Origin of the sequence: Actinoplanes sp. NBRC 101535, from assembly GCF_030269225.1 — a bacterium.
In the GTDB taxonomy this organism is placed as follows: domain Bacteria; phylum Actinomycetota; class Actinomycetes; order Mycobacteriales; family Micromonosporaceae; genus Actinoplanes; species Actinoplanes rectilineatus.
The window spans coordinates 1-115,343 of sequence record NZ_BSSY01000021.1; the positions used below are offsets into that span (position 1 = coordinate 1).

Annotated in this window: 86 protein-coding genes and 1 pseudogene; 37 read left to right on the plus strand and 50 right to left on the minus strand. The window is 71.3% G+C overall.

Going from position 1 to position 115,343, the window contains the following annotated elements; all coding sequences use genetic code 11:
* Window positions 1–48: 48 nt before the first annotated feature.
* The 4 genes from QSK32_RS38120 to QSK32_RS38135 all read right to left on the minus strand — a co-directional run bounded on the left by QSK32_RS38120 (window position 49) and on the right by QSK32_RS38135 (window position 4,645).
* A complete protein-coding gene (locus QSK32_RS38120; RefSeq protein WP_285474666.1) occupies window positions 49–1,257 on the minus strand; it encodes an RHS repeat-associated core domain-containing protein in 1,209 nt (402 codons plus the stop codon).
* A 193-nt stretch (window positions 1,258–1,450) separates the two neighbouring features.
* Window positions 1,451–2,053 carry a DUF7691 family protein gene (locus QSK32_RS38125; RefSeq protein ID WP_285474667.1) on the minus strand — a complete coding sequence of 201 codons (603 nt, stop codon included), beginning with the start codon at window positions 2,051–2,053 and terminating at the stop codon, window positions 1,451–1,453.
* Window positions 2,054–2,180: 127 nt separating this feature from the next.
* The gene (locus QSK32_RS38130) at window positions 2,181–3,788 is read right to left on the minus strand and encodes a hypothetical protein (RefSeq protein ID WP_285474668.1); all 1,608 of its coding nucleotides are present in this window, start codon (window positions 3,786–3,788) and stop codon (window positions 2,181–2,183) included.
* Between the two features lie 38 nt (window positions 3,789–3,826).
* On the minus strand, window positions 3,827–4,645 hold the full coding sequence (locus tag QSK32_RS38135; RefSeq protein ID WP_285474669.1) for an alpha/beta hydrolase: 819 nt from the start codon (window positions 4,643–4,645) through the stop codon (window positions 3,827–3,829).
* Window positions 4,646–4,707: 62 nt separating this feature from the next.
* Between QSK32_RS38135 and QSK32_RS38140 the strand changes: the two genes are divergently transcribed.
* The 3 genes from QSK32_RS38140 to QSK32_RS38150 all read left to right on the plus strand — a co-directional run bounded on the left by QSK32_RS38140 (window position 4,708) and on the right by QSK32_RS38150 (window position 9,298).
* On the plus strand, window positions 4,708–7,530 hold the full coding sequence (locus QSK32_RS38140) for a helix-turn-helix transcriptional regulator (RefSeq protein WP_285474670.1): 2,823 nt from the start codon (window positions 4,708–4,710) through the stop codon (window positions 7,528–7,530).
* A gap of 137 nt (window positions 7,531–7,667) precedes the next feature.
* Window positions 7,668–8,504, plus strand: coding sequence for an alpha/beta fold hydrolase (locus QSK32_RS38145; protein WP_285474671.1), 837 nt, complete (start codon window positions 7,668–7,670; stop codon window positions 8,502–8,504).
* A complete protein-coding gene (locus tag QSK32_RS38150) occupies window positions 8,504–9,298 on the plus strand; it encodes an alpha/beta hydrolase (protein ID WP_285474672.1) in 795 nt (264 codons plus the stop codon). Before QSK32_RS38145 ends, QSK32_RS38150 begins: the two co-directional genes overlap by 1 nt.
* 284 nt (window positions 9,299–9,582) lie before the next feature.
* Here the strand turns inward: QSK32_RS38150 and QSK32_RS38155 are convergent, their stop codons facing one another.
* Window positions 9,583–10,002 (minus strand): cupin domain-containing protein, encoded by a 420-nt coding sequence (locus QSK32_RS38155; protein WP_045739534.1) that lies wholly within the window; start codon window positions 10,000–10,002, stop codon window positions 9,583–9,585.
* A gap of 293 nt (window positions 10,003–10,295) precedes the next feature.
* On the opposite strand from QSK32_RS38155, the gene QSK32_RS38160 reads away from it, so the two are divergent.
* From QSK32_RS38160 to QSK32_RS38170, 3 genes are all read left to right on the plus strand, one after another.
* Entirely contained in the window at window positions 10,296–11,564 is a 1,269-nt protein-coding gene (locus tag QSK32_RS38160) for a pyridoxal phosphate-dependent aminotransferase (RefSeq protein WP_045739533.1), read from the plus strand.
* A gap of 193 nt (window positions 11,565–11,757) precedes the next feature.
* Window positions 11,758–12,969: a GAF domain-containing sensor histidine kinase gene (locus QSK32_RS38165; protein ID WP_285474673.1), complete on the plus strand. Its 1,212-nt coding sequence runs from the start codon at window positions 11,758–11,760 to the stop codon at window positions 12,967–12,969.
* A gap of 26 nt (window positions 12,970–12,995) precedes the next feature.
* The gene (locus tag QSK32_RS38170; RefSeq protein WP_045739531.1) at window positions 12,996–13,562 is read left to right on the plus strand and encodes a hypothetical protein; all 567 of its coding nucleotides are present in this window, start codon (window positions 12,996–12,998) and stop codon (window positions 13,560–13,562) included.
* Window position 13,563: 1 nt separating this feature from the next.
* On the opposite strand, the gene QSK32_RS38175 is transcribed toward QSK32_RS38170, so the two are convergent.
* Window positions 13,564–14,760, minus strand: a complete 1,197-nt coding sequence (locus QSK32_RS38175) for a GAF domain-containing sensor histidine kinase (protein WP_045739530.1) — start codon at window positions 14,758–14,760, stop codon at window positions 13,564–13,566.
* A complete protein-coding gene (locus QSK32_RS38180; RefSeq protein WP_045739529.1) occupies window positions 14,757–16,811 on the minus strand; it encodes a sensor histidine kinase in 2,055 nt (684 codons plus the stop codon). Before QSK32_RS38180 ends, QSK32_RS38175 begins: the two co-directional genes overlap by 4 nt.
* A gap of 180 nt (window positions 16,812–16,991) precedes the next feature.
* On the opposite strand from QSK32_RS38180, the gene QSK32_RS38185 reads away from it, so the two are divergent.
* The 8 genes from QSK32_RS38185 to QSK32_RS38220 all read left to right on the plus strand — a co-directional run bounded on the left by QSK32_RS38185 (window position 16,992) and on the right by QSK32_RS38220 (window position 26,990).
* Window positions 16,992–18,146 (plus strand): S8 family peptidase, encoded by a 1,155-nt coding sequence (locus QSK32_RS38185; RefSeq protein WP_285474674.1) that lies wholly within the window; start codon window positions 16,992–16,994, stop codon window positions 18,144–18,146.
* 127 nt (window positions 18,147–18,273) lie between these two features.
* Complete coding sequence (locus QSK32_RS38190; protein WP_285474675.1) at window positions 18,274–19,599, plus strand: NAD(P)/FAD-dependent oxidoreductase; 1,326 nt, start codon at window positions 18,274–18,276, stop codon at window positions 19,597–19,599.
* 37 nt (window positions 19,600–19,636) lie between these two features.
* Window positions 19,637–21,862 (plus strand): ATP-binding protein, encoded by a 2,226-nt coding sequence (locus tag QSK32_RS38195; RefSeq protein ID WP_285474676.1) that lies wholly within the window; start codon window positions 19,637–19,639, stop codon window positions 21,860–21,862.
* 74 nt (window positions 21,863–21,936) lie between these two features.
* Window positions 21,937–23,067, plus strand: a complete 1,131-nt coding sequence (locus QSK32_RS38200) for an LLM class flavin-dependent oxidoreductase (RefSeq protein WP_285474677.1) — start codon at window positions 21,937–21,939, stop codon at window positions 23,065–23,067.
* Window positions 23,064–24,335 (plus strand): ABC transporter substrate-binding protein, encoded by a 1,272-nt coding sequence (locus tag QSK32_RS38205; protein ID WP_285474678.1) that lies wholly within the window; start codon window positions 23,064–23,066, stop codon window positions 24,333–24,335. The genes QSK32_RS38200 and QSK32_RS38205 overlap by 4 nt, the downstream gene beginning before the upstream one ends.
* A complete protein-coding gene (locus tag QSK32_RS38210) occupies window positions 24,332–25,204 on the plus strand; it encodes a carbohydrate ABC transporter permease (protein ID WP_045739524.1) in 873 nt (290 codons plus the stop codon). The genes QSK32_RS38205 and QSK32_RS38210 overlap by 4 nt, the downstream gene beginning before the upstream one ends.
* Entirely contained in the window at window positions 25,201–26,004 is an 804-nt protein-coding gene (locus tag QSK32_RS38215) for a carbohydrate ABC transporter permease (RefSeq protein ID WP_045739523.1), read from the plus strand. The genes QSK32_RS38210 and QSK32_RS38215 overlap by 4 nt, the downstream gene beginning before the upstream one ends.
* A 53-nt stretch (window positions 26,005–26,057) precedes the next feature.
* On the plus strand, window positions 26,058–26,990 hold the full coding sequence (locus tag QSK32_RS38220; RefSeq protein ID WP_285474679.1) for a 1-phosphofructokinase family hexose kinase: 933 nt from the start codon (window positions 26,058–26,060) through the stop codon (window positions 26,988–26,990).
* Here the strand turns inward: QSK32_RS38220 and QSK32_RS38225 are convergent.
* The gene (locus tag QSK32_RS38225; protein ID WP_285474680.1) at window positions 26,983–28,365 is read right to left on the minus strand and encodes a hypothetical protein; all 1,383 of its coding nucleotides are present in this window, start codon (window positions 28,363–28,365) and stop codon (window positions 26,983–26,985) included. The genes QSK32_RS38220 and QSK32_RS38225 overlap by 8 nt on opposite strands.
* Complete coding sequence (locus QSK32_RS38230; RefSeq protein ID WP_285474681.1) at window positions 28,355–29,590, minus strand: tellurite resistance TerB family protein; 1,236 nt, start codon at window positions 29,588–29,590, stop codon at window positions 28,355–28,357. The genes QSK32_RS38225 and QSK32_RS38230 overlap by 11 nt, the downstream gene beginning before the upstream one ends.
* 260 nt (window positions 29,591–29,850) lie before the next feature.
* Between QSK32_RS38230 and QSK32_RS38235 the strand changes: the two genes are divergently transcribed.
* Both QSK32_RS38235 and QSK32_RS38240 read left to right on the plus strand, forming a co-directional pair.
* Window positions 29,851–31,251 (plus strand): glycosyltransferase family 39 protein, encoded by a 1,401-nt coding sequence (locus tag QSK32_RS38235; protein ID WP_285474682.1) that lies wholly within the window; start codon window positions 29,851–29,853, stop codon window positions 31,249–31,251.
* Window positions 31,252–31,366: 115 nt separating this feature from the next.
* A complete protein-coding gene (locus QSK32_RS38240; protein ID WP_285474683.1) occupies window positions 31,367–33,241 on the plus strand; it encodes an APC family permease in 1,875 nt (624 codons plus the stop codon).
* A gap of 2 nt (window positions 33,242–33,243) precedes the next feature.
* Here QSK32_RS38240 and QSK32_RS38245 read toward each other — a convergent pair whose 3' ends face one another.
* From QSK32_RS38245 to QSK32_RS38285, 9 genes are read right to left on the minus strand one after another with little or no spacing between them, the layout of a single operon-like run.
* Window positions 33,244–34,065 (minus strand): SDR family oxidoreductase, encoded by an 822-nt coding sequence (locus QSK32_RS38245; protein ID WP_285474684.1) that lies wholly within the window; start codon window positions 34,063–34,065, stop codon window positions 33,244–33,246.
* A 54-nt stretch (window positions 34,066–34,119) separates the two neighbouring features.
* Entirely contained in the window at window positions 34,120–35,094 is a 975-nt protein-coding gene (locus QSK32_RS38250; RefSeq protein WP_157410647.1) for a calcium-binding protein, read from the minus strand.
* Between the two features lie 59 nt (window positions 35,095–35,153).
* Window positions 35,154–36,512, minus strand: coding sequence for an LLM class flavin-dependent oxidoreductase (locus tag QSK32_RS38255; protein ID WP_285474685.1), 1,359 nt, complete (start codon window positions 36,510–36,512; stop codon window positions 35,154–35,156).
* On the minus strand, window positions 36,509–37,087 hold the full coding sequence (locus tag QSK32_RS38260; RefSeq protein ID WP_052720015.1) for a nucleoside/nucleotide kinase family protein: 579 nt from the start codon (window positions 37,085–37,087) through the stop codon (window positions 36,509–36,511). Before QSK32_RS38260 ends, QSK32_RS38255 begins: the two co-directional genes overlap by 4 nt.
* A complete protein-coding gene (locus tag QSK32_RS38265) occupies window positions 37,084–38,325 on the minus strand; it encodes a TIGR03618 family F420-dependent PPOX class oxidoreductase (protein WP_285474686.1) in 1,242 nt (413 codons plus the stop codon). The genes QSK32_RS38260 and QSK32_RS38265 overlap by 4 nt, the downstream gene beginning before the upstream one ends.
* A complete protein-coding gene (locus QSK32_RS38270; RefSeq protein WP_285474687.1) occupies window positions 38,322–39,245 on the minus strand; it encodes an ABC transporter substrate-binding protein in 924 nt (307 codons plus the stop codon). Before QSK32_RS38270 ends, QSK32_RS38265 begins: the two co-directional genes overlap by 4 nt.
* Window positions 39,242–39,991 (minus strand): ABC transporter ATP-binding protein, encoded by a 750-nt coding sequence (locus QSK32_RS38275; protein WP_045739516.1) that lies wholly within the window; start codon window positions 39,989–39,991, stop codon window positions 39,242–39,244. Before QSK32_RS38275 ends, QSK32_RS38270 begins: the two co-directional genes overlap by 4 nt.
* Complete coding sequence (locus tag QSK32_RS38280; protein WP_045739515.1) at window positions 39,984–40,733, minus strand: ABC transporter permease; 750 nt, start codon at window positions 40,731–40,733, stop codon at window positions 39,984–39,986. Before QSK32_RS38280 ends, QSK32_RS38275 begins: the two co-directional genes overlap by 8 nt.
* The gene (locus QSK32_RS38285) at window positions 40,730–41,749 is read right to left on the minus strand and encodes an ABC transporter substrate-binding protein (protein WP_285474688.1); all 1,020 of its coding nucleotides are present in this window, start codon (window positions 41,747–41,749) and stop codon (window positions 40,730–40,732) included. The genes QSK32_RS38280 and QSK32_RS38285 overlap by 4 nt, the downstream gene beginning before the upstream one ends.
* Window positions 41,750–42,231: 482 nt before the next feature.
* Between QSK32_RS38285 and QSK32_RS38290 the strand changes: the two genes are divergently transcribed.
* The gene (locus tag QSK32_RS38290) at window positions 42,232–43,200 is read left to right on the plus strand and encodes a glycosyltransferase family 2 protein (protein WP_285474689.1); all 969 of its coding nucleotides are present in this window, start codon (window positions 42,232–42,234) and stop codon (window positions 43,198–43,200) included.
* A 385-nt stretch (window positions 43,201–43,585) separates the two neighbouring features.
* Here the strand turns inward: QSK32_RS38290 and QSK32_RS38295 are convergent, their stop codons facing one another.
* The 3 genes from QSK32_RS38295 to QSK32_RS38305 form a co-directional block, all read right to left on the minus strand.
* Window positions 43,586–45,871, minus strand: coding sequence for an FdhF/YdeP family oxidoreductase (locus QSK32_RS38295; protein WP_045745610.1), 2,286 nt, complete (start codon window positions 45,869–45,871; stop codon window positions 43,586–43,588).
* Window positions 45,872–46,000: 129 nt separating this feature from the next.
* Window positions 46,001–47,212: a DUF1444 domain-containing protein gene (locus QSK32_RS38300; protein WP_045745611.1), complete on the minus strand. Its 1,212-nt coding sequence runs from the start codon at window positions 47,210–47,212 to the stop codon at window positions 46,001–46,003.
* A gap of 30 nt (window positions 47,213–47,242) precedes the next feature.
* On the minus strand, window positions 47,243–49,264 hold the full coding sequence (locus QSK32_RS38305) for an MDR family MFS transporter (protein WP_285474690.1): 2,022 nt from the start codon (window positions 49,262–49,264) through the stop codon (window positions 47,243–47,245).
* A gap of 117 nt (window positions 49,265–49,381) precedes the next feature.
* Between QSK32_RS38305 and QSK32_RS38310 the strand changes: the two genes are divergently transcribed.
* On the plus strand, window positions 49,382–50,410 hold the full coding sequence (locus QSK32_RS38310; RefSeq protein WP_285474691.1) for an SDR family NAD(P)-dependent oxidoreductase: 1,029 nt from the start codon (window positions 49,382–49,384) through the stop codon (window positions 50,408–50,410).
* A gap of 1 nt (window position 50,411) precedes the next feature.
* Here the strand turns inward: QSK32_RS38310 and QSK32_RS38315 are convergent, their stop codons facing one another.
* A complete protein-coding gene (locus QSK32_RS38315) occupies window positions 50,412–50,954 on the minus strand; it encodes a TetR/AcrR family transcriptional regulator (protein ID WP_045745614.1) in 543 nt (180 codons plus the stop codon).
* Window positions 50,955–51,206: 252 nt separating this feature from the next.
* Between QSK32_RS38315 and QSK32_RS38320 the strand changes: the two genes are divergently transcribed.
* The gene (locus tag QSK32_RS38320; RefSeq protein WP_157411310.1) at window positions 51,207–52,352 is read left to right on the plus strand and encodes a hypothetical protein; all 1,146 of its coding nucleotides are present in this window, start codon (window positions 51,207–51,209) and stop codon (window positions 52,350–52,352) included.
* A 55-nt stretch (window positions 52,353–52,407) separates the two neighbouring features.
* Here QSK32_RS38320 and QSK32_RS38325 read toward each other — a convergent pair whose 3' ends face one another.
* From QSK32_RS38325 to QSK32_RS38395, 15 genes and pseudogenes are all read right to left on the minus strand, one after another.
* Window positions 52,408–52,695, minus strand: coding sequence for a MoaD/ThiS family protein (locus QSK32_RS38325; protein ID WP_285474692.1), 288 nt, complete (start codon window positions 52,693–52,695; stop codon window positions 52,408–52,410).
* Between the two features lie 5 nt (window positions 52,696–52,700).
* Window positions 52,701–53,816 (minus strand): WD40/YVTN/BNR-like repeat-containing protein, encoded by a 1,116-nt coding sequence (locus QSK32_RS38330; RefSeq protein WP_045745617.1) that lies wholly within the window; start codon window positions 53,814–53,816, stop codon window positions 52,701–52,703.
* Window positions 53,817–53,885: 69 nt separating this feature from the next.
* Window positions 53,886–55,382 carry a methyl-accepting chemotaxis protein gene (locus QSK32_RS38335; RefSeq protein WP_245674167.1) on the minus strand — a complete coding sequence of 499 codons (1,497 nt, stop codon included), beginning with the start codon at window positions 55,380–55,382 and terminating at the stop codon, window positions 53,886–53,888.
* 95 nt (window positions 55,383–55,477) lie between these two features.
* Window positions 55,478–56,485, minus strand: coding sequence for a Ppx/GppA family phosphatase (locus tag QSK32_RS38340; RefSeq protein ID WP_045745619.1), 1,008 nt, complete (start codon window positions 56,483–56,485; stop codon window positions 55,478–55,480).
* On the minus strand, window positions 56,482–57,150 hold the full coding sequence (locus tag QSK32_RS38345; protein ID WP_045745620.1) for a response regulator: 669 nt from the start codon (window positions 57,148–57,150) through the stop codon (window positions 56,482–56,484). The genes QSK32_RS38340 and QSK32_RS38345 overlap by 4 nt, the downstream gene beginning before the upstream one ends.
* Window positions 57,147–59,621, minus strand: coding sequence for a sensor histidine kinase (locus QSK32_RS38350; protein WP_285474693.1), 2,475 nt, complete (start codon window positions 59,619–59,621; stop codon window positions 57,147–57,149). Before QSK32_RS38350 ends, QSK32_RS38345 begins: the two co-directional genes overlap by 4 nt.
* A 23-nt stretch (window positions 59,622–59,644) precedes the next feature.
* Window positions 59,645–61,555: a potassium transporter Kup gene (locus tag QSK32_RS38355; RefSeq protein ID WP_285474694.1), complete on the minus strand. Its 1,911-nt coding sequence runs from the start codon at window positions 61,553–61,555 to the stop codon at window positions 59,645–59,647.
* Between the two features lie 51 nt (window positions 61,556–61,606).
* Window positions 61,607–63,439: pseudogene (locus tag QSK32_RS38360) on the minus strand (sensor histidine kinase); the annotation flags it as partial.
* 5 nt (window positions 63,440–63,444) lie between these two features.
* Window positions 63,445–64,224 (minus strand): potassium-transporting ATPase subunit C, encoded by a 780-nt coding sequence (locus tag QSK32_RS38365; RefSeq protein ID WP_285474696.1) that lies wholly within the window; start codon window positions 64,222–64,224, stop codon window positions 63,445–63,447.
* Window positions 64,225–64,229: 5 nt separating this feature from the next.
* Window positions 64,230–66,269 (minus strand): potassium-transporting ATPase subunit KdpB, encoded by a 2,040-nt coding sequence (kdpB, locus tag QSK32_RS38370; RefSeq protein ID WP_285474697.1) that lies wholly within the window; start codon window positions 66,267–66,269, stop codon window positions 64,230–64,232.
* On the minus strand, window positions 66,266–67,912 hold the full coding sequence (gene kdpA / locus QSK32_RS38375) for a potassium-transporting ATPase subunit KdpA (protein WP_045745626.1): 1,647 nt from the start codon (window positions 67,910–67,912) through the stop codon (window positions 66,266–66,268). Before kdpA ends, kdpB begins: the two co-directional genes overlap by 4 nt.
* Window positions 67,912–68,001: a potassium-transporting ATPase subunit F gene (locus tag QSK32_RS38380; RefSeq protein ID WP_045745627.1), complete on the minus strand. Its 90-nt coding sequence runs from the start codon at window positions 67,999–68,001 to the stop codon at window positions 67,912–67,914. The genes kdpA and QSK32_RS38380 overlap by 1 nt, the downstream gene beginning before the upstream one ends.
* A 223-nt stretch (window positions 68,002–68,224) precedes the next feature.
* Window positions 68,225–69,889, minus strand: coding sequence for a M16 family metallopeptidase (locus QSK32_RS38385; protein WP_285474698.1), 1,665 nt, complete (start codon window positions 69,887–69,889; stop codon window positions 68,225–68,227).
* The gene (locus tag QSK32_RS38390) at window positions 69,886–70,842 is read right to left on the minus strand and encodes a hypothetical protein (RefSeq protein WP_285474699.1); all 957 of its coding nucleotides are present in this window, start codon (window positions 70,840–70,842) and stop codon (window positions 69,886–69,888) included. Before QSK32_RS38390 ends, QSK32_RS38385 begins: the two co-directional genes overlap by 4 nt.
* Before the next feature lie 57 nt (window positions 70,843–70,899).
* Window positions 70,900–71,787: an SDR family oxidoreductase gene (locus tag QSK32_RS38395; RefSeq protein WP_285474700.1), complete on the minus strand. Its 888-nt coding sequence runs from the start codon at window positions 71,785–71,787 to the stop codon at window positions 70,900–70,902.
* A gap of 89 nt (window positions 71,788–71,876) precedes the next feature.
* Between QSK32_RS38395 and QSK32_RS38400 the strand changes: the two genes are divergently transcribed.
* Window positions 71,877–72,476, plus strand: a complete 600-nt coding sequence (locus tag QSK32_RS38400; protein ID WP_285474701.1) for a TetR/AcrR family transcriptional regulator — start codon at window positions 71,877–71,879, stop codon at window positions 72,474–72,476.
* Here QSK32_RS38400 and QSK32_RS38405 read toward each other — a convergent pair.
* Genes QSK32_RS38405 through QSK32_RS38420 form a run of 4 tightly spaced genes read right to left on the minus strand, consistent with a single transcriptional unit; the run spans window position 72,450 to window position 76,861 of the window.
* Window positions 72,450–73,682: an SLC13 family permease gene (locus tag QSK32_RS38405; RefSeq protein WP_353051011.1), complete on the minus strand. Its 1,233-nt coding sequence runs from the start codon at window positions 73,680–73,682 to the stop codon at window positions 72,450–72,452. The two genes, QSK32_RS38400 and QSK32_RS38405, sit on opposite strands and share 27 nt — an antisense overlap.
* Window positions 73,683–73,725: 43 nt before the next feature.
* The gene (locus QSK32_RS38410) at window positions 73,726–75,033 is read right to left on the minus strand and encodes a hemolysin family protein (protein WP_045745648.1); all 1,308 of its coding nucleotides are present in this window, start codon (window positions 75,031–75,033) and stop codon (window positions 73,726–73,728) included.
* A 36-nt stretch (window positions 75,034–75,069) separates the two neighbouring features.
* Entirely contained in the window at window positions 75,070–76,272 is a 1,203-nt protein-coding gene (locus QSK32_RS38415; RefSeq protein ID WP_157411311.1) for an ATP-binding protein, read from the minus strand.
* A 10-nt stretch (window positions 76,273–76,282) separates the two neighbouring features.
* Window positions 76,283–76,861 (minus strand): TetR family transcriptional regulator, encoded by a 579-nt coding sequence (locus QSK32_RS38420; RefSeq protein WP_045745631.1) that lies wholly within the window; start codon window positions 76,859–76,861, stop codon window positions 76,283–76,285.
* A 76-nt stretch (window positions 76,862–76,937) separates the two neighbouring features.
* Here QSK32_RS38420 and QSK32_RS38425 point away from each other — a divergent pair, with 76 nt between their 5' ends.
* From QSK32_RS38425 to QSK32_RS38455, 7 genes are all read left to right on the plus strand, one after another.
* Window positions 76,938–78,479: a CocE/NonD family hydrolase gene (locus QSK32_RS38425; protein ID WP_285474702.1), complete on the plus strand. Its 1,542-nt coding sequence runs from the start codon at window positions 76,938–76,940 to the stop codon at window positions 78,477–78,479.
* Window positions 78,480–78,582: 103 nt separating this feature from the next.
* Entirely contained in the window at window positions 78,583–82,041 is a 3,459-nt protein-coding gene (locus tag QSK32_RS38430) for a PA14 domain-containing protein (RefSeq protein ID WP_285474703.1), read from the plus strand.
* A gap of 22 nt (window positions 82,042–82,063) precedes the next feature.
* Window positions 82,064–84,100, plus strand: coding sequence for a glycosyltransferase family 2 protein (locus QSK32_RS38435; RefSeq protein WP_285474704.1), 2,037 nt, complete (start codon window positions 82,064–82,066; stop codon window positions 84,098–84,100).
* Entirely contained in the window at window positions 84,097–85,482 is a 1,386-nt protein-coding gene (locus tag QSK32_RS38440) for a glycosyltransferase (RefSeq protein ID WP_045745633.1), read from the plus strand. The genes QSK32_RS38435 and QSK32_RS38440 overlap by 4 nt, the downstream gene beginning before the upstream one ends.
* Window positions 85,472–87,016, plus strand: a complete 1,545-nt coding sequence (locus tag QSK32_RS38445; protein WP_052720933.1) for a hypothetical protein — start codon at window positions 85,472–85,474, stop codon at window positions 87,014–87,016. Before QSK32_RS38440 ends, QSK32_RS38445 begins: the two co-directional genes overlap by 11 nt.
* 82 nt (window positions 87,017–87,098) lie before the next feature.
* Window positions 87,099–88,502 carry a serine/threonine-protein kinase gene (locus tag QSK32_RS38450; RefSeq protein ID WP_285474705.1) on the plus strand — a complete coding sequence of 468 codons (1,404 nt, stop codon included), beginning with the start codon at window positions 87,099–87,101 and terminating at the stop codon, window positions 88,500–88,502.
* Window positions 88,503–88,589: 87 nt separating this feature from the next.
* A complete protein-coding gene (locus tag QSK32_RS38455; protein ID WP_285474706.1) occupies window positions 88,590–89,348 on the plus strand; it encodes a GtrA family protein in 759 nt (252 codons plus the stop codon).
* Here the strand turns inward: QSK32_RS38455 and QSK32_RS38460 are convergent.
* The 3 genes from QSK32_RS38460 to ctaD form a co-directional block, all read right to left on the minus strand.
* On the minus strand, window positions 89,233–89,790 hold the full coding sequence (locus QSK32_RS38460) for a TetR/AcrR family transcriptional regulator (RefSeq protein ID WP_045745634.1): 558 nt from the start codon (window positions 89,788–89,790) through the stop codon (window positions 89,233–89,235). The two genes, QSK32_RS38455 and QSK32_RS38460, sit on opposite strands and share 116 nt — an antisense overlap.
* A gap of 205 nt (window positions 89,791–89,995) precedes the next feature.
* Complete coding sequence (locus QSK32_RS38465; protein ID WP_285474707.1) at window positions 89,996–91,606, minus strand: hypothetical protein; 1,611 nt, start codon at window positions 91,604–91,606, stop codon at window positions 89,996–89,998.
* Window positions 91,607–91,715: 109 nt separating this feature from the next.
* Entirely contained in the window at window positions 91,716–93,455 is a 1,740-nt protein-coding gene (ctaD, locus tag QSK32_RS38470) for an aa3-type cytochrome oxidase subunit I (protein ID WP_045745653.1), read from the minus strand.
* A 176-nt stretch (window positions 93,456–93,631) separates the two neighbouring features.
* Between ctaD and QSK32_RS38475 the strand changes: the two genes are divergently transcribed.
* The 3 genes from QSK32_RS38475 to QSK32_RS38485 all read left to right on the plus strand — a co-directional run bounded on the left by QSK32_RS38475 (window position 93,632) and on the right by QSK32_RS38485 (window position 94,624).
* On the plus strand, window positions 93,632–93,859 hold the full coding sequence (locus QSK32_RS38475) for a hypothetical protein (RefSeq protein ID WP_045745635.1): 228 nt from the start codon (window positions 93,632–93,634) through the stop codon (window positions 93,857–93,859).
* Between the two features lie 88 nt (window positions 93,860–93,947).
* The gene (locus tag QSK32_RS38480; protein WP_502872585.1) at window positions 93,948–94,313 is read left to right on the plus strand and encodes a type II toxin-antitoxin system RelE/ParE family toxin; all 366 of its coding nucleotides are present in this window, start codon (window positions 93,948–93,950) and stop codon (window positions 94,311–94,313) included.
* On the plus strand, window positions 94,310–94,624 hold the full coding sequence (locus QSK32_RS38485) for a transcriptional regulator (RefSeq protein ID WP_045745637.1): 315 nt from the start codon (window positions 94,310–94,312) through the stop codon (window positions 94,622–94,624). The genes QSK32_RS38480 and QSK32_RS38485 overlap by 4 nt, the downstream gene beginning before the upstream one ends.
* 61 nt (window positions 94,625–94,685) lie before the next feature.
* On the opposite strand, the gene QSK32_RS38490 is transcribed toward QSK32_RS38485, so the two are convergent.
* Window positions 94,686–96,287 carry a DNA polymerase IV gene (locus QSK32_RS38490; RefSeq protein ID WP_045745638.1) on the minus strand — a complete coding sequence of 534 codons (1,602 nt, stop codon included), beginning with the start codon at window positions 96,285–96,287 and terminating at the stop codon, window positions 94,686–94,688.
* A gap of 94 nt (window positions 96,288–96,381) precedes the next feature.
* On the opposite strand from QSK32_RS38490, the gene QSK32_RS38495 reads away from it, so the two are divergent.
* The 3 genes from QSK32_RS38495 to QSK32_RS38505 all read left to right on the plus strand — a co-directional run bounded on the left by QSK32_RS38495 (window position 96,382) and on the right by QSK32_RS38505 (window position 99,982).
* Window positions 96,382–97,098, plus strand: a complete 717-nt coding sequence (locus QSK32_RS38495) for a hypothetical protein (RefSeq protein WP_045745639.1) — start codon at window positions 96,382–96,384, stop codon at window positions 97,096–97,098.
* 70 nt (window positions 97,099–97,168) lie between these two features.
* On the plus strand, window positions 97,169–98,212 hold the full coding sequence (locus QSK32_RS38500; protein ID WP_211275507.1) for an ATP-binding protein: 1,044 nt from the start codon (window positions 97,169–97,171) through the stop codon (window positions 98,210–98,212).
* A 9-nt stretch (window positions 98,213–98,221) separates the two neighbouring features.
* Window positions 98,222–99,982, plus strand: coding sequence for a vWA domain-containing protein (locus QSK32_RS38505; protein ID WP_045745640.1), 1,761 nt, complete (start codon window positions 98,222–98,224; stop codon window positions 99,980–99,982).
* On the opposite strand, the gene QSK32_RS38510 is transcribed toward QSK32_RS38505, so the two are convergent.
* Window positions 99,948–100,457 (minus strand): hypothetical protein, encoded by a 510-nt coding sequence (locus QSK32_RS38510; protein ID WP_045745641.1) that lies wholly within the window; start codon window positions 100,455–100,457, stop codon window positions 99,948–99,950. The genes QSK32_RS38505 and QSK32_RS38510 overlap by 35 nt on opposite strands.
* Before the next feature lie 182 nt (window positions 100,458–100,639).
* Between QSK32_RS38510 and QSK32_RS38515 the strand changes: the two genes are divergently transcribed.
* Window positions 100,640–101,881 (plus strand): NYN domain-containing protein, encoded by a 1,242-nt coding sequence (locus tag QSK32_RS38515; RefSeq protein WP_045745642.1) that lies wholly within the window; start codon window positions 100,640–100,642, stop codon window positions 101,879–101,881.
* A 151-nt stretch (window positions 101,882–102,032) separates the two neighbouring features.
* Here QSK32_RS38515 and QSK32_RS38520 read toward each other — a convergent pair whose 3' ends face one another.
* From QSK32_RS38520 to QSK32_RS38530, 3 genes are all read right to left on the minus strand, one after another.
* Window positions 102,033–104,069 (minus strand): hypothetical protein, encoded by a 2,037-nt coding sequence (locus tag QSK32_RS38520; RefSeq protein ID WP_285474708.1) that lies wholly within the window; start codon window positions 104,067–104,069, stop codon window positions 102,033–102,035.
* Window positions 104,070–104,216: 147 nt separating this feature from the next.
* Window positions 104,217–108,017: a fibronectin type III domain-containing protein gene (locus QSK32_RS38525; RefSeq protein ID WP_285474709.1), complete on the minus strand. Its 3,801-nt coding sequence runs from the start codon at window positions 108,015–108,017 to the stop codon at window positions 104,217–104,219.
* A gap of 154 nt (window positions 108,018–108,171) precedes the next feature.
* Entirely contained in the window at window positions 108,172–108,756 is a 585-nt protein-coding gene (locus QSK32_RS38530) for a TetR/AcrR family transcriptional regulator (RefSeq protein ID WP_285474710.1), read from the minus strand.
* A gap of 131 nt (window positions 108,757–108,887) precedes the next feature.
* On the opposite strand from QSK32_RS38530, the gene QSK32_RS38535 reads away from it, so the two are divergent.
* A complete protein-coding gene (locus QSK32_RS38535; protein WP_045748430.1) occupies window positions 108,888–111,104 on the plus strand; it encodes a glycoside hydrolase family 3 C-terminal domain-containing protein in 2,217 nt (738 codons plus the stop codon).
* Window positions 111,105–111,150: 46 nt separating this feature from the next.
* Here QSK32_RS38535 and QSK32_RS38540 read toward each other — a convergent pair whose 3' ends face one another.
* Window positions 111,151–111,525 carry a response regulator transcription factor gene (locus QSK32_RS38540; RefSeq protein ID WP_045748429.1) on the minus strand — a complete coding sequence of 125 codons (375 nt, stop codon included), beginning with the start codon at window positions 111,523–111,525 and terminating at the stop codon, window positions 111,151–111,153.
* A 168-nt stretch (window positions 111,526–111,693) separates the two neighbouring features.
* On the opposite strand from QSK32_RS38540, the gene QSK32_RS38545 reads away from it, so the two are divergent.
* Both QSK32_RS38545 and QSK32_RS38550 read left to right on the plus strand, forming a co-directional pair.
* Window positions 111,694–111,957: a hypothetical protein gene (locus tag QSK32_RS38545; protein WP_285474711.1), complete on the plus strand. Its 264-nt coding sequence runs from the start codon at window positions 111,694–111,696 to the stop codon at window positions 111,955–111,957.
* 157 nt (window positions 111,958–112,114) lie between these two features.
* Window positions 112,115–114,196 (plus strand): anthranilate synthase family protein, encoded by a 2,082-nt coding sequence (locus QSK32_RS38550; RefSeq protein WP_285474712.1) that lies wholly within the window; start codon window positions 112,115–112,117, stop codon window positions 114,194–114,196.
* Window positions 114,197–115,343 lie beyond the last annotated feature (1,147 nt).

The following is a 115,343-nucleotide window of genomic DNA, read 5'->3' on the forward strand; positions in this document are numbered from 1 at the left end:
CTCGAACTCCAAATACCAGGCCCGCGGACCGAACATCGACCGCCACACCTACAAGGCCACCACCAGCATCAACGTCGTCACCGACGAGCCTTGACGCATGAGCCATCCGCCTAACTGAACGGCGTTGCCGCTAGTCGTGGTGGTGGTTTTTGGGGTGGTGGTTTTGGTTGTCGAGCCGCCGGTTGTTTTGCCGGTGTATGGGTTGTAGATGATGCCGTTGCCGACGTCGACCAGCATTCCGGTGGGGTCGGACGACGTGATCGGGCTGTTGTTGGCGTAGACGTAGGCGTTCCACTGCTGCGGGTCGGTCAAGTCCTGGACCGGGTCGACCGAGACGAAGCGGCCCAACGCCGAGTCGTACTCGCGGGCCCCGATGTGGATCAGGCCGGTGGGGTCCAGGTCACCGCCGACGAAGCCCTTGCTGTTGGGCCACATCGGGTTGACGCCGCGCGGACCGCCGTACGGCGTCTGCCGCCGGACGGTGTGCTGCAGGGTGGAGGCGTTGACCGTCAGTTGCTGGGTGCCCTGGTGGTCGGCGAAGAGCCAGGCCAGGCTCGCGGTGGCCTGGGTACGGGAGGCGATGGTGCCGCCGCCGAAGCTGTAGTAACGGGTACCGCTGTTCACGATGGTGGCCGTGGACGCGCGCCGGACCTCCATGCCCGGCAGATAGAGGGTGGCGCCGTCGTTGTCGCGGCGGATGAGGCGGGTGCCGTCGGCGTCGTACAGGCTGGTGGTGACCTTGCTGCCTTCGACGGACTTGACAGCCTTGCCCTCGGCGTTCCAGGTGAGGGTCTGGGTGGCCGTGTCGCCGGGGCGGGTCAGCGTGTTGCCGGTGTCGTCGTACGTGTAGCCGACCGTCACGCTGCTCTGGTCCGCTTGGGTCGTGGTCATGCCGGTGACCGCGTGCGGGCGGACCACACCGGCACCCGCGGTGGGCACCGCGTACGCGCGGGTGGTGTCACCAGCCGAACCGTGCGTGACCTCCTTGGTGCGGTTGCCCAGGTTGTCGAACGTCCAGTCGGTCCAGTACGCCGCCGGACCGCCTAGGTTCGCCACCGACGGCACGGTCTCGCAGTCGACGCCGGCCTTCGGCGTCCAGGCCGAGGTGAGCCGCTGCAGGTGGTCGTGGGTGAAGCACTGGGTCTCGGCCTCGCCGATCCCCGGGGTGTCGGAGATCGAGGTGATCTGGCCGCTGTCGTCGTAGGTGTAGGAGCGGTCGGCGATCGTGCCGGCCGCGCCCTGCACCTTGACCTGCACCTGGTGGGCGCGGCGTGTTGAGGTGATCCAGCCGCACCCACGCCGCCAGGCCGTAGCTCTGGGTGCTGTCGACCACCGGGCCGGCGGTGGTCAGCTGGCACCGGAAGATGGGTAGTGCACGCCGGGCCGCAGTCGGCTACACGATCGAAGTCCGCGGCGTCCCGCAGACCTGGTAACAACCGGCCCTGCTCCTTCAGCCGAAGAAGATGATCAGGTCTCGGTCGGCGTCGCGGGCGGTGCGGAACCAGACGATCAGGTCTTGGGCGGCCGCCCGCAGCCGGGGCTCGACGGCCAGAGTGGGAAGCGCGGCCTCATACTCCTGGGCGGCCTTGGCGCACTGCTCGGCACTGAGGGTCACCACGGTCGGGTAGTCGTCCGGGGCGGGCAGGTCGATCTCCGGCTCGTAGACGGTGAAGCCGTCCGGCAACTGCCCGGTGACCCCGGCGTCCCGCAGGGCCGTGGAAAGTTCCAGCACGCCGGCCTTCCCGCCGGGGAGCGGCGAAAGATGGCCCTCGATCAGCTGGGTGCCGAGCGCCTCCACCAGGACGCGGTAAGCGGCGGCGTAGACGACACCATGTTCGTCATCCAGGTCACCCCCGGGGATCGCCCGCAGGGCCTCGACCAGCGTGGGCTGCCCGCCGTCGCCACTCTCGTCCACGTCGTCGCGCAGTTCCTCGTCGAAGTCGGCGATGTCATCAGCCGACTCGGCGATCAGCTCTTCGATCCGCTCCGCGCTGCCGGCCAGCCCCGCCAGCTCGTCCGCGTCCACCAGGTATCCCACAAATCCGTTTGCCACGCCTGAACGTTAGCCGCCGCCCCAGCGCCTCGGCACCGAGCCGCCCACATCGCCACCAACGATCACACCCATCCATCAAAACCGCGGTTCAGACGACCGGGCGTGACGGAGACTCAAACCACAGCACCTAAATCGTGGCGGCGAGAAGGCGGCGGGCGGCATCGGCCAGCTTCTCGTCGAGGTCGATGCTGTGCCAGCCGCCTCCGGGGGCGGTGACGCGTTCGTCTGTTCGTACCAGAAAACGCAGTACGGGAATCAGCTGGAGATCGGCGGTCCTCATCTCCGTCAACTGCTTGAGGGTCATGAGATCGGCCGGGTGTCCTTTGTCGAGGTCGAGAAGGGTCCTCGTCAGGGCGTGGCTTGCCGGTTGTTCGGGTACCGATGATCGGTCTTCCGCTTTCCGATGCTCCGCCGACGGGGGCAGGGCTTCGGCTGTCTCCCACGCCGATGCGACGCGCAGGAGCGTCTGCCGTTCGAGGCCGGCTGGAGTGTCGGCCAGCCTCGACTCGATGGCCGGGAGCAGCCTGTCGGACCACGGGGCCGCCTCCAGCAGGAGTTCGTCGACGGAAGGAAGAGCGGGCAGCGACACCGCCGCTTCGTACACCTGATGGTGGGGGTATCCGAAGTATGGCGATCGCAGGGCGGACAACAGATGCGGGACGCAGCGAGAGTCGCCGGCCCGGGCCAGTCCCCAGATCGCGGTCTGCCGTGCGTGCCCCCCGTCGCCGGCGGCGATCTCCGCGAGCCGGTTCGTATGTTCCGGCTTGCGTGACCGGGACAGCGCAAGGACGAACAGCGCTCTGCTGCTCACCGACTCGGCGGGGTCGTCCAGTGCCCGGAATCCCGCGGCGGCGACGTCGGCCATCGCGGACCTCCATCTGGCCGCCACCCGTATCAGCACCTTGAACGCCACGGTCCTGGTCGCCGCATCGGCCGATGCGAGCAGCCCGGTCCCCAGGCTCAGACGAAGGTTCCGGTCATCGGCCAACCGTTGGTCGACCCACAGCACGATCGACTGACGCCGACCGGGCACACACCAGGTTCGACGCCACTGCTCGACGTCCGGGGCAGAGAGCGCCTCCACGAAGACTCCGGCGTCCCCCGGCCCTCGCAGGATGAAGGCGCCCGCCATCCGCACCTGCGGCGAACCTCTCGACACGACGCTGAGGACCCTGTCGGCCACTGAGTCTCGGACGGCAGCCAGCGACACCTGCAGCAGGTCGGCGATGGCTGTCAACTGTCCCAGCAGTGCCGGCTCGTCCTGCTCCGTCGAACACACCTCCAGAAGCCGCTCCAGGAACTGCTCTTGGTCGAACTCCGCCGACGCCAACGCCGACGAGGCGACGCGCCGAACGCCGACGTCGCCATCAGTCAGCAGGCTGGCCACCTGAGGCAGGTTTTCGCGCCACATACGCAACCACGGGATCTTCGGCTCCTGCGTCGCCGCTGCCCGGCCGGCTTCTCGAGCGATCTCACCGATCAGCCGCACCACGGCCGCCCGAGCCGGGCAGCCGGCCTCCACCACCATGCCCACGAGAACAGGGACGGCTTCCACCGACGCGGAGTACACAACATGGCCTTGGTGAACCAGCCGTGCACGAAGCTCACGGACGATCTCGTCGGGATCCTCCGCCCGGTAGATCTCACGCAGCAGCGGCGGCAGGTCAGCGGCATCGCCGCATGCGTGATCGAGTCCCGCCCACGCGACACCCTCAAGTCTGCTGCTCAGATCCACCTTCGACGCCTTTCACGGGAGCCAGTCACGCAAGAAGATCAGCCGATAGCAATGGCCAGGGTTTCGACGGCGGTGAGCAGTTCGGGGCCGTCGAGGAAGGTGCGGTCGTTGTGGCCGGCGTCGGGCACGACGATTGCCTGCGTGAGGTTGGCGGCGGCGTCGGCTACGGCTTGGCTCTGGGAGGGCGGGACGATCGTGTCAGCTGAGCCGTAGACCACGATCGTTGGCGCCTTCACCTGGGTGACCCGCTCGGCCACCGGGAAACGGTCGCGGAGCAGGGCGCGTACCGGGAGGAAGGGGTAATGCACGCTTCCGGCCGCCGCCAAGTCCGTGAAGGGTGACCGTAGGAGCAGCCCGGCTGGCGGATGCCGCACGGCCAGGCCGGTGGCTACAGCGGTGCCCAGGCTCTCGCCGAAGTAGATCAGGTGGTCGGCGGCGAAACCGGCCTCGCCGATCAGGTAGGAGCGGGCCGCGTCCGCGTCGTGGGCCAGGCCCTGCTCGGTGGGGCTGCCGGGGTTGCCGCCGTAGCCGCGATAGTCCAGGAGTAACACGGTCAGGCCTCGGCCGGCCAGGGCGGTGGCGAGCAGCATGCGGCCTGATCGGCTGCCGCCGTTGCCGTGGGCCACCAGGACCGCGATCCGGCGGTCGGTGACGTCCGGCGGTGGGGGCACCGACCATGCGGCGAGGTCCAGGCCGTCCACGGTGTGCAGAACCACAGCGCGAGCCGAGGACGGCAGCGGCGGCGTGAGACGGTCCGGGAAGTAGATGACGCGACGCTGAAAGACCCAGGCCAGGGCGATGAGGAGCAGCACGACCACGATTACAGCGGGTACGCCGCGCAGCAGAACCATTCTCATCGCTGACTCCTCTGTGGACTTCGGGGTTGCGCGACGGGGCGGACTCGCCTATTCAGCAACGCATGGGGCTGTGGGGACGCGAGCGGGAGCTCGAACGGCTGGACGGGCTGCTCGACGCGGTAGCGGGTGGGCTCAGCGGGGTGCTGGTGGTGCGCGGGGAGGCGGGGATCGGCAAGACCGCGCTGCTCGAATACGCCGCCGGGGCCGCGGACGGGCGGATGCGGGTGTTGCGGGTCGCTGGGGTCGAGGCGGAGGCGGACTATCCGTTCGCGGCGCTGCACCGGCTGCTGATCCCGTTCCTCGAGCTGCCGCACCGGCTGCCGGCGGCCCAGCACCGGGCGCTGCTGGTCGCCTGCGGACTGACCGAAGGAACACCGGCCGAAGGAGCGCAGGCCGGAGGGGCGCCGGCCGACCGGCATCTGGTCAGCCTCGCCGCGCTCGGGCTGCTCGCGGAGGCGACCACGGCGCACGGCCCGCTGCTGTGCTGCGTGGACGACACCCAATGGCTGGACGGGGAATCCGCGGCGGCGCTGGCGTTCGTGGCGCGGCGGGTGCACGCCGAAGGGGTCGGGTTCGTTTTCACGGTCCGGAGCGGTAACGGGTTCGGCCTGCTGGACGGCCTTCCGGCGATCGAGCTGGAAGGGCTGGGTGACGAGGCGGCCGGTGGGCTGCTGCGGGCGGTGGTGGGTGGGCCGCTGGATCCGGCGGTCGCGGCACGGATCGTCCGGGCCACCGGCGGCAACCCGCTCGCGCTGACCGATCTCGGTCACGAGCTGACCGATGACCAGTTGCTCGGCGGACGGCAGCTGCCCGAGCCGCTGCCGATCGGCACCCGTCTCGAGGCGCATTACCGGCGGCAGGTCGACGGGCTGCCGCCGCAGGCCCGGACCTGGCTGCTGCTGGCCGCCGCCGAACCCTCGGGACGGCTGGACCGGATCACGGCCGCCGCGGGGGTGCTCGGCGTCGCCGCCGACGCCGGGGAGCCCGCAGAGGCCGTGCGGCTGGTGACGATCGAGGCCGATGTCCGGTTCCGGCATCCGCTCGTGCGGTCCGCCGTTTACAGCGGGGCCACGCCGGGGGAACGGCGGGCCGCACACCGCGCGCTGGCCGGGGCCACCACCGACGCCGTCGACGCGGACCGCCGGGCCTGGCACCTGGCGTCGGCCGCGCTCGGACCGGACCCGGAGGTCGCCGACGAGCTGGAACGGTGTGCCGGGCGGGCGGCCGCCCGGGGTGGTTATGCCGCGCGGGTCAGCTTCCTGGCCCGGGCCGCCGAGCTGACGCCGGACGACCGGCTGCGAGCCCGCCGCCGCGTGGTCGCCGCGCAGGCCGCGATCACCGCGGGCGCCCCGCTGCAGGCCCGGTCGCTGCTCGACGGCCTGAACCCGGCCTGGCTGGACGACGCGGACCGGGGAGGTGCGCTGATCGCCCGCGCCTACGCCGGGATCACGCTCGGGGACGGGACCGTGGCCGACGCGGCGGCGATCTGCCTGGAAGCGGCCCGGGCGTTCGGCGACGGGACGCCCGAGGCCACCGAGACGGCGCTCTTTCGCAGCGTGCAGTGGGCGATCAACGCGGAACACCTGATGCGCGGCACCACCCCGGCCGACCTCGCCACGGCGGTGCTGGCCGGGCCCGCCGACGACCTGGCCACCGGGTTCGCCACGCTGATCGCGCACGGCTATGAGCAGGCCGAACCGATCCTGCGCCGGGGCGTGGCGGCGCTGCTGTCCCCGGACACGCCGGACGCGCTCTTCCTCGAGCGGTACATCGTGGCGGTCACGGCGTGCACGATCCGCTGGGACGTCACCAACGGTGTCGCGGTCATGCAGCGGGCGGTGGAGACGGCCCGCCGCACGGGGGCGTTGTGGGAACTCGACGCGGCCCTCTATGCCTACTCCACGAACCGCGCCGACCTGGGTTTTCTCGCCGAGGCCGAGCAGTTGATGATCGAAAGCCATCAGATCCGGTCGGCGCTCGGCGCCACCACCGACCAGTGGGAGGTCTATCAGTTCCCGGAGATGCTGGCGTGGCGCGGCACCGCGGAGCATCTCGCGGAGCGGATCCGCGGGATCGGCGCGGCGTCGGTGCCGCTCGGGCACGGCGCGGTGGTCGCGCTCGCCCGTTATGCCGAGGCGCTGCTCGCCCTCGGTCGCGGGCACCACGACGAGGCCCGCGAGATCCTGCGCGGGCTTGTCGACGACGATCCGCTCGGGACCCAGACACGGGTGTTGCCGGACCTCGTGGAGGCGGCGATCCGGTCGGGGGACCGGGCGCTCGCCGTGCGTACCCTCACCATCTTGATCTCGCGGGCCTCGGCGGCCGGCACGCCTCGCGCGCTCGGGTTGCTCGCCAGATCGCGGGCACTTCTCGCGCGGGGAGAGACGGCCGACGAGCTCTATCGCGAGGCCCTCGCCCACTTCGCGGACATCGGGTCGCGGACGGATCTCGCGCGGGCACATCTGGTTTACGGAGAGTGGCTGCGCAGGGAGAAACGCCGGCGTGAGGCGCGGGACCAGCTGCGTGCGGCGCGGGACGCCTTCGTCGCGATAGGAGCCATGGGGTACGCGGAGAGAGCAGTCCAGGAACTCGCGGCGGCCGGAGAACCGTCCGCGTCCGTGTCGTCGTCGCATTTCTCCTTCACCGCCTCCTCGTCAGCTGTCTCCGCCCTCGGCACTTCCACCAACGGCGCCTCCGCGGGCGGCGACCTCACGCCCCAGGAGGCGACGATCGCGGCGCTGGCCCGGGACGGAGCGACCAACGGCGAGATCGCCGCACGGGTGTACCTGAGCGTGAACACGGTCGATTACCACCTCCGGAAGGTCTTCCGGAAGCTCGGCATCAGCTCGCGGCGGCAATTGAAGCACGCCTACCCACCTCGATGAATAGGCATCTGAACGTAGTCGGACTACGCATCTGAACGTAGGCCGACTACGCATCTCGCCGGATTCGCGCGGCCGGATTTCGGAGGAGCATCGAGCCCGCAGGACGAACGGGCTGACTCGATCTCCGAAGGGGAATCATGGGCTTCGTGACCGCCGCGGACGGCGCGCGGATCTTCTACAAGGACTGGGGCAGCGGGCCGCCGGTGCTGCTCAGCCACGGCTGGCCGCTGAACGCGGACAGCTGGGAGGCGCAGGCGCTCCTCCTGGCCGAGCACGGCCACCGGGTGATCGCGCACGACCGGCGCGGGCACGGGCGGTCCGATCAGACGTGGCACGGCAACGACATGGACACGTACGCCGATGATCTGGCCACCCTGATCGACGCGCTCGACCTGCGGGACCTCACCCTGGTCGGGTTCTCCACCGGCGGCGGCGAGGTGGCCCGCTACGTCGGCCGGCACGGCACCGGGCGGGTCGCCGGGATCGTGCTGGTCTCGGCCGTGCCGCCGTTCATGCTGCGCACCGACGACAACCCGGGTGGCGTGCCGGTGGAGGTGTTCGACGACATCCGGGCCGGGTCGGTCACCGACCGGTCCCAGCTCTACCACGACCTCGCCGACGGGCCGTTCTTCGGCAACAACAGGCCCGGCGCCGACGTGTCCGAGGGCGTCCGGGACGCGTTCTGGCTGCAGAGCATGGCGTCCGGGCACCGCAACGCCTACGAGTGCATCGCCGCCTTCTCCGCCACCGACTTCCGCGGTGACCTGGACAGCTTCGACGTGCCCACGCTCGTCATCCACGGCGACGACGACCAGGTCGTGCCGTTCTCCGTCGGCGGCAGCGCGTCCGCCGCCCGGATCAAGGACGCCGAGCTCAAGGTCTACGCCGGAGCACCGCACGGCATCACCGACACCCACAAGGAGCGGCTCGGCGCCGACCTCCTGGCCTTCCTGCGTCGCGAGGAGACACACTGATGAGCACCATCGTTCTGGTCCACGGCCTCTGGATGACCCCGCGCTCCTGGGAGTCCTGGGTGCCCTACCTCGAGGCGCGCGGCCACCGGGTGATCACCCCGGCCTACCCCGGCTTCGAGATCGAGGTCGAGGCGCTCCGGGAGAAGCCCGAGGTGATCGCCGACCTGACCGTTCCGGCCACCGTCGATCACCTGGCCGGCGTCATCGCGTCCCTCGACGAGGCGCCGATCATCATCGGACACTCGTTCGGCGGCACCCTCACCCAGTTGCTGCTCGCCCGGGGCCTGGGCAGCGCCGGCGTGGTCATCGACTCGGCGCCGACCGAGGGCGTGCACGTCACGCCGCTCTCGCAGGTGCGGTCGTTGTTCCCGGCGCTGAAGAACCCGGCGAACTTCCACAAGGCGGTCGGTTTCACCCCGGAGGAGTTCCATTACGCGTTCGCCAACACGCTCAGCCGGGAGGACTCCGACAAGGCGTGGGCGCAGTATGCGATCCCGGCCCCCGGCAACTGGATCTGGGCCTACGGTCTGATCGCCAACTTCAAGCCCGGCCATCAGGAGACGTGGGTCGACTACGACAACGACGACCGGGCCCCGCTGCTCTTCATCGCGGGCGGCGCCGACCACATCATGCCCGCCTCGGTGAACAAGTCGAACGCGAAGAAGTACCACAAGTCCGCCGCCCTGACGGAGTACCACGAGTTCCCCGGCCGCTCGCACTGGACCTGCGCCGAGCCCGGCTGGGAGGCCGTCGCCGACAAGGCCCTGGAGTGGGCCGAGCAGCACAAACGCTGACCCGCCGACGGAGCCAGCGCCCGGCGACGTGACACTCGGCGGTAGCCCGAGACAGGACGGCCCAAGACAGGACGGCCCAAGACAGGACGGCCCAAGACAGGACGGCCCAAGACAGGACGGCCCGAGACAGGACGGCCCAGGCTAGGGGTGTTGGACACTGCCTGGCCCAGCCCTCGCGTGAACAGGTGAGGACTGGGCCAGGCAGTTGAAGGCATGCCGGGCTCGGACCGGAAGCGACAAGCCGTGTCCGACGCCCGGGTCACAAGCCGTGTCCGACGCCCGGGTCAGCAGTCGGCGGCGGGGGCGTCTGTCGACAGGGGCTTGCCGGCGGGGGTGGCGTAGACGACGTCCATCACGAGCGGGGTGCTGCCGCGGTTCTCGCCGGTGTGGGAGCGGGGATCGTCGGGGTCCTCCATCAGGCTGTCACCGGTGCGGTAGCGGTTGATCTCGCAGTCCGCGAGGACGTGGGTCAGGGTGCCGCTGCGGATGGTGGCGAAGACCAGGCCGGGGTGGTGGTGCCAGCCGGTGGCGCCGCCGGGGCCGATGGTGATCTCGCGCAGGGTGTACGCGGTGTCGTCGACGGTCCAGTGCCAGACCTCGCGGGTGGTCACCCCGTGCCCGGGTGTCGCGTGGGCGGGGCTCGCGGTGGCCACCGCGCCGGACACCACCACCGTGGTCAGCGCCACCCGGATCATCTCTCGCATGACATCCTCCTCCCGCCTGACGCGTCCACCGGGACTTCCGCCCGGCATGCTCACCGGTACTTGCCGCCCGACGTGTTCACCGGGAGAACCGCCCAGCGCGCTCACCGGGAGAACGAAAAAGTTGATCATTGGTGGCGCGGGGGCGGCCGGAGCGCCGTCACCCAACGGAGTATTCCCAGCGTACGAGCCATTCTGACAAGTTGCTGGGAAAGCAGAGTCGATAAGGCTGAACGAATCCACTTCCATACCCGTACTGGGGGGTGCAACGTCACCGAGGGTTCGGGAGGATCACCGTGGCACGGACGGGAATCGATACGTCTATCCTGCACAAGGGTGCGCACAGCGCCTCGTACTTCGACCTGGCCCGAGCGGCCGGCGAGGGTGCGGAGATCGTCGACTTCTGCATTCCGTGCAACCCGTACTTCCCGACACCGGAGATGTTCGACGAGCTCTCACGGGATCTGAAGAGCATATTGAAGTACTACCCCAGCGACTCGGCGTCGATCACCAAGAAGCTCGCCAGCGTGCTGGGCCTGCACCCGCAGACGGTCGCCATGGCGAACGGCTCGACCGAGCTGATCACCTGGATCGACCACCTCCTGATCAAGGAGAGCGTCGCGATCCCGATCCCGACGTTCGGCCGGTGGACCGACCAGCCGATGGAGACCGGCAAGCGGGTCGACATGTTCCCGCTGCAGGAGCGGGACGGGTTCCGCCTCGACCTCGAGGAGTACGTCCAGTTCATCCGGGAGCGCAAGTCCCGCGTCGCTGTGGTCTGCAACGTCAACAACCCGGACGGGCACTACATCCCGCGGCGGGACGTCATCCGGTTCATGGACGCGCTCAGCGACCTGGACCTGGTCGTCGTCGACGAGTCGTTCATCGACTTCTCGGACGCCGAACGGTACCCGTCGGTGGGCCCGGACGCGGTGATCCGCCCGAACGCCGTGGTGCTCAAGAGCCTGGGCAAGAACTTCGGCCTGCACGGCATCCGATTCGGATACATGCTGGCCAACCCGGCGATCTCCGGCAAGATCGCGAAGATGCTGCCGAAGTGGAACCTCAACTCCCTCGCGGAGAAGGTCGTCCACATGATCTCCGACCACGAGATGGAGTACGAGGAGAGCCTGCGCCTGCTCAGCCGGGACCGCCGGTCGATGGGCCGGGAGCTGAACCGGATCCAGGGCCTGACGGTCTTCCCGTCGCAGGGCAACTTCTTCCTGGTGAAGCTGCCGAACGAGTGGTCCGGCGTGGCGCTGCGCGACTACCTGGTCGCCAACCACGGCATCATGACCCGCGAGTGCGGCAACAAGCTCGGCATGACCAGCCAGTTCATGCGTCTCGTGGTGCGTCCCGCCGCCGACGTGGACCGGCTCGTCGACGGGATGATGGAGTACGGGCAGCGTTTCCACAGCCGCGGCGGTTACGACGACCCGATGGAGGCGGCCGGCAACCGTCGCTGGGCCGAGTCGTACGAGGACCAGCAGGCCGACAGCATCGTCCCGTACCCGGGTGGTCAGCGCACCGGTGAGTACACCGCCCGCCGGGCCGCGGTCAGCTGACGTTCCGCCGGAAAACGAAAGCACGGCACGAAAAGCACGGCACGAAAGCACCGCACTGAAGCACGACATGGAAGCACCGCACTGAAACACGGCACGAAGACACCGGGCGAAGGCACCGGGGCCCACACGGGCCTCGGTGCCTTTCTCGTCATCCATTCACTCAAGTGTGCAGGTGGCGGGCCGATGAACTGACGTGGACGGCACCCAGGGGAGCGGATCCGAGCGCGACGAGCAGGCGAGGCTCTCCGCTCTGCAGTCGTACCGGCTGCTCGACCGGCCGAAACCCGCGGTGCTGGACGACCTGACCCGGCTCGCCTCGTCGATGTTCGACACCCCGATGGCCGCGGTGTCGCTGGTCGACCGGGACCGGCAGTGGTTCGCCGGCAGTGTCGGGCTGGGTGAGCCGCAGACCCCGCTCGACGTGTCGTTCTGCGCGCATGTGGTCCCGCAGGCGCAGCCGTTGATCGTGCCGGACGCGACGCGGGATCAGCGGTTCGCGACGTACAGCAACGTGGTGGGGCAGCCCGGGATCCGGTTCTACGCCGGTGCGCCGATCATCGACGAGGACGGGTACACCCTGGGCGCCCTCTGCGTCATCGACGACAAGCCGCGGGACGTCACCGACCGGCAGGTGGAGAATCTGGTCGCGTTCGCCGGGCAGGCCGCCACGCACATGACCGCGATCCGGACCCGGATGCGGATGTCGGATCTCGGCGACGAGCTGGCCCGCGCCTCGCAGCGGGAGGACGACCTGGTCGCCACCATCACCCATGAGCTGCGGACGCCGGTCGCCTCGATCCAGGGTTACCTGGAGTTGCTGGGCGACCAGGACGACCTGGCGCCGTACCGGCGGCTGATCGAGCCGATCCACCGCAACGGGCAGCGGCTGGTGGCGATGGTCGACCACATCCTGGCGGGCACCCGGCCGGCCGGCGCCCCGATCCCGGATCACGTCGGCACGGTCGACCTGGTCACCGTGGTGGCGGCCGCGGTCAACGCCTGCCGTCCGCTGATCTCGCAGCGTCCCGCCTCGGTGGAGGTGCACGCCGTGGATCACGTGCCGATCCGCGCCGATCTGACCCGGCTGGCGCACGCGGTCGAGCAGATCCTGCGGAACGCGCTGCTGTTCACCCCGGTCGACCGGCAGGTGCTGATCGCGGTGCAGGGTGGGCGCCGGCCGTCCGTCGAGGTGAACGATCACGGGATCGGCATTCCGCCGGACGAGATGCCGTACGTCTTCGACCGGTTCTTCCGGGGTGCCCATGCCCGCGAGCATGCGGTGCCGGGGGTGGGTCTGGGTCTGACCATCGCGCGCAACATCGTCGAGACGCACGACGGGACGCTGACCGTGACGAGTACGCCAGGCGGGTCCACTGCCCGGATCAGCCTGCCCGGCACGGTCTGACGAGCGGGCCGATCACGACGCCACCGATGAGCATCGACGACCTGACCGGCGCGATCCTGCGGCGCCTCGCCGAACAGGACCGGGTGGTGCCGGAGTACCTCGTCCGGGACGCGCTGGCGGCGGCGCTGGGTGCCCGGTTCCCCGGCGTGGACCCGGGTGTCCTGCGGGTTCCGGTCGCGGTCGCCGACGAGCTGATCACCGGGTTCTGTACGCCGGTGGACGCCGCCGAGGAGGACGCCGCCACGATGCCGGCCGTGCTCAGTGGCGACGAGACCGGCCGGGTGATCACGGCGCTCGGCATGGCCGTACACATCACCGCGTTCAATCTCGATCGTGATCGCCTGCTGGTGGCCCAGGTCCTGAACGGGGCTGCCGCCGCCCTGGTCGCGGTGGGGGCGGCCGCCCGGGCGGCACACGACGACGGCACCGCCGCGGTGTTGCTCTCGCCGGCCACGTTGCGCACCGTGCGGGGCACTCTCGACGGGGTGCTGTCCGGGCTGCGCGACCGGGACTGGCAGGACCGGCACCTGGACCGGTCGACGACCGCAACGCTGATCATCGGCGTCCTGGATCTGATAGGAGACGCCCCGTGAGTCAGAGGGCCGGAAGCTCGACGACGATCGTGGTGCCCTGACCGGAGAGACTCTCCACCCGCAGGGCGCCGTCGTGTCCCTCGACGATCGCCTTGACGATGGTCAGGCCCAGTCCCACTCCGGGGACCTCGGCCTTCTCCGCTTCCGCGGCGCGCCGGAACGGCTGCAGCACGCGCTCCCGGTCGGCCCGGCCGATCCCGATGCCGGTGTCCGCGACCCGCACCTCGACCCGGTCGCCGCGGCGGCCCGCGGTGATCCGGATGCCGCCGTGGGCGGTGAACTTGACCGCGTTGAGGACGAGCCGGTCGAGGGCCTGGGTGAGCCGGGTCAGGTCGACGCCGGCGAACAGGCCCGTCTGTTCCGCCTCGGCGGTGACGGTCAGGCCTTTCGCCTCGGCCAGCGGCCGGTTCTGGGTGGCCACCGCGGTGACCAGCAGTGCCAGGTCGGCCGGGTGCCGGTCGAAGCCGCCGTGTTCGCCGCTGAGCCGGGCGGCCAGCAGCATGTCGTCGACCAGGGTGATCAGCCGGTCGGAGTTGCGCTGGATGCGTTCCAGGAAGCCGGCGCGGGCGGTGCTGGACAGGTCCGGGTCGTCGAGCACCTCGAGGTATCCGTGGATCGAGCTGAGCGGGGTGCGCAGTTCGTGGGTGACCCGGGAGAGGAACTCGTCCTTGATCCGTTCGGCGTCGCGGAGGCGCTCGTTGAGTTCGCGCATGTCCCGGGCGTAGCGGCGCAGTTCGAGCTGGGAGACGACGTGCCGGGAGAGGGCGCGCAGGCCGTTCTGCTGGGCCTCGGTCAGTTCGCGGGGTTCGTGGTCGGCGACGCAGAGGGTGCCGAGGGGGCGGCCCTCCGGGTCGGCGAGCGGCGCACCGGCGTAGAGGCGGATGCCGGGGGCGCCGGTGACCAGCGGGCTGCGGGCGAAGCGGGGGTCGAGGCGGGCGTCCGGCACGTGGGTGACGCCGTCGGCGTACATGGCGAGGGCACAGAGCGAGGATGACCGCGGGGTCTCGGTGACGTCCGTGCCGATCCGGGCCTTGAACCACTGCCGGTCGGCGTCCACCAGGCTGATCATGGCCATCGGGGTGCCGCAGACCTGCGCGGCGAGCGTCACGATGTCGTCGAAGTCCGGTTCGGCGGGCGTGTCCATCACCCGGTACCCGGCCAGGGCCGCGAGGCGCCGGCGTTCCCCCGTCTGGTTCATCGCACCGGGGTGACGCGCTGCGCACCGAGTGCTCTCGCGTACGCGGACCGGCCCGCCGGCAGGGTGAACGACATCCGGGTGCCGCTGCCGTACGGGTTCGCCATCGCCTCGATGGCGCCGCCGTGCCGGTCCACGATCCGTTTGCAGATCGCCAGCTCCAGCCCGTTGCCGCCGCCGGTGCTCATGCCTTCGCCGCGGTGGAAGTTGGTGAAGATCTCCCGGCGGGCGTTCTCCGGGAGGCCGACGCCGTTGTCCAGCACGTCGATGCGCAGCATGCCGTTCGGGGCCTGCTGGGAGGAGATGCTCACGTACGCGCCGACGCCCGGCGGGACCAGGGCGAGGGCGTTGTCGATCAGGTTCTCCAGCAGTTGCCGGATCAGGACCGGGTCGGCCTCGACCGGGTCGAGCTGGCCGACCTCGAACGACGGCGGGGCGGTGCCGGCGCTGTCGGCCTGGTCGAGGCGGCTGTTGACGATGTCGCCGACCATCAGTGCGAGGTTGACCGTGGTGAGGATGAGTTTGCCGTCGCGGGCCGCGGTGTACGCGAGCAGCCCGTTCAGGAAGGTCCGCATCCGGGCCGCGGCCCGCTGGATCCGGTTGACCCGCTCGGCCGGTTTGTAGCCGGCCAGTTCCTGTTCGAGCACCTCGGCCCAGCCCTCGATGGTGGTGAGCGGGTTGAGCAGGTCGTGGGCGACCCGGCCGGCGAACGACATCAGCTCGTCGCGGTGCCGGCGGTCGGTGGTGACGTCGTGGAAGACCACCACCACGTGCTGGGCGCCGCCGGTGTGCACGGCGATCCGGGCCACGTTGAACCGGACGATCCGGCCTTCCGGCGCCGCCGAGTTGCGGATCATGATGTCCATCGGTTCGACGTCCTCGCCGGCGAGCGCCCGCGCGTACGGGAGCTCGTCGTCCTTGAGCGGGGTGCCGTCCGGGTGGAAGAAGCCGTGGTCGGTGCCGGGTGATCCGCCGCCGGCGACGGTGTTGAGGTTGCCGAGGATCCGCCCGCCGGCCGGGTTGCGCAGGATCAGCTTGCCGGCCGGGTCGAGGATGGCCAGGCCCTCGGTCATCGAGTTGACGATGGTGGTCATCAGCCCGGCCTTCTCGGTGGCCTCCTCCTCGGAGGAGCTCATCTTGCGGATCAGCGCCTCGCGTTCGTCGCGGGCCAGCGCGATCACCAGGCCGACCACGGCGAGCACGCCGACGTACAGCTGGACGACGAAGGCCCGGGTGCCCTCGTCGGCGACCACCACGAACGGTCCCCGCCCGGACAGGGTGGAGATCCCGGCGATGCAGGTGAAGACCATGGTGTGCAGGATGGTGAGGGTGGTGGGCAGGCGGACCGCGGCCCACACGGTGAGCGGCAGCAGGATGAAGCCGATCGGCACGGTGTGGTTGACGCCGAAGATGTAGTAGTAGGACGGCACCGAGACGCCGAAGACGGCGATGCACTCCAGGCCGAGCCGGCTGTTGGTGACCCGCCGCCAGTGGCCGTTGGCCAGGAAGCCGAGGCGCCGCGCGGCGACGCCGAAGATGAGTACGGCGCCCACGTCCCGGGAGGCGACGACGAAGGCCGCGCTGGCGGAGAACTCCCCGGAGGCCAGGGTTTCGCCGCCGACCTCCAGGACCGTGGAGGCCAGCGAGGCGAGCACGGCGGAGAGCACCAGACCCCAGAGTTCGCCGAGCTGGGTCAGCGGACGGCCGCCGCCGCTGAGCTGGTCGCCGCCCCAGAGGCCGGGCAGCCAGCGGCCGGCCGCGACGGCGAAGACCATCGCGAAGACCACGGCGGTGACACCGTGCAGCGCGGCCATGCCCGGGCTCATGCCGGTGACGGCGAGACCGGCGACGGTGAGGACGCCGAGGATCGGGATGTCCAGCCAGCGGCCGCGGGCGTCGTCGCGGACGACCAGCCAGACGGCGGCCACCCCGGCCGCCGGCCAGATCATCGGTTCGCCGATCGAGTCCAGCACGGTCTGCTGGCCGGCCAGGACCGTCACCAGGTAAAGGGGCGCGAAGACCAGTGTGCTGGGAACGGACAACCGACTACTCATCGCACCGCCTCGACAGCTGGAACCGCCCTTCTCACCTTCACATCGGCACGGACGGCGCTCCGCTGAACATCCGGCCCGATACCCGGTCATTGATATATCTGTTTCGATATCTTAAAGACGATCTCCGCAGCTCATACGCTCATGCCCATCGATAGTTACAGGCGTGGGAGAGGAATGAGCATGGCGACTCGACGACAACTCGCCGCCGGACTGGTGGCGGCAGCAGCCGTCCTGGCCGCGGCGAACCCCGCGGTGGCCGCACCGGCGACCGGACAGATCCGGTTCGCCGGCAGCGCGGACGCGATCCCGGGCAGCTACATCGTGGTCCTCAAGTCCGGCGCCCAGCAGGCCGAGGTCAGCCAGGCGTACGGCGCCGCGGTCAGACGCAGCTTCGGCACGGCGCTCAACGGCTTCGAGGCCACCATGAGCGAGACCCAGGCGAAGCGGCTCGCCGCCGACACCGACGTCGCGTACGTGGAGCAGAACCAGGTGGTCCGGCTGAACGCCACCCAGTCGAACGCGACGTGGGGGCTGGACCGGATCGACCAGCGGGCACGGCCGCTGAGCACCACGTACACGTACCCGGTCACCGCATCCAACGTGACCGCCTACATCATCGACACCGGCATCAGGTACACCCACAACGACTTCGGCGGACGGGCCACCTTCGGATACGACGCGGTCGGCACCGGCGGCGTCGACTGCAACGGCCACGGCACCCACGTGGCGGGCACGGTCGGCGGCACCACGTACGGTGTGGCCAAGGCCGTCAAGCTGGTCGGTGTCCGGGTGCTCAACTGCTCCGGCAGCGGCACCACGGCCGGTGTGGTGGCCGGCATCAACTGGGTCACCTCGAACGCGGTCAAGCCGGCGGTCGCCAACATGAGCCTGGGCGGCGGCGCCAGCACCGCCATCGACAACGCGGTCGCGAGCTCGATCTCCTCGGGTGTCACCTACGCCGTCGCGGCCGGCAACAACAACGCCAACGCCTGCAGCTACTCGCCGGCCCGCGTGCCGACCGCCATCACGGTCGGCGCGACCACCAACACCGACGCCCGGGCCAGCTACTCCAACTACGGCAGCTGCCTGGACATCTTCGCGCCGGGCACCTCGATCACCTCGGACTGGTACTCCAGCAACACCGCCACCAACACCATCAGCGGCACCTCGATGGCGTCGCCGCACGTCGCCGGGGCCGCGGCTCTGGTGCTGTCGCGCAACACCTCCTACACCCCGGCGCAGGTCGCCTCGGCGCTGACCAGCAACGCCACGCCCAACGTGGTGACCAGCCCGGGTACCGGCTCGCCGAACCGCCTGCTGTTCGTCGTCCAGTAAAAAACAGCAGACGAAGGAGCGCCGGGAAATGTGACACCACATATCGGTGATCATCATCCCAGCTCAGGAGGGATGTGTGGCCTGCCCTGAACCGTTGTACTGGACGGAACAAGGAGCGTGAGGCCACATGACCGAGCACAGGGTCGTCGTCGTCGGCGCGGGCTTCGGCGGGCGGTACGCCGTCCGGGCACTGAAGAACGCGCCGGCGCACGTCACCGTCCTCAACGGGACCAACCACCACGTCTTCGAACCGCTGATCTACCAGGTCGCGACCGGCGTGCTCTCGCCCGGCGAGATCGCCACCCCGGTCCGGGAGATGTTCCGTCGCCAGCGCAACGCCGAGGTGCTGCTCGGCTGGGTGACCGACATCGACGTCGTGGCGCGGACCGTCACCGCGAACGCCGCGGACGGTGTCGCATACCAGGTCCCCTACGACACTCTGATCGTGGCGGCCGGGACCGGGCAGTCGTACTTCGGCAACGACCGGTTCGCCGAGCACGCCCCCGGCCTGAAGACCCTGGACGACGCGGTCGAGCTGCGCGCCCGCATCCTCACCGCGTTCGAGCGGGCCGAACTGGAGACCGACCCCGCGGCCGCCGCCCGCTGGATGACCTTCGTGATCGTCGGCGCCGGGCCGACCGGCGTCGAACTGGCCGGTCAGATCGCCGAGATCGCGCACCGCACACTGCCCGGCGAGTACCGCCGGATCGACCCACGCCAGGCCCGGATCGTCCTGCTGGACGCCGTCGACCGGGTGTTGCCCACCTTCTCGCCGCGGTCGTCGGCGAGCGCCGCGCAACGACTCCGCAAGATCGGCGTCGAGGTACGGCTGGGCGCGCGGGTCACCGACGTGGACGCCACCGGCGTCGAGATCCTGGCCGGCGACGACACCGAACGCCTCCCGGCGATGACCAAGATCTGGAGCGCCGGTGTCGCGGCCGCCCCGCTGGCCCGCCGGATCGCCGAGGCCACCGGCGCTGCGACCGACCGCACCGGACGCGTCCGGGTCGCGCCGGACCTGACCGTCCCCGGCCACCCGGAGATCTTCGTGGTCGGCGACCTGGCCAGTGTCGACGGCCTGCCCGGCGTCGCCCAGGTCTCGATCCAGGGCGGGCGCCATGCCGGTGCCACGATCCGCCGCCGGCTGGCCGGCAAGCCGGACGGCCGGCCCTTCCGCTACTTCGACAAGGGCAACATCGCCACCGTCGCGCGGTTCTCGGCCGTCGCCGACCTGCGCGGCCTGCGGCTGAGTGGACTGGCCGGCTGGCTGCTCTGGCTGGGCGTGCACTGGGCGTACCTGCCGAAGGGCCGCAACCGGGTCAGCTCGCTGGTGCGCTGGGCCGTCGCCTTCGGCGGCCGGGGCCGCGCGGAGCGGGCCGTCACCGAAGCACAGATCACCGCCCGCGGCGCACTGCGCCGCGCGGAGGCCGAGCGAGCGGCAGCAGAGGTCTGACACTCAGCCGACCGGCGCCGCCATCCGATAGGAGAACGTGGGGAGGCAGCGAAGTCGCGCCGCGGTGGTCAGCACGCTCGTCGCGCTGGCCGGTGTCGTCGTGACCATGAGCATCGCCGCCTCGCTCGACCATCGGGAGACCCTCGCCGGCGACGCACGGATGGACCGGAACGCGACGGTCGCGGCCGCGGCGATCAGCTCGGAGACCCGGCGGTACCTGGACACGCTGCGGACCACGGCGGCCGCGGCCGGCGCGCAGGAGGCGCTCACCGCCACCGAGTACTCGGCGATCACCCAGCCGCTGCGGACCATGAAACTGGCCGGGGCGACCTCGATAGCCTTCCTGGTGCCGGTGCCCGACGGCACCGCCGCGCGGGTGCAGCAACGCTGGCGGGAACGGGGCGTGCCGGACCTCGAACTGGTCGAGCACGGGCCGGGCGACCGGGTCTACTCGATCTTCGGAACGTCGCTGGACGGCCTTCCCGCCCCGGGCGGCGTCGACCTGATGCTGGCCGAGGCGCCCGCGGCGACCCTCACCGAGTCACGCCGCACCGGGCGGCCGTCGGTCTCGGCCCCGTACCAGTTGATCGTCGACCGGGTGTTGCCCGCCGACCGGCGGCAGAACTCGTTCGTGCTGACCGCCCCGGTCTACACCGGCGCCGGGCAGACGTTCACCGGCTGGATCATGCTGGGGGTGCGCGGCCAGAACTTCATGGGCGCCACCATGGCCGCGGCCGGGCAGGGCCTGCTGGACATGAGCCTGACGGCGACCAGCAGGACGGACCGGACCGAGACCACCGTCGCCGCGTTGCGCGCCGCGACACCCGGCCTCCGCGATGTGCACCGTACGATCTCGGTGCCGGTCGCCGACGGAACCTGGACCCTGCGGCTGGCGGCGCACGCCGCGTCCCTGTCCGGCGCGCACACCGATCTCCCGCTCGTGGTCGGCGCCGGCGGGCTGGCCCTGACCCTGCTGCTCACCGCCCTGATCTGGGTGCTCGCCACCGACCGGGAACGCGCGCACGCCCGGGTCCGCGGGACGACCGCCGAGCTGCGCGCCGGGGAGGCCGAGTCGCAGCGGCAGGCCGACCTGCTGCGGACCGTGCTCGACGGGATCAGCGACGGCGTGACGGTGGCCGGGCCGGACGGCCGGTTCCTGCTGGTCAACCCGGCCGCCCGGAGGATCGTCGGACGGCGGGACGCCGACGGCGGGATGGGCACGTGGCAGGCGCACTACGGGTTCTTCCGGCTGGATGGGGTCACGCCGTTCCCGGACGACGAGTTGCCGCTGGCCCGGGCGCTGGGCGGGGAGAACTGCGACCACGTGGAGATCGTGGTGCGCAACGAGGCGTACCCGGAGGGCCGGGTGATCAGCGTGTCGGCCCGGCCGATCGAGACCGCGTCCGGCCGCCGGGGTGCGGTGGCGGTCTTCCACGACATCACCGCCCGCAAACATGCCGAGACCGAGCTGCGCGGGTTCGCCGGGGTGGTGGCCCATGACCTGAAGGCGCCGCTGACCGCGGTCCGCGGGTACGCCGAACTGGTCGCCGAGTGCCTGGAGGGGCTGGCCGAGGGGTACAAGGCGACCGAGGAGTGGGCCGGGCGCAAGGGGCAGCCCGCCTTCCTGGACCGGGCGTTGCGCAGCGCGGACAAGGTGATCGGCGGGGCGGACCGGATGCAGCGGCTGATCACCGAACTGCTCGACTACACCGCGGCCCGCGACGCCACCCTGCGGATCGAGGAGGTGGACCTGCGGGCGCTGGTCGACGACGTGGTGGCCGCCCGGGCCGACGCGCCGCCGGGCACGGAGTCGGCGCCGGAGCTGGCGATCGGTCCGCTGCCCTGGGTGCGGGGTGATCCGGTGCTGCTGCGGCAGGTGCTGGACAACCTGATCGGCAACGCCATCAAGTACACCGCGGCGGACGAGCGCCCGCGGATCACGATCACCGCGCGGGTGGACGGTCGGGGCGAGGCACTGATCCGGGTGGCGGACCGGGGTATCGGTATCCCGGAGGGCGAGCACGCCGCGGTCTTCGACAGTTTCCACCGGGCCGGCAACGGGGTGGCGGTGCCGGGGACCGGGTTGGGGCTGGCCATCTGCCGCCGGATCGTGGAACGCCACGGCGGGCACATCGAGGCGGAGCCGCATGAGGGTGGCGGCACGGTCTTCGCGTTCACCATCTGGACCGCGCCGAAGGACAGTTGCGACGATCCCCCGCTATCGATTGACCCCGATGTCCATCCAGCGGGAAGCTCCCGGTGACGGATTGCCTGTTCACGTGCACATACTCTAGCTCGCCTTGTTGATCTATAGGAGTTGTGCAAATATCCTGGACCATGCCCGTGGTCCTGCATTGGTTCCTGCCCACATCCGGTGACAGTCGTTCCATCGTCGGCGACGACGACCGCAGTGGACGCCGCACGCACACCGCCTCGTCCGCCGCCGCCGTCCGCGAGGCCGACATCGACTACCTGGTGGACGTCGCCCGTGCCGCCGAGCGCAACGGATTCACCGGCGTCCTCACCCCCACCAGCACGTGGTGCGAGGACGCCTGGCTGACCACCGCCGCCATCGCCCGCGAGACGCGGACCCTGCGGTTCCTGGTCGCGTTCCGCCCCGGCTCGCTCTCCCCCACGCTGGCCGCCCAGATGGCCGCGACGTTCCAGCGGATCTCCGGCGGCCGGCTGATGCTCAACATCGTCACCGGCAGCGACGCCACCGAGCAGCGGCGCTTCGGCGACTGGCTGGACCACGACCAGCGCTACGAACGCACCGACGAGTTTCTCAGCGTGCTGCGTGGCGCCTGGTCCGGGCCGTACGACTTCGAGGGCGAGCACTACCGGGTGGCCGGCGCGGTCGCCCCGGGCCGGTTCGCCCCGCCGCCGATCTACTTCGGCGGCTCCTCACTACCCGCCCTCGACGTCGCCGCCCGGCACGTCGACACCTACCTGACCTGGGGCGAGCCACCCGCCGCCGTGGCCGAGAAGATCGCCGCGGTCCGCGAGCGCGCGGCCGCCGCCGGGCGCACCCTACGGTTCGGCATCCGGCTGCACGTCATCACCCGCGACACCGCCGAGCAGGCCTGGTCCGAGGCGAACGCGCTGCTCAGTGCCCTCAGCCCGGAGGAGATCGAGAAGGCCCAGCAGTCCCTGCGCCAGGCCGAGTCGGTCGGCCAGCAGCGGATGCTCGCCCTGCACGGCGGCTCGATCGACAACCTCGAGGTCTCCCCCAACCTCTGGGCCGGTGTCGGCCTGGTCCGCCCCGGCGCCGGCACCGCCCTGGTCGGCAGCCACACCGAGGTCGCCGACCGGATCGCCGAATACCACGAGCTCGGCATCGACGAGTTCATCCTCTCCGGCTACCCGCACCTGGAGGAGGCGTACCACGCCGGCGAGGGCCTGGTGCCCGAGCTGCGACGGCGCGGCCTCCTCGCCCCCACCCCTTCCTCTCCTGGAGAACCCTCATGAAGTCGTCATTCAGCCGTCGCGACATGCTGCGCCTCGCGGCCGGAACGGGCGCCGCCTCCCTGCTGGCCGCCTGCGCCGGGCCCGGCGGCGGGGACTCCGGCACCGCCGCACAACAGGAAGCGGGAGGCGACCTGTCGTTCGCCCACTGGCGGGCCGAGGACAAGGAGGTCTTCGCCCAGATCATCACGGACTTCCAGAAGAAGAACCCGAAGATCACCGTCCAGCAGGACATCTCCCCGTCCAACGACTACCAGAGCACCGCCCTGCAGAAGCTGCGCGGCGGCAGCGTCGGCGACGCGTTCACCGCGTTCCGCGGCGCGCAGTTCCTGGAGATCGCCAAGGCCGGCGTCTGGACCGACCTCACCGGACAGTCCCTGCTCGGCAGGTACGAGCCGGCCCTGATCACCGCGGGCACCGACGGCGGCAAGCAGCTCGGCGTCCCGTACCAGCTGGTCTTCAACACCCCGCTGGTCAACACCGAACTGCTGAGCAAGGCCGGGTACACCGAGGCGCCGAAGGACTGGAACGGGTTCCTCGCCCTGCTGGAGAAGTTCAAGGGCCTCGGCGTCAGCCCGATCGCCTGGCCCGGCGGTGACGCGGCCAACGCCGGTCAGCTGCTCAACGTCATGGTGGTCAACAACGCCCCCACCGACGACGCCCTCGGCAAGATCGAAACCGGCGAGGCCAAGGTCACCGACGACTGGTTCCTCACCGTCCTCAAGCAGTACCAGCAGCTCGCGCCGTACTTCCAGACCGGCTCCACCGGCACCTCCGCCGACGCCGCCCTGGCCCTGTTCGCCCAAGGTAAGGCCGGCCTGCTCGCCACCGGCTCGTTCCAGGTCGCCGGGGTCCGCAAGCTCGGCGCCACCTTCGGCATCGACCTGCTCGCCCCGATCACCACCACCGCCGACAAGGCCAAGTACGAGGGCGTGTTCAACGCGACCTTCATCCTCGGCGTCAACGCCAAGTCCACCAAGCAGGCCGCCGCGCAGGCATGGCTCGAGCACCTGTCCGACCCCGCGGTCGCCGGCGTCTACGCCAACGGCACCGCCCAGCACGTCACGGTCAAGGGCGTCGAGTACACCAACGCCGACCTCAAGGCCCTCGCGCCCTGGCTCACCAAGAAGACCGCCCTCGCCCCGCGCTTCCAGTTCAGCAACCTCGACGTCCGCGGCGCGGTGGAGAACGCGGCGGTGCAGGTCGTCGGCGGCAAGAGCCCGGAAGAGGCCGCCGAGGCCGCACAGAAGGTCGTCGACCAGAAGAAATGATCAAACGAAACCGGCTGGGCCTCTATCTGTTCGCCGCGCCGGCGCTGGCCCTGTACGGCGGGTTCTTCCTGCTGCCCGCCGTACAGGGCCTGCGGTACGCCACCACCGACTGGGACGGGTACAGCCCCACCTTCACCGAGGTGGGCGCCGCCAACCTCACCGACGTGGTGAGCAACGACGACCTGTTCCGCAACGCGCTCACCAACAACCTCAAGTTCCTGCTGGTGGTCGTGGTCGGGCAGACCCTGCTGGCCCTGCTGCTCGCGGTGCTGCTGGCCGCCCGCAGCCGGTCGTCGACACTGCTGCGGGCGCTGTTCTTCCTGCCCACCGTGCTGTCGTCGGTGTCGGTGGCGTTCATCTGGAAGTTCGTCTACGACCCGAACTTCGGCCTGGCCAACACCCTGCTGCAGGCGGTCGGCCTGGGCCGGTTCCAGTCCGCCTACCTCGGCGAGGAGGGCACCGCGATCCTCTGGGTCGCGGTGGCGCAGATCTGGTTCCACGCCGGGCAGATGATGGTCATCTACATCGCCGGCATCAACCAGATCCCGGCGGAACTGTACGAGGCGGCGCGCACCGACGGCGCCGGACGCTGGCAGCAGTTCCGGCACGTCACCTGGCCGATGGTCGCACCGGCCACGGCGCTGGTCATCGCGTACACGACACTGCAGTCGTTCAAGGCCTTCGACCTGATCCTCGGGCTGGCCGGCAATCCGCCCCGGTCCAGCCTCGACGTGCTCGCCACCCGGATCTACACGACGTTCGCGAACTCCCATCTGGGGTACGCCGCCGCCGAGTCGATCGTCTTCATGGTGGTGATCGCGGTCGTCACGATCCTGCAGAACCGAGCCGCGAGGATGGCCCACAGATGACCAGACGCGTTGTACTGGGCATCTACGCCCTGCTGATCGTCGTCCCGCTGGTGGTGATCGTCGGCGGCAGCCTCAAGACCACACCGGAACTGTTCGCCTCGCCGTTCGGGCTGCCCACCGATCCGACATTGGACAACTACACGACCGTGCTGGCCAAGCAGGACCTGCTGCGGGTGCTGGGCAACAGCGTGCTGGTCGTGCTGGTGTCGGTCCCGGCCACCCTGCTGCTCGGCAGCCTGGTCGCCTTCGCGGTGGCCCGGCTGCCCCGGTGGCCGTCCCGGATCCTCTTCGGGATCTTCGCGCTCGGGCTGGCCGTCCCCGCGCAGGCGATCATGATCCCGCAGTACGTGCAGTTCGACCGCCTCGGGCTGCGCAACAGTCTGACCGGGCTGATGCTGGTGGAGATCGTGGTGACGCTGCCGGTGGCGGTGTTCATCCTGGCCGGGTTCATGCGGACGCTACCCGGCGAACTGTTCGAGGCCGCCGAGATCGACGGGGCGGGGTCGTGGGCGTCGTTCGCCAGGATCGCCGTGCCGGTCTCGTACCCCTCGATGGCCGCCACCGCGATCTTCCTGATCGTGATGCACTGGAACGACCTGCTCTATCCGCTGCTCTTCATCGACGACCCGGACAAACGCACCCTGCCCCTGGCATTGCTGGACTTCCAGGGCGAATACCTGACCGAATACCCGCTGCTGTTCACCGGCGTGGTGGTCGCGTCACTGCCGATGATCATCGCGTACGCGTTCCTGCAGCGGCACTTCGTCGCGGGCATCACCGCGGGAGCCGTCAAGGGCTGAGGTGCTCAGCCAACACACAGGTTCCGCGGCGCCGGGCCGGGTAACGCCAACCCATGGCTCTCCAGGAAAAAGGCACCGTCATGGTCTTCGCCCCGGTGCCGCAGCTGACGGTCACCGTCGAACGGCAGTCGGGCGAGGAGGAGTTGCACGTCCACCCCGGCGGGCAGGGCATCTGGCAGGCCCGGATGTGCGCCGGGCTGGGCGCGTCGGTGACCCTCTGCGCCGCGGTCGGCGGCGAGATCGGCGGAGTCATCGAATCCCTGCTCGCCCAGGAACGGCTGGAGGTACACACCGTCCGCCGGTCCAGCGCCAGCGGCTGGTACGTCCACGACCGCCGCACCGGCTCCCGGGACCCGGTGGCCGAACACGCCGGCGCCCCGCTCGGCCGGCACGACCTGGACGAGTTGTACGGCCACGCCCTCGCCGCCGGCCTGCGCTCGCGGGTCAGCATCCTGTCCGGCCCGGCCGCACCGGACGTGGTGGCCCCCGAGGTGTACCGGCGTCTCGCCGCCGACCTGACCGCCCACGGCGGCACCGTGGTGGCCGACCTGTCCGGCGACCACCTGACCGCGGTGCTCGACGGCGGCGTCGCCTTCCTCAAGGTCAGCCACGAGGAACTGCTGGACGCCGGCCGGGCCGCCGACGACAGCGTGGAGACCCTGGTCGCCGCCGCCCACGACCTGCGCAAGGAGGGCGCCACGTCGGTGCTGATCAGCCGGGCCGACCAGCCGGGCATCGCCCTGATCGACGACCGCCCGATGCTGGTCACCCTGCCCAGCCTGCAGGTGGTCGACCACCGCGGTGCCGGGGACTCGATGACCGCGGGCGTCGCGACGGTCCTCTCCCAGGGCGGTGACCTGCGGGAGGCGGTCCGGACCGGGGCGGCGGCGGGCGCGCTGAACGTGACCCGGCACGGTCTGGGCACCGGCCGCCGCGAGGCGATCGAGGAGCTGACCGGCCGGGTCCGGCTGACCCCCATCAGCTAGGGCCTGTGTCGAGGAGGACCTCCCATTGCCTCTCCAGGGCCCGGTTGATGCGGTGGTCGCGGGCGACGGCCTCCTTCACCCAGGCGATGGTGGCGGGCGCCATGGCGAGGAGCTGGTTGTAGTTGAGGGCCGCCGGGTTCATGCCGAACACCAGGCCGGTCTTGAGCAGCGTGCCCGAGGTGGCGATGGTGTGCCCGAGCAGCAGCATGGAGGTGAGTTTGGCGTGCTCCCGTTTCCGCTGCTCCCGGTGGCCGCCGGTGGCGTAGCTGTCGAGCAGCCAGTAGCCGCGGATGATCGCGGACACGATGCCGGGGGTGATGCCCATGGTGAAGAAGTGGCGTAGGTCGTAGCCGTGTGTATACATGTGCCGGGCGACGTCCGTCCACGGCACCCTGACCCCGGACGGGCCCAGCGCGAACGGGGAATCGACCTGCCCCAACTGGAGCAGGGTGAAAAACGGCGGCTGCAGACCGGCCGGGGTGTAGACGTCGGAGAGCAGATGGCGTACCTGGGTGAGGAGGGCGCTGATCAGGCCGACCGGGTCGGCCCCGGGCCAGACCCGCACCGGGTTCCCGACGCTGTCGATGTAGGTGCCGGTGCCGTGCATCAGATCAGCCACGCCGACGAGGAACCCGAGGGCGGGGTCGTGGCCGAAGCTCTGAAGCCGGTGCGTGTCCGGCCGCATCCCGCTGACCAGGCCTCCGGTGGCCGCCGTGGTGGGGGCGTCGTACGAAACCTTGGCCAGCTTCTCGAACTTCTTGAAGAACTGCTTGTGGATCTGCCGGCCACGATCGCGGTCCTGGAGCCACTTGGTGAGCGGCGATCCCTTCTGCTCCTTGCCGAGGAAGGTTCCGTCCCGGGGGACGCGGACGAGAACGATGTCGAGCAGGGTCGCGACCGCCCCGGCGAACAGGACGACTGCCCAGTCGGTCTTGTCCCAGCTCACGTCGCCGTGTTCCGCGGCGTACGCGCGCAGGCCGCCGGTCATCTGGTCGTGCGGGATCACCTGCTGGATCGGGTCCCGGGTCAGATCGACACCCAGCAGATCCAGCCGGGCCTCGGCGAGCCTGGTGAGCTGATCGAAGTCGCCGCCGGCCGGGACGAGGGGCACGGCGTACCGGGGACGGCCCGACGGTTCGGCACTCGGGACTCCCACCGTGGGCGCCGGCACATGGACACCCAACGCCCGGAGGCGGGCACGAACAGCGTCGAGTTCGGACTCGACCGTGTCCAGGCCGTCGCTGACGCGTTGCTCGCGGTCGAGGATGTCGCTGAGGTCGAAGTCCATCCGGTCGAACAGACCCTGCAACTCGGTCAGCGTCACGGACTGGTGGGCCACGACCGTCGCGGCAGCCGCGAGGTGGTCAGCCGACACTGAGCGGTTCCCGCCGCTCGAAGGCTTCCTGGCTGCTCTGCAGACTCATCAGGGCCTGCTGGAAGGCGTCCAGTTCGGCCTTGAGCGTGATGAGCCGTTCCTCGTTGCGGACGGTCCGGTCGAGGCCGGCCTCCAGCCGGTGAGCGAGGCCCGCGATGTCGTCGGTGAGCTCCGCCATCGCCTGCTGGTGGCACATGATGACCTGCTGGATCAGGAACTCGCGCCGGTTCTCCCGCTCCCGCTCGTTGGTGGCCAGTACGTACCGTGCGCCCTGGTGGACCACGACCCCGAGAATCACCACCGTGCCGATCCCGGTGACCATCGCGCTCAGGCCCAGCAGTCCCCCGAACCCCAGTGCCGCCAGACCCGAGGTGATGCCGGCCCCGCCGAGACCGGAGACGCTGCCGGCGAGGCTGACGGCGGCGATCGGGGTTCCGAACGCGGCCACCTTGGCGACGATCTCCTTGGTGGTGGTCTCCATCTGGCTGGTGGTGACCTTGCCGGCGGCGAAGTCCTCCTCGGCGATCACCAGCCGTTCGGTCGCCTGCACGACCTCGCCGGCCGACGCGGGGAACACGAGTCCCGCGACCAGCGTGATCTGTGCCCGCTCGACGTCGGCGGCATGCCGGTCGGCACGCGAAATGCGCACCAGATCGCGGATCAGCATGGTGAACACGGGCTCGCGCCGATCGTCCGCGAGGAGCTCGTGCAATTGCCGGGCCAGCTCTTCCGTGGTGCCGGGCGTCTCCGCACCGCGTTGCGCCGCCGTGATGTCACCGCGCAACGCCGATCGCGCGTCGCCGTCGAGACCGATCGTCGATGCGAAAAGGTACAGATTGGCGATCTCGCGGGGATCGAGAACGGTGTCGACCAACGCCAGGCTCACCAATGTGCGGCAATAGAGCAGCTTCACCTCAGGGCTGAGCGTGGACAGATCGGTGGAGTCCGCGTCCTCGCGGGAGGATCCCGCCGACAGGCCGGCCGTGACGTCCTCGACCTTCGCTTTCACCTGCTCGGCAGAACGCTTCACCATGTCCTGCGCGTCACCGGCCGCATCGGCCACCCGCTGCCCGACGTCACCGGCCACATCGGCGACCCGCTGCCCGACATCGCCGGCGGTGTCAGCGACCAACTGCCCGACGGCGCCGGCGCTGTCGGCAACCCGCCGCCCAGCCGCATCGGCGACCGCCTTCAGCCGTCCCAACCCGAGTCCCCGAGGGTTCATCGACATCCCTTTCCCCGTTCTTCGGCGAAAGATTATCGGGAGACATCGGGGGAACGGCGTCCTCCGAACGGCTTCGCGACCGGCGCCATTCGCCTTTCTTCACGTCGGTAATGCGATACACATGCGAGACGCGACACGCACCCCGGGTCGGGGGCAGGATTCACGCGTTGTTCCGCTGAACCGGCTTCCACCGCCGCCGATCGGTGACTAATCTCGGCGGGCTCCACCATCCATGATCACCGGAGACCGTCATCAAAGATGTGACCACCCGTGCACTGACCTGGGTGCTTCCTGCGATCACCGCCGCCGGGCTCGGTATGTGGCGGCTGACCGGAGCGTCGCTCTGGGCCGACGAACTGGCCACCTGGGGCGCCGTGCGCCTGTCCTGGGATCAGCTGCGCCAGCTGACCGGGTCGGTGGATGTCATCCTGCTGCCCTACTACGGGGTGCTTCACGCGTACACGAAAATCGCCGGAACCGGCACGACTGCCTTGCGCCTCCCGTCGGTGATCGCGGTGACCCTGACCGCCCTGGCTGTGGTGGCACTGGGCCGGCGCGCCGGTGGTGATCGTGCCGGGCTGGCCGCCGGGATGCTGTTCGCGCTGCTCCCGGTGGTGTCCCGCTATGCGCAGGAGGCCCGCCCCTACGCCCTGGTGATCCTGTTCGCCGCGCTGGCGCTCCTCGCCCTGGTACGGCTGCTGGAAGGCCCGACCGTGACGAGAACGGCGCTCTACACGGCGGCGGTGGCCGGTGCCGGGCTGGCCCATCCGCTGGGCGGGATGCTGATGGTGGCGGGGCACGCGGTGGCCGTGCCGCTGGTGCTGCGGCCGTGGAAGGTGCGCACAGCGCTGCTGTGCATGCTGGGCGCCGGGATCGGCAGTGTGCCGGCGCTGCTGCTGGCGGCGCGCGGGATGGCACAGAGCGCGCAGATCTCGTGGATCACCCTGGTCGACTGGAACAGCGTGCAGGGTCTGCCGCAGAACATGTTCGTGTCGGCGGCGTGCGGCGGGATCCTGCTCGCCCTGGCGGTTCTCGGCGTCGGGCGGACCACCGCCGCCCTGGCCGCGGCGGCGTTCGTGCCCCCGGTCCTGCTGCTGGTGGTGGGCGTCCTGACGCCGATCTTCGTGCCCCGGTACGCCCTGGTGGCGCTGCCCGCGCTCGCCGCCCTGGCCGGAGCCGCCGCGGTCCGGGCCGGACGGCCGCAGGCGGTGGCGGTGCTCGCGCTGACCGCGGTGCTGGCCTACCCGGTGCACACCGAACTGCGCGAGTCCGACGGGCACGGGCAGGACTCGGCCCGGATCGCCGCGGTGATCGGCCCCCGCTGGCAGCCCGGTGACGTGGTGGTCTTCCCCGACCGGCGCTACAGCATCCCGTGGGCGATGCGCGACATCTACGAGCGGTACCTGCCCGCGCCCCGGCCGCCGGACGTGCTGCGGGTCCGGGGCCAGCGGGAGGACGGCACGCTGCTCGCCGAGGAGTGCCCGGAGGCGTCCTGCCTGGGCACCCCGAACCGGATCTGGGTGGTCGGTGTGAGTCCCGCGGCGGATCTGCTGACCGACATGACCCCGGCGAAGCGGAAGCGGATCGAGGCCGGGTACCGGGTCGAGCAGCGCTGGGGTTTCAAGCTGCTGGCCATCGCGCTACTGGAGAGGCGCCCGTGATTTTGACGTTTTGTTAACGCCTCGCGGACCGCCCGCCGCCCGGGACCGATGTCAGGATCGGAAAACGAGCGGCGGGAATCGACCGGCCGGATCCATCCTGCCGGGAGGCCACCCCATGACCGTCACCATGCGCGACTGGCTGCTCGAAACCGGCTCCACCGAGGAGAAACCCGACAAGGGGCATCCGTGGTGGAAGGTGATGTGCCTGACCGGCGTCGACTACTTCTCCACCCTGGGCTACCAGCCCGGCATCGCGGCGCTGGCCGCCGGTGTCCTCTCCCCGCTCGCCACCTTCGTCCTGGTGCTGGTCACCCTGCTCGGCGCGCTTCCGGTGTACCGGCGGGTGGCCGCGGACAGCCCGCACGGCGAGGGCTCGATCGCGATGCTGGTCCGGCTGCTCTCCTTCTGGAAGGGCAAACTGTTCGTCCTCGTGCTGCTCGGGTTCGCGGCCACCGACTTCATCATCACCATCACCCTGTCGGCGGCCGACGCCACGGCGCACATCGACGAGAACCCGTTCTGGCCGGAGTCGCTGCACGGCTACGAGGTCCTGATCACGCTACTGCTGATCGCCCTGCTCGGGGCGGTCTTCCTCAAGGGATTCACCGAGGCGATCGGGATCGCGGTCGGCCTGGTCGCCGTCTACCTCGGACTGAACGTGGTGGTGGTCGGCACCGCGCTGTGGCAGGTCGTCACCCACCCGCACGCGGTCACCGACTGGACGACCACGCTGACCACCTCACACGGCAGCCCGCTCGCCATGGTCGGCATCGCCCTGCTGGTCTTCCCCAAACTGGCGCTGGGCCTGTCCGGCTTCGAGACCGGCGTCGCCGTCATGCCGCACATCAAGGGCGACCTGCAGGCCCGGATCCGTGGCGGCAAACGCCTGCTGACCACGGCCGCGGTCATCATGAGCGTCTTCCTGATCACCAGCAGCATCGCCACCACCGTGCTGATCCCGGCCGAGCAGTTCCAGCCCGGCGGCGAGGCGAACGGGCGGGCCCTGGCCTTCCTGGCACACCGATACCTCGGTGACGTGTTCGGCAGCATCTACGACCTGTCCACCATCGCGATCCTCTGGTTCGCCGGCGCCTCCGCCATGGCCGGGCTGCTCAACCTGGTGCCCCGCTACCTGCCCAAGTTCGGCATGGCCCCGGACTGGGCGCGGGCCGTCCGCCCGCTGGTGCTGGTCTTCACCCTCACCGCGTTCGTGATCACCTGGATCTTCGACGCCGACGTGGACGCGCAGGGCGGCGCGTACGCCACCGGCGTCCTCGTGCTGATCACCTCGGCGGCCACGGCCGTGACGCTCTCCGCGCACCGCCGCGGGCAGCGGGCCCGGACCGGGGCGTTCGGGGTGATCACCGTGGTCTTCGCGTACACCACCGTCGCCAACGTGGTGGAACGCCCGGACGGCGTGAAGATCGCCGCCTGCTTCATCGCCGGCATCCTCATCGTCTCGCTGCTGTCCCGGATCTTCCGCTCCTTCGAGCTGCGGGTCACCACCATCGACGCCGACGAGACCGCCGCCGGTTTCCTGCGCGACCTGGGCGACCGGCAGATCCGGCTGATCGCCAACGAACCGGACCGCCGCGACGCCCGCGAGTACTCCGAGAAGATCACCCAGATCATCACCGACAACGACATGGCCGACCAGCGCGACATCATCTTCGTCGAGGTGACCGTGCGCGACGCGTCCGACTTCGAGACCGAGCTGCACCTGCACGGCGAGGTGCTGCACGACCGGTACCGGGTGCTCAGCGTGGAGGGGTCGTCGGTGCCGAGCGCGCTGGCCGCTCTGCTGCTCTGGATCCGCGACACCACCCACCGGCGGCCGCACGTCTACTTCGAGTGGACCGAGGGCAAGCCGGTCGCCAACTTCGTCCGGTACCTGATCTTCGGCCAGGGTGAGGTGGCGCCGGTGACCCGCGAGATGATCCGCCGGGCCGAACCGGAACGCGACCGGCGCCCCCACGTCCACGTCGGCTGAGCTCAGCCCCGCAGCAGCTTCACCATGCCGGTGGCCGGGTGCCCGGTCAGGTCGGCGACGTGGGTGGTCACCCCGGCCAGTTCGCCGGCGGCGATGGCGGTGTAGGTGGAGACCCAGGCGTCCAGCTGCCACCTCGGTGCGTTGTAGGAGGCCCTCGAGGCGTACGCCTCAGCGACCGTCTCGTCGTGATACTTGACGCCGAGCAGGTCGGCGATGTCGTCGAAACTCACCGCCTCCGGGCCGGTCAGCTCGTAGGTGCGCCCGGCGTGCGCGCCCGGGTCGCGCAGCACCGCCACCGCGGCGTCGGCGATGTCGTCCTGGGCCACCGCGGCCACCTCCCCGTCACCGGCCGGCCCGCGGATCACCCCGTCCTCGCCCACCAGTCCCGGGAGGAAGTCGGCGTAGAGGTTGTCGCGGAGGAATGTCGCTTCCATTCCTACGTTGCGGATGTGTTCCTCGGTGGCGTAGTGGTCGCGGGCCAGAGTGAACGTGGCCTCCGGCGAGGCGCCGTAGAACGAGATGTAGACGAGGTGCCTCACCCCGGCCTCGGCTGCCGCGTCCACGAACGTCCGGTGCTGCGCCACCCGGTCCGGGGTCTCCGAGGCCGACACCATCAGCACCGTCCCGACACCGTCCAGCGCCTGCCGCACCGCGTCACCGTCACCGAAGGCCGCGACCCTCGCCTCCGCACCGGCCAGCTGCGGCGCCCGCGCCGCGTCCCGCACCAGCAACCTCTGGGGTACGCCCAGCGCAGCCAGTCGCGTGGCAACCCGCCCGCCCAGCCGTCCCGTACTCCCGGTCACCGCGATCGTCTGCTCACTCATGACTCAATCCTGCCCCTCCCCGGGCGTGCGGGAGGGGCAGAGACCGCGATCGGATCAGCGTTCGCAGTCCGTCCGGCGGTCGGTGTCCTCGCCGTAGCACCAGTCGCCGGCACTGCCGTTCGGGCCGCCGTCGAGGAGGTCCAACGCTGACGGCGCGGACCAACCGTTCAGGAAGTCGTCACCGGCCTCGCCGTAGATCTGGTCCACGCCGTCGCCGCCGGTCAGTTTGTCGTCACCCTCGCCGCCGCGGATGACGTCATCACCGAAGTAGCCGTTGATGTCATTGGCTGCCGCGTTGCCGGTCAGGCGGTCGGCGCCCCGGCCACCGAAGATGTTCTCGACGTCGGTGCGGACCGTGTCGTGTTCGCCGGCGGCGCCGTCATCGCGGCCGGCACCGTCCAGGTCGACGGTGATCGGCTTCGTGTACCCGCTGTAGGACGCCGTGTCGGAGCCCGTGCCGCCGGAGAGCACGTCGGCGTAGAGTTTTCCGGTACCCGAGTCGCCGCTCAGGAAGTCGTCGCCGGCCTCGCCGTACAACGTGTCCTGGCCGGCCTCGCCGTTCAGGCCGTCGCCGCCGCCGCGGCCGTACAGGATGTCGTCGCCGGAGCCACCGTAGAGCCCGTCGCCGAGCGGGCCACCGATGATCGTGTCCGGGCCGCTGCCGCCTTCCGCGTGCATGTCGGAGCCGGTCTTGTTGGTGATGCGGTCCTTACGGTCGTACGTGTAGACCAGCACGGTCGTCGGTTTGTGCTTGAGCTTGCACGTAACCTTGGTCTTGTCGCCCTTGACCGCCTTGCAACCCTTGCCCGCCTTGATGGCGACGACGTCGTCGACGATCGTCGTCAGGCCCTTGGTGCTCAGCACCACCTTGTTCTGCACGCCCTTGGCCGCCTTGTAGACCACCCGGGTGCCCCACATCGTCGACACGACGCCCTTGGCTGCGGCCTCGGCCGGGGTGGCGAGCAACCCGGCCGACACCGTCGCCAGCACGGTCAGACCCACCCCGGCTTTCCAGGATGTACGTAACAACGTCACTCCCCCGTCCCATCGTCGTTCACGCGCGCACGGTAGCGGGGGTGCGCAACCGGTCAGCGGAAGCGGTACGCCGCCGCGGGATGGTCGTCGTGGACGCGGGTGACGCCGGGGCCGTAGAAGGTCTCGCGCAGGGACGCGCCCTCGTACTCGGTCCGCACCAGACCCCGGCGCTGCAACTCCGGGACGGCCAGGTCGACGAAGTCGCGGAAGGTGACCGGCGGGACGGGGTCGGCGATGTTGAAGCCGTCCACGCCGGACTCCTGCTGCCAGCGTTCCAGTTCGTCGGCGACCGTCGACGGGCTGCCGACGATCACCGGGCCGCCGCCGCCCACACCGACGAACTCGGCGATCGCGCGCGGGGTCCACGTGCGGTTCGGGTCGAGGGTGGTGAACAGTTCGACCATGCCGCGGATGCCGTCGGTCTCCACGTATTCCAGGGGTTTGTCCAGGTCCAGCGCGGACAGGTCGATGTGCATCAGGGCGCTCCAGCGGGCCAGCGCGCCTTCGATGCTCGCGTACCGCTGGTAGTCGGCGAGTTTGGCCCGCGCCTCGGCGTCGGTCTCGGCGACGATGACGGTGGCGATGGCGAACGTCTTCACCGACTGCGGGTTCCGTCCGGCGGACGCCGCGGCGGCGTGGACGCCGTCGACCAGGGTCTTGGCCATCGTCGGCAGGTAGGCGGAGAGGAACACGCCCTCGGCGTGCCGTCCGGCGAACGCCTGACCGACCCGCGAGGTCCCGGCCTGGTAGAGCACCGGCGTGCGCAGGATGCCCGGTTCGGACAGGGCGATGCCCGGCACCTGGTAGTACTTCCCCCGGTGCTCGATCGGCCGCACCCGGGACGGGTCCACGAACAGGTCACCGGAGGCGACCACGGCGTCGTCGGCCCAGCTGCCCTCCCACAGCTTGTAGACGACGTCCATGAACTCCTCGGCTTTCGCGTACCGCTCGTCGTGCGGCAGCTGCCGGTCCAGTCCGAGGTTGCGGGCCGCGCTGTCCAGCGCCGACGTGACGATGTTCCAGCCGATCCGGCCGTTCGTCAGGTGGTCGAGGGTGGTCATCTTGCGGGCGAACGCGTAGGGCAGCTCGTACGTCGACGACACGGTCACCGCGAACCCGAGGTGTTCGGTCGCGGCGGCCATCGCGCTGATCGGCAGCAGCGGGTCGTCGGTGGGGGTCTGGATGCCGTCGCGCAGTGCCGCGTCCACACTGCCCTGGTAGACGTCGAGGGGGCCGAGGGCGTCGGCGACGAACAGCGCGTCGAACCGGCCGCGTTCCAGGATCTGCGCGGTCTCCACCCAGTAGGGCAGGTCCCGGTACCGGTGGGCCTGACTGTCCGGGTGCCGCCACAGGCCGATCGCGGTGTGCCCGACGGTGGACTGTCGCAGCCCGTTCAGACGGATGGTGCTCATGGTTGATTCCCCGGTTCCCGGTTCTCGATGATCAGTGTGGCGTTCTCGCGGACCTGCTCGGCCGCGTAGAACGCGTCCTCGTGCCGCGCCCACCGTTCCCAGTGCGGCTGATAGGTCGCTCCGTCCCGGGCCAGGGCGCGTCGCCTGCGCATCGCGGTGGGGCTCTCCACCCAGACAACCCCGCAGGTGTACGCCCGGAGCACCCGTGCACCGGCTCCCACGCCTTCGACGACCAGCCAGTCGGCGTCCGGTACCGGATGGTCCTCGGCGTAGTGCCCGGCCGCCCAGTCCCAGCGTCGCCACACCGCCGGGCGGCCGTCCCGCAGCGGGGCGAGGACCCGGTCGTGCAGTTCGCTGACGCCGCGGTCCAGGCCGTCCCATCCGGCGTACAGGTCGTCCATGTGGATCAGGGGCGCGTCCAGTCGTGCGGCGACGGCCCCGGCGAGGGTCGTCTTGCCCGACCCGGACCGTCCTTCGACGGCGAGCACCCGGCGCGGGCCGGCCGACGGCTGGCGGTCCGCGGACCAGGTCAGCACCCGGTCGACGGCGTCCGCGAGCCAGACGTCGGCGCTCACGAGCGGAACAGCACCCGGGTGGGGGTGATCCGCAGGACCACCCGGTCGGCCTCCTCGGCGGCGTCGGTCACCACGTGGTCGGCGCCGGTGTAGCGCCGGGCCAGCTCGTCGACCAGCGCGTGCGCGTCCTCGCCGGTGACCTGGGCGGTGCCGCGGATCTCGGCGTAGCACACCGGGGACCGCCGGTCGTAGACCAGCACGGTGACCCGGGGGTCCCGCGCGATGTTGCGGACCTTGCGGCGCCCGCCCTTGGTGGCCATCACCACCTCCTCGCCGTCGCGCCCGGCCCACATCACCGACGACTGGATCGTCCCGTCGGGGTCCGTGGTGGACAGCACCGCGAACTCGGGCCGGTCGAGCAGTTCCCGGACCTCGGCGGGCAGCGTGAGTTCCAGCGGGAGCGACGCGTCGGCCGACCACTCCTCCAGCGAGCCGTCGTAGAGGGCGACGTCCTCGCGGCCGAGCGACCGCAGGGCCAGGCCGAGCAGGGTCGCCGAGATGCCGCCACCGCAGTAGAGCCAGATCGGTGCCGGGTCGTCGAGGAGGTCCCCGAGCACGGCCCGCAACTCCGGTTCGGGCCGGAACCGCCCGGCACTGTCGAGCAGGGTCCGCGCGGGCAGGTTGCCGGTGCCCGGGATGTGCCCACGACGGGAATACCTCGTCGGGACATCCCCGGCGTAGGAGGCCGGGTCCAGCGCGCACAGCACGGTGGCCTGGTGCTCGCCGGCCGTCCACGCCTCCAGGTCCGCCCGGCCGATCCATCGCCCGTCCCGTGGCTCGATGGTCAGAGGGCCGGTGACGGCGGCGGATTCCGCCCCGGACACGACCGGATGTCCCTCGGCCTGCCAGGCGGCGAGGCCGCCGTCCAGGACGTGGGCCTCGATGCCCAACCAGTCAAGCAGCCACCAGAGCCGGGACGCCCAGATGCCGCCGGCCCGGTCGTAGACCACCACCGGAACGCCGTCCCGGACCCCGAGTTCCACCAGCGCGGCGGCCAGCGTCTCCGGGGACGGGTGGGCGAAGTGGAACGCCGCCGACGGGTCGCTCAGGGCGACCAGCAGGTCGGCGTGCCGGGAGCCGGGGATGTGCGCCCGCTCCCAGCCGGGACGGCCGGACGCCGACGTGTGGTCGCCGTCGTACGCCGGTTTCGCCAGCTCGACCGTCGCGTCGAGGATCGTGACGGGACCGTGCTCACGGCGTACCCCCAAGGCTGCGGGACCGAGGAACGACGTTGTCATCGCGGCAGCGCCCCGACCCCGGCGGCGTCCGCGGCGATCGCCTGCCGCCAGTCGAAGTCCGCCGGCAGGATGCCGTTGCCGGCGAGCCACGACGTGTACGGCGTCATCAGTTCCTCGCGGATCGAGCCCCAGGTGTCGCCGTGCCACCAGGTCGGCGCGATCAGTTCGAGGGAGCGGGCGAGGATGCCGCGCGGGAAGTACGGGATCACCCGGTCCATGACCTCGAGTGTGCCCGCCGGATCGTCGGTGGCGGACCGGTATCCGCGCGCGGTGACCTCGAGGAAGGTGCGCAGCAGACCGGGGTCGGTGAGCGCGGGGCCGGTGCCGAGCAGATAGCTGTGGTACGGCGGTGCGCCGATCTCGTCGACCGGCCAGACGATCCGCTGCTCGCCGGGGAGCTGGGCGAAGAGCGCGTCCCACGCCCAGTAGCCGCCGAAGGTCGCGTCGACCACACCGTCGGCGATGTCGTCGACGCTCAGTTCGCGGTATCCGCTGTCGACGAGTTCGACCGCGTCCGGGTCGCCGCCGTCCGCCGCGACCAGGTGCCGGACCATCGCGACGCCACGTGGGGTGGGGTTCAGGGCGAGGCGCTTGCCGGCCAGGTCACGCGGGCGTTCGATGCCGCGGCCGACGACGCTCTGGATGGTCTCCATGCCCCGGTGGTTGATCGAGGCGACGCCGGTGACCGGCTGGCCGGCGGCGCTGCGCACCAGGAGCCGGTTGGTCGGGAAGACGCCGAGGTGCACCTCGCCGCGGACCAGGTGTTCCAGGGTGTCGCCGCGCAGCGAGTCGAAGACGGTGAGTTCGACGTCCAGTCCGGCATCGCGGTACCAGCCCTGGCGGCTGGCGACGTAGAGGCCGGCCGCGTTGGTCCACGGGTGGAAGTACTCGAGCATCACGCGCACGTGGGTGAGGGTCATCGGGGGCTACCTGTCAGGAGATCGGTGAGGCGGCGGCGGAGTTTGACGAACTCGGGGTCGTCGACCACCTCGTCGCGGCGGGGACGGCCGAACGGCACGGTGATCCGTTCCAGGACGGTGGCCGGGCGGCGGGTGAAGACGTAGACGGTGTCGGAGAGCAGCAGCGCCTCTTCGATGTTGTGCGTGACGAAGAGGATGGCCCGCCGGTCGGCCTCCCAGATGTCGAGCAGCCAGCGGTGCATCTCGGTGCGGGTCATCGCGTCCAGTGCGCTGAACGGCTCGTCCAGGCAGAGCAGTTCCTGCTCGGCGAGCAGCGCCCGGAGGAACGCGACACGCTGCTGCATGCCGCCGGAGAGCTGATGGGGGTACGCCGTGGCGAAGTCCTCCAGGCCGACCCGCGCCAGCCACTCGCGCGCCTGGGCCCGGTCTACCTTCTTCCGGCTGATCTCCCGGGCCAGGACCACGTTGTCCTGGATGGTGCGCCACGGCATCAGGGCGGGCTGCTGCGGCATGTAGCCGATCCGCCCACGTCGGCCGACCGACGGCTCCCCGTTGATGGCGATCTGGCCGGCGGACGGGGTGAGCAGGCCGCCGATCAGGTGGAACAGGGTGCTCTTGCCGCTGCCGGAGGGCCCGACGACGGAGACGAACTCGCCCTTGCCGACGGTCAGGTCGATTCCCTCGAGGACCTGGAGGTCACCGAAGCTGTGGTCCAGCGCCTGGACGGTCAAGGCATGCTCAGGCACGGCGGCGCCCCTTCACGGTCAGTCTCTCCAGGAGCACGACGAGGCCGAAGACGACGAGGGCGAGCGCCACCACGATCGCGATGGCGACGAACATCCGGTCGGCGCGGAACGCCGACTTCTGGATGATCATGTAGCGGCCGATGCCCTCCTCGCTGCCCAGCCACTCCGAGATGATCGCGCCGAAGACGCTGTAGGTGGCGGCGATCTTCAGGCCGGAGAACATCGTGGGCAGCGCGTGCGGCCACTGCAGTTTGGTGAACAGCTGCCGCCGGTTCGCGCCGCTCATCAGCATGTAGTCGGCGATCAGGGCGTCGCTGCGGCTCAGCCCGTCCAGGGTGGCGACCGCGATCGGGAAGAAGCAGACCAGCACGATCACCACGAGTTTCGGGGCGATGCCGAAGCCGAGCCAGATCACCAGCAGCGGAGCGAGCGCGATGATCGGCACGTTCTGGCTGATCACCAACAGCGGGTAGACGGCCGAGCGCACCACCGGCAGCAGGTGCAGGACGACCGCGACGAGCAGGCCGGTGGCGACCCCGAGGCCGAAGCCGTAGAGCATCAGTTCGGCGGTGGCCAGGGTGTGCGTGGTGAGCGCCGCGCGCTGCTCGACCGCGGCCTGCCAGATGCCGGCCGGGCTGGGCAGCAGCCAGGCGTCGATGCCGGAGAGCGTGGTGTAGAGCTGCCACCCGGCGATCAGCGCGATGACGGTGATCGCCGGGGGCAGCGCCGTCCTCACCTTCATGCGGACGGCAGGAACTCGTTGGTGAACGCCTTGGTGCCGTCGACCTGGGTGGTCAGCACCTTCTGCTGGTAGAGCCAGTCGGAGAACCCGGTCCAGATCTCGCTCTTCTGCTCGCCCCAGCGCGCGGCGTCGTCCTGGTAACGGGGGCTGAGCCACTCCTGGCTCTTCTTCACCAGGTCGGCGTCCAGGTCGGGGGCGGCCTCGAGCAGGATGTCCGCCGACTCACCGGCGTTCTTCGCGGCGTACGTGTACCCCTCGGAGACCGCCGCGGTGAAGTTCTTGACCAGGTCGGCGTCGCCGGAGACGCGCTTCTCGTTGGTGATCAGGATCGGGGTGTAGAAGTCGAGCGCCGGGTCGTAGTCCTTGACGTACTGGATGTTCACCGGCTCACCGCGCAGTTCGGCCTCGATGCCGGTCCAGCCGTAGAAGATCCACTCGAAGTCGATGCCCTTCTTGGTGGCCGCGAAGAAGTCCGCGTCGCCGACGTTCACGCTCTTGACCGTGGACGGGTCGCCGCCGTCGGCCTGCACGACCGCCTTGAGCAGCGGATCCTCGATCGGGCCGCCCCAGCCGCCGTACGTCTTGCCGGCGTACTGGGCGGGGCGGGTCAGGTTGCGGTCCTTCGGCGAGGCGAAGCCGGAGGTGTTGTGCTGGATGACCGCGGCGATCGAGACCAGCGGCGCGCCCTCGGCACGGGCCGTGGTGAGCGCCTCCTGGGCGCTGATCGCAAACGGGATCTTGTCGGCGGCGACCAGGGCGGCCGGGTCGGCGTCACCGGGCTGGACGATCTCCACCTCCAGGCCGTGCGCGGCGAAGAAGCCCTTCTCCTGCGCGACGTAGAGCCCGGTGTGGTTGGTGTTCGGCGTCCAGTCCAGGGCGATCTGGACCTTGGTCAGGGCTTCGCCCCTCGCGCCGGTGGCCGGTTCGTCACCGTTGCCGCAGGCGGCCGTGGCGAGGGCGACGGAGGCGGCGGCAAGGGTGGCGAGGGCGCGGCGCCGGGTGATCGCGTTATGCATGGGGACTTCCATTGCGGTCGAAGAAGATCTTGAGTGATCCGCAACGTACGTGTCCCGCGGAGAGGGCCACCAGAGTTAAGTGACCGGCATTACATACCTTTCCCACATGTCAGACTTAGTTCATAGGAATACTCGTGCTCCCCTCAGATTTCCGGGAGACCTGCCGATCTGGTGTGAACTGCGAGAACGGCGCTGAAGCGACGCATCGGGACGTCCGGGACGCCCTGCCAGTCACGTGCGTCACAAACTCCGGGCTTATAACGAAAACACGAGCCGCCGTTATCGAAACCACAGGTCGGCCACAGGAATCTAGGCGAGAGTCCGTGATCACCGGCCCTGCGCAGTGTCGGCCCCGCCCCGCCGGATCCCCCGCTCGTTGATCGCCATCGTCATGTTCATGTAATTCCCCGGTCTTCAACCCGGGGAAAGCTGAACGCGCCGCCCGCCCTCGCCTTACATGAAAAGCCCAGGAGTATCCGGCTTTGGAACCTGATAACAGCAGCGCTGTCAGCATCGTCATCCCGACCCACAGCGAGAAGCGGTGGGCCTCGCTCAGCCGCACCATCGCATCCGCCCTGAACCAGACGCTGCCCGCCGACGAGGTGGTCGTCGTCGTCGACCACAACCCCTCGATGGCCGCCCGGGTCAAGCAGGAGTTCACCGGCGTGACGGTGCTGGAGAACGCGTACGCGCGCGGCGCCTCGGGCAACCGCAACACCGGCGCCTTCCACACCCGGACCCCGTTCATCGCGTTCCTCGACGACGACACCGTGGCCAGCCCGGCATGGCTGGCCGAGCAGGTCGTGCCGTTCGAGGACCCGGCCGTGGTCGGCACCGGCGGCGGGATCATCCCGGCGTGGGAAGGCCCGCGCCCGACCTGGTGGCCGGACGAGCTGCTCTGGGCGGTCGGCGTCTCGTACACCGGCATGCCGACCAGCACCTCGCCGATCCGCAACGTCTGGTCCGCCAACATGATCGTGCGCCGGGACGCGTTCCTGGCGGTCGGCGGGTTCCGCACCGGATTCGGCAAGCTGGGCGACCAGAACCGCCCCGAGGACACCGAGCTGTGCCTGCGGATGAGCGCGGTCAACAACGGCCACTGGGTGTACGTCCCGCACGCCACCATCGACCACGAGGTCCCGGCGGCACGCTCGACGTTCGGCTTCCTGATCAAGCGGTGCTACGCCGAGGGCCGGGGCAAGGTGCAGATGGCCGCCTTCATGCCGAAGGACCAGGAGCTGGGCACCGAGAAGGACTACCTGCGGCGCACCCTGCCCCGCGCGGTGGCCCGCAACCTCGGCCAGGCCGGCACCGGCCAGGGCATGGTGCACGCCGCCCGCGCCGGCGCCGTGGTGGCCGCCGTCTTCGCCGCCGCCTTCGGCGGCGGCGTGGAGACCGTCGCCGGCATCTTCGAGAACAACACCGCCGCCTCTCCGGATACCGCCGCCTGACGCTTTTCATGGAGAAGGGCCCGGCAGCGCTGCTGCCGGGCTCTTCTGCTCCATGCAGGGATCGCGTGGTAAAGCTGGACACGTTTCGTGGTCAGGGTGCGAAGCCCATCCGCGTGGTGATTTCGGGCGCGCTGGACGCCCGAAGTCACCACACCCGTGGCGGTGTGGTGAATACGGGCGCGCTGGACGCCCCAAATCACCACACCCGTGGCGGTGTGGAGAATACGGGCGCGCTCGACGCCCCAAATCACCACACCCCTGGCGGTGTGGAGAATACGGGCGCGCTCGACGCCCCAAATCACCACACCCCTGGCGGTGTGGTGAATACGGGCGCGCTGAGCGCCCGAAATCACCACAGAGGCAGACCCTGACTGCGAAAGGGTGTCTAGCGCCGCTCCAGGCGGACGACGACCCACTTCGAGGTGGGGGTCCCGCTCTCCTCGGCCTGCGAATCGAGCGGCACCAGGGGGTTCGTCTCCGGGTAGTACGCGGCGACACAGCCCTTCGGGGTGTCGTACTCGACCAGGCGGAACTGGTCGGCGCGGCGGGTCAGGCCGTCCTCCCACTCGGAGACCAGGTCGACGATCTCGCCGTTGTCGAAGCCCAGCTCGTCCAGGTCGGCCTTGCTGATGAAGACCACCCGGCGGCCCGAGTAGACGCCGCGGTACCGGTCGTCGAGGCCGTAGATGGTGGTGTTGAACTGGTCGTGGCTGCGCAGGCTCTGCAGCACGAGCCGGCCCTCCGGCACGGTCATCACCTCGAGCGGGCTGACCGTGAAGACGCCCTTGCCCTCCTGCGTCGGGAAGGTGCGGGAGTCCCGCGGCGGGTGCGGCATGGTGAACCCACCGTTATTGATCTTGTTGGCGTAGTCGTCGCAGCCCGGCACGACCCGCCCGATCCGCTCCCGGATCCGCTCGTAGTCCTCGGCGAACTCACCCCACGGGATGTCCAGTTCCTCGCCCAGGGCGGCGTCCGCGATGTTGCACAGGATGTCGACCTCGGAACGCAGCAGCGTGCCGATCGGCTCGGACCGGCCGCGGGAGGCGTGCACCGCGGACATCGAGTCCTCCACGGTGATCCGCTGGGTGCGCCCGCCGGTCTCGTCCTTCTCGGTCCGGCCCAGGGTCGGCAGGATCAGCGCGGTCCGGCCGGCCTCGATGTGGCTGCGGTTGAGCTTGGTGGAGATCTGCACGGTCAGTTCCGCGCCGCGCATCGCCTTCGCGGTGACCTCGGTGTCCGACATCGCGGCCACGAAGTTGCCGCCGAGGGCGATGAAGACCTTCGCCTTGCCGTCCCGGAAGGCGCGCACCGCGTCGGCGGCGTCGTGACCGTGCTCGCGCGGCGGCTCGAAGCCGAACTCGTCACGCAGCCGGTCCAGGAACAGCGCCGGCGGCTTCTCCCAGATGCCCATGCTCCGGTCGCCCTGCACGTTGGAGTGCCCACGAACCGGGCAGAGGCCGGCACCCGGCTTGCCGATCATGCCCTGGAACAGGGCGATGTTGACGAACTCCTTGATCGTGGCGACCGAGTTGCGGTGCTGGGTGATGCCCATCGCCCAGCAGTGAACGATCCGCTTCGAGGTGGCCATCATGTCGGCTGCCTCCTCGATCTGCTCCCAGGCCAGACCGGTCGCGGCGAGGATCGCGTCCCGGTCGATCTCGGCCAGGCTCTCGGCCCAGTCCTCGAAGCCGACGGTCTGCGCCTCGATGAACTCGCGGTCCGCGACCGAACCCGGGTCGGCCTCCTCCTTCTTCAGCAGGAGATGGCCGATGGCCTGCCAGAGGGCGAGGTCACCGTTCGAGCGGATCTGCAGCAGCTTGTCGGCCAGGCCGGTGCCCTTGCCGACCACGCCGCGGGCGTTCTGCGGGTTCTGGAAGCGCAGCAGGCCGGCCTCGGGCAACGGGTTGATCGCCAGGATCTTGGCGCCGTCCCGCTTGGCCACCTCGAGCGCGGTGAGCATGCGCGGGTGGTTGGTGCCCGGGTTCTGGCCGGAGACCACGATCAGATCGGCCTTGTGCAGGTCCTCCAGGGTGACCGAGCCCTTGCCGACACCGATCGTGCGGATCAGCGCGACACCGGTCGACTCGTGACACATGTTGGAGCAGTCCGGCAGGTTGTTCGTCCCGTACGCCCGAGCGAGGAGCTGGTAGACGAACGCGGCCTCGTTGCTGGCCCGGCCGGAGGTGTAGAAGACCGCCTCGTGCGGCGACGCCAGACCGGACAGGTGCTCACCGATCAGCGCGAACGACTCGGCCCAGGAGATCGGCTCGTAGTGCGTGCCACCCGGGCGGCGCACCATCGGGTGGGTCAGCCGGCCCTGCTTCTCCAGCCAGTAGTCGGTCTGCCCGGCGAGGCTCTCGATCGAGTTCTCGGCGAAGAAGACCGGGCCGACGGTGTCGCGGGTGCCCTCCCAGGAGACGGCCTTGGCGCCGTTCTCGCAGAACTCGGCGGCGTGCCGGTGGCCGGCCGGATCGGGCCAGGCGCAACTCATGCAGTCGACGCCGTTGTGCTGGTTGAGCGTGCGCAGGTTGCGGACCGTCTTGCGGACGCCCATCTTCTGCACGGCGTTGGTGAGACTGAGCCGGACGGCTTTGACACCGGCGGCGTGATCAGCAGGCTGCCCGACCCGCAGGTTGGCCTCTTCCTCATCGAGTGGCGGCGAAGAAGACATCCCGACCTCCCAGGTTCAGGTCTTGTGCGGTTTACGTGACGGACCTCTGACTCTGGCGTGATGATCTTTGCCGCGACAGCATCCGTCCTGCCGAGCCTGCCCTGTGTAAGCCGGTATAGGCAAGTTTCGTTAAGAAGTTGTGCCGTGTCCGCGCAGGTCGGCGAGCACCGAGGCGGGCGGCCAGCCGTCCACCCGGTAGCGCGCCGGAGCCAGCAGCGGCTCCGGCCTCAGATGGAGATATTCCTCCACCGTCTGCCACGAAACCCGGAACTCGATTCCGGATCCGGGACTGGCGAACGCCACCGAGTCGGCCCGCGGCAGCAGGGTGCTCACGCCGTCGACCCAGGTGGCGATGGTCTCGGCCGGACCGCCGTCGGACGGCTCGACCGCGATCAGCCGGCCGACGTGCACGTCGACGCCGGCCTTCTCGTACTCCTCGGCCAGCCAGTCGGTCTGATTCGAGTACTCGGTCAGGGCCAGCACCGCGGCGGCACGGCACGCGGCCATGTGATCCGGATGGCCGGCCTGCGGCGTGTACGGCACCGCGCCACCACCCGGGCCGGCGACGTACCCGACCGGCGAGAGATAGCGCACCGCCTCCTGGAAGTGTTGCTCGACCAGGCCGTACAGATGATGGGCGCCCTCGTCCGGCAGCGGCGCGATCAGCAACGTGTTGTTGTCCGGCGCGAACGCCAGCACCGGGCTGCCCATCTTCTCCCCCACGTCGGCCAGCCAGCCGGGGCTCAGCAGCAACGAGGTGAAGTAGCCGTCACCGTCGTCGAGCATCCGGATCACGCTCGGACCGCCGGGCCAGCGCTGCTCCAGGGACCGGCGGGCGATCCGGGACAGGTTCTCCCGGGCGGCGTCGAACACCTCCTCGGCGGCGACACCCCACTCCTCCAGACGGTCCGGTATCACGTAGGACATCGCGTCCGGGGCGTCGACCACCACCAGCTCCCGCAGGAACGGCATCGCCGGGCGCGACAGCGGCGGGCGCATCCCGACCGGTCCGGCCACCCCGAACGTCACCGGGCGCACCACCGGGCGCAGCTTGCCGCGGACGGTCTCCCAGGTGTCCTCCGGCGGCGGCGACGCCATCAGCCGGATCAGCTTGGCCAGCCGCTCCCGGCGTTCCTCCGGCCCGGCCGAGGCGGTCTCCCGGAAGACGTTGGAGAGGTAGAGGTGGGCGGGCCCGCCCCCGCCGGTGCGGTGGATCGCGATGGCGAAGTCGTCCGGCTGGTAGACCGCGCGCTCCACCCCCGGTGTCGCCCGGGCCACCCGGAGGGCCAGCTGGGCGAACCGGCGCTCCGGTGAGCCGAGGAACCTGTCCAGCAATCCCATTGCTGGACCCTAGCCCACCCGATCCGATGATCAAGAGCGTCCGGGTGCGATCCCGGCGCCGACCGCTTCCTCCTCGTCCACCAGGCGGGTGGCGATGTTGCCGAGAGCCTGGTCGAGCAGGGCACGGTCACCGGGCTCGGTCATGGCGAAGTCCTCCAGATGGGTGTCGAGCCACTGCCGCCAGGCCTCCCGGACCCGGTCGAACTGCTCCTCACCGGCGTCGGTCAGGCGTACCTCGTCACCGTCCTGGCGGGCGTACCCGGCGGCGCAGAGTTCGGCGAACGCCGGTTCCAGCACCTCGGCCGGGATCCGGTGCAGCCGGGCGATGTCCGCGACGCCGGCCCGGCCCCGGGCCTGGGTGTGCAGGTGGGTCTGCCCGACCGCCCACGCCTGGGCGTGGTTGAGCGTGGTGCCGGAGCCGGCGAGCACCCCCTCGATGAGCGACGGATCGCGGTGCGCCTTGCGCATGGTGTCGCTGATCGCGCGTTCGAGTCGGGTGACCCGGTCGTCCGGGACCGGCGGGGCGAAACCCTCGCCCACGTCCGGGGCGGCGGCCCGGGCGCTGTCGCGCAGCGGGAGCTCCTTGAGCAGCCAGGCGATCAGGAAGCCGAGGAACGCGACCGGCACGACCCAGCGGAAGACGTAGTTGATCGCGTCGGCGTACGCGGCGATCACCGGGGCGGCGACGGCCGGGTCGGTGGCGTCCAGCGCCTCCGGGGAGAGGGCGGCCTCGGGCGAGATCCCGGAGGCGGTGATCGCCGCGGCCAGTTTCGGCTGCAGGTGGTTGCTGTAGAGGGTGCCGAACACGGCCGTGCCGAACGAGCTGCCGAGCGTACGGAAGAAGGTCACCCCGGAGGTGGCGGTCCCGAGGTCGCTGTACGGCACGGTGTTCTGCACGACGATGGTGAGCACCTGCATGGACAGGCCGATGCCGGCGCCGAGCACGAACATGTAGAACGACTCCAGCGCGGTGCTGGTGCCCGGTCCCATGGTCGACATCAGGTACAGCCCCAGGGTGAGCACCGCCCCGCCCGCGATCGGGAACATCTTGTACCGGCCGGTGCGGCTGACCACGTTGCCGGAGAGGATCGAGCAGAGGAAGAGCCCGGCGACCATCGGCAGGGTGCGGACCCCGGATCCGGTGGCGGTGACACCGTCCACATACTGCAGATAGGTGGGCAGGAACGTCATCGCGCCGAGCATCGCGAAGCCGACGATGAAGGCCAGCGTGGAGCAGACCGTGAAGACCGAGTTGCGGAACAGGCGCATCGGCAGCATCGGTTCGGGGGCCCGCAGTTCGACGAGGACGAACGCGGTGAACAGGGCCACCGAGCCGGCGAACAGGCCGATGATGACGGCGGAGTCCCAGGCGTACTCGTTGCCGCCCCACTCCAGGGCCAGGATGACGCTCGTCGCGCCGGAGGCCACCAGCGCGATGCCGAGGTAGTCGACGACCGGCTTGGCGCCGGAACGGATCGACGGGATGGCCCGGGCCGCCATGGCGATCACCACGACCGCGATCGGCACGTTGATGTAGAACGCCCAGCGCCAGCTCAGGTGGTCGGTGAACAGTCCACCGAGGGTGGGCCCGACGACCGTGGTGATGCCGAAGACCGCGCCGAGCGCGCCCTGGTACCGGCCCCGGTCGCGCAGCGGGATGACGTCGGCGATCAGCGCCATCGCGGTGACCATCAGGCCGCCGCCGCCGATGCCCTGGACCGCGCGGGCGGCCACCAGCATCGCCATGTCCTGGGCGACGCCGCAGACCGCCGAGCCGGCCACGAAGACGATCGCGCTGACCTGGAAGACCAGTTTGCGGCCGAACAGGTCGCCGAACTTGCCGGCCAGCACGGTGGCCACCGTCTCGGCCAGCAGGTACGCGGTGACCACCCAGGACATGTGCCCGGCACCGCCGAGGTCGACGACGATCGTCGGCAGCGCGGTCGAGACGATGGTCTGGTCGAGGGCGGCGAGCAGCATGCCGAGCAGGATCGCGGTGAAGACGACGTTGATCTGTCTCCGGCTGAGCATCGCCGGTGCGGTGGCCGACATACCTGAAGAGTTTTCTGGAATGACCGCCTCCCGTCCGACGTATCGTCGGATCCCGTCGAAGTAAACTAAGTTGACTTCGGCGCGGAATGCCGCGTGACCTGCAGAAAGGCTCTCGACATGGCGAACACCTCCCGGCCGCTCACCGCGGCCTCCACCGTCGGCGAATGGCTTGACCACCCGGAGGGCGGCGCCGCGCTGCGCGAGGCCCTCGGCCAGGGCGGCGGCTTCGACGCGTCGTCGCTCACCCCCGCCCGCGGTCTCCCCCTGCAGCAGCTCGTCGCCCTCAGCCAGGGCCGCGTCCCGCAGGAACTGGTCGACAGCCTGGTCCTGCAGGTCAACGGCGGCGTCGTGCCCTCCTCCGCCGAGGAGAGCGGCACCTGGCAGGAACAGATCACCCCCGGACGCTTCGCCGGCAAGACGGTGATCGTCACCGGCGCCGCATCGGGCATCGGCCGGGCCACCGCCTCCCGCATCGTCCGCGAGGGCGGCCGGGTGATCGCCGTCGACATCACCACCACCTCGGCGCCTGCCGACTCTCCGGCGCCGGCGGCGGCCTCCCCGTCGCTGGTGCCGGTCGTCGCCGACATCACCAAGGCCGACGACATCGCCCGGATCGTCGAGGCCGCCGGCGACCGGATCGACGGCCTGGCCAACATCGCCGGCATCGTCGACGACTTCAGCCCGGCCCACGAGACCACCGACGCCATGTGGGCCAAGGTCTTCGCGGTCAACGTCGACGGCGTCTTCCAGCTGACCCGGGCGGTCCTCCCGGCGATGCTCGAGGCCGGCCGCGGCGCGATCGTCAACGTGGCCTCCGAGGCGGCCCTGCGCGGCAACGCGGCCGGCGTCGCCTACACCGCGTCCAAGCACGCCGTCGTCGGCATCACCAAGAACACCGCTTTCATGTACGGCAACCGCGGCATCCGCACCAACGCGGTGGCGCCCGGCGGGGTGGCCACCGGAATGCAGCAGCCGCCGAACGCCAGCGCGTACGGCCAGGAACGCACCGGCCCGCACCTGCGCCTGATCCCCGGGGTGGCACTCGCCGAGCACCTCGCCGCATCGATCACGTTCCTGCTCAGCGACGACGGCGTCAACCTCAACGGTGTGGTGCTGCCGTCCGACGGCGGCTGGTCCGTCCAGTGACTCAGGCGCTCAGGGCCTGCTGCAACAACGCACCGTAACGTTTCACCAGCTCACCAGGGTCGGTGGCGAGCAGCGGCTCGTCGCCGACCACCCACAGCGCATAGAGCAGACCGCCGACGACCGACGCCGCGAGCCGTGCCCGCAGGTCGGCGTCCGGGCCGGTGAGCCGTGCCCGGACCGGCCCCACGAACGTCCGCTCGTGGATCTGCTGCAACCGTGACTTGATCTGCTCCTCGTTGCTGCCCCGCACCAGCGCCAGATAGACACCCCGGATGTCGTCGTCGGCGAGCAGCACCTCGACGAAGCGCTCCCCGAACCGCTCGAGCGGCACGTCGAGCAACGGCTCGTCGTCGATGCTCAGATGCATCGTCTCCAGGAACAGCAGCTCCTTGGTGCCGAAATGCCGGATCACCAGGGCCGGATTGATCGCCGCCTGCGCCGCGATGTCCCGCACCGAGGTCCGCGCGAAGCCGCGTTCCCGGAAGAGGCGGGTCGCCGCCACCCGGATCTCCTCGCGGGTCGCCTCGCCCGTCCGCCTGGCCATTCCCCGATCGTAGGCCGCGTCGCGTCCCGCCAGGTCACCGGCGTCACGGTAACGCTCTGCGGCCCCCGTGCACCGCAGTCTGCACTCCAGCGGTCCCCGAGGGGCCATAACCCGGGCTGGTTCCTCCGAACAGCCGATAGGCACCCGTCCTGGGTGCTCAGCTATGCGGGTCAGCCGCATCCAGCCGACCAACTCTCGCCAGACATCTGGCCTCCCAGAAATCTGTCCAGCTAGCAGCTAGAAAGGCATGACATGCGCAAGACGACACGGAAGATGACCGTCACGGGCCTAGGTGTGCTCGCGGTCGCCGCGCTGGGAGCGGGGCCCGCACAGGCGCTCGCCGGTACCCAACCGGAACGGGCGGCCGCCGTGCCCGCAGCCACCATCGATCCGTCGACGGGCGCATCCGTCGACCCGAATGCCACCGTCGACCCGAACGCGTCGGCCAACCCCACTGTCAGCGTGGCAGGCGCCACGGCGACCCCGGTCGCCACCGGCGCACCCAGCGTCACACCCAGCAAGTGGGTGGAGCCGGGCGTCACGCCGCCGACCTGGTCGCCGCCCACGCCCACGCCGCCGATCACCACGCCGCCGGCTCCGGCCACCTCGGCGCCGCCCGGACCGTACGACCCGACCGCCACCCCGTCGGGCGCCTCCACGGCGACGGCAGCGGCGACCGCAACGGCAGCGGCGACGCCGGCCAACCCGTCCGCTCCGGTCACCCCGGCCACGACGGCGGCCACCCCGGCGCTGCCCGGCACCGGTGTGCCGTCGGCTCCGTCGGTGGCTCCCACCACGGTGCCGTTCGTCGGCGGCCGGATGGCCGCGGCGACGATCCCGCCGCTGCCCACCCTGGCACCGACGCTGCCGGCGCTGCCGACCATCGCGCCGACACTGCCGGCGCTGCCCACCGTTGCTCCGACCCTGCCGGCCCTTCCGACGCTGGCACCGACCCTGCCGCCGCTCCCCACGGTCCCGGCCATGGCCCGCGTGGCGACCACCGTGACGCCGACCGCGCCGACCACGCCGGCCATCCCGCCGACCATCCCGCCGGACTCGGTGTTCCCGACCATCCAGGTGGCGCCCACGACGCTGCCGCCGAAGCCCACCCTGGCCGCCACCACCCTGCCGGCGGTCTCGAAGGAACCGACGGTTCCTCCGCTGAACATTCCCACGGTCCAGCCGGCCTCCGGCGCGGCCACCCCCATCCCGACTGACACGGCCACCGACCCGGTGATCGCGCCGACGCCGGCCCTGCCATCGTCGGTCATTCCGAACCCGCTGCCGACCCTGGCCAACCCGAACACCCTCCCGCCGGTGGTCGCGACGCCCGCCCCGGTCGGTGGCATCGTCCCGGCTGTCCCGGTGAACCCGACTCTCCTGAACAAGTCGATCTGACCAGGATGCCGACGCGTGGCCCGGGAGGTTCTCCCGGGTCACCGTCGTATCCTCCTCAGCCGCCGGCCATCGCTCCGACCACCAGGAACGGCTCCTCACCGGTGACCACCCGGTCCGGCAGCGGCGCGTCCGGCGACTCGTTGGACAGGTCCTCCTCGCAGGCGAAGAACCGCACCAGCGGCCGCCGCTGACCGGTCCGCCGATCACGCATCGTGCCGCGCAGCATCGGGTACCGCTCCTCCACCGCGTCCAGCACGCCGCGCTGGGTGACCGTCCCGGCCACCTCCACCTGGACCTCCCGGCCCGTCGCGGCGAGGGTCCGCAGGTGAGGTGGGAGCACCACCCGGATCACGGGATCACCTGGACTTCCACCGAGAGCACCGCGGGCAGGTCCCGGACGATCGCCCGCCAACTGTCGCCGCTGTCCGCGGACGCGTACACCTGGCCTCCGCTGGTGCCGAAGTAGACGCCGCACTCGTCGAGGGTGTCCACCGCCATCGCGTCGCGCAGCACGTTGACGTAGCAGTCCTGCTGCGGCAGGCCCGCGGTCAGCGGCTCCCACTCGCCGCCGCCGGTCCGGCTGCGGTAGACCCGCAGTCTGCCGTCCATCACCCAGTGCTGGTGGTCGCTGGTGATCGGGACGACGTAGACCGTCTCGGGCTCGTGGGCGTGCACCGCGACCGGGAAGCCGAAGTCGGTGGGCAGGTCACCGCTGATCTCGCGCCACTGCCCGCCGGCGTCGTCGGTCCGCATCACGTCCCAGTGCTTCTGCATGAACAGGGTGTCCGGGCGGGACGGGTGCATGGCCAGCCGGTGCACGCAGTGGCCGACCTCGGCGTCCGGGTCGGGGATGCCCTCGGACACCAGACCCCGGTTGATCGGCGTCCAGGTGACGCCGGCGTCGTCGCTGCGGAACGCACCCGCCGCGGAGATCGCCGCGTACATCCGTGCGGGGTCGGTGGGGTGCAACAGGATGGTGTGCAGGCAGAGGCCGCCGGCGCCGGGCGCCCAGCCGGGCGCCGTGGCGTGCGTCCGCAGCCCGGTCATCTCCACCCATTTCTGGCCGCCGTCGGTGGACTTGAACAGGGCGGCGTCCTCGGCGCCGGCCCACACCGTGTCCGGGTCGGTCCGGGACGGTTCCAGGTGCCAGATGCGCTTGAACTCCCAGGGCCGGGGCGTCCCGTCGTACCAGAGGTGTTCGCCGACGCCGCCGTCGTAGGTGAAGTCGTGGTCGACCTGCCGCCAGGTCCTGCCGCCGTCGTCGGAACGCTGGATCAGCTGGCCGAACCAGCCGCCGGACGCCGACGCCCAGAGCCGGTCCGGGTCGGCCGGCGACCCGTTGACGTGGTAGACCTCCCAGCCGCCGAAGTGCGGGCCGCTCACCGCCCAGTCCCGGCGCCGGGCGTCCGAGGTCAGCACGAACGCGCCCTTGCGGGTGCCCACCAGCAGTCGAACTCCAGTCATCACTGCATCGTGGTACGGATCCGCGCCCCCGGGGAAGGCCCGAACCCATGTTCGACCGATAGGGGACACTCAGCCCGCGAGGGCGCGGGCCATCTCGGCCTGTTCGGCGAGGACGTCGTTCATCCGGGCCTGGACCGCGTCCATCTTGCCGATCGTCTCGCTGGTGGTGTGGATGCCGGCGGCCACCGTCTCGGTGCTGGCCTGGATGCCGGCGATCTGGTCGGCGACCTTCTGGGTGGCCTCGGCGGTCTCCCGGGCCAGTTCCTTGACCTCGCCGGCGACGACGGCGAAGCCCTTGCCGGACTCGCCGGCCCGGGCCGCCTCGATGGTGGCGTTCAGGGCCAGCAGGTTGGTCTGCTCGGCGATCGACGAAATGATCTTGATGACGTCGCCGATCGCGGTGGACGCCTGGCCCAGCGCCGCCACCTCGGCGGTCATCGCCGACGCCCGCGACACCGCCTGCTCGGCCACCGAGGTCGCGTCGCCGCTGGCCGACCGCAGACGCTCCACGGTGTCCAGCAGCGCCCGCGCGTTCTCCGCGGCCCGCTCGGCGGCCCGCAGCACCTCGAGACGCTGGGACACCAGTTGCTGCACGTTGCGCAGCGCGGCGGCCCGCGACTCGGACAGGTCGATGTACTCGGTGGTGAAGAAGTCCATCGTGCCGACGATGTGCCCGTTGCTCGAGATCGGGAAGCAGGCGCCGGACCGGACCCCGGCCCGCTGCGCGGCGGGCACCCGCACGCAGTCGGTCACCTCGGCCAGGTCCTTCACGAACACCAGGTCCCGGCTGCGCCAGGCCCGCCCGGACAGGCCGACGCCCTCGGCGAAGGTGGCGGCCAGGGTGACCCGCCGGAACTCGTCACCGGCCGACCCGGACTCGATCTCGAACTTGAGGACGTTGTCCGACGGGTCGATCTCCCAGTACGACCCGTACGCCCACCCGAACGCGGTCCGCACACTGTCCAGGGCGACCCGGATCGCGCTCTGAATGTCGTGGGCGGTGCCCAGCTTGGTGACGACCGTGGTGACCGCCAGCCGGTCGTCGGCCACCTGCCGCATCTCGGCGGCCGCGATGGCACTCGTCCGGGCCTGCTCGGCGATCCGGGCGATGGACGCCCACTTCTCGGTCCGCGGCCCGTCCAGATAGAGCGGCTCGGGGCTGAAGTACTCGAAGACGGCGAGCACCTCGCCGCGCTTGTTCACCACCGGAAGGGTGATCGCGGCGTGCAGCCCGGCCCGGTCAGCGGCCTGGCAGCGCAGGCAGTCGTGGCAGTCCGCGGCGGAGGCGGCGTACACCGGGGTCTTCTGCCGGAACGCCCGGCCGACCAGTCCCGCATCCGAGGGCACCGGACGGCCGGCGATCACCGCCTGCATCTGCGGGGTGATCGCGCCGGTCTCGTATTCGACCTCCAGCAGTCCCGGACCGGCCGCCACCCAGACCGCGCCGTAGCCGAACTGGTACGACTTCACCATGCTGTCGACGGTGATCCGCCAGGCACTGGCCTCGTCAGTCGCCCGTTCCAGAGCCAGCACGAGGCTCTCCAGCGACTCGACGTCACGGGGCACCGGCCGGGAGGACTCCGGCAGCTCAGGCCGGGAACCGAATAACCGCACATCCGACCCATCGGCATCCCGCGCGCCCGATGTAGCGGGAAGCGGGATCAAGCGGGAGGCCAGGGCACCCACGACGCGTTGTCCAGCGGCGGCTGGCGCAGTTCCAGCTCGCGCAGCATGATCCCCTCGCGCAGCCCCCACGGGCAGATCCACACCGACTCCACGCCGAGACGGCGCATCACCTCGTACGCCACGATCGCCCCGGCCAGGATCTGTCTGGCCCGGTGTTCGGAGATCCCCGGGTAACGGGACCGGTGTTCGCTGGGGATCCCGGCGAGCTTGCGGATCCACGGTTTCAGGGCGTGTGCCCGCAGCAGCCGCGGGACGAACGGCCCCTGCCGCAGCGGGGCCGCGCCGGTGAGCCGGGCCAGCTGCTGGAACGTCTTGGAGGCGGCCACCGAGGTCTGCGGCGCCTCCCAGGAGGTCCGGGCGGCGACCTGGTGGAACTGTTCCCGGACGTGGCGGCGCAGGCGGCGCACCGAGCGGGCCGACGGCGGGTCGCCGTCGAGGAGTTCCCGGGTGAGACGGCCGGCGCCGAGCGGCAGCGACATCGCCGACTCGGGCAGCCGGTCGCGGCCGAACGCCACCTCGAGGCAGCCGCCGCCGATGTCGAGCATCAGCATCGGCCCGGCCTGCCAGCCCAGCCAGCGCCGGGCGGCCAGGAAGGTGAGCTGGGCGTCCTCGACACCGGACAGGGTGCCCAGGCGGATGCCGGTCGCCTCCTGCACCCGGTCGAGCACCCAGTCGCAGTTGGGCGCGTCCCGGACCACCGCCGTGGTGTACGCGAACAGCCGGTCCACCTTCGCCGCCTCCGCGTCGGCGGCCGCCCGCCGCACCGCGGTGATCATCCGGCGCAGGCCGTCCTCGCTGATCGCCCCGTCGGGTTCGAGACGCTGGCCCAGCCGGGGCCGGCCCTCCCAGGTGTGCACCGGGAGGGGCAGCCCGGAGTCGGCCGTCGTCACCACCAGGTTGACCGTGTTGGATCCGACGTCGAGCACGCCGAGCCGTACGGCCTGACGGCTTGCCGCGGTCTGCGAGAAGGAACTGTCGATCATGGGCGGAATCGGTATCCCATTCCAGGTTCGGTGAGCAGATGCTCGGGACGGGCCGGGTCGGTCTCCAGTTTGCGGCGCAGACGCGCCATGTACTGGCGGAGGTAATTGGTCTCACGTGAATACTGCGGCCCCCACACGTCGTGCAGGAGTTCCCGCTGGGTGACCAGTTTGCCGGGATGCCGGACCAGGTGTTCCAGGAGCTGCCATTCGGTGGGGGTGAGCCGGACGCCGTCGCTGACCGTCCGGGACGCCAGGTCGACGGTGAACCCGCCGATGCGGACCTCCGGCGAGGACTCCTCCGGGGTCTGCACGCGGCGGGTGACCGCGCGGATCCGGGCGAGCAGCTCGTCGACGCCGAACGGCTTGGTCACGTAGTCGTCGGCACCGGCGTCCAGCGCCTCCACCTTGTCCGAGCTGCCGGCCCGCCCGGAGAGCACGATGATCGGCACGCTGGTCCAGCCGCGCAGGCCGCCGATCACCTCGGCGCCCTCCATGTCCGGCAGCCCCAGGTCGAGGACGACCAGGTCGGGGTGGTGGTGGGCGGCCAGGTGCAGAGCGGACGCGCCGTCGGCGGCGGTGTCCACCTCGTACCCGCGGGCCTTGAGGTTGATCCGCAGTGCCCGCACGATCTGGGGTTCGTCGTCGACGACCAGGATCCGGGTCATGCCCCACCGGCCGGCAAAGAAATGATCATGGTGAGTCCGCCTCCGGGCGTCTCGTCGGGAGTGAGGGTGCCGCCCATCGCCTCGGTCAGCCCCCGGGACAGCGCGAGGCCGAGACCGACGCCGGTGTGGTTGTCCCGGTCGCCGAGCCGCTGGAACGGCAGGAACACGTCGTCGCGGCGGTCGGCGGGGATGCCCGGCCCGTGGTCGATGATCCGCAGTTCGACGGTGCCGCCGAGCCGGCTCCCGGTGATCATCGGTGGGCGGTCCGGCGGACTGTGCCGCAGCGCGTTCGCGATCAGGTTCACCAGCACCCGTTCCAGCAGGCCCGGGTCGGTGCGCAGCATCGGGAGGTCCTCCGGGACGCGCACCGTCACGGTCCGGCCCTGCGGACCGAGATCCTCCAGTGCCCGGGGTACGACGTCCTCCGCCCCGATGTCGATCATGGTGACGCCGAGGACCCCCGCCTGCAGCCGGCTCATGTCCAGCAGGTTGGCGACCAGCCGGTCCAGACGGTCCAGCGACTCGTCCGCGGTGGCCAGCAGCTCCTCCCGGTCGGCCTCGTCGAACTGCACCTCGGTCGAGCGCAGGCTCGCCACCGACGCCTTCGCCGACGCCAGCGGCGTACGCAGATCATGGGAGACGGCCGCGAGCAACGCCGTGCGCAACCGGTCCGCCTCCGCGAGCGGCTCGGCCCGGGCCGCCTCGGCGGCCAGGCGCTCCTGGCGCAGCGCCACCGCCGCCTGCGCCGCGAACGCCTCCACGATCCGCCGGTCGGACGCCGGCAGCGTGTGTCCCCACAGCAGCATGCTCAGCGAGGCGTCCACCCGGACCGCGACGTCCGCGTCCGCGGCCGTCGCCGGGGGCACGCCCACCGCGACCGTGATCGTCCCGTCCTCGCGCAGCGCCACCGCTGTCAGCGCGAAGGTCTCCCGCAGCCGGTCGAGCAGCGCGATCAGCGGGCGCTCGCCGCGCAGCACCCCACCGGCCACCGCCGCCAGGGTCTGCGCCTCGGCGGACGCCTGCGCGGCCTGCCGGGTCCGCCGGGCCGCGATGTCCACGACGCCGCTGACCGCGACCGCCACCAGCACGAACGTGGCCAGGGCGACCAGGTTGTGCCCCTCGGCGATGGCGAAAGCGCTGAACGGCGGGGTGAAGAACCAGTTCAGCAGCAGCGAGCCGAGAACCGCGGCGAGCAGGGCCGGCCACAGTCCGCCGATCAGCGCCACCCCGACCACCGCGACCAGGAACAGCAGGATGTCGTTGATCAGCGGATGGTCGGCGATGCCGGCCAGGGTCAGCGTGAGCAGCGGCAACCCGGCCAGGACGGTCCCGAACCCGGCGATCCGGCGTCCCCGGGACAGCGCCGGCGGCCGGCGGTCGCTGCGCGGGCGGCGTCCGGTCAGCTCGTGGCCGACCAGATGCACGTCGATCGAGCCGGACCGGGCCGCGGTGGTGACGCCGACTCCCGCGGTGAGCAGCTGGGCGAACCGGCCCCGGCGGGAAGCGCCGAGCACCACCTGGGTGGCGTTGACCCCACGGGCGAACTCCAGCAGCGCCCGGGGCACGTCGCCGCCGGACACCTGGTGCCAGGAGCCGTCCAGGCTCTCCAGCAGCACCCGCTGCCGGGCCAGCACGGCGGTGTCCGCCCCGGCCAGGCCGTCGCTGCGGGTGACGTGCACGCCGAGCAGGTCGGCGCCCCGGCCACGGGCGGCGATCCGGGCGGCCCGGCGGATCAGCGCCTCGCCCTCGGGACCGCCGGCCAGCGCGACGACGACGCGTTCCCGGGTCTCCCAGGTGGCGTCGATGTCGTGGTCGGTGCGGTACCGGTCGAGTTGCTCGTCGACCTGGTCGGCGAGCCAGAGCAGGGCGAGTTCCCGCAGTGCGGTGAGGTTGCCGGCCCGGAAGTAGTTGCTCAGCGCCGCGTCGATCTTCTCCGGCCGGTAGACGTTGCCGTGCGCCATCCGCCGACGCAGCGCCTCCGGTGTCATGTCGACCAGCTCGACCTGCCCGGCGGCGCGGACCACCGCGTCCGGCACGGTCTCCCGCTGCTCGACTCCCGTGATCCGGGTGACCACGTCGTGCAGCGACTCCAGATGCTGCACGTTCACCGTGGTGAGCACGCTGATCCCGGCGTCCAGCAGAACTTCGACGTCCTGGTGCCGTTTGGCGTGCCCGGCGCCGGGCACATTGGTGTGGGCGAGTTCGTCGACCACGGCGAGTTCCGGCCGGCGCGCAAGAACGGCGTCGAGGTCCATCTCGGTGAAGACCCCGCCGCGATACGCGAGATCGCGGCGGGGCACCACCTCGAGATCCCCGATCATCGCGGCGGTCTGCTCCCGCCCGTGTGTCTCCACCACGGCCACGACCACGTCGGTGCCGCGCTCGGCGCGCCGGGCGGCCTCCTCGAGCATCGCGTACGTCTTCCCGACGCCGGGCGCCGCCCCCAGGTAGATCCGTAACTCGCCGCGCATGGCTGTGAACCTACGCGGCGTGCTCAGATCTCGATGTGCGAGCCCATGATCACGGTGCGGTTCCGGGGCAGGCCGAAGTGTTCGGCCGCGTCCGCCGTCAGGTACGACGTCGCGATGAACAGCCGTTTGCGCCACGCCGCCATGGTCGGGGCGTCGCCGCGCCGCAGGTCGATCTTGGACAGGTAGAACGAGGCCCGGTCCAGGCCCAGGTGACCCTCGGTGTCCTGGTCGTCGAGGCCGCGCAGCGCCGGGATCAGCGCCGGGGTCTCGGCGTACCCGAACCGGGCCGTGACGTGCACGATCCCGTCGTCGCCGAAGCCCAGCCCGTCGACCTCCATCCGCTCCTCGTCGGCGATCCGCGGCACCGGTTCGAACCGGATCGAGATGATCAGGATGTGCTCGTGGCGGACGTGGTTGTGCTCCACGTTCGCCCGCAGGGCCAGCGGCGCGGCCTCCTTGTTGCGGTTCAGGAAGACCGCGGTGCCGGGTACGCAGACGGTCGCCGCGGTGTTCTCCTGCATCTCGGCGATGAAGTCGCGCAGCGAGCCCTCCATCCGGCGGCGCTGCGCGGTGACGATGTCCCGGCCGGTCTGCCAGGTCTTCATCACGGTGAACGCGACGAGCCCGATCAGCAGCGGCAGCCAGGCGCCGTGCACCAGCTTGGTGAGGTTGGCCGCCACGAACAGCAGATCGACGGTGAGCAGCACGGCCGCGCCGACCCCGAGCAGCCACAGCGGCGTGTTCCACCGGGTCCGCGCCACCACGAAGAACAGCGTGGTGGTGATGGTGATCGTGCCGGTGACCGCCATGCCGAAGGCGTACGCCAGCGCCGCCGACGACCGGAACGCGAACACCAGCGTGAGCACCGAGAGCAGCAGCATCCAGTTGATCCACGGCACGTAGATCTGCCCGATGGAGGAGTCCGAGGTGTGGATGATCCGCAGCCGCGGCAGGTAGCCGAGCTGGGCCGCCTGGGACGTCACCGAGTACGCCCCGGTGATCACCGCCTGAGAGGCGATCACGGTGGCCGCGGTGGCCAGCAGCACCAGCGGCAGCCGGGACCACGCCGGGGCGAGCAGGAAGAACGGGCTGCTGATGTTGGCGTGGTCCTCGAGGATCAGGGCGCCCTGGCCGAGATAGCTGAGCACGCAGGCGGGCAGCACCAGCAGCAGCCAGCCGCGGGCGATGGCCTGCCGGCCGAAGTGCCCCATGTCGGCGTAGAGCGCCTCGGCGCCGGTGACCGCCAACACGATCGCCGCCAGCGCGAAGAACGCGATGTCGAAGTGCCCGGCCAGGAAACCGACCGCGTAGGTGGGCGAGAGCGCCCAGAGAATCGCCGGGTGCTGGGCGATACCGGACAGGCCCAGACCGCCGATCACCAGGAACCAGGTGATCGTGATCGGTCCGAAGATCTTCCCGACCGCGGCCGTGCCCCGCCGTTGCGCCAGGAAGAGCGCGATGATGATGCCCGCGGTGATCGGCACCACCAGGCTGCCCAGCGACGGCTGGACGACCTTGAGCCCCTCGACGGCGGACAGCACCGAGATAGCCGGGGTGATCATGCTGTCGCCGAAGAACAGGGCGGCGCCGAACAGCCCGACCGCGGCCAGGAAGGCCGCCTTGCGCGGCTCGATCTTCTTGCCGGCCCGGCGCAGCAGCGTGATCAGGGCCATGATGCCGCCCTCGCCGTCGTTGTCGACACGCAACGCCAGCAGCACGTAGGTCACCGTCACGACGATCATCACGGACCAGAAGATCAGCGAGACGACGCCGTAGACGTTCGCGGTGGAGACCGGCACCGGATGCGGATCCTCCGGATTGAAGACGGTCTGCAACGTGTAGATGGGGCTGGTGCCGATGTCGCCGAAGACCACACCGAGCGCCCCGACGACCACAGCCAGGCGGGGTCCGTCCGCGGTCTCCGTCCGGGTCACCGGGCCACCGTACCGCCTTATTACGGGAGCAAAGGGAACATTTGCCGGTCATGTGCGGGGATCCTGCGAGCCGGCCTCACGTAACGCCGTACGCAACCGGTCCGCCTCGCCGGCCAGCCGCTGCTGACGCAACGCCACCGCCGCCTGCGCCGCGAACGCCTCCACGATCCGCCGGTCGGAGGCCTCCAGGGTGCGGCCCTTCAACAGCATCCGCAGGTCGCCGTCGCCCTTGACCTCGACGTCGGCCTCGGCGGACCGTTCACAGGGCGTCCCCACCGCGGCGACCACCACGCCGCCCTCCAACAGGGTGACCGTCTCCAGCCCGAACGTCTCGCGCAGCCGTTCGAGCAGCGCCATCAGCGGACGCTCGCCGCGCAGGACGCTGCCGGCCACCGTGGCCAGCGTCTGCGCGTCCGCGGCGGCCTGCGCGGCCTGCCGGGTGGTGCGGGCCGCGGTGTCCACCACCCAGCTCACCGCGACCGCCACCAGCACGAAGATCGCCAGAGCGAGCAGGTTGCTCCCCTCGGCGATGGTGAACCGGCCGGCCGGCGGGGTGAAGAACCAGTTCAGCAGCAGCGAACCGAGAACCGCGGCGACCAGCGCCGGCCACAGCCCGCCGACCAGCGCCACCCCGACCACCGCGACCAGGAACAGCAGGATGTCGTCGATCAGCGGCAGGGCAGGGCCGAGCGCCAGCACCGCGGTGAGCAGCGGCAGGCCGAGCACCGCGAGGAGGAACCCGGCGATCCGGCGGCCCCGGGACAGCGCCGGCGGCAGCGGCCCGCGGGACCGGCCACGCCCGGCACGCTCGTGGGTGACCAGGTGCACGTCGATCGTGCCGGACCGGGCGATCGTGGTGACGCCGACGCCCGCGCTGAGCAGCTGCGCGAACCGGCCCCGGCGGGAGGCGCCCAGCACCACCTGGGTGGCGTTGACCCCGCCGGCGAACTCCAGCAACGCCCGCGGCACGTCGGTCCCGACCACCTGGTGGTAGGTCCCGCCCAGGCTCTCCACCAGGACCCGCTGCCGGGCCAGCGCGGCCGGGTCCGCGCCGGCCAGCCCGTCGTTGCGGGCCACATGCACCGCCATCAGGTCGGCGCCCTTGGTCCGGGCGGCGATCCGGGCCGCCCGGCGGATCAGCGTGTCGCCCTCCCGGCCACCGGTGAGCGCCACCACCACCCGTTCCCGGGTCTCCCAGGTGGCGTCGATGTCGTGATCGGCGCGGTACTGGTCGAGCTGGTCGTCGACCTTGTCCGCCAACCAGAGCAACGCCAGCTCCCGCAGCGCGGTGAGGTTCCCCGCCCGGAAATAGTTGCCCAACGCCGCATCGATCTTCTCCGGCTGATAGACGTTGCCGTGCGCCATCCGCCGCCGCAACGCCTCCGGCGTCATGTCGACCAACTCGACCTGACCCGCAGCCCGCACCACCGCATCCGGCACGGTCTCCCGCTGCTCGACACCGGTGATCCGGGCGACCACGTCGTTCAACGACTCCAGATGCTGCACGTTCACCGTGCTCAGCACACTGATCCCGGCCTCCAGCAGGACCTCGACGTCCTGCCAGCGCTTCGCGTTCCGGCTGCCCGGCACGTTGGTGTGCGCCAGCTCGTCGACGATCGCCAGCTCCGGGCGCCGGGCCAGTACCGCGTCCAGGTCCATCTCGGTGAACGCCGCGCCGCGATAGGTCACCTCGCGGCGCGGGATCACCTCCAGTCCGTCGAGCATGGCGGCGGTGTGCCGGCGGCCGTGCGTCTCCACCACGGCCACGACCACGTCGGTGCCGCGCTCGGCACGCCGGTGGGCCTCCTCGAGCATCGTGTACGTCTTCCCGACGCCCGGCGCCGCTCCGAGGTGGATCCGCAGTTCCCCACGGCCGCGAGGCATCCCGGTTACCTGCCGTCCAGGGCCAGGTTGAGGGCGAGCACGTTGACGCCGGGTTCGCCCATGAAGCCCAGGGCCCGGCCGTCGGTGTGCTCGCTGATCAACTCCCGGACGCGTTCCGGGTCCAGGCCGCGTTCCCGGGCCACCCGGGCCACCTGCAACGCGGCGTACGCCGGGCTGATGTGCGGGTCGAGTCCACTGCCCGAGGCGGTGACCGCGTCCGCCGGGACAGCGGGCTCGGCCGGTGCGTCACCACGGATCGGTGTGATCACCGCGCCGGTGGTGTCGGCGGGTCCCGGCTCGACCGGGACGCCCTGGTAGGTGGCGAGGAAGGCCGGGCCGTTCACCGCGACCGCCCGGGTGACCGGCCCGGTCAGACCGTCCCGGTGGAAGACGGCCAGGACCGCACCGACACCGTCCGCGGTGCAGTAGGGCCGGCTGCCGTCGACGCCCTCGAGCCGTCCGACGGCCAGGCTGCGGGTGCAGACCTGGGTGAGCAGGCTCGGCGCGTCCGGCGCGTCGATCACGCTCTCCGGGCCGAGGTTGCTCGCCGCGGTGGAGGTCGGGTCGTAGCCGTCCCCCGCCGCCGACGGGCGGCTCTGGAAGTACTTCGAATCATCCCCGAACGATTGTCCGATCAGAAGCGGGTTGCCCGATCTCTCGGAGATTCCGGGCAGCTTGGCCACGCCGACGAACACCAGGGGGTAGGCGAGACCGAGCAGGACGGTGAAGACGAGCAGCGCCCGCAGCGCCGCCAGGTGGTGGGCGAGCCAGGAGGGAAGACGCATGTGGATCAGATCCCGGGGATGAGCTGGACGAACAGGTCGATGAGCTTGATGCCGAGGAAGGGCGCGACGACGCCGCCCAGTCCGTAGATCAGCAGGTTGCGGCTGAGCAGCTTGCTCGCCGACGACGGCCGGTACCGCACCCCGCGCAGCGCCAGCGGGATCAGCACCACGATGACCAGCGCGTTGAAGACGACCGCGGAGAGGATCGCCGAGCCCGGCGAGTGCAGCCGCATGATGTTGAGGGTGTCCAGGCCGGGGTAGACCGCCGCGAACATGGCCGGGATGATCGCGAAGTACTTGGCGATGTCGTTCGCGATGGAGAACGTCGTCAGCGCCCCGCGGGTGATCAGCAACTGCTTGCCGATCTCCACGATCTCGATCAGCTTGGTCGGGTCGGAGTCGAGGTCGACCATGTTGCCGGCCTCCTTCGCGGCCGACGTGCCGGTGTTCATCGCGACGCCGACGTCCGCCTGGGCCAGCGCCGGCGCATCGTTGGTGCCGTCGCCGGTCATCGCGACCAGCCGCCCGCCCCGCTGCTCCTTGCGGATGTAGGCGAGTTTGTCCTCCGGCGTCGCCTCGGCCAGGAAGTCGTCGACCCCGGCCTCCTCGGCGATGGCCGCCGCGGTCCGCGGGTTGTCGCCGGTGATCATCACGGTGCGGATGCCCATCCGGCGCATCTCGTCGAACCGGGCGCGCATGCCCGGCTTGACCACGTCCTTCAGGTGGATGACCCCCAAGAGCCGGTCGCTGTCGGCCACTACCAGTGGTGTTCCCCCTTCGGAGCTGATCCGGTCGACGATCTCGTCGATCGCCACGTCCGGCTTCCCGGCCCAGCGCATCACCGCGGTCGCCGCGCCCTTGCGGATCTGACGGTCGCCGATGTCCACCCCGCTCATCCGGGTCTGCGCGGTGAACGGCACGAACGTCGCGCCACGCATCGGGCCCTGCTCACCGCCGGCCAGGGCCACGATCGACCGGCCCTCCGGCGTCTCGTCCGCCAGGCTCGCCAGTCGCGCGGCGCCGGCGAGATCCTCGAGATCAACACCCTTCGCGGGTACGAACGCGGTGGCCTGCCGATCGCCGACGGTGATCGTGCCCGTCTTGTCCAGCAGCAGGGTGCTCACATCGCCGGCCGCCTCCACCGCGCGCCCGCTCATCGCGAGGACGTTGCGCTGGACCAGCCGGTCCATGCCGGCGATGCCGATCGCCGAGAGCAGCGCGCCGATGGTGGTCGGGATCAGGCACACCAGCAGCGACACCAGCACGATCCCGGTGACGCCGTGCGCGTCGATCGCCGCGGTGTCCGGCGCCGCCGTCTGGTACGCCTTCGCGAAGATCGCCAGTGGCTGCAGGGTGACCACGGCCAGCAGGAAGATCAGGGTGAGCGCCGCGAGCAGGATGTTCAGGGCGATCTCGTTCGGCGTCTTCTGCCGGTTCGCGCCCTCGACCAGGGCGATCATCCGGTCCACGAAGCTCTCGCCGGGCTTCTGGGTGATCCGGACGACGATCCGGTCGGAGAGCACCTTGGTGCCGCCGGTGACCGCCGACCGGTCGCCGCCGGACTCCCGGATCACCGGGGCCGACTCGCCGGTGATCGCCGACTCGTCGACGCTGGCGATGCCCTCGACGACGTCACCGTCGCCGGGGATGATCTGCCCCGCCTCGACGATCACGATGTCGCCGAGGGTCAGCTGGGACGCCGGAAGCTCCCGGCCGTCCCGCAGGTACGCGACGGTGTCCTGCTTGACCGCCCGCAGCGCGGCGGCCTGCGCCTTGCCACGGCCCTCGGCGACCGCCTCGGCCAGGTTGGCGAAGAGCACGGTGAGCCACAGCCAGACGGTGATCGTCCAGGCCAGCACACTCGGGTCGGCGATCGACAGCACGGTGGTGAAGACCGCGCCGACCTCGACGATGAACATCACCGGATTGCGCCACATCACGCGCGGGTCGAGCTTGCGCAGCGCATCCGGCAACGAGGAACGGAACTGGCGGGGATCGATCAGGCCCGGTTTCACCGCGGGCTCCTTCTCCAGAACGGCGGTCATGAGAGTCCCTCCGCGAGGGGGCCGAGAGCGAGCGCGGGCAGGAAGGTGAGCGCGACCAGCACGATCGTCACGCCGGCGACCATGCCGACGAACAGCGGGCGGTGCGTGGGCAGGGTGCCCGCCGACTCGGGGACCGGGCGCTGGGCGGCCAGCGAACCGGCCAGGGCCAGCACCAGGATCAGCGGCAGGAAGCGGCCGAACAACATCGCCAGGCCGAGTGCGGTGTCCCACCACGGGGTGTTCACGGTGATGCCGGCGAAGGCCGAGCCGTTGTTGTTGGCCGCGCTGGTGAAGGCGTACAGCACCTCGGACAGCGCGTGCGGGCCGGTGTTGAGGGCGGTCGCGGCGTTGCCGGTGGCGAAGGCTGCGGCCGTCCCGGCGAGCACGAGGGCCGGGGTGACCAGGAAGTACAGCGACGCCAGCTTCATCTGCCGGGCGCCGATCTTCTTACCGAGATATTCCGGGGTACGCCCGACCATCAGGCCGGCCACGAAGACCGTGATCACGGCGAGGATCAGCATGCCGTACAGGCCGGAGCCGACGCCGCCGGGCGCGACCTCGCCGAGCATCATGTTGAGCATCGGCATCATGCCGCCCAGCGCCGTGTACGAGTCGTGGAACGAGTTGACCGCGCCGGTGGAGGTGAGGGTCGTGATCGCCGCGAAGACGGCGGAGTTCGTCACCCCGTACCGTGTCTCCTTGCCCTCCATGGCCGTGCCGACCGCCTCCGGGACCGTGCCCGCGCCGTGGATCTCGAAGGCGACCGTCAGGGCGATGCTGCCGACGGCGAGCAGGGCCATCACGGCGGCGATGGCGTACCCCTGCCGGTTCTGGCCGACCATCCGGCCGAACAGCCGGGGCATGCTGAACGGGATCAGCAGAATCAGGAAGAGCTGCACCCAGTTCGTCCAGGTGGTCGGGTTCTCGAACGGGTGCGCCGAGTTGGCGTTGTAGAAGCCGCCGCCGTTGGTGCCCAGCTCCTTGATGGCCTCCTGTGAGGCGACCGGCCCGCCGGTGATGTGCTGCGTGCCGCCGGTCAGCGTGGTCACGTCGGTGCCGCCGGACAGGTTCTGCACCACACCGCCGACCATGAACACCAGCGTGGCCACGGCGCAGACCGGCAGCAGCACCCGCAGCGTGATCCGGGTCAGGTCCACCCAGAAGTTGCCGAGAGTGCCGGCTTCCCGGGCGGCGAACCCGCGGACCAGGGCGACCGCGACCGCGATGCCGACCGCCGCCGAGACGAAGTTCTGCACGGCCAGGCCGGCCATCTGCGCGAGATGACCCATCGTGGACTCGCCGGAGTACGCCTGCCAGTTCGTGTTGGTCACGAAACTGACCGCGGTGTTCCAGGCGATGTGGCTGTCCACAGCCGGCATGCCCAGCGACAGCCAGAGCCGGTCCTGCACGCGCAGCAGCAGATAGAGGACGAGGAGCGAGACGGCGGAGAAGGCGAGCACCGACCGGGCGTAGACACCCCAGCTCTGACCGGCGCCGGCGTCCACCCCGACCAGGCGGTAGACACCCCGCTCCACGGCGGAGTGCCGGGTGCCGGTCACCACCCGGTACAGGTGGTCACCGAACGGCTTGTACACCGCGACGATCGCGGCGGCCAGCGACAGCACGAACAACCAGCCGGCCATCAGAACTTCTCCGGGAACAGCAGGGCGGCCACCAGCAGCACGGTCAGGGCGAGCGCCAGCACCAGGCCGGCGGCGTTGACGATGCTCATCAGCGTTCGGCCGCCCGGACCAGCACGGTGAACGCCGCGAACAGCGCCACCGTGAGCACGACGAACAACAGGTCAGCCACTTCGGGACTCCTCGGTGAGGGGTTGTGCGGTTACCCGACAACCTCACCCCGCCGAGGAGCCCACCGGACAGGGCTGTTCACGCCCCGCAGACGCGTCCCGCCCGGATATTGACGCCCTGTTGACGCCGCTGTGGCGCCGGTAACTACGGCCTGTCGCGGAAGTGGCTCCACCCCGCGTAGCCCAGGATCATGGCGATCGGGGTGATCACCAGGTGCGGGCGCCCGTCGCTCACCCCGGAGGCGAGCAGCAACAGGCTGACCACCACCGCAGCGGTGATCTTCCAGCGGCCTGCCATCAGCCGGGTGACCGCGCGGACCATCCGCGACCCGGCAGAGGGCCGGGGCGGCGGTTGCGGGACGGTCCCCGGGTCCCGGGCCGGCAGGTCGATCCGCACCCCGGCGGGCACGGCCGCGTCGATCTCCGCGAGGAGCGCGGCCGGACGGCCGAGGAGGGTGGGCTCGACCGGCACCGTGATGCCGTCCCGGCCGACCAGCCGACGGCCGCCGTCCGGCCAGACCAGCAGGGCCACACAGTCGGCGTACCGGACGGTGGCCGTGTCCGCGCCGTCGACCAGGCTGATCCCCTCGGACCCGGCCACCAGCCGACGGCCCTCGGCGCCGGCGATCGGCAGGTCCCGGCCGTGCACCGCGGCGAACGACGTCGTCGGTGCCGCCGCGTACGACGCCCACTCCCCCGTCGTGCCGGGTGGGACCATCAACAGGCCCGCCTCGTACGCCGTGGTGGCGACCGCGGCGACATCCGCGACGGTCAGCTCCCGGGCGGCGGCGAGCAGGTCGCCGGCCCGTTCGACCGGATGCCCGGTGAGCACCCGGAACGCCTGGTGTGCCAGCCGGGCGCCGCGCTGCTCGGCCCGCAGCGTCCCGTCGCACCACAGGCTCACCACGGTGGACAGTTCGGCCTGGTCCGGGTTGTTCCAGCGGATCGCGGCCAGCACGTCGACGAACCCGCCGAGCAGCGCGCCGGACTGCTCCGGGACGGCGTCGGCGGTGGCCGTGACGAGTACCCGGCCGTCCGCCCGGGGTTCGTACGCGGTGGTGACCGACGCCGACAGCCCGGCCTCGTGCCGCAGTTCGCGGGTCAACCGCCGGCCGAGCAGCGCGGTGAACACGGCCGCGGCCGGGCCCTCGGGCAACTCGGTGTCCCAGGCCACCATGCCGGGAACGCCGGTGAACCAGGCGGGCCGGACCGGCAGCGCGGACGGGACCGGCGGGGCGGGCTGCCGGTCGCCCGCGGGCAGGTCCAGGCGCAGACCGGCCGGGACGTCACCGCCGGCGATCCAGAGCACCGCGTTGCCCCGGGTGAAGTAACGTGCCGTCCAGGCCCGCAGGTCGTCCGGGGTGAGCGCGGACAGGCCCCACTCCGGATAGCCGGGGGTCCCGTGGGCCGTCGCGCCGTGCCGCCACATCCGCATGCCGTGGGTGGCGCCGCGGCCCCGCGTCGACGCCTCGGTCCGCAGGATGTCCTTCTCCACGGTCAGGCGTTCCATCGGCAGGTCCCGCAGCGAGGCGCAGACCCCGGTGAGGAACGCGGCCACCTCGTCCGGGGTGCCCTGCAGGTGGAAGGCGGTGTGCTCGGCCCCGGTCTCCCCGTTGTAGTGGTGGTCGGCCACCCCGGTCCGGAACAGCGCCAGGTGCTCGACCAGGTGGGTGATGCCGCGCCGGGACAGCGGCTCGTCGGCCTGCCCGACCCGGAAGACCAGGCCGGCTCGCATCGGGCCCTCCCCCGGGCCGAGCAGCACCGGCACCCCGTCGACCTCCCGCCGCTCGATCACCGGTCCGGCCGTCATCGGGTGGCCGCCGCGTGCGCGAGAGCCCGGCTGCGGTGCCGGCGGATGGTGGCGGTGACCGGGCCGACCGCGTACTCCCAGGGCATCGCCGAGGCGAACGAGCCCAGTTCGGTGAAGGCGCGGGCCGCGGCGGGACGGTCCCCGGCCAGGCTGAACGCCATGGCGAAGGTGGACAGGGTCCGCACCCAGCCGGGTTCCCTGGCGAAATCGGGATGCCACACCGACCGGTCCGCCGCCGCGGTCAGCTCCTCGCGTACCTCCGCACCACGCAGGTAGTCACCGGCCGCGTCGCCGCGGGCGTCCTTGAGGTCGAGCCAGCGTTCCAGGTGGACCATCGGGATCAGCATCCCGGTCGGGCTCCCCGCCGGCGCCGCCGCGGTGGCCTCCCGGGCGAACGCGTACGCCTGCTCCCAGGTGCCGCCCCACTTCGGGCAGAGCGACTGCAGCAGCTGGTACTGCCCGGGCAGGTGGTGCGGGGCGACCGCGGCCAGGCGGGCGTACCGGCGGCGGACCTCGGGCAGGCCGAGCTGCAGTCCCCGGGCGGTGATCAGGCGCTGCGTCCACACCGTCGCGTCGCCGGGAGCCCGGGCGGCCGTCTCGACCAGCAGCCGCTCGGCCTTGACCAGCCACCGGTGGAACATCGCGTACCCCTGCTCGGTGACGTGTTCCGCGGTGGCGGCGCTGCGGGCCTCCCAGGCACGCCACACCTGGTGGGCGGCGAGCATGACCGCCGCCGTGTGATCGTCCGGGTCGGCGACGAGGACGCCGGCCAGGAACTCGCCGCCGCCGGTGCGTTCCGCCCCGGTGGCGATCAGCCACGACCGGGCGCCCGGGCTCGGCTGGGTGAGGACCGCCCGGCAGGCCGGCCAGTCCTGCCGGGCGAGCGCCGCCGCCAGGGCGGCCGACTCCGGATGGATGTCCGCCGGAGCGAGGACGAGTGAGTCGGAAGACATGGACGGGAATCCTAGTTAGAAGATCAACTAGCTCGCTGCCCCGTTTTCCGGGTCCGGTCAGCCTCGGAAGTAGTGGCCGGCGGCCAGGTCCTCCAGCAGCGTGGGGTGGGTGGGCTTCCAGCCGTAGCGCTCCCGGGTGATCGCGTTGCTGACGGGCAGATCGGCGCCGAAGAACCGGCCCATCCAGCCGAAGTGCTCCATCGCCAGGCCGGCCGGGATCGACTCCACCGGGAGCCCGAGGCCATCGCCGATCGCGGTGGCGATCTCGCGGGTGGTGACCTCCTCGGCGACGGCGTGCAGCACGGTGCCGGCCGGGGCGTCCTCGATCGCGTGCCGGACCACCACGGCGGCGTCCTTCACGTGCACGCCGGACCAGCGGTTGGCGCCGTCACCGATGTACGCCGCGACGCCCTTCTCCCGGGCGATGCCGGTCAGGACCGCGACGAAGCCGTGGTCGCCGTCCCCGTGCACGGTCGGCGCGAAGCGGACCACCGAGGTGCGCACGCCGTGCGCCGCGTGGTCGAGCACCGCCTTGGCGTTGACCATGCGCGGGTGCCCGCCGGCCTCCGGGACGTCCTCCTCGGTGGCGGGACGGCCCTCGACCACGCCGAGCACGCCGGACGCGATGGTGAACGGCTTGCCGGTGCCGGCCAGCACACCGGCGACCGCGTCGATCACCGCGCGGTCGGTCTGTGCCGCCTCGGCCATCCGGGAGAAGTCGTGGTTGTAGCCCAGGTGCACGACGGCGTCGGCCGCGTCCGCGGCGGCGCGCAGGCCGTCGATGTCGTCCAGGTCGCCGCGGCGCACCTCGGCGCCGAGGGCGGCGACCCGGTCGGCGGCGGCGTCCGACCGGGCCAGGCCGAGCACCTGGTGACCGGTGCCGAGCAGTTCGGTGACGACGGCGGAGCCGATCCAGCCGCTGGCGCCGGTGACGAAGACCCGCATGGGAACCTCCAGGAGAACTGATGTCACATTCTGACATGACTACCGTAGCACCCCGGATGTCATAATGTGACATCACTAGGATCGTCGGCATGGCACGCTGGGAACCCGACGCCGCCGGCCGCCTGCGCGAGGCGGCGATGCAGCTCTACGTCGAACGGGGCTTCGACCAGACCACGGTCGCCGACATCGCCGAGCGGGCCGGGGTCACCTCCCGCACGTTCTTCCGGCACTTCACCGACAAGCGCGAGGTGCTGTTCAACGGCACCGACCTGCTGCGGACCGGCATCGCCGAGGCACTCGCCGGCGCCCCCGCGGACACGTCACCGATCGCGACGGTGGCGCTCGCCCTGGAGTCCACGACCGGCTTCGTGGGCCGCGACCACGCCCACTCGGTCCGCCGCCAGCGCATCATCGACGCCCACGCCGAACTGCGCGAACGCGAGCTGATCAAGATGGCCGACCTGGGCGCCGCCCTGGCCGCCGGCCTGCGCGAGCGGGGTGTGCCCGAACCGGACGCCACGCTGGCCGCCGAGACCGGCATCGTCGCCTTCCGGGTCGCCTTCGCGAGCTGGATCGCCGACCCGTCCCCGGGCCTGCTGTCGTTGATCAGGTCGACCCTGGCCCGGCTGACCGCACTGACCGCACTGACCGCATCCGGCCGGTCAGGCCAGGTGGAGGGCCGCCCATAGGGCGGTCACCCCGGCCGCCAGGCCCAGCGGGACGGTGATCGCGCCCAGGCGCAGGAACTCCGGGGTGCTCGGGGCGGCGTCGTGGGTGTGCAGGATGCGGCGCCACAGCAGGGTGGCCAGCGAGCCGACGTAGGTGAGGTTCGGGCCGACGTTGACGCCGATCAGCACCGCCAGCAGCAGGCCGGGTGAGTGGGCCACCGCCGGGAGCAGCACCAGCGTGGCCGGCAGGTTGTTCAGCAGGTTGGCCAGGACCGCGGCCAGCGCCGCCACCCCCAGCAGGCCGAGCAGGTCGGCGTGCCGCGGGACCAGGTCGTCGAGGAACGTGCCGAGGCCGGCGTCGCGGACCGCGAGCACCACCACACCGAGGGCCAGGACGAAGCCGCAGAACGCCGGGTTGAGCTCGAGGAGCAGGTCGCGCGGGCGGGTACGGCCGGACCGCAGCAGCGGCACGGCCAGGGCGAGGGCGCCGGCGGCGGCCACCCAGGCGGGCTCCACGCCGAGCGGCTGCAGGGCGGCGAACCCGGTCAGGGTGACGGCGAGGACGGTCAGGGCGTACCGGGGAGCGGGTCCGGGGTGTTCCGGTTCGCGGGTGGCCGGCTCGGCCAGGTCGGCGGCGAAGAACCACCGGAACACCAGGTACTCGACGGCGATCACGGCCAGCCAGGGCGCGGCCATCAGCGCGGCGAACCCGGCGAAGGTCAGGCCGCTGGCGGCGAAGGCCAGCAGGTTGGTCAGGTTGGAGACGGGCAGCAGCAGCGACGCCGAGTTGGCCAGGTGGTTGCAGGCGTACGCGTGCGGTTTCGGCCGGACCCCGGCACGGTGCGCGACGGCGAAGACGACCGGGGTGAGCAGCACGACGGTGGCGTCCAGGCTGAGGACGGCGGTGGTCACGGCGGCCGCGCCGAAGACCGCGCCGAGCAGGCGTTCCGGGCGTCCCTTACCGGTACGCGCCACGAGACCGCCGACGTAGCCGAACACCCCGTGGCCCTCGGCCGCGTACGCCAGGAGCAGCACGGCCGCGAGGAAGGCCACGGTCGGTGCGAGTTCGCGTACCTCCGCAAGGGCCGCCGCCGGAGTGACCAGACCGGCCCCCACCGCCAGCAACGCGGCCGGGACCGCGGCGGTGGCCTCGGGCAGACCGTAGGGCCGCGCGACCGCGAAGGCGAGCACCGCGCCCAGCAGCACGAGCGCGATGATCATGTGCACGTGCGCAGCGTAGAGGCTGCGCACGCGCACCGCTCGTCAGGGACTACGCCACCGGCTCCTCGGCGGGCAGCTCGGCCAGCGGCCGCAGGCGCAGGCGGGTGATCGCCCGGCCGGTGATCTCGACGACCTCGGCGGTGTGCCCGTCGATGGTCACCGTCTCGCCGGGCGTGGTCGGGATGTGCCCGAGCTGGGCCAGGACCAGGCCGGCCACGGTGGTGTAGTCGCCGGCGTTGTCCAGGTCCTCGATGTCGACGCCGATGTCCGGCAGGTCGTGGATCGGGAAGGTGCCCGGCAGCAGCATCGCGCCGTCCTCCTCGCGGATCACCGACTGCACGTCCCGGTCGGTCTCGTCGTAGATCTCGCCGACGACCTCCTCGACCAGGTCCTCCATCGTCACGATGCCGTCGATCGCGCCGCGCTCGTCCACCACCAGGGCGAACTGCTGCCGCTGGGACCGCAGTTGCCGCATCGCGTCGGACACCTTCAGCGTCTCCGGCAGGAACAGCGGGGTGAACATGTAGTCCTGGACCACGCCGCCGGCGCCGACCAGGTCCCGCAGGTGCACCACGCCGAGCACGTCGTCCAGCCCCATCGGGCCGGTCACCGGGGCGCGCGAGTGACCACCGTCGACCAGCGTGGTCAGGGCCTCACCCGCGGGTGTCCCGGCGGGCAGGATCAGCACGTCACGGCGCGGCACCAGGATCTCCCGCAGGATCCGGTCGGCGATCTCGAAGGCGCCGCTGATGATGGTGCGCTGCTCGGCGGTGAAGTCCTGCTGCTGGGCGACCATGTCGCGGATCTCCTCGGTGCTGACCTCCTCGCGGCCCGCGTCCGGGTCGCCGCCGGCCAGCCGGACCACCAGGTCGGTGGACTTGCCGAGCAGCCAGTTCACCGGGCGGGACATGGTGGCCAGCACGTCGAGCGGGCGGGCCACCAGCATCGCCCAGCCCTCGGCGCGCTGCATCGCGACCCGTTTGGGCGCCAGTTCGCCGACGACCAGGGTGAAGAAGGTCAGCAGGATGGTGACCAGCAGGATCGCCACCGGTTCGGCGGCGGTGCCGATCAGGTCCGCCAGCGGCTCGATCAGCGGCTGGGCCAGTGTGGTGGCCGCGGCGGCCGAGGCCAGGAAGCCGGCCAGGGTGATACCGATCTGGATGGTGGCCAGGAACCGGTTGGGGTCACGGGCCAGTTTGGCGAGTGTCCGGCCGGTGCGGGACTGCCGCTCCAGCCTCTGCAGCTGGCTCTCCCGCAACGAGATGAGAGCCATCTCGCTTCCGGAGAAAGCCGCGTTGAGCAGCACAAGCACGACGACTAGGACAACTTGCCAGCCATATCCGCCCACGGCGGACATCAACTCCTTCGCGTTCATAGATGCGAAGGACCAACGCTACCGGTCGGCTGTCTCCGCCTCCACCACGAAACACGAGCCGCGGGGGCTGCGTGCCTCGTGAAATACCTCACCGTGATTGGCCCGTGCCAGACTGCGAGCAACGTAGAGCCCCAGGCCCAGGCCCGGTCCCTTACCGCTGCGACCCTGCCGGTCGAACAGCCGGGGCCGGGATTCCTCGGGCACGCCGGGCCCCTCGTCCTCCACCGCCACCCGCACCGTACCGCCGGTTCGCATGATCCGCAGCGCGGTGGCGCCGCCGGCGTAGCGGGCCGCGTTGGAGACCAGGCTTGCCACGATCTGGTGCAGGTGACCGGGGTGGAACAGGACCCGCTCGTCCGAGCCGACCACCGGCACGTGCCCGTGCCCGGTGTTCTCCAGCGCCCGGCGGATCTCGTCGCGCAGCGGGACCTCCTGGCGGACCGCGTTGATGTTGCCCGCGTCGATGGCGACCATCGCCAGGGCCTCGCGGACGATGTCGTCGAGGCGCTGGGCCTGCCGGTCGATCGCGGCGACGGCCCGCTTGTGCGGGGAGGACGGCGGCAGCTCGCCGGCGAGCAGGTCGGCGTAGCCGAGGATGGCGGAGAGCGGGTTGCTGATCTCGTGACCGAGCATCCCGATGATGTCGAGCTTGAGCTGGTTGGCGGCTTCGAGTTCGATGTTGCGCTCGGCGAGGGCGGCCGCGGCCCGGTCCCGGGCGTGTTCCACGGCGAGGGCCGCGGTGACGTCGGTGTTGATCTCCAGGACCTGCGGGTCGGTCTCACCCTGCGGCTTGTGCACCACCTGCCGGCTGATCAGCGTCAACTCCCGGCCCTCGGCGCTGACGTGCTGCAGCAGACCGTCCCAGCGGCCGTCGGACTCCAGCGACTCGCGTTGCTCCCGGGCGGTGCCTCCGCCGATGAAGGTGGTGGCCAGCACGTCGTGTGAGATGCGGCCGCGGACCTCGTCCAGGGTCCGGCCGTACAGCCACGCGGCGCCGGCGTTCCACCAGCGGATCCGGCCGTCCATCTCGCGGACGATCACGCCGGCCGGGATCAGTTCCAGGAGGGTGGCCTGCTGGCGGACCCGGTCGGCGTTGGCGGTGAGCAGCTCCTCGGCGCGGCGGGCCATCCGCTCGGTCGCGGTCCGCTGCTCGCGCAGCCGCTGCAGCTCGGCACGCTCGCGTGCGCTGAGCTCCCCCACCTCGGTGTCGTGCACCCTCACCGCCGCTGAGTCAGGAATCTCCGGACGCCGGGGCTGATCGGCAGTGCGCGGCCAGATCTGAGAACAGCCCGTCCATCAGCAGGTCCACCGCGCGGGCGGCGGCCGGGCCGGTGGCGTTCTCGGCGGCGCCCTGCACCATGGCGAACATCAGGGCGAGGTCCTCGGACGTCAGGTCGGCGCGGACGTGGCCGTCCCGGTGGGCCCGGTTCATCGCGACGGCCACCGCCGCGATCGCCCGTTGCCGGTACCGCTGCTGCACCGCCGGTTCGAGGCGCCGGACCAGCCGGACCAGCTCGTGCATCGCGATCTGCCGGCGCAGCACCTCGTGGAGCAGGTCGCGGAACGGGACCTGCCCGGCGGCGAGCGCCTCCAGCAGGCGCAACTGATGGTCGATGACCGCGGCGACCAGGGCCTGCCGGTCGGCGAAGTGCCGGTAGAGGGTGGCCTGGGCGACACCGGCCCGCCGGGCGACCTCGGGCATCAGGGCGGCCGCGCCCCCGCCGGCCAGCACGTCGTTGGCGGCCTCGAGGATGGCGGCCCGGTTGCGCAGAGCGTCCCGGCGGCGGGTGACCGGGGCTCCGTACAGCACGCGGGTGACGTTACTAGCCGGTAACGAGAATGTCACCGTATTCAATTTCTCGGTACCGGTTCCTACTGTCCCGCCCATGTTGTTCCGCCGGTTCGCCCTCCTGCTCACCGTCATGGCCCTGGCCCTGACCGCGGCTCCCGCCCGAGCCGCCGAGCCCGTCACCGGGTTCCGCGCCGTCGACATCACCGGCGACGGCGGTGTCGTCCTCAAGGCCAACGTGATCGCCCCGGCCGCGAGCGGCCGGCACCCGGCAGTGGTGCTGCCGTCCAGTTGGGGACTCAACGACGCCGAGTACCTCGCCCAGGCGAAGGTGCTGGCCGGACGGGGGTACGTGGTCGTCTCGTACACGCCTCGCGGTTGGTGGTTCTCCGGGGGCCGGATCGACACGGCCGGCCCGAAGGACATGGCCGACCTGTCCCTCGTGATCGACTGGACGATCGCGAACACCGCGACCGACCCGTCCCGGATCGGGGCGGCCGGGATCTCGTACGGCGCCGGCATCAGCCTGCTCGGCGCCGCCCACGACGCACGGATCCGCGCGGTCGGGGTGCTCAGCGGCTGGACCGACCTGGTCGCCTCGCTCTACGCCGACCAGACCCGGCACCGCCAGTCGTCCGGGCTGCTGCAACTGGCCGCCCAACTGGTCGGGCGCCCCAGCGACGAGCTGACCGCCATGCTGGCCGACTTCAACGCGAACCGGGACGTGGACCGGGTGATGGCCTGGGCGAGGGTCCGCTCGGCGAGCACCTACCTGGACCGGATCAACGCGAACGGCCCGGCCGTGCTGATCGCCAACGCGTGGGGCGACTCGTTCTTCCCGCCGAACCAGCTGGCCGGGTTCTACCAGGGGCTGACCGGGCCGAAGCGTCTCGAGCTGCGCCCCGGCGACCACGCCATCGCCGAACTGACCGGCGTGCTGGGCCTGCCCAACGAAGTCTGGACCAGCCTGTACGCCTGGCTCGACGAACACCTCGACGGCGGCGCCCCGACCGGCCCGAACCCGGTCCAGGTCACGCCGTTGAACGCCGCCACCGAGACGTACCCGTCCTGGTCGGCGCTGACCGGCAGCACCCGCCGGTACGGCCTCGGCGCGATCCGCACGCTGGACGGCACCGGGCTGCTCGGCGGGGACCCGAGCACCGGCTGGAGCAAGACGCTGCCCACCGACCGGGACACCGTCGCCGCGGGCGGGGTCGTGCTGCTCACCAACGGGGCGTCCGCGATCACCGGGCAGCAGCCGCAGATCTGGCTGCCGTTCGTGGACCGGTCCCGGGCGGGTGTCTGGGCCGCCGAGCGGCCGTCGTCGGCGCAGCGCATCCGCGGGGTCCCGCGGGCACATCTGGAGATCTCCGGGAGCGCCACCGGGGGCACCCTGGTCGCCTATCTCTACGACCTGGATCCGCTCGGCAACGCCAAGCTGATCACCCACGCGCCGGCCACGTGGACGGCGAACGGCGACGTCGACCTGGACCTCTGGGCGACCGCCTACGATCTGCCGGCCGGACACTCGCTGACCCTCGTGGTCGACACGGTGGATCCGCTCTATTACGACGAGAACGACCCGAACGAGACGATTACCATCGGCGGCGGCTCCTATCTGGACATTCCGTTGAGGTAATTGTCGGTGATCAGGCAGAGAAACATCGCGGAATCATCATCGTCATTGCGCTTTCAGGCCTTCGCCTCCACCCGGAAACCGGACGGCCCTAGCGTTCGGTCCCGTGAGAGCGCGATTGACGATGATCATTGTTATGGTGCTGGCGGCGGCGCTCCTCGTGCCGCCGCCGGCGCGCGCCGCTCCCCCGCCCGGCTTCCAGACGTCGCTGGTCGTCGGCACCGACCTGAACGAGCCGTCCGGTTTCGAGATAGCCCCGGACGGGCGAATCTTCATACTGGAACGCGCAGGCACCGTCAAGATATTCAAAAACGGTCATCTGCTGGCCACGCCGTTCACCGTGCTGCCCTCCGAACCGACCGGCGACCGCGGGTTGATCGGCATCGCCTTCGACCCCGAGTTCGGCGTCGCCAACCACTACGTCTACTTCTATTACACCGGCCTCGACCTGCACAATCGCCTGGTCCGCTTCGACGCTTCCGGCGACGTCGGCACCGACGGCCCGTTCACGATCTTCCGCACCGAATCCCTCTCCCAGCACCTGCACGTCGGCGGCAGCATCCGATTCGGACCGGACGGCAAGCTCTATTTCGCGGTCGGTGACAACGGCTATTCCAGCAACGCGCAGATCCTCTCCAATCCGCACGGCAAGATCCTGCGGATCAACAGGGACGGCTCGATCCCCGCCGACAACCCCTTCTTCGGGCAGACCGACAAGGAACAGGCGATCTGGGCGTACGGCTTCCGCAACCCCTGGCGTTTTCAGTTCGACAGCGTCACCGGCCTGCTCTACGGCGGTGACGTGGGCGACTACACCTGGGAGGAGGTCAACCACATCGTCAAGGGCGGCAACTACGGGTGGCCGCTCAAGGAGGGCATGTGCACCACCGGCTGCGCCGGATTCGTCGACCCCATCTACACGTACGCCCACGACGGCGAGAGCGCGGCGGCCACCGGCGGCCCGGTCTACCGCGGCGCGACGTTCCCGCCCGAATACCAGGGCAACCTGTTCTTCGCCGACTACGCCAAGGGGTTCATCCGCCGCGCCGAACTCGACGCGAACGGCAACGCCACCGCCGTCCACGACTTCGACGCCACCGCCGGTGCCGTCGTCGACCTGAAGGTCGCGCCGGACGGGGACCTCTACTACCTCACCTACATCCCCGGCCGGCTCTACAAGATCGGCTACAGCCTGGGCAACCACTCGCCGACCGCGAACGCGACCTCCGACGTCGACAAGGGACTGAACCCGCTGACCGTGACGTTCTCCAGCGCCGGCAGCGCCGACCCGGACGGCGACCCGCTCACCTTCGCCTGGGACTTCGGCGACGGCACCACCGGCACGGCGGCGAACCCCACCCACACCTACGACGAGATCGGCGTCTACACCGCGAACCTGACCGTGACCGACAGCGAGGGCGACACCGGGGTCGCCGTCCCGCTGATCATCCAGGTGGGCATCGCGCCGACGCTGACCATCGCCGTGCCCGCCGACGAGTCCGCCTACCGGGCCGGGGACGTCATCACCTACAACGTGTTCGGCCGGGACGCAGCCGGCTTCGACCTGGACGACAACGGCCTGCGGACCACGGTGATCCTGCACCACCACACGCACGTGCACCCGTTCGCCGGGCCGCTCACCGGACGAGCCGGGCAGTTCACCATCCCGGACACCGGCGAGTCCTCCGCCGACACCTGGTACGAGATCAAGGTGACGGCCACCGACACCAACGACCTGAGCACCACCGAGTCGATCGAGATCCGGCCGGTCACCACCACGGTCACCGTCGAAACCAGCCCGCCCGGTCTCACCGCGTACCTGGACGGGGTGCCGGTGGCGGCCCCGCACGAGGTTCTCGGGGTGGAGAACTTCCGGCGCGAGTTGTACGCCCCGCCGACCGCGGCCGCCGCCGACGGCACGCGGTACCGTTTCGCCGGCTGGTCGGACGGCGGCGGCATCCGGCACACGATCGTCACGCCCGCGGCCGACACCGTGTACACCGCCCGCTACGAACCGGCGACCCCGTTCACCGCCACGTTCTTCGACAACAAGAACCTGGCCGGTACGCCGGTGCTGACCCGCACCGACCCGGCCGTCGACTTCGTCTGGGGCGAGGCCGCCCCCGATCCGGCCGTCCCGGCGAACGAGTTCTCGGCCCGCTGGACCCGGCGGGAGGTGTTCACCGCCGGCCGTTACCGGTTCACCACCGTCTCCGACGACGGCGTCCGGCTCTACCTCGACAACCGACTGGTGCTGGACCGGTGGCAGGGGCAGTCGGGCACGGCGTACGACTGGATCGGCGACCTCGGCGCGGGCACCCACACCATCACCCTCGAGTACTACGACGAGGGCGGCGACGCGATGGCCAAGCTGGACTGGGCCGCCGCCATCGACCAGCCGTCGGACACCTGGACGGCGGAGTACTGGAACACCCCCGGCGCCGGCTCCGCGCCGACCCTGCCGTCCGGCCCGCCCACCCTGACCCGCCAGGAGACGGGTGTCGACCACGACTGGGCGCTCGGCTCCCCGGACCCGTCGATCACCCCGGACCACTTCGCCGCCCGCTGGTCACGCACCCTGGCGCTGGCCCCCGGCGAGTACGAGTTCACCGCCACCGCCGACGACGGTGTCCGCGTGACGGTGGACGGTCTGCGGGTGATCGACGCCTGGACCGACGGCGCCGGGGTCCGCACCGGCGGCACGCTGCTCGGCGGCGGACCGCACACGGTGGTGATGGAGTACTACGAGAACGGCGGCGACGCGGTGGCGGAACTCGCCTACCGGCAGACCGCGGAGGCGCCCGACCCACCGGACTGGACCGGTGAGTACTTCCCGAACATGACGCTGGACGGCGATCCCGCGGTGACCCGGCCGGACCACACGCTGTCCTTCGACTGGGGTGGCGGCGCGCCGGCCGCCGGGATACCCGCCGACGGGTTCTCCGCCCGGTGGACCCGCACCGACGTCCTGCCGGCCGGGGTGTACCGGTTCTCCGGTGCGAGCGACGACGGCATCCGGGTGTTCCTGGACGGCGTCCCGATCGTCGACCGGTGGGTCGGCCAGAACGCCACGTTCAGCACCGACCGCCTGGTACTGGCCGGTCCACACCAGATCCGGGTGGAGTACTTCGAGGACGGCGGCGGCGCGCTGGCCCGTCTCGGCTATCAGCGGATCGGCGACGTCGGCCCGGTGGACGGCTGGACCGGGGAGTACTTCGCCGGCACCACGCTGACCGGCGATCCGGTGCTGACCCGGCAGGACGACACGATCGGCTTCGACTGGGGCGACGGGTCACCGGGTCCGGGGATTCCCGCCGACGGCTTCTCCGCCCGGTGGACCCGTACGGCTGACTGGGCCGAGGGCACCTACCGCTTCGCCGCCACCGGCGACGACGGCATCCGGGTCCGGCTGGACGGCGTCACCGTGGTCGACGGCTGGTCCGATCACGGCCCCACCACCTTCACCGCCGACATCGCGGTCGGTTCCGGCGAACACACCGTGGTCGTCGAGTACTACGAGGCCGGCGGCGGAGCGGTCGCCCGGTTCACCCAGAGCGCTCTCTGACGGTTGAAAGGGGTTCCGCCCGATGGACATCCGACTGAAGTCTCCACCTGAGGTGAGTGTCGTGGTACCCACCCGTAACGAGGCGGAGAACGTCGGCCCGCTGGTCGAGCGGGTCCGGGACGCTCTCGGCGCCACGCCCGGCGAGATCCTGTTCGTGGACGACAGCGACGACGAGACCCCGGGCGTCATCTCCGCCCTGGCGGAGGACGACCCCGACCGGGTACGCCTGCTCCACCGTCCCGCCGGCCAGCGGTCCGGCGGCCTCGGCGGTGCGGTGGTGGCCGGTTTCGCCACGGCCCGGGCGCCCTGGGTGGTGGTGATGGACGGCGATCTGCAGCACCCGCCGGAGACGGTCCCGGAGTTGCTCGCCGCCGGTCGGGTCGACCGGGCCGACGCGGTGGTGGCCAGCCGCTACCGGGCCCGGGGCCGGGTGACCGGCCTGGGCGGCTGGTTCCGGCGGGTCGCCTCGCGGGCTTCCGGCACCCTGGCGAAGGTCGTCTTCCCGGTGCGCCTGCGGGCCGTCTCCGACCCGATGAGCGGCTTCTTCGCCGTACGCCGGGAGGCGCTCGACCCGGTCGCGCTGCGCCCCCGCGGCTACAAGATCCTGCTGGAGATGGTGGTCCGCGGGCGTCTGCGCCGGATCGCCGAGGTGCCGTACACGTTCCAGCCGCGGACCGCGGGCGAGAGCAAGGCGTCGCTGCGCGAAGGACTGCGCTACCTGCGGCACCTGGCCGTGCTGCGGCTGGCCACCCTGCGGCATCCGGGCTCGGCGGCCGGGCGGATGACCGGGTTCGCCGCCGCCGGCGCGGCCGGGACGGCGGTCAACTCGGCCGTGCTGTGGGCGCTGGGCGAGCAGGCCGGGCTGCCCTATCTGCTCGCCGCGTTCCTCGCCGTCCAGGTGGCGATCGTGTGGAACTTCGCGGTCGTCGACCACCTGGTGATGCCGCCCGGCGCGCACGCCCGGGGCCGCCGCTTCGGCCGGTTCCTGCTGCTCAACAACACGCTGACGCCGGTGCACCTGGGCCTGCTGCACGGTCTGGTCCAGTACGGCGGCCTGCACTACCTGCCGGCCAACGTGCTCGCCGTCGTGGTCGTCTTCCTGCTGCGCTACACCGTCACCAACCGCTGGGTGTACGGCGGCGCCGCGCTCTGGCCCGCGGTGCGCCGGACGATGCGGATCCGCCTGCTGCTGGCCGCGCTGCTCACCGTGGTGGCGTTCCCCGCGCTGGCGCTGCTGGCCCGGGACAGCCTGTGGGACCGCGGTCCGGGCGTGCCGCTGCTGATCCCGGTGGCCGCCGCGGCGGTGCTGGTGGTGACCCGGATCCGCCCGCAGCGCGACGAGCCGGACGTGCACGACCGGCAGGTCGACGGGCTGCTCGCCACCGCGTTCCTGGCCGTCGCCGCGACGCTGCTGACGCTGATGCCGGCGCCCGCACCGGTGACCTGGCTGGTACCGGCCGCCTGCGCCTTCCTGGCCGCCGCCACGATCCTGCTGCTCGGCACCCGGACGGTCGCCCGGCTGCGCTGGGCCCTGGCCCTGCCCCTGGTCGCGGCGGTCCCGGTCACCGGGCACGCCGTCGACGCCGTGCTCCGGTCGGTGGCCGTCCTGCTGGGCCGGCCCGGCGGACCGGCCCGCGCCGGTGACGACCTGGTCACCGTGCACCACGGCGAGGTGCTCACCCTGTCCGCCGGCCGGCTGCCCGGCGCCGCCCTGGCCGGGGCGCTGCTCTGCCTGCTGATCGGCGCGGTGGTCCTGCGGGTCGCACCACGCCGGGCGCTCACCGCCACGGCCGTCACCCTCGCCGCGGGCGCCGTCGCGGTGCCGGTCGTGCTGCTGGTCGGCCAGGTGGCCGGGGCCGGGGCGTTCCGCGTGGCCCAGCTGCCGGTGTTCACCGACGTCCTGCTCGCCGGGACCGTCGCGGCGTTCACCGCCCGCTGGTCCCGGAACCGCCCGATACCGGCACCCACCCCGCGGCCGTACCTGCCCCGGGGGCGGTTCGCCCTGCTCACGCTGGTCGCCGCGGCCGCCCTGCTGGGTCTGCGGGGGATCACCGCATGAGGCATTCCGCACACGTCGTGCTCTCCCGCCCGCAACGCGCCGGGCTGATCGTGGCGCTGCTCCTGATCGGCGTGTGGGCGGTGCTGCGCCCGATGGCGGTGCTGCAGACCGTGGTCGCGCTGGTGACGATCGCGTATACCGCGGCGATCGTCTTCCGGGTGGTGCTGGTCTGGGCGGCCGGCCGCGGCGAACACCGGGTGACGGTGTCCGACGAGGAGGCCCGCGCGATCGGTGACGCGGAACTCCCGGTCTACACGGTGCTGGTGCCGGCGTACCGGGAACCGGACGTGATCGGGCTGCTCATGGCGCACCTGGGCGCCCTGGAGTACCCGCCGGACAAGCTCGAGGTGATCCTGCTGCTGGAGGAGGACGACCAGGCGACGATCGACGCCGCCGAGTCCGTGGTCACCGGCGGGCACATCCGCATCCTGGTGGTGCCCGAGTCACAGCCGAAGACCAAGCCGAAGGCCTGCAACGTCGGCCTGGCCGTGGCCACCGGCGAGTTCGTCACCATCTACGACGCCGAGGACGTGCCGGACCCGCTGCAACTGCGCCGGGCCGTCGTCGCGCTGCGCCGCCTCGGCCCCACCTACGTCTGTCTCCAGGCCGAACTCGGCTACTTCAACGTGGACCAGAACCGGATCACCCAGTGGTTCGCGCTGGAGTACGCCACCTGGTTCCGCTCGCTGCTACCCGGCCTGGTGGCGCTGCGGATGCCGATCCCGCTGGGCGGCACCAGCAATCACTTCCGGACAGCGGAACTGCGGGAACTCGGGGCGTGGGATCCCTACAACGTCACCGAGGACGCCGACCTGGGCATCCGGCTGGCCCGGTCCGGCCACCGGGTCGGGGTGCTGGCCTCGGTCACCCTGGAGGAGGCCAACTCGGACTTCATCAACTGGATCAAGCAGCGCAGCCGCTGGTACAAGGGCTACCTGATGACCTGGCTGGTGCACCTGCGGGCGCCCCGGGCCACGATCCGCCAACTCGGCTGGCGCGGTCTGCTCTGCCTCAACCTCTTCGTCGGCGGCACGCCCCTGGCGGCGCTGCTCAACGCGGTGCTCTGGGCCACCACGATCCTCTGGTTCCTGGACCGTCCCCCGATCATGGAGGAGATCTTCATTCCGCCGTACTACTACCTCGGCCTGCTCTGCCTGATCTTCGGCAACGCCACGGTGATCTACCTGAACGTGCTCTCCGCGCGGACCATGAACCGGCCCGACCTGCTCGGCACGGCACTGCTCTCCCCCGCGTACTGGGCGATGATGAGCCTGGCCGGGGCGAAGGCCGCCTGGCAGCTGGTCTTCAAACCGTCCTACTGGGAGAAGACCACGCACGGGCTGCACCTGCCCCGCAAGGAAGCGCCGGCCCATGCGGAGTGAACGCCGGATCGTCCTGCTGACCTGCGGACTCGCCTACCTGGTGATGGCCCTCTGGTTCTGGCGCCACGACCTGGTCCCCGGCGACTCCGCCAGCCGGGCCGCCAACGCCTACTACACGATCTTCAGCCGCGACCCGCACCTGGCCGCGATCGGTTTCGTGTGGAACCCGCTGCCCTCGTTGATCCTGCTGCCGTTCCTGCCGCTCGGCCTGCTCGTCCCGGCACTCACCCAGGAGGGCCTGCTGGTGGTGCTGGTCTCGGCGGCACTGATGACGGCCACCGTCGCGGTCGTCCACGACGTGCTGCGCCGCTCCGGCGTCCCGGTGACGCCCCGGCTGGTGCTGACCGCGGCGTTCGCGCTGCACCCGATGATCGTCGTCTACGCCGGCAACGGGATGAGCGAGGCGTGTTTCCTGCTCTGCCTGCTGCTGGCGGTCCGGTCCCTGCTGATCTGGCTGCTCGACGGCCGGCCCGAGTCGCTGGTGCCGCTCGGACTGGCGGTCGGCCTCGCCTACGGCGCACGCTACGAGGCGCTCGCCCCGGTTGCCGCCGTCCCGGTGCTGGTCGGCCTCATCTCGTACGTACGCCACACCGGTGATCGCAGCATCCGGCTGGCGACGGCCCGGACCGACGCGGTGATCGCCGGACTGCCCGGATTGCTGGCCGTGCTGCTCTGGGCGACCGCCGGGCGCCTGATCGTCGGGCAGTGGTTCGCGACCTTCTCCTCGCAGTACGGCAACTCCGCCCAGGTGTCCGCGAACAGTGGCGGCATCTCCTCGGTGACCGGCGACGACCTGCCCGGACGCCTCGGGTACGGCCTGCAGCAACTGCTCGGCCTGGCCCCGTTCGTGCTGGTGCTGCTGGCCGCGGCCCTGCTCGTGGTGTGGCGGCGCAACGATCTGCGCCCGCTCGCGCCGGTCACCGTGCTCGGTGCGGTGCTCGCCTTCGACGTGCTCGCCTTCCTCTCCGGCACGTCGTTCGGCTGGCTGCGCTTCCACATCGCGGCCGTCCCGCTGTCGGTCCTGCTCGCCGGGCACCTGATCGCCGTGCTCCCGGCCCGGGCCCCGGGGTGGCGCCGGGTCGTGCCGCTGGTCCTGGTGCTCGCCGCGATACCCAGCACGCTGATCACTCTCGGACGACCCACCCTCGCACGGGAGGAGTCCGAATGGCTGACCGCCGGTGGTGCCGCCCGGACCAGCGGGCTCGCGCACGTCAACCGGCGGGTGGCCGCCGATCTGGACGCGCTCGGACTGCCGGAGGGGGCGGTACTGACCGACGCGGCGTACGCCTTCGGGGTGGTCCTGGCCAGTGACAACCCGAAGCAGTTCGTCATCACCCCGGACCGGGACTTCCCGGCCGTGCTGGCCGACCCGGCCGCGCACGGGGTCCGGTACCTGCTGCTCTCCGCGCAGGGTGCCGCGGACGCGGTGCGCACCCGGCACTTCGGACCGGGATCCGGCGTCACGCTCACGGGGGCCGTCCGAACGTGGAGTGATCCCTCCGGGGGGACGCAGTGGACGTTGACCCGGGTGTGAAAAACCACCCTCGCTTGCGGAGTGTGTTCATGCTGATACTCATAGGCATGGAACGCTCGCAGGGACATGACGGGGTGACGGCATGGCGGCGGTGGGCGAGATCGTTGCCGGGCGTTACCGGGTCGACCGCAGGCTCGCCGAGAGCGGGCTCAGCCGGGTCTGGCTCGCCCACGACCTGGCCACCCGCACCGATGTCGTCCTCAAACAGTCCACTCTGCCCGCCGGGCTCGACCCCTTTCAGCGCGACCTGATCCGCCGCTGGGCACTGCCCGAGGCCCGGGCGGTCGCCCGGGTCGTGCACCCCCACGTGATCCGCACGATCGACGTCTTCCCGGACGACGACGGCCCGTGGATCGTGATGGAGTACCTCCCCTCCCGCTCCCTGCAGGAGATCGTCGCGACCGGTGGGCCACTGCCGCCCCGCCGGGTCGCCCGGATCGGCCTGGCCCTGCTCGGCGCGCTGACCACGGCCAACCGGGCCGGGCTGCTGCACCTCGACGTCAAACCGGGCAACGTGCTGATCACCGACGACGGCCGGGTGGTGCTCACCGACTTCGCCCCGGCGGTCAGCCCGCCCGGCGTCGCCGCGATGGCCCGCGCCGGGATCGTGCTCGGCTCACCGAAGTACATCGCCCCGGAACGCCTCCAGCACCGGATCTCCACCTCCCGCGCCGACCTCTGGTCGCTGGGCGCCACGCTCTACCACGCGGTCGAGGGCCGGCCGCCCTACCAGCGGGCGACCACCACAGAGACGCTGCGTGCGCTCGGCGCGAGCCGGCCCGACCCGATGCGCCGGGCCGGGCCGCTGGCCGGGGTGCTCACCGCCCTGCTGCGGCGCGACCCGCTGTCCCGACCCACCCCGGAGGAGTTGGAGAAACGCCTGCGCCGGGTGGCCGAGGGCCGGATCCGCCGCCGTCGCAACAGGTTCGCCACGACCACCGCGGTGGTCGCCCTCGCTGCCGCCATCGCGGCGGGTGCCACCGGCACGGCCCGATCGGGTACGCCGCCCGCGGTCGTCCCGCAGCCGGCCGGATCCGGGGCACCGCGCGCCCTGCCGGACGAGTTCGCCTGGTGGAACGACCGCAGCGGCTACCGGGTGGCCGTCCCCGAGTCGTGGCCGGCCGACCGGCGACCGGACGGTTCCATGGCGTTCACCGCCCCCGGCGGCCGGTCCACGCTGCGCATCGACCGGTGGCCCCGCCCACCGGGCAACCCGGTGGCGGCCCTGCTCGCCGAGGAGCGCGCCACGGTCCTGGACGACTACGCCCGGCTGCGCATCGAGGCGTCACCGGAGCCGGCCGGGGCGGTCTGGGAGTACACGTTCCTGGCCGCGGACGGGGTGGCGATGCGCGGGCTGAGCCGGATGATCCGCAGCGGGACGGTCACGTACCTGCTGGAGTGGCACACCACCCGGGCCGGCTGGGCGGCGACGCTGCCGCAGCTCACGGTGGCGCTGGAGACGTTCGGCCCGCGGAGCGGAGCGTAAGGATCGTCACGGGGTCAACAGCGTTGACAGCGAGGTCAACAGTGTTGACACTTTGGCGGTATCCCTCGCTCCCCGAAAGTCACCACCATGCCACGTTCCGGTGCCCTGCCCCGCCAGCTCTCCTGGTTCATGCTGGTCGGCGCACTCAGCACGGTCCTGCAGACCGCCGTGTACGTGGCGGTCCGCGGCACTGTCCCGGCCACCTGGGCCAGCTGGATCGCCCTGCTCGCGGTGACACCGCTGAACACCGAGGCACACCGGCGGGTGACGTTCGGGGTGACCACCGCCGCGGTCGGGCGGCTGCACTGGGAGGCCGGGCTCACCTCCGTCGCGGTCTACCTGGCGAACCTGGCGGTCGGGCCGTGGTTCGCCCCGATCGCCGGGCTCGCCACCACCGTGATGCCGGGCGCGGTAGCGGAAGCGCTGGTCCTGGGGCTGACCGGCAGCCTGATCGGAGGGCTGCGCTACCTGCTCCTACGCGGCTGGGTCTTCGCCGCCCACCGGCATCAGCCCGCCGCACCGGCCGAACCCGCCGCTGCCACCGCGACTCTCCCCCCGGCTCTCCCCGCGGCCCTGTCCGCCGGCCGGCCCTCCGCCGGCCGGTCAGGCCTCCTGTTCGTGGGCAGACGCCTCTTCGCCGGCGGGCGGCTCCTCACACGCGGACCGGGCCGCCTCTTCACGGGCGGGCGCCCGTTCGCGGGCAGGTCGGGCGGTCCCTTCGCGGATCGGCTCAGTGCGGGCCGGCGTTGTCCAGCAGACTCTGGATCGCGTCTCCGTAGAGCGCGACGATCGCCGGCTGGTCGGCGCAACTCAACACCGGATCAGCGACCAGCCAGTAGGCGTTGATCAACCCGACGAACTGGGCGGCGACCAACCGGGCCCGCAACTCGGGATGATCCCCGCCGATCCGGCCGGCGAGCGGACCGACGAACACGTCGTGCATCGACGCCCGCAACCGCTCCTTGATCTCCGGACGGTCCGAGGCGCTGAGCATCGCCCGGTAGACACCGGCCGCCGGGGAATGCGCCGCCTCGACGACGAACCGGACCAGCTCCCGCCCCAGCGAGTCGAGCGGCCCGGCCAGGATCCGGGGCAGCTCCGCCGCAATCGTGATCGTGGTGAGGAACAGCCCCTCCTTCGATCCGAAGTGGCGGATCACCAGGGCAGGGTCGCAGCCCGCAGCCGCGGCGATCGCCCGGACGGTGGTGGCGCCGTAACCGTCGCGAGCGAACATCTCCTTCGCCGCATGGCGGATCGCCTCACGGGACGGGGGATTCGGCTGCGGCATCACCTCATCCTATGGCCGCCGCGCTCGCCGGCCACCTGCCGACCGGCCCGTTCCCCAGCGCGCCCGAGCCACCGGGCCCGGCCCGCCGCCACGATCGCCTGCCGTCCCGGTGGCCGCTGACGCTTCATCACCGGAGCCTGCGTTAGTTGCCGGCCCGGCCGTGTCAGTTGCCGGCCCGGCCGCATCAGTTGCCGGCCCTGCCGCATCAGTTGCCGGCCCGGCTGCGTCGACGGCCGAGGATCAGCGCCACCACACCGGCGGCGATCAGTCCCGCGCCGCCGAGCCCGAGAGCCGCGACATTCGCACCGGTCAACGGGAGCGAGCTTCCGGCCGTACCCCCATCGCCCGCAACCGTCTCCGCGACCGGAACCGTGTCCGCGACATCTCCCCGCGCCGAGCTGTCGTCGTTTCCGCCCTGTCCAGAGCCGCTGTCGCCATCGCTGCCGCCGGTACTGCCACCGCTACCGCCGTCGCCGCTGCCACTGCCGCTACCACCGCTGCTGTCGCCGTCGCTGCCGTCGCTGCCATCACCGCTGCCGCTACCGTCGCTGTTGCCGCTACCGCTGCCGCTGCCGTTGACGGCGCTGCCGCCGTCGTCGTGGCCGGATCCGGCGCCGTTCGCCGCGGAACCGTCGTCCGAGGAGCCGCCCGCGTCGTCGCGCGAGGACGAGCCGTATCCGTCGGACCCGCCGCCCGAACCAATATCCGTGCCCGGTTCGCTCCCGCTGTCCGAGTCGGTGTCCGTGTGGTGGCCGCCGCCCCCGCCGCCCGGCGCGGTCGCCGAGACCGCCATCTGCCCGACCGCGACGTCCAGCAGGTGCGCCGACCCGGCCTTCACCTCGACCCGGACCGTCGCCGCCTCCGCGCCCACCTCCCGGCCGGCGTTCTTCTTCTGCACCTCGCCGAGGGTGAGCCGCACCGCGAGCGCCGTCCGCTTGCCCGCGCCGACGCTGCCGACCAGGTCGAGCGAGACGTCCGCGCCGGTGTCCTTCAGGACCCGCACCACCTTGCCGTGATGGGAGACCTCCAACGTCGCCGGCCGGTAGTCCACGGCCGGCGACGCCCCGGCGGTGACCTGCAGCGTCGGCTGGCTGATCACCTTGACGGCGATCTCCTGCTCGCTGCCGCCGAAGAGGGTGAGGCCGGCCAGGGACACCCCGGCGGACGCGCGGACGCCGACTTTTCCGGCCGGTAGGCGTACCAGATCGGTGGCGCTCTGGGTGGAACCGACCGGCCCCACCTTGAGCAGGCTGGTCTTCTTGACCCCGAGCAGGCCGTCGACGGCCTGGACGGCCGGCGCCTGGGGGGAGCCGCCGAGCACGGACAGCCCGGTCAGCATGGTCGCCGAGCGGGTGAGCGCCCCGACCTTGCCGCACCGGTACCCGTCCTCCCAGGCGGCCGACGCGGTGGCCTTGCCCACCTTGACCGTGGTGAGTCCGCCCGCATCGAGGGAGGCCAGTTCCGCCTCGGCCGGGCTGCCGTGTCCGGGTGCCCGGGCTACCGCCGCCCGGTCCGTCAGCGGGAGCCCGAGGAGTCGCGTCTCGGCGTAGCGTCCGGCGGCCACCGACCGGTACGGCCGGCCCGCGCTGTCCACGCTGCCCTGCGCCACGGCGAGCCGTACGTCCGCCAACGCCGGCAGCCCCCTGGTGAGCGGGCCGGGATCCAGCACCGCGATCTTCACGAGGTCGGCCTGGGCGCGGGCGGTGAACGGGCCCACGGTGCAGCCGGCGGCGGCCGCGGGTGCCGCCGGAACGGCGAGCAGCGCGGTGACCGTGGCGGCACCGAGGGCGGGTACGGAGCGACGAGCGATCGGCATGAGCATCCCTTCCGGGTGGGGAAGTTGTCCGATCTCTCATCGACTTGCCCGGTTTGGGAGCTACGGGCGATGCGACCCTCGCGCGCCATCAGCACAAAGGCTCAGATAGCTATTTATCCTCTTGATACGTCGCACCGCCGGATGATTCCTCCGAAAGCGGACGCGCGCCGCCTTCCGGGGGTCCCGCCGCGGACTGTCCCCCGGCCGCCAGCTCCGGAAACTTCACATCGAAGGCCGGGCGCTCGGACCGGATCCGCGGCATCCGGTCGAAGTTCCGCAACGGCGGCGGGCTCGACGTGGCCCACTCGAGCGAGTTGCCGTGGCCCCACGGATCGTCCACGGTCACCACCTCACCCACCCGGTACGACTTCCAGACGTTGTAGAGGAACGGCAACGTGGCGGCGCCCAGGATGAACGAGCCGATCGTCGAAACGGTGTTCAGCGTGGTGAAACCGTCGCCCGGGAGGTAGTCGGCGTACCGCCGGGGCATGCCCTCGTTCCCCAGCCAGTGCTGCACCAGGAACGTGGTGTGGAACCCGATGAACGTCAACCAGAAATGCAGCCGGCCGAGGCGTTCGTCGAGCATCCGGCCGAACATCTTCGGGAACCAGAAATAGACGCCGGAGAACACCGCGAAAACGATCGTCCCGAACAGCACGTAGTGGAAGTGCGCCACCACGAAATAGCTGTCGTGCACGTGGAAGTCGACCGGCGGCGACGCGAGCAACACCCCGGTCAGCCCTCCGAGCAGGAACGTCACCATGAACCCGACGGCGAACAGCATCGGCGTCTCGAGCGTCACCTGGCCACGCCACATGGTGCCGATCCAGACGAAGAACTTCATGCCGGTCGGGATCGCGATCAGATAGCTGAGGAAGCTGAAGAACGGCAGCAGCACCTGGCCGGTGGCGAACATGTGGTGTGCCCACACGCTCATCGAGAGCATCGTGATGAGAATGGTCGCGGCGACCAGGGTCTTGTATCCGAAGACCGGTTTGCGGCTGAACACCGGCACCACTTCGGTGATGATCCCGAAGAACGGCAGCGCGATGATGTAGACCTCGGGATGCCCGAAGAACCAGAACAGGTGCTGCCACAGCATCGGGCCGCCGGTCTCGACGTTGAACACCTGCGCACCGAGCACCCGGTCGGCGGCGAGCGCGAACAGCGCGGCCGCCAGGAACGGGAACACCAGCACCACCAGCAGGCTGGTGAGCAGGATGTTCCACGTCATGATCGGCATCCGGAACATGGTCATGCCCGGCGCCCGCAGACACAGCGTCGTGGTGATCATGTTGACCGCGCCGAGGATCGTGCCGACACCGGAGATCGCCAGCCCGACGACCCACATGTTGCCGCCCACCCCCGGCGAATACTGCCCGGTGCTCAACGGCGTGTAGGCGGTCCACCCGAAATCAGCCGCGCCGCTCGGCACCAGGAAACCGCCGAACGCGATCAGCCCGCCGAAGAAATAGAGCCAGTACGCGAAGGCGTTGAGCCGCGGAAACGCCACATCCGGCGCCCCGATCTGAATCGGCACCACGAAGTTGGCGAACGCGAACACGATCGGCGTCGCGAAGAACAACAGCATGATCGTGCCGTGCATGGTGAACAGCTGGTTGTACTGCTCCGGGGAGAACAGCTGCATGCCCGGGCGCCCCAGCTCGGCCCGCATCAGCAGCGCCATCAGCCCGCCGAGGACGAACCACACGAACGCGGTGACGAGATACATGATGCCGATCTGCTTGGCATCCGTGGTCCGGATCGTGCGGGCCAGCCACGCTCCCCGAACCTGTCGCTGCACCGGCCAGCGCCGGGTCTGCACGGGTCGTGGCGAAACAGCAGTCATCGACATTCCTCCCCGCCTGTTCGTACTCCCCCCGCCCCGGCCTGCCAACCCGGCGCCCGGGAAGGTGCAACATCCGCACAACCCCGCCCGCCCCTGGCGTCACGACCCCCCGGCCACCTCACCCTTGTCACACGTCAGCTTGTTCCGGGGTACGCCCCACCCAGTACCGTCGCCGGATGACGATCACCCCGGAAGCCCGCACCACGGACGCCTCCCCGCACGTCGCCATCAGCTTCGAACCGCCCGCCACCCCGGCGGTCCCCTCGTTCGACCCGCCCGCGACCCCGGACGCGGACCCCACCACGCCCGTTCCCGAGTCCCCCGCCGCGCCGCCGTTCGACGTCCCCGCCACGCCCACCGTCCCCGGCTTCGACGACACCCACGCCGTCCCGCACTCGTCCTGAAACCGCCCCATCAAGTCGGCACAACCCCCGAGGTTTAGCTCGAGCTATAGTTGCCTGATGCCCCCCTGACCAAGCACATCGCTGGTCCATCAAGGTCACCGCCGATGTCCGGACCTGGCTGCGAGCGCTACGGCAGTCGGACCCGAACGCCTTTCGATCGGTGAACACCGCCATCGACATGCTTGCGGAGACGGGGCCAGGGCTCGGCCGCCCCATCGTCGACACCTTGAGAGGGTCGACGATCGCCAACCTGAAAGAGCTGCGCCCACGTTCCGGTAGAGATACCGCGATCCGGATCCTTTTCGTCTTCGACCCCTGGGCTCAAGCCGTGTTGCTGGTGGCGGGTAACAAGGCGGGAGATTGGTCTCGGTGGTACAAATCAGCCATCCCCATCGCAGAGATCGCCTACGACGCCTGGTTGACCGCGGAGAAGAAACGGAGGGACGACTCGTGAGCGAGTTCCATGACTGGGATGACGTCCGCGCCGAGTTGCATGACGGCGACGATGAGGCGCTGACCGCCGAACGTGCCCGCACCGAGGCCTGGATCAACGCGTTCCACCTGGCCGAGGAACGCAAACGCCTAGGGTTGACACAACGGCAGGTCGCCGAGCTGATGGGCGTCTCGCCGGGCCGGATCAGCCAGATCGAGAACGGCGACCTGGAGGTCAACGAGGTCGCGACCCTGAGCCGGTACGCCCGAGCCCTCGGCGCCCGGATGCGGATCATCTTCGATTACGGCGACGACCTGCGCCAGATCGCCTGAGGGCGGCCCGAGTCGCCGGGCTGACCGGCCGGTCGTTGCCCACGGGATGGTCCGCTGCTGGTCAGCGCCAGTCGGGCGGGTCGGTGGGGTGCAGGTGTGGGTCGGTGACCGCGAAGGTGCGGACCGGGCCGGGCGGGGTGCGCGGCCCCTCGAAGCGGACCGTGACCCGGCCCAGGCCACTGCCCCAGACCCAGCCCGCCCCGAACTCGTCGTGCCGCACGTCCTGCCCCGGCCGCCAGACCGGCGGCCCGCTCCCCGCCACCCCGCCGTCCCCGAATCCCGCCGCCGGGGCAGGCGCTCCCACAACCCCGGACTGCACAGACTCTGGTTCCCCAGGCTCGGACAACACCGACTCGGACCGTGCAGGCTCCGCAGCCGCGGCGACCGCCTCCGCGGGCGGACCGGAAGGCCTCTCAACGCCGGCACCCATCGCTTGGCCATCGCTCGGGGACTGCGCGTCAGACGACAGACCCGGCAACACCTCCAAAGCCAAGGCCGCCGGCGATGGGACAGAGAGCGGGGCAGAAGAGGATGACGAAACCGGACCGTCGGCATCGAACAGCAGCGGCGTCTCCGCACCAGCCGGGACCAAGGAACTGAACAGGTCGTCCTGAGCGAAGTCCGCCAACGTCGAGACCCCCACGCCGAGGAGACGGACGCCGGTGGAGGTGTCGACGTCGGCGAGCAGGCGCCGGGCCAACTGGGCCACCAGCCGCCCGTCGTCGGTCGGCTGGTCGCGGGTCACCGCGCGGGTGATCGTGGTGAAGTCGTGGTGGCGGACCTTGATGTTGACGGTGCGGCCGGTGACACCGCCGGCCCGCAGACGGCCGGCGACGCGGGCGGCCAGCAGGTCGAGCTCGCGCTGGAGGCGGACCGGGTCGGTGATGTCGACGTCGAAGGTCTCCTCGGCGGAGACCGACTTGGCCTCGCGGTCGCTCACCACCGGACGGTCGTCCTGGGCGCGGGCCAGCCGGAACAGGCCACCGCCGTGGGCGGTGCCGAACCAGTCGACGAGGTCGTCCAGCGGCACCCGGGACAGGTCGCCGACGGTGCGGACGCCGCTGCGGTGCAGGCGCTGCTCGGTAGCCGGCCCGACCCCGCCGAGCGACTTCACCGGCAGCGGGTGCAGGACCGTCAGTTCGTCGCCGGACGGCACCACGGTCAGGCCGTCCGGTTTGTTGAGCTCCGAACCGATCTTGGCGAGGAGTTTCGACGAGGCGACGCCGACCGAACCGGTCACGCCGCCGGTCGCGACGGCGATCGACCGCTTCAGCTCGAGGGCGAGATCGGTCACACCGGCCGGGGTCGGATCGTGCCCGCCGGCCGCGAGGTCGACGTAGGCCTCGTCGATGCTCACCTGCTCGACCAGCGGGGACAGCCCGGCCAACAGCTCCATCACCACGGCGCTGGTCATCTTGTACGCCGTGAAACGCGGCGACAGGTAGGCGGTCCCGGCCGGGCACAGCCGTCTGGCCTGCGCCATCGGCATCGCCGACCGGGCGCCGAAGACGCGGGCCTCATAGGACGCGGTGGACACCACGCCACGCCCGGCGACCCCGCCGACGATGACCGGTCTGCCCCGTAACGAGACCTTGTCGCGCTGCTCGACCGCGGCGAACATCGCGTCGAGATCGACGTGCAGGATGCTCGGCTCGCCCCTCATTCCCGCAGCTTAAACATCAGGTACGACAAAAAGGTTCGCCGTGTAGGGTGCACCGCCGCACACCCTTTCATCGACCACGGGGAGATCCACCGTTATGTCGTACCGCCTGATACGCCTCCTGTTCGTCTTCGCCCTGATGGCCATGGCCGTCGGCATCGGTCTGATCTTCGACGGCAACGTCGGCAGTGGCCTGCTCGCCGCGATCCCGGGGACCGCCGTGGTGGCCCTGATGGCGACCATCTTCTTCCGCAACCGGGGCGCGGCGCTCACCGAGTGGCAGATCGGGCCGGTCCCGGGCCAGGTGGCCACCGACCGGGACCGCAAGGGCGGCATCTTCGGCGCGGTCTACAGCCTGCTGATGTTCTTCGCCGCGGGCGCCCTGCTGTTCGCCGCCTGGGTGCACGGCCCGGACAGCAGCACCGGCGCGAAGGTGGCCGTCCTGATCTTTGCGATGTTCTTCGCGGGGATTCCGGTGGTCCTCGGTCTCGGCATGCTCAAGGCCGGTCTGATGTGGTACCACGGCCATCCGGCCGGCCGTCTCGGTCTCCGCCGGCTGGCGATCTTCCCGGCCGTCCCGCTGGTGCTGAGCCTGTTCGGCGGTCTGACCGACGCGGACTCGCGCGGCTCGCTGGTCTGGAGTCTCCCGCTCACCGCCGTGACGGTGGCCCTGTTCGTCGTCACCCGGTCCACCCCGGCGGACAGGGTGGTCGAGGCCGCCGCCGCGCAGGAGCAGCAGGCCGCGGTCAACGAGCTCTTCGAGAAGATGGCGGCCGAGCAGGAGCAGCGGCAGAACCCGAACCAGCAGGCCTGACCGCCGGAATATTCACGTGCCCGCCGGCGGACCGGCGGGCACACTGTCCGGCGTGCACTCAGCGATCACGGTGACTCCCGCCCAGCTGCCCGGCCTGCTGCTCCATGTGGCGGTCGTGCGGCCGGTCTTCCTGTGGGGCGCTCCGGGCATCGGCAAGAGTTCACTGGTGCGCGACTTCGCCGACTCGCTCGGTCTGGAGTGCGTCACCCTGGTCGGCACCCAGCTCGCCGCCGAGGACCTGATCGGGGTGCCGGAGCTGCACAACGGTCGCAGCCGGTTCGCGCCGCCCGAGTCGATCGCCCGCGACGAGCCGTACTGCCTGTTCCTGGACGAGCTGAACGCGTCCGGTCCGGACGTGCAGAAGGCGTTCTACTCGCTGATCCTGGACCGCCGGATCGGGGCCTACGAACTGCCCGAGGGTTCCATCGTGATCGGTGCGGGAAACCGGGCCAGTGACAACGCGCTCGCCCGCCCGATGGCGTCCGCCCTGGTCAACCGGATGATCCACGTACACCTGCGGGCGTCGTGGAACGACTGGCGGGAGTGGTCGGCGGGTGCCGGCATCCACCGGTGGATCACCGGCTATCTGACCGAACGCCCGGACCATCTGTGGTCGGTGCCGCCGAAGGTGGAGGAGACGTTCTCCACGCCGCGCAGCTGGCACATGCTCTCCGACGCGCTGCTGTCGTTCGGCGACGACGTCGACGAGGAGACCCTGCGCCTGCTGGCGGGCGGCACCCTGAGTCCGGCGCACGCCACCGCCTTCTGCGGATACGTCAAAATCGTCCGGCATCGGTACGGCCTGGAGGCCATCGTCCGCGGCGATGTGGGCTGGCCGGCCGCGCCGGCCGACCGGGACCTGCTGTACTTCCTGGCCGAGGCGTTCCGTGCCCGTCTGGTCAAGAACCTCCCGGCCAGCAAGAACCACGCTCCGGCCGCCGTGCGCCAGTTCGCGCACCGGGCCAAGGCCATGCTGGTCGAGCTCTCCGAGATCTCGCTGGAGTGCGGCCGTCTGGTGATCTCCCCGGACGCCGATGGCAACCCGGTGCTGCCCGCCTGGTTCCTCGTCGAGGTGAGCCGTGACCTGCCGCGCCTGGTCGCGGCGCGTGCCTAGGTCCTCGTCGTGGCCCGCACCGATCCGCCCGCCGCGGACCCGAGCAGCGCCGCGTTCGGCGAGGCCTGGTCCGAGCTGCACGACCATCCACTGTTCGCTCCGTTGACCGTCGACTTCCCCCGGGCCGACGCGGAACTGACCGACACGCCGCTCCCCGGCGGCCTGCGGGTCTTCGCCCACGGCGGGATCCGGCTGAGCCGCGGACAGCGCCGTGACAAGCAGCAGTGGCGCTGGCTGCTCGCGCACGGCCTGCTGCACCTGGGGTTCGGTCACCTGAACCCGGCGCTCGCCCACGACGCCGCGTCCCGGGCCGCCGCCTGCGTGGCGGTGACCCGGTTCCAGCGGGCGGTGAAGCTGGGCCGGGAACCGGAGACGGTGCCGGCCCGGCTGCCGTCGGCCGACGAGGACGACCTGGCCGCCCGCTGGCGCCGCGAGGGGGTGCCGCGCGAGTTCACCGATCTCGGCGACCTCGATCCGGCACCCTTCCGGGGTGACTCCCGGTGGCCGGAACGGTTCGCCCTGGGCCTGTCGTCGGCCGCGGCGGCCGGCGTCGAGGTGGCCGGTGGCGTGCGGCGCGGCCTGACCGGCGACGCTCCCCCGCGGCACGTCTGGGATCTGGCGATGAGCTGGTTCCTCAGTTCGTACCCGCTGCTCGGCGGGGTGGCGGCCGGATTCACCCTGGTCGCGGACGCCGAGGTGGCGCGTAAGGCGGACATCGCCGTCGCCGCGGTCTCGGCCGACGCCGGCGAGATCTACCTCAACCCGTGGCGGTCGCTGAGCGAACAGGAGTGGCGGTTCGTGCTGGCGCACGAGTTGTTGCACGTCGCGCTGCGTCACCAGGACCGGGCCGGTGGGCGTGATCCGTTCCTGTGGAACGTGGCCTGCGACTACGTGATCAACGGCTGGCTGGTGGAGATGGGCGTCGGCCTGCTTCCTGACGGTCTGCTGCACGATCCGGAGCTGGCCGGGTCGTCGGCCGAGGAGGTCTACGACCGGATCGCCCGGGATGTCAGGCGAATCCGCAAGTTGGCCACTCTGCGCGGTCCGGGCCGGGGCGACATGCTCGGCGAGCCGTTGCCGTGGGCCGGGCGGCGGGTCGGCGGCGTCGATCTGGACGAGTTCTGTCGACGTGCATTGCTGACCGGTTTTGCCTATCACGAGAGCAGTGGACGGGGCACCCTGCCGTCCGGTCTGGTGGCCGAGATCCGGGTGCTGGAGCAGCCGCCGCTGCCGTGGGACGTGCTGCTGGCGCGCTGGTTCTCCGAGCACGTGCCGGTGGTGGAGAGTGTCCGCACGTACGCGCGGGCGAGCCGGCGGCAGGCCTCCTCGCCGGACATCCCGCGGCCGGGACGGCACCGCCCGGCGGAGATCGTTGCGCGCGCGACGTTCGGCGTGGTCGTGGACACCTCGGGGTCGATGAGCCATCGTCTGATGGGCAAGGCGCTGGGTGCGATCGCCGCCTACGCGACGGCGCGTGACGTGCCGGCCGCGCGGGTGGTGTTCTGCGACGCCGCCGCCTACGACGCGGGCTACCTGCGGGTGGAGGAGATCGGCGGGCGGATCCGGGTGCGCGGGCGGGGTGGCACCATGCTGCAGCCGGGCGTCGACCTGCTCGAGCGGGCCGCAGACTTCCCTGACACCGGACCGATTCTGATCATCACGGACGGCGAGTGTGACGTGCTGCGCGTGCGCCGCCCGCACGCCTTCCTGGTGCCGCGCGGCGCGCGACTGCCGTTCAGGCCTCGCGGTGAGGTCTTCCACCTGCGCTGAGCGTCTCCGGGATCTTCCAGGTGGGGTACGGGTCGGAGTCCGGTTCCCGCTCCGGCCCGCCGGCCGAGGTCGCCCGCAGCAGCACGGAGGTCCCGTCGGCGCACTCGATCCGCACGCCCCGGGGTACCTTGCCGCGCTGGTGCTCCGGTCCGAGCCCGGTCAGCGCCACCACCTGCCACGACCGGAACTGTTCCGGGCGGGCGACGTCGAGCAGGTGCACCGCGAAGACCGCGATCCGGTCCGCCCGCCAGGTCGGCGGCGGCAGCACCTCCGGGGTCGGCAGCGGCGACTCGCCCGGCCAGATCGCACCCCAGAGGTACGCCTCGGCCTGGTTCCGGTAGCGGACACGCACCCCGGCCGGCGACGGTCCGCCCGGCACGAGGTCCCCGCCGTACCGGGCCACGGTGGCGATCTCGGGGTGGCCGCAGCCGGCGAACAGCGCTTCGAGGACGTCCAGGACCTGGGCGAGCTGCACGGCGCCTCCTGAAGATGGGTCTTCGGGGAGTCAACGACGGCTCGGCGGGACCGGGCCACCCGCACTGTGCGACACGGTCGCTCGACGATGATCTATCGATCCGCTGTCGGATCGCTTCCACGCCGCTCCGCAGAGCGCGTCCCGGGGCACATGGCCTGCTCGGGCGGGGTAGGTTCTCGGTCATGGCCCGCGTACGCGCCGCACTCTATCTGGACTTCGACAACGTGTTCAGCGGACTGATCAAGCAGGACCCGGACGTCGCGATCCAGTTCGCCCGGGAACCGGCCGCCTGGCTCTCCCGCCTGACCGAGTCCCTGACCGTCGACGGTCCGCGTCGCTGGCTGATCCTGCGCTGCTACATGAACCCGGGTGGCTGGGTGCCGAACCCGGACACCACCGCCAGCCAGCAACGGCTGTACTACTCGCAGTTCCGGCCGTTCTTCGTCAACGCCGGCTTCGAGGTGATCGACTGCCCGCGGCTGACCCACACGAAGAACGCGGCGGACATCCGGATGGTGGTCGACGCGGTGGACGCGCTCGCCGACGCGGTGCCGCACGACGAGTTCGTGATCGCCTCCGGCGACTCGGACATGACGCCGCTGCTGGTCCGCCTGCGCCGGGCCGACCGCCGGACCACCATCGTGTCGCCGTCGGACGCGGCCGAGGCGTTCATCGCCGTCGCCGACCGTCTCATCACCAGTCAGGAACTGCTCGAGCTGGTGCAGGGCGAGCAGGTCGGCATCGACGACGAGGAGGACGCGGCGGTCCCGGCCGTCGACGAGGCCGAGGTCCCGGTCACCTACGAGCAGTTCGCCGACCTGGTGCGGTGGCGCTACCAGTCCGCGACCGGGCCGCTCAACCTGGCGTCGCTCGCCCACGACCTGCGCCGTCAGCTGGGCCCGAGCGTCGACCGGACCAGCTGGTTCGGCTTCGGCGGTTTCGTCCGGGCGCTGGAGAGCCTGACCCTCACGCAGGCCAAGTTCTCCAACCACTTCATCTGGGACGGCGGGCGGCACGACCCGCCGGAGTCGTTCGGGGCGACCGGGCCGGCGCCCGAGGCGGTCGGTCGTCTCAGTTCGCTGCTGAGCCTGCCGCGACTGCCCCGGGAGATGTGGCCGGCCGTCTACCAGTCGCTCGCCGACTATGCGGCGTCGCACCACTTCAACCTCACCGAGGCGACCCGCTGGGCCCGCGACCGGCTGGCCGCGCAGGGCGTCGACGTCAGCCGCGCGGCGATCGCCTTCGTCACCCGGGGCACGGCGTTCGGCGGGGCCCCGCTCTACCGCCAGCCGCCGCCGAACGCCGACGAGATCGCCGGGGCGTTCGCCGACAACGTGCTGAGCCGGGCCGAGGCGGCCGCGATAGCCCTCACCGAGGAGGAGTCCACTCAGGTCCGCTACTGGCTGGGCACGACTCAGCCGTAGGTACGCCGGGTGTGCCGCCGCAGCAACAGGGTGACGAAGCCGCGGGGTGACGAAGCCGCGGGGCGACAAGGCAGCGGTGACGAAGCCGCGGGGTGATGCGGAAAGGCGCACCCGCCGCGAGGACGGATGCGCCTGGACCGGCAGTGCCGGGTCACCGGTTGACGACGATCACCACCCGGCGGTTCTCGGAACGGCCCGCCGAGGAGCCGCCGATGACCGCGGGCCGTTTCGGCCCGTACCCGACGGCCCCGGCCGTGACGCCCGAGCCGTACTTCTTGAGGGCCGCACACACCGCCCGGGCCCGGCCGGTCGAGAGCGTGCGCCCCCACACCGGGCTCCCGTCGTAGTCGGTGTACCCCTCACAGGTCACCCCGGCGCCCGGCGGCAGGTGTGTGGCGAGGTTCCGCACCGCGGCCTGGCCCCTGGCGTTGAGGGCGGCCCGGTTGTACACGAAGATCCCGCCGGTCAGCAGCGTGGTGGCCTGGCCCCGGGTCAGCACCCGTTTGCCCAGCTTCGTGCTCAGGTGCGCGTCCGCGCCCCGGGCCGACGCCAGGTACGCCCACGTCCGCAGTTCCTTTCCGGTCACCTGTTCGGGGTGTTCCGGAACGCCGGCCCATCCTTCCCGGTCGATCGGCTTCAACGCGGGCGCCGCCGGCCGGGCGGTGGACCGCGGCGCGGGTTCCCCGGTGGTGGCCGCCGGCAACGGTGCCGTCCGGGCCGGGGCCGCCAGCGGTGACGTCCCGGTCGGCGTGAAGGTGACCGGTGCGGACGCCGCGCTCTTGCCGGCTGTGTTGACCGCCCGCACCACGACGGTCTGCGCGGCCCGGGCCAGACCGGTGATCGTGGCGGTGACCGGGTTGGCGCGGGCCGCCCCGGTCAGTTCGGCCCAGTGCTGGCCGTTGTCGACGCTGTACTCGTACCCCTCGATCTCGAGGTTGCCGGTGAAGGTGGGCGCGGCGAACGTGAGCTGGGCGCCGTCCGCCGCCGGGACCGCGGTCAGGTCGGTCGGTGGGTCGGCCGCGATGTTCCGGGTGGTCCGGGTGACGTAATGCGACCCGTAATCGGCGGCGAACAGGTGTCCCACCGCGTCGACCGCCACCCCGCGGACCTCGGTGTACGCGGCCGAAGCCGCATCACCGGGTTTCGGCACACCGGCGTCCTCCCCGCCGGAGACCAGCGCCAGCCCGCCGTCCGGGTCGATCCGGACGATCTCCCGCCCGGACGAGGCGGACACGAAGACCGAACCGCGCGGGTCGGCCGCGATGCCGGTCGGTGCCCCCACCGGTGACAGTGACGCCGGCCCCGGTTCGGCCGGTTCGTTCGTGCCGTCCCCGGCGAGCACCCGCAGCTTGCCGTCGGCGCCGACCCGGTAGACGTACGAGTGACCGGTGTCGGTGATGTAGACGTTGCCCCGGGTGTCGGCCGCCACTCCGGCCGGGCTGCCCACCGGACGCCCGGCTGCGGGACTGCCGTCGTCACCGGCCGCCGTGCTGCCGTCGCCGGCGAAGACGCCCAGTCCGGACGCGTCCAGTTTGAAGACGACGTTCTGGGCCGTCGAGGCGATGTAGAGGGCCCCGTCCGGTCCGACGGCCAGCCCGCGGGGTTCGACCGGCACCGTGGTGGCGTCCCCGGCGGCGGACGCCCGTCCCGGGCTGCCGTTGCCGGCGACGACCGTCCGGCTGCCGTCCGCAGACACCTTCAGCACCCGGTACCGGCCCGCGTCGGCGACGTACAGGTCGCCGTTCGCGCTGGTGGCCAGCCCGGCGACCGGGCTGCCCAGCGGTGCGGCGCGGGCCGCCGGTTCCCCGGACGTCCCGTTGCCGGGGTCGCCGGCGAACAGGTGCATGACGCCGGACCTGTCGATCTCGTACACCGCGCCCCAGGCGAATCCGACGAACACCGTCCCGTCCCGGCCGGTCGCCACCGCCGTGGGCGACGGGGTGTCCGAGCCGGTCGCCGGTCTGCCGTCGACCGGTGGGCTCAGGTTGCCGCCGGTGCCCGCGTGGATCGCCAGTTCGTCCGGTGGCGCGACCGCGTAGACGGCCCGCGACAGCGAGACCACTCCGGCGCCGACCACCGGGGCGGCGACTGCCGCCACCACGACCGCGCCGATCCGGATCCGGCCCTTCGCCGCTCGCGGCCTCCTTCCGGCCGCGTGTGCTCTCTCTCTGGCTCTATGCGCTCCCATGCTCTCTTCGCTCCTCGGCTGTCACTCCTCGTCCGGGGCCGGCCCCAGCCAGCCCCCACCTCGCCTATCGGCCGTTCGGAGGACCCGATGAGCAGGCGCGCCCGCTCCTGGTGAGGAACGGGCGCGCCCGGATGCCGGTGACGGTGGTCAGCTCCTGGTCACGACGATCACCACGCGCCGGTTCTCGGACCGGGACTTGGCAGAGCCGCCGATCACGGCGGGACGCTTCGGCCCGTACCCGACAGAGGTGGTGGAAATGTCCGCTCCGCTGCTCTTCAGCGCCTGGCAGACGGCCTTGGCCCGGCGATCGGAGAGCGACATCTCGCTCTTCAGGCTTCCGGCGTAGTCGGTGTAGCCCTCACAGGTGACCTTCGCGCCGTCCGCGAGGTTGTCCACCAGGCCCTTGACCGCCGCCTTGCCCTTGGCGTTGAGCGTCGCCCGGTCGAACGCGAAGATCGACCCGGTGGCCAGCGTGGTCGCCTGGTTCCTCGTCAGCACCCGGTCACCCAGCGAACCACTCGGGTGGGCGTCGATCCCCTTGTAGGAGGCCAGGTACGCCTTGGTCCGGCGTTCCCTGCCACCGGTCCGCTTCGGGTTCGCCGGAACCTTCGCCCACGCCGACCTGTCGATCCGGGGCAGCGCCTCGGCCGCCACGGTCGGCCGGAAGAGCGCGTCGATGTACTGCCCGTAGGCGTCACTGATCCGGTAGCTGATACCGGTGGTCCGCCCGACGAACCCGCTCTGCGGCGTGAACACGATGGTGAAGTCCAGCCCGGAACGGTACAGCCGGTACGTCCCCTCGCCCGGCACGGTGATCTGGTTGGTCACCGTGGGGGCCGCCGCGGCGGCGGCCCGGCCGGACACCTGGCGCAGGCTGATGTTCTGTCCGGTCGTGAGCTTGCCGGTGGCCGCCTTCCGGCCACCGCCGACGACGATGCCGGCACCGGTGCCCGCACCGCCGCTGCCGCCGGTGTCGACACTCGGCGGGGTGGGCACCGGCGGTTTCAGCACGATCGGCTGGTAGGTCGCGGTGCCGCTCTGCTCCCCGGCGGTGACCCGGAACGTCACGCCCGTGGCGGTGCCCACGAACCCGCTCAGCGGCACGAACGTGATCACCGGGCCGTCCAGCGCGTACGCACCGCCGGTGGCGTCGGTGACCGAGGTGCCCGGCCGGCCCTCGGCGGTGAGCAGCACGACCGTCTCCCCGGCGGCCAGGTCGACGGTCACCCGCTGCGCGGTCGTGCCGAAGCCACTGCTGGACAGCGATTGCGGCGCGGGCGGTGCGGCGGGCTTCCCCGACGTCTGGGCGGCCCGGCCCTGCCCGGCGCCGTTGAACGCCCGCACCGACACGGTGTAGGTGGAGCCGTTGGCCAGGCCGGTGACCGTGCCGCGGAGGCTGCCCGTACCGGTCGCCCCGAGGCTCTGGTACGCGCCGCCGCCGAGGGAGTACTCGTAGCCGAGCACCGGCAGGCCGCCGTCGTCCGCGGGCGCGCTGAACGACAGCGTGAGGCTCCGGTCCCCCGGCACCGCGGTGAGCCCGCCGACCGCGCCCGGCGGCTTCCCGGCAGGGGTCGGCGAGGTGGTCGGCACGACGACCGGCGGCGGTGCCGGATCGACCCAGGTGGGTGTGAAGGTCGCCGCGGTGGTCGGGTCACTCGGGCCGGTGGTGTTCCAGGCCCGGATCCGCACGGTGAACGCCGTGGTCGACAGGATCGGCCGCACCACCACGATGCCCGCGGTCACCGGCGTCACACCGGTGGCCGACGTCGGCGTCAGCGCGGTCCAGGTCGTTCCGCCGTTGAGGGCGTACTCGTAGCGGCTGAGCACCGGGTTGCCCTGGTACACCGGTGGGGTGAACGAGAGCGTCGCGCCGTTCAGGGTCGCCGTGGCGCTCAGCCCGGTCGGTGGATCCGGCTTGCGCGGGGGTTCGATCCAGGTCGGCGTGAAGGTCGCCGTGTTGGAGGGATCGCCGGCGGCGACGATATTGGTCTTGGCCCGGACCATCACGGTGAACGGCGTCGTCGTCGGGTTCGGCTTCACCACCGTGATCGCCGCGGTCACCGGCGAGGCACCGGGGGCCGACGCCGGGGTCACCGAGGTCCAGGTCGCCCCGGCGTCGACGGTGTACTCGTAGCCGCTGAGGGCCGGATTCCCCAGGTCCGCCGGCGGGGTGAAGGACAGGGTCGCACCGTTCCAGGTCGCCGTGGCGCTCAGGGCGGTCGCTGCACCCGGCTTGCGCGGGGGTTCGATCCAGGTCGGCGTGAAGGTCGCCGTGTTGGAGGGGTCGCTCGCGCCGACGGTGTTGGCCTTGGCCCGCACCTCGACCGCGAACGGCGTCGTCGTCGGGTTCGGCTTCACCACCGTGATCGCCGCGGTCACCGGCGAGGCACCGGGGGCCGACGCCGGGGTCACCGAGGTCCAGGTCGTTCCGCCGTCGACGGTGTACTCGTACCCGTCGAAGGCCGGATCCCCGAGGTCCGCCGGCGGGGTGAACGACAGGGTCGCACCGTTCCAGGTCGCCGTGGCGCTCAGGGCGGTCGGCGCACCCGGCTTGCGCGGGGGTTCGATCCACGTCGGCGTGAAGGCGTCGGAATTCGACGCATCGCTCTCACCGACCGCGTTCCTGGCCCGCACCTCGACCGCGAACGGCGTGGTCGACGGGTTCGGTTCGGTCACGACGATGGTCGCGGTCACCGGCGACACACCGGCGCTGGACGTCGGTGTCAGCGCCGTCCACGTCGTCCCGGCATCGACCGTGTACTCGTACCCGTCGAGCACCACGTTGCCGGTGAACACCGGCGGGGTGAAGGAGAGGTCGGCGCCGTTCCAGGTCGCCACGGCGGTCAGCCCGGTCGGCGCGTCCGGTTTCAGATACCGGGTGAGCAGCGCCAGGTGGTGGGTCGCCTGGTCGGCGATGAAGGTACGCCCGTCCGCGTCCGACGACAGGCCCACGATCTGGCCGTACTCGGCGTCGGCGGCCGGCAGGCTCGTCGACGGGGGTGTCCCCGCGGCACCGCCGGACACCACCGCCGGCGTGGCGCCGGCCGGGAGGTCGACCTGCGTGATCTTCAGGTTGGTGTCGGTGGCCACCAGCAGCGCGCCGGCCCTGGTGTCGTGGCTGATCGCACCGGTCGGCGCGACGCTGGCCATCACGTCGAGCGTGCCGCTGGACACCCGGTAGAGGGCCGTGTTGGTGGAGTCCGTGATATAGACGGCCCCGGCGGCGTTGTCCGCCACCAGTCCGGCCGGCGTCCCGACCGGAGTGTTCTTCGCCGTGCTGCCGTCGGCGCCGAGGAGGTCGCTGCCGTCACCGGCGAAGACGTCGAGGTCGGTGCCGTCGAGCTCGAACACGTACCCCTGGCTCTTCGCCGCGATGTAGAGCACGTCGGCGGGGCCCACCGCGAGCGCGCTCGGCTCGACCGGGGTCCCGGTCGCCGTCACCGGAGCGCCGAACATCGAGCCCAACCCGCTCGTGCTGCCGTCGCCCGCGACGACCTCCAGGTCCTTGGTCAGGTGGTCGACCTTGAGCACCACGTGATTGCTGTCGTCGGCGATGAAGAGGTTGCCGGCGCTGTCGAGCGCCAATCCGGTCAGCAACGTCCCCAACTGGCTGTCCGTCGCCGGAACCGCAGGGGTGACCGTCCCGGGACCTGCCGTGGTGCCGGCATAGCGGGCGATCGTCTTGTCGGTGCCGATCCTGTAGACGACGCCGGTGTCGCTCGCCACGAACACCGAGCCGTCCGGGGCGACCACGGTCGCGGTCGGGCCCGGCAACGGAGAGCCGACAGCCGGATCACCGTCGACCGGCGCGGTGGCCGTTCCGTCACCCGCGTAGACGATCACGTCGTCGGCCGGTGCCACCGCGTACGCGGCGGACGGCATCACGACGACGCCGGCGCCCGCCACCGGGGCCGCCACCGCCAGGGCGACCGCCGTGCTGAGGCCCATCCTCCCTCGTGTTCTCTTCGGGACTTTTCCGACACTGCGCGCATTCATACCGGTTAGCTCCTCGGCGTTGAGGCTCATCGGTCATCCGCATGACGCGGCATGACCCATGCCGCCTTATCGGCCGCGCAGCCGACCCGATAAGAAGCCCGGAGCGTCAGCCGAGATCGGCGAGGAGTGGCCCGGCCAGGGCGTCCCAGGTGGCCACCAGGTCGATGCCGGAGGGGTCGCGCAGCCACTGGATCTGCAGGCCGTCCATCAGCGCCATCACCTGCCGGGCCAGCATCGCCGGGGCCGGGTGGTGGTTCTCGGCCAGGCCGGCGAAGGCGGCCAGGGTCTGCTCCTGGCGTTTGCGGAAGTAGGCGTGCGCGGGGTGGCCGGGTGCCAGCGACTCCGCTTCCAGGACGGCGAACAGGCGGACGATCTCGGGCTGTTCGGCGTTGCGCCGGACCAGGGCGGCGCAGGTCTGGGCCAGGGTGAACCGGTCGGCCGGGGCGCCCAGCCGGGACAGCAGGGACCGCTGGTCCTGTTCGTCGCGGTACTCGAGGACGGCGACGAGCAGGCTGTCCTTGGAACCCATGTGGTGCAGCAGGCCGGGAACGGTCAGGCCGCAGCCGTCCGCGACGTCCTGCATCGACAGGCCCCAGAAGCCGCGTTCGGCGATCAGGCGCGTGGTGACGTCGAGGATCTGGCGGCGGCGCTCGGCGGCGGGGAGACGGACGCGGTCGCGGCGGAGGGACACAGGTAGTTCCTATCAGCAGCCTATTGCCGGGTGGGCGACGGCGGGTTTATGTTTCCGAGTAGTTAATACCTAGTAGGTACTCAGTAAGCGTAAACCCGTGCGGCCGGCCCGCCTGAAGGAAGGATCGGACCATGTCCTCCGAACTCACCACCGCGGAACAGGCGGCGATCACCAGCGGCTCCGACTTCTGGCACACCACCGGCGTCGTCCCGGCCGGCCTGCCGCCGCTGACCCTGACCGACGGCCCGCACGGCGTCCGCATGCAGGCCGAGGGCGACGACCTGCTCGCCGGCGTCCCGGCCACCTGTTTCCCGCCCGCCGTCGCCAGCGCCTCCACCTGGGACCCGGACCTGCTGCGCCGGATGGGCGAGGCCCTCGGCGACGAGTGCCGCGCCCAGGACGTCGCCGTGCTCCTCGGCCCGGGCGTCAACCTCAAGCGCAGCCCGCTCGGCGGCCGCAACTTCGAATACTTCTCCGAGGACCCGATCCTCACCGGCGTGCTCGCCACCGAATGGGTCCGCGGCATCCAGAGCAGGGGCGTCGGCGCGTCGCTCAAGCACTTCGCGGTCAACAGCCAGGAGACCGACCGGATGCGGGTCAGCGCCGACATCGACGAGCGCACCCTGCGGGAGATGTACCTGCGGGCCTTCCAGCGGGTGGTCACCCGGGCGCAGCCGTGGACGGTCATGTGCGCCTACAACAAGATCAATGGGGTGTACGCCAGCGAGCACCACTGGCTGCTCACCGAGGTGCTGCGCGGCGAGTGGGGCTTCGAGGGCCTGGTCGTCTCCGACTGGGGCGCGGTCGTCGACCGGGTCCGGGCGATCGCCGCCGGGCTCGACCTGACCATGCCGGGGCCGGACGAGTCCGGCGACCGGCAACTGGTCGCCGCGGTCGAGGACGGGACGCTCGACCCGCAACTGCTGGAGGTCGCGGCGGAGCGCGTACGCGCGATGATCCTGAAGGCCGGGAAGCGCCCGGCCGGAACCTACGACGCCGAGGCACACCACGCGCTGGCCCGGGAGATCGCCGGACGGGCGATCGTGCTGCTCAAGAACGACGGTGACCTCCTGCCGCTGGCCGGTGAGGGCGTCTCGATCGCGGTGCTCGGCGAGTTCGCCCGGACCCCGCGCTACCAGGGCGGCGGCAGCTCGCAGATCACGCCCACCCGGCTCGACGACGCGCTCACCCAGATCACCGCGTCGACCAGCGCGACCGTCACGTTCGCGCCCGGCTACACCGTCGACGACAACGGCCCGGACGAGGCCCTGATCGCCGACGCCGTCACCGCGGCCCGTTCCGCCGACGTGGCCGTGGTCTTCGTCGGCAGCGTGCACGAGACCGAGGGCGCCGACCGGGCCTCCCTCGACCTGCCGCCCGCCCAGCTCGCCCTGATCGAGCGGGTCGCCGCCGTCAACCCGAAGACCGTCGTGGTGCTCTCCAACGGCGCGGTCATCGCCACCAAGCCGTGGGACGAGAACGTCCCGGCCCTGGTCGAGGGCTGGCTGCTCGGTCAGGCCGGTGGCAGCGCGCTCGCCGACGTGCTGTTCGGCCGGGTCAACCCGTCCGGGCGGCTCGCCGAGACGATCCCGGTCACGATCACCGACCACCCGTCGTACCTGGACTTCCCGGGCGAGCACGGCCATGTGCGGTACGGCGAGGGACTGCACGTCGGGTACCGCGGCTTCGACGCGCAGGAGCGGGCGGTGGCGTACCCGTTCGGTTTCGGGCTCTCCTACACCACCTTCGCGTACGGGACCGCCACCGTGACCGTGACCGACGCCGGCATCGAGGTGCGGATCCCGGTGACCAACAGCGGCGACCGGGACGGCCGTGAGGTCGTCCAGGCGTACGTCAGCCTGCCCGGTTCGACGGTGCGGCGCGCCCCGCGCGAGCTGAAGGCGTTCGCCAGCGTCGCCATCGCGGCCGGCGAGACCACCGAGGTGACCCTGACCATCGAGCGGGCCGACCTGGCCTACTGGGACATCCGGCTGAACAGCTGGATCGTCGAGGGCGGCGACTACACGGTCGCGGTCGGCGCGTCCTCGCGGGACCTGCGTTCCACGGTGACCGCCACGGTGGCCGGCGACCCGGCCCGGGTGCCGCTGACCGTCGACTCCAGCGTCGGCGAGTGGATGGCCGACCCGCGCGGCGCCGAGCTGCTCGGTGCGGCGTTCGCCGAGGCCAACGAGGCCAGCGGCGGCGACAACGTGATGGCGGCGATGACCGCCAGCCCGGAGATGCTGATGATGCTGGGCAGTCTGCCGCTGAGCCGGATGGCGATGTTCCCGGGCAGCCCGCTGCGCGACGACCAGCTGGACAAGCTGGTCGCGTCCGCGAACGACTGATCGAGAAAAGGGCGCTCCGGATGTCCGGAGCGCCCTTTGCCGAGTTCTATGCCCGCGTCTTGCTGAGTAACGCCTGGATCCGGGAGACCAGCTCCCGCGGACTGAACGGCTTCGTCACGTAGTCGTCCGCGCCGGCACTGAACCCGCCCTCGACGTCCTGCTCCTGCACCCGGGCGGTCAGCATGATGATCAGCATGCCGGCGGTGGACGGGTCGGCCCGCAGTGCCCGGCACACGTCGATACCGGAGAGGCCGGGCATGGAGACGTCGAGCACCGCGAGTTGCGGGTGGTGCTCGCGGGCGGTGTCCACGGCGGCCTGACCGTCCCCGACGGTGATGACCTCCAGCCCGGCCTGCTCCAGTTTGAACGCGACGAGGTCACGGATGTCGGCGTCGTCGTCGGCCACCAGGACCGTCGTCACGGCAGCTCCCCCCGGATCAGACTTATCTCTCGGATAGGACAATATCTCGATAAATCCGTTTCTGGGCGCAATGCGGCTCCCCGCTACCGATCGGCAACCAGTCCGCCCCCGGAAGCACAGCCCCCGACCAGTGTGCTGGAAACCAGCAGCAAGCAGGGAGGGAACACGATGACGGCCGAGACGGTACGCACCGAGGCACTGTTCGCCTCCCACCTGCAGCGATCCGAACACCCCAACGCCACCACGATCCGCGCCGCGGTCACCGCCACCGTGGACCGGCTCGGCGAGAGCGGCTGCGCCGAGCTGATGGCCCAGGAATTCGGCGAACATCCGGACTGCGCGATGAACCGGATGCTCTGGGCACGCGCAGCCGTCCGGGACGCTTTCTCCCGTACGGATGAAGGCCTGGCGCCTGACCCGCGACGGCCGTAAGCTGGCCGCCATGCGCGCTCATCTGACCATGATGTGGTGGCCCGCCTGACCGGCGGCCATCTCCCTCGCGCGTGACACACCACCGCGGCCGCCTCCCCGAGGCGGCCGTTCTCCATGTCCGGGCCTCGGCAGGCGCCGCCGAACCCGGAGGACACCCATGCAGCCCTTCGCCCTGCTGCACCGCGACGGCGCCGACCACGTCGAAGTACTGGCCGGCACCGTCGTCACCGTCGACACACTCGCCGCGATCCCCCTCGAACCCGGCCGGCCCGTCCTCGCCGTCGTGCCCTACCGGCAGATCACCGAACGCGGTTTCGACTGCGTCGACGACGGCGCACCCATGGAATGCCTCCTGGTGGAGAGCATCCGCCACGAGCCGCTCAGCGCCTTCCCACCCGGCGAACTGACCCTGCGTGACGGCGGCTTCGACCTGTCCGACACCGAGTACGGCGACCTGGTCACCCGGGTCCTGGACGAGGAGATCGGCCACGGCGAAGGCGCCAACTTCGTCATCCACCGCACCTACCGCGCCGTCGTCGACGGCGACCCGGTCGCCGCCGCCCGCGCCGCCTTCGGCCGCCTCCTCGCCACCGAACAGGGCACATACTGGACATTCCTGGTGCACACCGGGGCCCGTACGCTGGTCGGCGCCACCCCCGAACGGCACGTCAGCGTCGACGGCGGCGTCACCATGATGAACCCGATCAGCGGCACCTTCCGGCACGGCTCCGGCACCCTCGAGGACTTCCTGCGCGACCGCAAGGAGATCGAGGAACTCCACATGGTCCTCGACGAGGAACTGAAGATGATGGCGACGGTCGCCGACCACGGCGGCCAGGTCGCCGGACCCTACCTGAAACAGATGGCGCACCTGACCCACACCGAATACCTGCTGGCCGGACAGGGCACCCTGGACGTGCGGGACGTACTACGCGAGACCATGTTCGCCCCGACCGTCACCGGCAGCCCCATCGAGAACGCCTGCCGCGTCATCGCCCGCCACGAACGCCGCGGCCGACGCTACTACGCGGGCGTACTGGCCCTGCTCGACCACGACGACGCGGGCGACCAGACCCTCGACGCGCCGATCCTGATCCGCACCGCGGAGATCACCCCCGACGGCGCCCTGCGGGTCCCGGTCGGCGCCACCCTGGTCCGGCACTCCACCCCGGCGGGGGAGGTCGCCGAAACCCACACCAAGGCGGCGGGCATGCTGGCCGCGCTGGGTGCCATCCCCTCCGCCCCTTCCCGTGTACGCGTGAGCACACAGCCCCCGTCACCCGCGGTCCAGGCGCTACTCACCGCCCGCAACGAGGGTCTCGCCCGTTTCTGGCTCGACTCCCGCACCCCGGGCACACTGACCGAACCCGCCCTGGCCGGCCGGTCCGCCGTGATCGTCGACGGCGAGGACACGTTCACCGCCATGCTGGCCCACCAGCTCCGGGCCCTGGGCCTGACCGTGACAATCATCCCGTGGACCGCCCCGGTCCCCGACGCCGACCTGGTGGTGGTGGGCCCCGGCCCCGGCGACCCGGCCGACCCGTCATCGCCGAAGATGGCCGCCCTGCGCGCCCTCGTCCGCACCCTGCTGGACGAGAAGAAGCCCCTGTTCGCCGTCTGCCTCGGCCACCAGATCCTCGCCGCCACCCTGGGCCTGCCCCTGATCCGCCGCGACTCCCCCTATCAGGGGCTGGCCCGAGACGTCCCGCTGTTCGGCACCACCCGCCGGGTGGGCTTCTACTCCTCCTTCGCCGCGGCCTCCCCCACCGCCACCACACCTCCCGCCACCACACCCCTCACCCCCACACCTCCCGCCACCACACCTCCCACACTCACACCCCTCAACCCCACACCGCCCTCTGCCACACCCCTCACCCCCACACCGCCCTCTGCCACACCTCCCGCCGCCGCCACGCCGTCCGCCGCCGCGCTACCCACCGCCACACCTCCCACCGCCGCGCTACCCGCCGCCGCACTTCCCGCCGCCGCACTTCCCGCCGCCGCACTTCCCGTCGGCAAATCTCCTGTGGCGGCATCTCCTGTTCTTGCGGGGTCACACCCTGGCCTGGAGATCGCCGCCGACCCGGCAGACGGCCTGGTCCACGCACTTCGGGGCCCAGGTTTCGCCGGAGTCCAGTTCCACCCCGAATCAGTCCTGAGCCGAGACGGAATCGACGTCCTGCGCGAACTTCTCCCTCCTCTGCTGACTTCCGTGGTTAGTCCGTCCATAAGCGGGTAGCGAAATAGACGTCGGTGGTCCAAGGCGATCGAGAGCCTCTCCTTGGACCACCGACCCACTTCCCACCCCGCCCGCCGCACCCCGCGCTCACGCACCCCGCACCCCGCACCCCGCGCTCACCCCCGCCGCACCCCGCGCCCCGCCGCACCCCGCGCCCCGCCGCACCCCGCGCTCACCCCCGCCCGGCCCACCCACCCAGCGCCGTGCCGCGTCCGGCCCACCCCATCCCGCGCCCGACCCACCCCGCGCCACCCCCGCTCCGCCCCGCGCCCGCCCAGCTCCGCCCCGTCCAGCTCCGCCCCGCGCCCGCCCAGCTCCGCGCCCGCCCAGCTCCGCTCCGCGCCGCGCCGCGCCGCGGCATGCGCCCGGCCCACCCTCACAAGCGGGTGTACTCACCACCCACAACGGGACGGCCCCCACACCCGATCACGGCACTGGGGACGCCCAGCATCCGCGATGCGGCGGCCCTCGCACCCAATGCTTGATCGGGTCCCCCCACCGTCTCGGCGAGCGGCCCACACACCCGATCACGACATCGGGAACGCTCACCACCCGCGATCGGACGGCCCCCGCACCCGAACCCTTGATCGGGTGCGAACCCTTGACCGGGTGCAGTCACCCACCCAACGAGCAGCCACCGCACCCGATCAAGCCACCGGGGACGAACACCATCCGAAACAGGACGACCGCGGCACCCAAACCCGTGATCGAGTGCACCCACCGCCCCAGGAAGCGGCCACCGCACCCGTACCCGCCAACGGGTGCACCCACCACCCACGACAAGCGGCACCCGCACCCGATCACGACACCGGGAACGCTCACCACCCGCGATGGGACGGCCCCCGCACCCGAACCCTTGATCGGGTGCAGTCACATGCTCGAAGAGCGGCCACCGCACCCGACAGCTTGATCGGGTGCACCTACCGACACAGCGCGCGGCCCCTGCCCCCGATCAAGCAACCGGGGGCGCGCACTACCCGAAACTGGACGGTCGCTGCGCCCGGAAGCTTGATCGGGGTCGGTCACCTGCCCGGCGATCGGCCGGCGCACCCGATCACGGCATTGGGGGCGCGCACCACCCTCGATAGGGCAGCCGCTGCCCCCCACGACTTGATCGGGTGCGGCTGCCTGCTCGGCGAGCGGCTGG

Coding starts and splice junctions, on each gene's coding strand:
- QSK32_RS38135 (WP_285474669.1), bottom strand. CDS start 4,645: ATGAGAATGGTTCTGCTGCGCGGCGTACCCGCTGTAATCGTGGTCGTG.
- QSK32_RS38140 (WP_285474670.1), top strand. CDS start 4,708: ATGGGGCTGTGGGGACGCGAGCGGGAGCTCGAACGGCTGGACGGGCTG.
- QSK32_RS38145 (WP_285474671.1), top strand. CDS start 7,668: ATGGGCTTCGTGACCGCCGCGGACGGCGCGCGGATCTTCTACAAGGAC.
- QSK32_RS38150 (WP_285474672.1), top strand. CDS start 8,504: ATGAGCACCATCGTTCTGGTCCACGGCCTCTGGATGACCCCGCGCTCC.
- QSK32_RS38155 (WP_045739534.1), bottom strand. CDS start 10,002: ATGCGAGAGATGATCCGGGTGGCGCTGACCACGGTGGTGGTGTCCGGC.
- QSK32_RS38170 (WP_045739531.1), top strand. CDS start 12,996: ATGAGCATCGACGACCTGACCGGCGCGATCCTGCGGCGCCTCGCCGAA.
- QSK32_RS38175 (WP_045739530.1), bottom strand. CDS start 14,760: ATGAACCAGACGGGGGAACGCCGGCGCCTCGCGGCCCTGGCCGGGTAC.
- QSK32_RS38180 (WP_045739529.1), bottom strand. CDS start 16,811: ATGAGTAGTCGGTTGTCCGTTCCCAGCACACTGGTCTTCGCGCCCCTT.
- QSK32_RS38185 (WP_285474674.1), top strand. CDS start 16,992: ATGGCGACTCGACGACAACTCGCCGCCGGACTGGTGGCGGCAGCAGCC.
- QSK32_RS38190 (WP_285474675.1), top strand. CDS start 18,274: ATGACCGAGCACAGGGTCGTCGTCGTCGGCGCGGGCTTCGGCGGGCGG.
- QSK32_RS38200 (WP_285474677.1), top strand. CDS start 21,937: ATGCCCGTGGTCCTGCATTGGTTCCTGCCCACATCCGGTGACAGTCGT.
- QSK32_RS38205 (WP_285474678.1), top strand. CDS start 23,064: ATGAAGTCGTCATTCAGCCGTCGCGACATGCTGCGCCTCGCGGCCGGA.
- QSK32_RS38210 (WP_045739524.1), top strand. CDS start 24,332: ATGATCAAACGAAACCGGCTGGGCCTCTATCTGTTCGCCGCGCCGGCG.
- QSK32_RS38215 (WP_045739523.1), top strand. CDS start 25,201: ATGACCAGACGCGTTGTACTGGGCATCTACGCCCTGCTGATCGTCGTC.
- QSK32_RS38220 (WP_285474679.1), top strand. CDS start 26,058: ATGGCTCTCCAGGAAAAAGGCACCGTCATGGTCTTCGCCCCGGTGCCG.
- QSK32_RS38230 (WP_285474681.1), bottom strand. CDS start 29,590: ATGAACCCTCGGGGACTCGGGTTGGGACGGCTGAAGGCGGTCGCCGAT.
- QSK32_RS38240 (WP_285474683.1), top strand. CDS start 31,367: ATGACCGTCACCATGCGCGACTGGCTGCTCGAAACCGGCTCCACCGAG.
- QSK32_RS38245 (WP_285474684.1), bottom strand. CDS start 34,065: ATGAGTGAGCAGACGATCGCGGTGACCGGGAGTACGGGACGGCTGGGC.
- QSK32_RS38255 (WP_285474685.1), bottom strand. CDS start 36,512: ATGAGCACCATCCGTCTGAACGGGCTGCGACAGTCCACCGTCGGGCAC.
- QSK32_RS38265 (WP_285474686.1), bottom strand. CDS start 38,325: ATGACAACGTCGTTCCTCGGTCCCGCAGCCTTGGGGGTACGCCGTGAG.
- QSK32_RS38270 (WP_285474687.1), bottom strand. CDS start 39,245: ATGACCCTCACCCACGTGCGCGTGATGCTCGAGTACTTCCACCCGTGG.
- QSK32_RS38280 (WP_045739515.1), bottom strand. CDS start 40,733: ATGAAGGTGAGGACGGCGCTGCCCCCGGCGATCACCGTCATCGCGCTG.
- QSK32_RS38285 (WP_285474688.1), bottom strand. CDS start 41,749: ATGCATAACGCGATCACCCGGCGCCGCGCCCTCGCCACCCTTGCCGCC.
- QSK32_RS38295 (WP_045745610.1), bottom strand. CDS start 45,871: ATGTCTTCTTCGCCGCCACTCGATGAGGAAGAGGCCAACCTGCGGGTC.
- QSK32_RS38300 (WP_045745611.1), bottom strand. CDS start 47,212: ATGGGATTGCTGGACAGGTTCCTCGGCTCACCGGAGCGCCGGTTCGCC.
- QSK32_RS38305 (WP_285474690.1), bottom strand. CDS start 49,264: ATGTCGGCCACCGCACCGGCGATGCTCAGCCGGAGACAGATCAACGTC.
- QSK32_RS38310 (WP_285474691.1), top strand. CDS start 49,382: ATGGCGAACACCTCCCGGCCGCTCACCGCGGCCTCCACCGTCGGCGAA.
- QSK32_RS38315 (WP_045745614.1), bottom strand. CDS start 50,954: ATGGCCAGGCGGACGGGCGAGGCGACCCGCGAGGAGATCCGGGTGGCG.
- QSK32_RS38320 (WP_157411310.1), top strand. CDS start 51,207: ATGCGCAAGACGACACGGAAGATGACCGTCACGGGCCTAGGTGTGCTC.
- QSK32_RS38330 (WP_045745617.1), bottom strand. CDS start 53,816: ATGACTGGAGTTCGACTGCTGGTGGGCACCCGCAAGGGCGCGTTCGTG.
- QSK32_RS38340 (WP_045745619.1), bottom strand. CDS start 56,485: ATGATCGACAGTTCCTTCTCGCAGACCGCGGCAAGCCGTCAGGCCGTA.
- QSK32_RS38345 (WP_045745620.1), bottom strand. CDS start 57,150: ATGACCCGGATCCTGGTCGTCGACGACGAACCCCAGATCGTGCGGGCA.
- QSK32_RS38350 (WP_285474693.1), bottom strand. CDS start 59,621: ATGCGCGGCGAGTTACGGATCTACCTGGGGGCGGCGCCCGGCGTCGGG.
- QSK32_RS38365 (WP_285474696.1), bottom strand. CDS start 64,224: ATGCGTCTTCCCTCCTGGCTCGCCCACCACCTGGCGGCGCTGCGGGCG.
- kdpB (WP_285474697.1), bottom strand. CDS start 66,269: ATGACCGCCGTTCTGGAGAAGGAGCCCGCGGTGAAACCGGGCCTGATC.
- kdpA (WP_045745626.1), bottom strand. CDS start 67,912: ATGGCCGGCTGGTTGTTCGTGCTGTCGCTGGCCGCCGCGATCGTCGCG.
- QSK32_RS38380 (WP_045745627.1), bottom strand. CDS start 68,001: ATGAGCATCGTCAACGCCGCCGGCCTGGTGCTGGCGCTCGCCCTGACC.
- QSK32_RS38385 (WP_285474698.1), bottom strand. CDS start 69,889: ATGACGGCCGGACCGGTGATCGAGCGGCGGGAGGTCGACGGGGTGCCG.
- QSK32_RS38390 (WP_285474699.1), bottom strand. CDS start 70,842: ATGTCTTCCGACTCACTCGTCCTCGCTCCGGCGGACATCCATCCGGAG.
- QSK32_RS38395 (WP_285474700.1), bottom strand. CDS start 71,787: ATGCGGGTCTTCGTCACCGGCGCCAGCGGCTGGATCGGCTCCGCCGTC.
- QSK32_RS38400 (WP_285474701.1), top strand. CDS start 71,877: ATGGCACGCTGGGAACCCGACGCCGCCGGCCGCCTGCGCGAGGCGGCG.
- QSK32_RS38410 (WP_045745648.1), bottom strand. CDS start 75,033: ATGTCCGCCGTGGGCGGATATGGCTGGCAAGTTGTCCTAGTCGTCGTG.
- QSK32_RS38425 (WP_285474702.1), top strand. CDS start 76,938: ATGTTGTTCCGCCGGTTCGCCCTCCTGCTCACCGTCATGGCCCTGGCC.
- QSK32_RS38435 (WP_285474704.1), top strand. CDS start 82,064: ATGGACATCCGACTGAAGTCTCCACCTGAGGTGAGTGTCGTGGTACCC.
- QSK32_RS38440 (WP_045745633.1), top strand. CDS start 84,097: ATGAGGCATTCCGCACACGTCGTGCTCTCCCGCCCGCAACGCGCCGGG.
- QSK32_RS38445 (WP_052720933.1), top strand. CDS start 85,472: ATGCGGAGTGAACGCCGGATCGTCCTGCTGACCTGCGGACTCGCCTAC.
- QSK32_RS38450 (WP_285474705.1), top strand. CDS start 87,099: ATGGCGGCGGTGGGCGAGATCGTTGCCGGGCGTTACCGGGTCGACCGC.
- QSK32_RS38455 (WP_285474706.1), top strand. CDS start 88,590: ATGCCACGTTCCGGTGCCCTGCCCCGCCAGCTCTCCTGGTTCATGCTG.
- QSK32_RS38460 (WP_045745634.1), bottom strand. CDS start 89,790: ATGCCGCAGCCGAATCCCCCGTCCCGTGAGGCGATCCGCCATGCGGCG.
- QSK32_RS38465 (WP_285474707.1), bottom strand. CDS start 91,606: ATGCCGATCGCTCGTCGCTCCGTACCCGCCCTCGGTGCCGCCACGGTC.
- ctaD (WP_045745653.1), bottom strand. CDS start 93,455: ATGACTGCTGTTTCGCCACGACCCGTGCAGACCCGGCGCTGGCCGGTG.
- QSK32_RS38475 (WP_045745635.1), top strand. CDS start 93,632: ATGACGATCACCCCGGAAGCCCGCACCACGGACGCCTCCCCGCACGTC.
- QSK32_RS38490 (WP_045745638.1), bottom strand. CDS start 96,287: ATGAGGGGCGAGCCGAGCATCCTGCACGTCGATCTCGACGCGATGTTC.
- QSK32_RS38495 (WP_045745639.1), top strand. CDS start 96,382: ATGTCGTACCGCCTGATACGCCTCCTGTTCGTCTTCGCCCTGATGGCC.
- QSK32_RS38515 (WP_045745642.1), top strand. CDS start 100,640: ATGGCCCGCGTACGCGCCGCACTCTATCTGGACTTCGACAACGTGTTC.
- QSK32_RS38520 (WP_285474708.1), bottom strand. CDS start 104,069: ATGGGAGCGCATAGAGCCAGAGAGAGAGCACACGCGGCCGGAAGGAGG.
- QSK32_RS38525 (WP_285474709.1), bottom strand. CDS start 108,017: ATGGGCCTCAGCACGGCGGTCGCCCTGGCGGTGGCGGCCCCGGTGGCG.
- QSK32_RS38535 (WP_045748430.1), top strand. CDS start 108,888: ATGTCCTCCGAACTCACCACCGCGGAACAGGCGGCGATCACCAGCGGC.
- QSK32_RS38545 (WP_285474711.1), top strand. CDS start 111,694: ATGACGGCCGAGACGGTACGCACCGAGGCACTGTTCGCCTCCCACCTG.
- QSK32_RS38550 (WP_285474712.1), top strand. CDS start 112,115: ATGCAGCCCTTCGCCCTGCTGCACCGCGACGGCGCCGACCACGTCGAA.